At 35.2% G+C, this 115,343-nt stretch carries 105 protein-coding genes and 2 pseudogenes (1 of these 107 running past the window's edge); 91 read left to right on the top strand and 16 right to left on the bottom strand.

All coding sequences use genetic code 11. From position 1 onward, the window contains the following. From JF75_RS06090 to JF75_RS06040, 11 genes are all read left to right on the top strand, one after another. Positions 1 to 1,024: the 3' portion of a M24 family metallopeptidase gene (locus JF75_RS06090; RefSeq protein ID WP_046332288.1), read on the top strand. It extends 86 nt beyond the left edge of the window; only the last 1,024 of its 1,110 coding nucleotides appear in the window; its start codon lies beyond the left edge, outside the window; the stop codon is at positions 1,022 to 1,024. Positions 1,025 to 1,096: 72 nt separating this feature from the next. Then, a complete protein-coding gene (efp, locus tag JF75_RS06085) occupies positions 1,097 to 1,666 on the top strand; it encodes an elongation factor P (RefSeq protein ID WP_045928273.1) in 570 nt (189 codons plus the stop codon). Positions 1,667 to 1,683: 17 nt separating this feature from the next. Beyond that, positions 1,684 to 2,142 (top strand): Asp23/Gls24 family envelope stress response protein, encoded by a 459-nt coding sequence (locus JF75_RS06080; RefSeq protein ID WP_046332287.1) that lies wholly within the window; start codon positions 1,684 to 1,686, stop codon positions 2,140 to 2,142. Continuing rightward, positions 2,120 to 2,512: a transcription antitermination factor NusB gene (gene nusB, locus JF75_RS06075; protein ID WP_046332286.1), complete on the top strand. Its 393-nt coding sequence runs from the start codon at positions 2,120 to 2,122 to the stop codon at positions 2,510 to 2,512. The genes JF75_RS06080 and nusB overlap by 23 nt, the downstream gene beginning before the upstream one ends. Before the next feature lie 55 nt (positions 2,513 to 2,567). Continuing rightward, complete coding sequence (locus JF75_RS06070) at positions 2,568 to 3,419, top strand: tetrahydrofolate dehydrogenase/cyclohydrolase catalytic domain-containing protein (protein WP_046332285.1); 852 nt, start codon at positions 2,568 to 2,570, stop codon at positions 3,417 to 3,419. Beyond that, the gene (gene xseA, locus JF75_RS06065) at positions 3,406 to 4,773 is read left to right on the top strand and encodes an exodeoxyribonuclease VII large subunit (protein ID WP_046332284.1); all 1,368 of its coding nucleotides are present in this window, start codon (positions 3,406 to 3,408) and stop codon (positions 4,771 to 4,773) included. The genes JF75_RS06070 and xseA overlap by 14 nt, the downstream gene beginning before the upstream one ends. After that, entirely contained in the window at positions 4,754 to 4,996 is a 243-nt protein-coding gene (locus JF75_RS06060) for an exodeoxyribonuclease VII small subunit (protein WP_046332283.1), read from the top strand. Before xseA ends, JF75_RS06060 begins: the two co-directional genes overlap by 20 nt. 12 nt (positions 4,997 to 5,008) lie before the next feature. Continuing rightward, on the top strand, positions 5,009 to 5,875 hold the full coding sequence (locus JF75_RS06055; RefSeq protein WP_046332282.1) for a polyprenyl synthetase family protein: 867 nt from the start codon (positions 5,009 to 5,011) through the stop codon (positions 5,873 to 5,875). Continuing rightward, the gene (locus tag JF75_RS06050) at positions 5,875 to 6,687 is read left to right on the top strand and encodes a TlyA family RNA methyltransferase (RefSeq protein WP_046332281.1); all 813 of its coding nucleotides are present in this window, start codon (positions 5,875 to 5,877) and stop codon (positions 6,685 to 6,687) included. Before JF75_RS06055 ends, JF75_RS06050 begins: the two co-directional genes overlap by 1 nt. Before the next feature lie 9 nt (positions 6,688 to 6,696). After that, a complete protein-coding gene (gene recN, locus JF75_RS06045) occupies positions 6,697 to 8,385 on the top strand; it encodes a DNA repair protein RecN (RefSeq protein WP_046332280.1) in 1,689 nt (562 codons plus the stop codon). After that, positions 8,382 to 9,266, top strand: a complete 885-nt coding sequence (locus tag JF75_RS06040; protein ID WP_046332279.1) for a GNAT family N-acetyltransferase — start codon at positions 8,382 to 8,384, stop codon at positions 9,264 to 9,266. The genes recN and JF75_RS06040 overlap by 4 nt, the downstream gene beginning before the upstream one ends. Before the next feature lie 35 nt (positions 9,267 to 9,301). Here the strand turns inward: JF75_RS06040 and JF75_RS06035 are convergent, their stop codons facing one another. Continuing rightward, entirely contained in the window at positions 9,302 to 9,577 is a 276-nt protein-coding gene (locus JF75_RS06035) for a hypothetical protein (protein ID WP_046332278.1), read from the bottom strand. Positions 9,578 to 9,765: 188 nt separating this feature from the next. Here JF75_RS06035 and gmk point away from each other — a divergent pair, with 188 nt between their 5' ends. The 10 genes from gmk (at position 9,766) to JF75_RS05985 (ending at position 20,299) form a co-directional block, all read left to right on the top strand. After that, complete coding sequence (gene gmk / locus JF75_RS06030) at positions 9,766 to 10,380, top strand: guanylate kinase (RefSeq protein WP_046332277.1); 615 nt, start codon at positions 9,766 to 9,768, stop codon at positions 10,378 to 10,380. A gap of 1 nt (position 10,381) precedes the next feature. Further along, entirely contained in the window at positions 10,382 to 10,600 is a 219-nt protein-coding gene (rpoZ, locus tag JF75_RS06025; protein WP_046332276.1) for a DNA-directed RNA polymerase subunit omega, read from the top strand. Between the two features lie 62 nt (positions 10,601 to 10,662). Continuing rightward, positions 10,663 to 13,062 carry a primosomal protein N' gene (priA, locus tag JF75_RS06020; RefSeq protein ID WP_046332275.1) on the top strand — a complete coding sequence of 800 codons (2,400 nt, stop codon included), beginning with the start codon at positions 10,663 to 10,665 and terminating at the stop codon, positions 13,060 to 13,062. 14 nt (positions 13,063 to 13,076) lie between these two features. Then, the gene (fmt, locus tag JF75_RS06015) at positions 13,077 to 14,021 is read left to right on the top strand and encodes a methionyl-tRNA formyltransferase (protein ID WP_046332274.1); all 945 of its coding nucleotides are present in this window, start codon (positions 13,077 to 13,079) and stop codon (positions 14,019 to 14,021) included. Further along, the gene (gene rsmB / locus JF75_RS06010) at positions 14,008 to 15,333 is read left to right on the top strand and encodes a 16S rRNA (cytosine(967)-C(5))-methyltransferase RsmB (protein WP_046332273.1); all 1,326 of its coding nucleotides are present in this window, start codon (positions 14,008 to 14,010) and stop codon (positions 15,331 to 15,333) included. Before fmt ends, rsmB begins: the two co-directional genes overlap by 14 nt. Positions 15,334 to 15,337: 4 nt before the next feature. Beyond that, positions 15,338 to 16,087 carry a Stp1/IreP family PP2C-type Ser/Thr phosphatase gene (locus tag JF75_RS06005; RefSeq protein WP_046332272.1) on the top strand — a complete coding sequence of 250 codons (750 nt, stop codon included), beginning with the start codon at positions 15,338 to 15,340 and terminating at the stop codon, positions 16,085 to 16,087. Continuing rightward, positions 16,084 to 18,069, top strand: a complete 1,986-nt coding sequence (pknB, locus tag JF75_RS06000) for a Stk1 family PASTA domain-containing Ser/Thr kinase (RefSeq protein ID WP_046332271.1) — start codon at positions 16,084 to 16,086, stop codon at positions 18,067 to 18,069. Before JF75_RS06005 ends, pknB begins: the two co-directional genes overlap by 4 nt. Further along, positions 18,065 to 18,955 (top strand): ribosome small subunit-dependent GTPase A, encoded by an 891-nt coding sequence (gene rsgA / locus JF75_RS05995; protein ID WP_084605808.1) that lies wholly within the window; start codon positions 18,065 to 18,067, stop codon positions 18,953 to 18,955. Before pknB ends, rsgA begins: the two co-directional genes overlap by 5 nt. Before the next feature lie 10 nt (positions 18,956 to 18,965). Then, the gene (rpe, locus tag JF75_RS05990) at positions 18,966 to 19,613 is read left to right on the top strand and encodes a ribulose-phosphate 3-epimerase (RefSeq protein ID WP_046332269.1); all 648 of its coding nucleotides are present in this window, start codon (positions 18,966 to 18,968) and stop codon (positions 19,611 to 19,613) included. Beyond that, positions 19,610 to 20,299: a thiamine diphosphokinase gene (locus JF75_RS05985; RefSeq protein WP_046332268.1), complete on the top strand. Its 690-nt coding sequence runs from the start codon at positions 19,610 to 19,612 to the stop codon at positions 20,297 to 20,299. The genes rpe and JF75_RS05985 overlap by 4 nt, the downstream gene beginning before the upstream one ends. Before the next feature lie 49 nt (positions 20,300 to 20,348). Here JF75_RS05985 and rpmB read toward each other — a convergent pair whose 3' ends face one another. Then, positions 20,349 to 20,534: a 50S ribosomal protein L28 gene (gene rpmB, locus JF75_RS05980; protein WP_038523104.1), complete on the bottom strand. Its 186-nt coding sequence runs from the start codon at positions 20,532 to 20,534 to the stop codon at positions 20,349 to 20,351. A 162-nt stretch (positions 20,535 to 20,696) separates the two neighbouring features. Between rpmB and JF75_RS05975 the strand changes: the two genes are divergently transcribed. The 10 genes from JF75_RS05975 to JF75_RS05930 all read left to right on the top strand — a co-directional run bounded on the left by JF75_RS05975 (position 20,697) and on the right by JF75_RS05930 (position 32,017). Then, complete coding sequence (locus JF75_RS05975) at positions 20,697 to 21,059, top strand: Asp23/Gls24 family envelope stress response protein (protein ID WP_046332267.1); 363 nt, start codon at positions 20,697 to 20,699, stop codon at positions 21,057 to 21,059. A 21-nt stretch (positions 21,060 to 21,080) separates the two neighbouring features. Continuing rightward, a complete protein-coding gene (locus JF75_RS05970; protein WP_046332266.1) occupies positions 21,081 to 22,739 on the top strand; it encodes a DAK2 domain-containing protein in 1,659 nt (552 codons plus the stop codon). A gap of 2 nt (positions 22,740 to 22,741) precedes the next feature. Continuing rightward, positions 22,742 to 24,778: an ATP-dependent DNA helicase RecG gene (gene recG / locus JF75_RS05965; RefSeq protein ID WP_046332265.1), complete on the top strand. Its 2,037-nt coding sequence runs from the start codon at positions 22,742 to 22,744 to the stop codon at positions 24,776 to 24,778. Between the two features lie 16 nt (positions 24,779 to 24,794). Next, on the top strand, positions 24,795 to 25,799 hold the full coding sequence (plsX, locus tag JF75_RS05960) for a phosphate acyltransferase PlsX (RefSeq protein WP_046332264.1): 1,005 nt from the start codon (positions 24,795 to 24,797) through the stop codon (positions 25,797 to 25,799). 4 nt (positions 25,800 to 25,803) lie between these two features. Beyond that, positions 25,804 to 26,046 carry an acyl carrier protein gene (gene acpP, locus JF75_RS05955; protein WP_046332263.1) on the top strand — a complete coding sequence of 81 codons (243 nt, stop codon included), beginning with the start codon at positions 25,804 to 25,806 and terminating at the stop codon, positions 26,044 to 26,046. A gap of 119 nt (positions 26,047 to 26,165) precedes the next feature. Further along, positions 26,166 to 27,176, top strand: coding sequence for an ABC transporter ATP-binding protein (locus JF75_RS05950; protein ID WP_046332262.1), 1,011 nt, complete (start codon positions 26,166 to 26,168; stop codon positions 27,174 to 27,176). Between the two features lie 3 nt (positions 27,177 to 27,179). Continuing rightward, positions 27,180 to 28,157: an ATP-binding cassette domain-containing protein gene (locus JF75_RS05945; protein WP_046332261.1), complete on the top strand. Its 978-nt coding sequence runs from the start codon at positions 27,180 to 27,182 to the stop codon at positions 28,155 to 28,157. Positions 28,158 to 28,159: 2 nt separating this feature from the next. Then, on the top strand, positions 28,160 to 29,119 hold the full coding sequence (opp4B, locus tag JF75_RS05940; RefSeq protein ID WP_046332260.1) for an oligopeptide ABC transporter permease: 960 nt from the start codon (positions 28,160 to 28,162) through the stop codon (positions 29,117 to 29,119). Between the two features lie 14 nt (positions 29,120 to 29,133). Beyond that, entirely contained in the window at positions 29,134 to 30,054 is a 921-nt protein-coding gene (locus tag JF75_RS05935; protein WP_046332259.1) for an ABC transporter permease, read from the top strand. A 190-nt stretch (positions 30,055 to 30,244) separates the two neighbouring features. Then, positions 30,245 to 32,017: an oligopeptide ABC transporter substrate-binding protein gene (locus tag JF75_RS05930; protein ID WP_046332258.1), complete on the top strand. Its 1,773-nt coding sequence runs from the start codon at positions 30,245 to 30,247 to the stop codon at positions 32,015 to 32,017. Positions 32,018 to 32,205: 188 nt separating this feature from the next. Here the strand turns inward: JF75_RS05930 and JF75_RS10355 are convergent. After that, positions 32,206 to 32,465, bottom strand: a pseudogene (locus JF75_RS10355) (transposase); the annotation flags it as partial. Positions 32,466 to 32,798: 333 nt separating this feature from the next. Between JF75_RS10355 and JF75_RS05925 the strand changes: the two are divergent. The 6 genes from JF75_RS05925 (at position 32,799) to JF75_RS05900 (ending at position 43,523) form a co-directional block, all read left to right on the top strand. Beyond that, positions 32,799 to 34,571, top strand: coding sequence for an oligopeptide ABC transporter substrate-binding protein (locus JF75_RS05925; protein WP_046332257.1), 1,773 nt, complete (start codon positions 32,799 to 32,801; stop codon positions 34,569 to 34,571). A gap of 169 nt (positions 34,572 to 34,740) precedes the next feature. Next, on the top strand, positions 34,741 to 36,510 hold the full coding sequence (locus JF75_RS05920) for an oligopeptide ABC transporter substrate-binding protein (protein WP_046332256.1): 1,770 nt from the start codon (positions 34,741 to 34,743) through the stop codon (positions 36,508 to 36,510). A 107-nt stretch (positions 36,511 to 36,617) separates the two neighbouring features. After that, positions 36,618 to 37,304 (top strand): ribonuclease III, encoded by a 687-nt coding sequence (rnc, locus tag JF75_RS05915; RefSeq protein WP_046332255.1) that lies wholly within the window; start codon positions 36,618 to 36,620, stop codon positions 37,302 to 37,304. Between the two features lie 12 nt (positions 37,305 to 37,316). Beyond that, positions 37,317 to 40,880 carry a chromosome segregation protein SMC gene (gene smc / locus JF75_RS05910; RefSeq protein ID WP_046332254.1) on the top strand — a complete coding sequence of 1,188 codons (3,564 nt, stop codon included), beginning with the start codon at positions 37,317 to 37,319 and terminating at the stop codon, positions 40,878 to 40,880. Between the two features lie 2 nt (positions 40,881 to 40,882). Next, the gene (gene ftsY / locus JF75_RS05905; RefSeq protein ID WP_084600341.1) at positions 40,883 to 42,064 is read left to right on the top strand and encodes a signal recognition particle-docking protein FtsY; all 1,182 of its coding nucleotides are present in this window, start codon (positions 40,883 to 40,885) and stop codon (positions 42,062 to 42,064) included. A gap of 34 nt (positions 42,065 to 42,098) precedes the next feature. Beyond that, on the top strand, positions 42,099 to 43,523 hold the full coding sequence (locus JF75_RS05900) for a C69 family dipeptidase (protein ID WP_046332253.1): 1,425 nt from the start codon (positions 42,099 to 42,101) through the stop codon (positions 43,521 to 43,523). 59 nt (positions 43,524 to 43,582) lie between these two features. Here JF75_RS05900 and JF75_RS05895 read toward each other — a convergent pair whose 3' ends face one another. Continuing rightward, positions 43,583 to 45,016, bottom strand: coding sequence for an APC family permease (locus JF75_RS05895; RefSeq protein ID WP_046332252.1), 1,434 nt, complete (start codon positions 45,014 to 45,016; stop codon positions 43,583 to 43,585). Positions 45,017 to 45,412: 396 nt separating this feature from the next. Between JF75_RS05895 and ylxM the strand changes: the two genes are divergently transcribed. From ylxM to JF75_RS05860, 7 genes are all read left to right on the top strand, one after another. Continuing rightward, positions 45,413 to 45,754 (top strand): YlxM family DNA-binding protein, encoded by a 342-nt coding sequence (gene ylxM, locus JF75_RS05890; protein ID WP_046332251.1) that lies wholly within the window; start codon positions 45,413 to 45,415, stop codon positions 45,752 to 45,754. Between the two features lie 4 nt (positions 45,755 to 45,758). Next, complete coding sequence (ffh, locus tag JF75_RS05885) at positions 45,759 to 47,186, top strand: signal recognition particle protein (protein WP_046332250.1); 1,428 nt, start codon at positions 45,759 to 45,761, stop codon at positions 47,184 to 47,186. A gap of 86 nt (positions 47,187 to 47,272) precedes the next feature. Next, positions 47,273 to 47,545, top strand: a complete 273-nt coding sequence (rpsP, locus tag JF75_RS05880; protein ID WP_038523039.1) for a 30S ribosomal protein S16 — start codon at positions 47,273 to 47,275, stop codon at positions 47,543 to 47,545. A 64-nt stretch (positions 47,546 to 47,609) separates the two neighbouring features. Next, a complete protein-coding gene (rimM, locus tag JF75_RS05875; RefSeq protein WP_046332249.1) occupies positions 47,610 to 48,125 on the top strand; it encodes a ribosome maturation factor RimM in 516 nt (171 codons plus the stop codon). Beyond that, entirely contained in the window at positions 48,115 to 48,840 is a 726-nt protein-coding gene (gene trmD / locus JF75_RS05870; protein WP_046332248.1) for a tRNA (guanosine(37)-N1)-methyltransferase TrmD, read from the top strand. The genes rimM and trmD overlap by 11 nt, the downstream gene beginning before the upstream one ends. Before the next feature lie 117 nt (positions 48,841 to 48,957). Continuing rightward, entirely contained in the window at positions 48,958 to 49,305 is a 348-nt protein-coding gene (gene rplS / locus JF75_RS05865; RefSeq protein ID WP_034981588.1) for a 50S ribosomal protein L19, read from the top strand. A 97-nt stretch (positions 49,306 to 49,402) separates the two neighbouring features. Next, positions 49,403 to 50,170: a nucleoside phosphorylase gene (locus tag JF75_RS05860; protein ID WP_046332952.1), complete on the top strand. Its 768-nt coding sequence runs from the start codon at positions 49,403 to 49,405 to the stop codon at positions 50,168 to 50,170. Between the two features lie 225 nt (positions 50,171 to 50,395). On the opposite strand, the gene JF75_RS05855 is transcribed toward JF75_RS05860, so the two are convergent. Next, entirely contained in the window at positions 50,396 to 50,695 is a 300-nt protein-coding gene (locus JF75_RS05855; RefSeq protein ID WP_046332247.1) for a hypothetical protein, read from the bottom strand. A 59-nt stretch (positions 50,696 to 50,754) separates the two neighbouring features. Between JF75_RS05855 and JF75_RS05850 the strand changes: the two genes are divergently transcribed. Continuing rightward, positions 50,755 to 51,129 carry a MerR family transcriptional regulator gene (locus JF75_RS05850; protein WP_046332246.1) on the top strand — a complete coding sequence of 125 codons (375 nt, stop codon included), beginning with the start codon at positions 50,755 to 50,757 and terminating at the stop codon, positions 51,127 to 51,129. A 37-nt stretch (positions 51,130 to 51,166) separates the two neighbouring features. Here the strand turns inward: JF75_RS05850 and lexA are convergent, their stop codons facing one another. Next, positions 51,167 to 51,790, bottom strand: coding sequence for a transcriptional repressor LexA (lexA, locus tag JF75_RS05845; protein WP_046325032.1), 624 nt, complete (start codon positions 51,788 to 51,790; stop codon positions 51,167 to 51,169). Positions 51,791 to 51,933: 143 nt separating this feature from the next. On the opposite strand from lexA, the gene JF75_RS05840 reads away from it, so the two are divergent. From JF75_RS05840 to JF75_RS05820, 5 genes are all read left to right on the top strand, one after another. Continuing rightward, on the top strand, positions 51,934 to 52,182 hold the full coding sequence (locus JF75_RS05840) for a DUF896 domain-containing protein (protein WP_046332245.1): 249 nt from the start codon (positions 51,934 to 51,936) through the stop codon (positions 52,180 to 52,182). 69 nt (positions 52,183 to 52,251) lie between these two features. Then, entirely contained in the window at positions 52,252 to 52,467 is a 216-nt protein-coding gene (locus JF75_RS05835; protein WP_046332244.1) for a YneF family protein, read from the top strand. A gap of 72 nt (positions 52,468 to 52,539) precedes the next feature. After that, a complete protein-coding gene (locus tag JF75_RS05830; RefSeq protein WP_046332243.1) occupies positions 52,540 to 54,303 on the top strand; it encodes an ABC transporter ATP-binding protein in 1,764 nt (587 codons plus the stop codon). Further along, a complete protein-coding gene (locus JF75_RS05825; RefSeq protein WP_046332242.1) occupies positions 54,296 to 56,086 on the top strand; it encodes an ABC transporter ATP-binding protein in 1,791 nt (596 codons plus the stop codon). The genes JF75_RS05830 and JF75_RS05825 overlap by 8 nt, the downstream gene beginning before the upstream one ends. A 123-nt stretch (positions 56,087 to 56,209) precedes the next feature. Continuing rightward, on the top strand, positions 56,210 to 57,610 hold the full coding sequence (locus tag JF75_RS05820) for an FAD-binding oxidoreductase (protein WP_046332241.1): 1,401 nt from the start codon (positions 56,210 to 56,212) through the stop codon (positions 57,608 to 57,610). Positions 57,611 to 57,706: 96 nt separating this feature from the next. Here the strand turns inward: JF75_RS05820 and JF75_RS05815 are convergent, their stop codons facing one another. Together JF75_RS05815 and JF75_RS05810 are read right to left on the bottom strand one after the other, a co-directional pair. Then, the gene (locus JF75_RS05815; protein WP_046332240.1) at positions 57,707 to 58,882 is read right to left on the bottom strand and encodes an SAM-dependent methyltransferase; all 1,176 of its coding nucleotides are present in this window, start codon (positions 58,880 to 58,882) and stop codon (positions 57,707 to 57,709) included. 79 nt (positions 58,883 to 58,961) lie between these two features. After that, positions 58,962 to 59,576, bottom strand: a complete 615-nt coding sequence (locus JF75_RS05810; RefSeq protein ID WP_046332239.1) for a lysophospholipid acyltransferase family protein — start codon at positions 59,574 to 59,576, stop codon at positions 58,962 to 58,964. A 58-nt stretch (positions 59,577 to 59,634) separates the two neighbouring features. Here JF75_RS05810 and JF75_RS05805 point away from each other — a divergent pair, with 58 nt between their 5' ends. From JF75_RS05805 to JF75_RS05780, 7 genes are all read left to right on the top strand, one after another. After that, entirely contained in the window at positions 59,635 to 60,666 is a 1,032-nt protein-coding gene (locus JF75_RS05805; protein WP_046332238.1) for a GIY-YIG nuclease family protein, read from the top strand. Between the two features lie 156 nt (positions 60,667 to 60,822). Then, entirely contained in the window at positions 60,823 to 61,626 is an 804-nt protein-coding gene (gene rpsB / locus JF75_RS05800; protein ID WP_045928222.1) for a 30S ribosomal protein S2, read from the top strand. Positions 61,627 to 61,665: 39 nt separating this feature from the next. Continuing rightward, complete coding sequence (gene tsf / locus JF75_RS05795; RefSeq protein ID WP_034981620.1) at positions 61,666 to 62,541, top strand: translation elongation factor Ts; 876 nt, start codon at positions 61,666 to 61,668, stop codon at positions 62,539 to 62,541. Positions 62,542 to 62,663: 122 nt separating this feature from the next. Next, positions 62,664 to 63,482 carry a hypothetical protein gene (locus JF75_RS10350; protein WP_141639321.1) on the top strand — a complete coding sequence of 273 codons (819 nt, stop codon included), beginning with the start codon at positions 62,664 to 62,666 and terminating at the stop codon, positions 63,480 to 63,482. Beyond that, a complete protein-coding gene (locus tag JF75_RS10345) occupies positions 63,483 to 63,953 on the top strand; it encodes a protein NO VEIN domain-containing protein (protein WP_084605737.1) in 471 nt (156 codons plus the stop codon). It abuts the gene before it with no gap. A 122-nt stretch (positions 63,954 to 64,075) separates the two neighbouring features. After that, positions 64,076 to 64,258, top strand: coding sequence for a hypothetical protein (locus tag JF75_RS05785; protein WP_046332237.1), 183 nt, complete (start codon positions 64,076 to 64,078; stop codon positions 64,256 to 64,258). Between the two features lie 102 nt (positions 64,259 to 64,360). Next, positions 64,361 to 64,987 carry a nucleoside/nucleotide kinase family protein gene (locus JF75_RS05780; RefSeq protein WP_046332236.1) on the top strand — a complete coding sequence of 209 codons (627 nt, stop codon included), beginning with the start codon at positions 64,361 to 64,363 and terminating at the stop codon, positions 64,985 to 64,987. Positions 64,988 to 65,044: 57 nt separating this feature from the next. On the opposite strand, the gene JF75_RS05775 is transcribed toward JF75_RS05780, so the two are convergent. Beyond that, the gene (locus JF75_RS05775) at positions 65,045 to 66,166 is read right to left on the bottom strand and encodes an acyltransferase family protein (RefSeq protein WP_046332235.1); all 1,122 of its coding nucleotides are present in this window, start codon (positions 66,164 to 66,166) and stop codon (positions 65,045 to 65,047) included. A 223-nt stretch (positions 66,167 to 66,389) separates the two neighbouring features. Here JF75_RS05775 and vprA point away from each other — a divergent pair, with 223 nt between their 5' ends. The 27 genes from vprA to JF75_RS05640 all read left to right on the top strand — a co-directional run bounded on the left by vprA (position 66,390) and on the right by JF75_RS05640 (position 101,273). Further along, on the top strand, positions 66,390 to 67,841 hold the full coding sequence (gene vprA / locus JF75_RS05770; protein WP_046332234.1) for a vinyl phenol reductase: 1,452 nt from the start codon (positions 66,390 to 66,392) through the stop codon (positions 67,839 to 67,841). 407 nt (positions 67,842 to 68,248) lie between these two features. Then, positions 68,249 to 69,160: an ROK family protein gene (locus tag JF75_RS05765; protein ID WP_046332233.1), complete on the top strand. Its 912-nt coding sequence runs from the start codon at positions 68,249 to 68,251 to the stop codon at positions 69,158 to 69,160. Between the two features lie 164 nt (positions 69,161 to 69,324). After that, a complete protein-coding gene (gene pyrH, locus JF75_RS05760; RefSeq protein ID WP_045928215.1) occupies positions 69,325 to 70,056 on the top strand; it encodes a UMP kinase in 732 nt (243 codons plus the stop codon). After that, positions 70,049 to 70,606 (top strand): ribosome recycling factor, encoded by a 558-nt coding sequence (gene frr, locus JF75_RS05755; RefSeq protein WP_045928214.1) that lies wholly within the window; start codon positions 70,049 to 70,051, stop codon positions 70,604 to 70,606. Before pyrH ends, frr begins: the two co-directional genes overlap by 8 nt. 4 nt (positions 70,607 to 70,610) lie before the next feature. Continuing rightward, a complete protein-coding gene (locus JF75_RS05750) occupies positions 70,611 to 71,345 on the top strand; it encodes an undecaprenyl pyrophosphate synthase (protein ID WP_045928213.1) in 735 nt (244 codons plus the stop codon). Positions 71,346 to 71,353: 8 nt separating this feature from the next. Continuing rightward, positions 71,354 to 72,151: a phosphatidate cytidylyltransferase gene (locus JF75_RS05745; RefSeq protein ID WP_046332232.1), complete on the top strand. Its 798-nt coding sequence runs from the start codon at positions 71,354 to 71,356 to the stop codon at positions 72,149 to 72,151. A gap of 10 nt (positions 72,152 to 72,161) precedes the next feature. Then, complete coding sequence (rseP, locus tag JF75_RS05740) at positions 72,162 to 73,418, top strand: RIP metalloprotease RseP (protein WP_046332231.1); 1,257 nt, start codon at positions 72,162 to 72,164, stop codon at positions 73,416 to 73,418. Positions 73,419 to 73,443: 25 nt separating this feature from the next. After that, positions 73,444 to 75,144 carry a proline--tRNA ligase gene (locus JF75_RS05735; protein WP_046332230.1) on the top strand — a complete coding sequence of 567 codons (1,701 nt, stop codon included), beginning with the start codon at positions 73,444 to 73,446 and terminating at the stop codon, positions 75,142 to 75,144. 5 nt (positions 75,145 to 75,149) lie between these two features. Then, complete coding sequence (locus JF75_RS05730) at positions 75,150 to 79,457, top strand: PolC-type DNA polymerase III (protein ID WP_046332229.1); 4,308 nt, start codon at positions 75,150 to 75,152, stop codon at positions 79,455 to 79,457. A gap of 105 nt (positions 79,458 to 79,562) precedes the next feature. Then, the gene (gene rimP, locus JF75_RS05725) at positions 79,563 to 80,036 is read left to right on the top strand and encodes a ribosome maturation factor RimP (protein WP_046332228.1); all 474 of its coding nucleotides are present in this window, start codon (positions 79,563 to 79,565) and stop codon (positions 80,034 to 80,036) included. 18 nt (positions 80,037 to 80,054) lie between these two features. Then, positions 80,055 to 81,314 carry a transcription termination factor NusA gene (nusA, locus tag JF75_RS05720; RefSeq protein WP_046332227.1) on the top strand — a complete coding sequence of 420 codons (1,260 nt, stop codon included), beginning with the start codon at positions 80,055 to 80,057 and terminating at the stop codon, positions 81,312 to 81,314. Positions 81,315 to 81,331: 17 nt separating this feature from the next. Beyond that, positions 81,332 to 81,628 (top strand): RNase P modulator RnpM, encoded by a 297-nt coding sequence (rnpM, locus tag JF75_RS05715; RefSeq protein WP_141639320.1) that lies wholly within the window; start codon positions 81,332 to 81,334, stop codon positions 81,626 to 81,628. A gap of 2 nt (positions 81,629 to 81,630) precedes the next feature. Beyond that, positions 81,631 to 81,942: a L7Ae/L30e/S12e/Gadd45 family ribosomal protein gene (locus tag JF75_RS05710; RefSeq protein WP_046332226.1), complete on the top strand. Its 312-nt coding sequence runs from the start codon at positions 81,631 to 81,633 to the stop codon at positions 81,940 to 81,942. Positions 81,943 to 81,946: 4 nt separating this feature from the next. Further along, positions 81,947 to 84,586: a translation initiation factor IF-2 gene (infB, locus tag JF75_RS05705; RefSeq protein WP_046332225.1), complete on the top strand. Its 2,640-nt coding sequence runs from the start codon at positions 81,947 to 81,949 to the stop codon at positions 84,584 to 84,586. Between the two features lie 18 nt (positions 84,587 to 84,604). Then, the gene (locus JF75_RS05700) at positions 84,605 to 84,967 is read left to right on the top strand and encodes a ribosome-binding factor A (protein ID WP_046332224.1); all 363 of its coding nucleotides are present in this window, start codon (positions 84,605 to 84,607) and stop codon (positions 84,965 to 84,967) included. Between the two features lie 44 nt (positions 84,968 to 85,011). After that, positions 85,012 to 85,905 (top strand): tRNA pseudouridine(55) synthase TruB, encoded by an 894-nt coding sequence (gene truB, locus JF75_RS05695; RefSeq protein WP_046332951.1) that lies wholly within the window; start codon positions 85,012 to 85,014, stop codon positions 85,903 to 85,905. Positions 85,906 to 85,923: 18 nt separating this feature from the next. Further along, on the top strand, positions 85,924 to 86,856 hold the full coding sequence (gene ribF / locus JF75_RS05690) for a riboflavin biosynthesis protein RibF (protein ID WP_046332223.1): 933 nt from the start codon (positions 85,924 to 85,926) through the stop codon (positions 86,854 to 86,856). A 134-nt stretch (positions 86,857 to 86,990) separates the two neighbouring features. Next, on the top strand, positions 86,991 to 88,040 hold the full coding sequence (gene hrcA, locus JF75_RS05685) for a heat-inducible transcriptional repressor HrcA (protein WP_046332222.1): 1,050 nt from the start codon (positions 86,991 to 86,993) through the stop codon (positions 88,038 to 88,040). Positions 88,041 to 88,052: 12 nt separating this feature from the next. Further along, the gene (grpE, locus tag JF75_RS05680) at positions 88,053 to 88,640 is read left to right on the top strand and encodes a nucleotide exchange factor GrpE (protein ID WP_046332221.1); all 588 of its coding nucleotides are present in this window, start codon (positions 88,053 to 88,055) and stop codon (positions 88,638 to 88,640) included. 18 nt (positions 88,641 to 88,658) lie between these two features. Then, on the top strand, positions 88,659 to 90,521 hold the full coding sequence (gene dnaK / locus JF75_RS05675) for a molecular chaperone DnaK (protein ID WP_046332220.1): 1,863 nt from the start codon (positions 88,659 to 88,661) through the stop codon (positions 90,519 to 90,521). Positions 90,522 to 90,599: 78 nt separating this feature from the next. Beyond that, a complete protein-coding gene (dnaJ, locus tag JF75_RS05670) occupies positions 90,600 to 91,742 on the top strand; it encodes a molecular chaperone DnaJ (RefSeq protein ID WP_046332219.1) in 1,143 nt (380 codons plus the stop codon). A gap of 591 nt (positions 91,743 to 92,333) precedes the next feature. Beyond that, the gene (locus tag JF75_RS05665) at positions 92,334 to 93,935 is read left to right on the top strand and encodes an ATP-binding cassette domain-containing protein (protein WP_046332218.1); all 1,602 of its coding nucleotides are present in this window, start codon (positions 92,334 to 92,336) and stop codon (positions 93,933 to 93,935) included. Further along, positions 93,925 to 95,511 carry an ATP-binding cassette domain-containing protein gene (locus JF75_RS05660; RefSeq protein WP_046332217.1) on the top strand — a complete coding sequence of 529 codons (1,587 nt, stop codon included), beginning with the start codon at positions 93,925 to 93,927 and terminating at the stop codon, positions 95,509 to 95,511. The genes JF75_RS05665 and JF75_RS05660 overlap by 11 nt, the downstream gene beginning before the upstream one ends. A 173-nt stretch (positions 95,512 to 95,684) precedes the next feature. After that, positions 95,685 to 97,523 (top strand): translation elongation factor 4, encoded by a 1,839-nt coding sequence (gene lepA, locus JF75_RS05655; RefSeq protein ID WP_046332216.1) that lies wholly within the window; start codon positions 95,685 to 95,687, stop codon positions 97,521 to 97,523. Positions 97,524 to 97,556: 33 nt separating this feature from the next. Beyond that, positions 97,557 to 99,833 (top strand): single-stranded-DNA-specific exonuclease RecJ, encoded by a 2,277-nt coding sequence (recJ, locus tag JF75_RS05650; protein ID WP_046332950.1) that lies wholly within the window; start codon positions 97,557 to 97,559, stop codon positions 99,831 to 99,833. Between the two features lie 100 nt (positions 99,834 to 99,933). Continuing rightward, positions 99,934 to 100,461, top strand: coding sequence for an adenine phosphoribosyltransferase (locus JF75_RS05645; protein ID WP_034979564.1), 528 nt, complete (start codon positions 99,934 to 99,936; stop codon positions 100,459 to 100,461). A 293-nt stretch (positions 100,462 to 100,754) separates the two neighbouring features. Beyond that, the gene (locus JF75_RS05640) at positions 100,755 to 101,273 is read left to right on the top strand and encodes a GNAT family N-acetyltransferase (RefSeq protein ID WP_084605733.1); all 519 of its coding nucleotides are present in this window, start codon (positions 100,755 to 100,757) and stop codon (positions 101,271 to 101,273) included. A gap of 398 nt (positions 101,274 to 101,671) precedes the next feature. Here JF75_RS05640 and JF75_RS05635 read toward each other — a convergent pair whose 3' ends face one another. Next, on the bottom strand, positions 101,672 to 103,945 hold the full coding sequence (locus JF75_RS05635) for an HAD-IC family P-type ATPase (RefSeq protein WP_046332215.1): 2,274 nt from the start codon (positions 103,943 to 103,945) through the stop codon (positions 101,672 to 101,674). Between the two features lie 223 nt (positions 103,946 to 104,168). Between JF75_RS05635 and JF75_RS05630 the strand changes: the two genes are divergently transcribed. Together JF75_RS05630 and JF75_RS05625 are read left to right on the top strand one after the other, a co-directional pair. Beyond that, entirely contained in the window at positions 104,169 to 104,504 is a 336-nt protein-coding gene (locus JF75_RS05630; RefSeq protein ID WP_046332214.1) for a YxeA family protein, read from the top strand. Between the two features lie 15 nt (positions 104,505 to 104,519). Next, positions 104,520 to 104,855, top strand: a complete 336-nt coding sequence (locus JF75_RS05625; protein WP_052726877.1) for a YxeA family protein — start codon at positions 104,520 to 104,522, stop codon at positions 104,853 to 104,855. Between the two features lie 58 nt (positions 104,856 to 104,913). Here the strand turns inward: JF75_RS05625 and eno are convergent, their stop codons facing one another. After that, a complete protein-coding gene (gene eno / locus JF75_RS05620; RefSeq protein WP_034979575.1) occupies positions 104,914 to 106,200 on the bottom strand; it encodes a phosphopyruvate hydratase in 1,287 nt (428 codons plus the stop codon). Positions 106,201 to 106,444: 244 nt separating this feature from the next. Here eno and JF75_RS05615 point away from each other — a divergent pair, with 244 nt between their 5' ends. Both JF75_RS05615 and JF75_RS05610 read left to right on the top strand, forming a co-directional pair. After that, positions 106,445 to 107,275, top strand: coding sequence for a DegV family protein (locus JF75_RS05615; protein WP_046332213.1), 831 nt, complete (start codon positions 106,445 to 106,447; stop codon positions 107,273 to 107,275). Positions 107,276 to 107,587: 312 nt separating this feature from the next. Next, positions 107,588 to 109,141 carry an L-lactate permease gene (locus JF75_RS05610; RefSeq protein ID WP_223901654.1) on the top strand — a complete coding sequence of 518 codons (1,554 nt, stop codon included), beginning with the start codon at positions 107,588 to 107,590 and terminating at the stop codon, positions 109,139 to 109,141. A 70-nt stretch (positions 109,142 to 109,211) separates the two neighbouring features. On the opposite strand, the gene JF75_RS05605 is transcribed toward JF75_RS05610, so the two are convergent. Further along, positions 109,212 to 109,787 (bottom strand): phosphatase PAP2 family protein, encoded by a 576-nt coding sequence (locus JF75_RS05605; protein ID WP_379859272.1) that lies wholly within the window; start codon positions 109,785 to 109,787, stop codon positions 109,212 to 109,214. Between the two features lie 244 nt (positions 109,788 to 110,031). On the opposite strand from JF75_RS05605, the gene JF75_RS05600 reads away from it, so the two are divergent. Next, positions 110,032 to 110,952 (top strand): hypothetical protein, encoded by a 921-nt coding sequence (locus JF75_RS05600; RefSeq protein WP_046332211.1) that lies wholly within the window; start codon positions 110,032 to 110,034, stop codon positions 110,950 to 110,952. 212 nt (positions 110,953 to 111,164) lie between these two features. Here JF75_RS05600 and JF75_RS10340 read toward each other — a convergent pair. Continuing rightward, positions 111,165 to 111,327: pseudogene (locus JF75_RS10340) on the bottom strand (IS3 family transposase); the annotation flags it as partial. Positions 111,328 to 111,714: 387 nt separating this feature from the next. After that, on the bottom strand, positions 111,715 to 112,191 hold the full coding sequence (locus JF75_RS05595) for a hypothetical protein (protein WP_045928187.1): 477 nt from the start codon (positions 112,189 to 112,191) through the stop codon (positions 111,715 to 111,717). Between the two features lie 417 nt (positions 112,192 to 112,608). Here JF75_RS05595 and JF75_RS05590 point away from each other — a divergent pair, with 417 nt between their 5' ends. Further along, positions 112,609 to 113,316, top strand: a complete 708-nt coding sequence (locus JF75_RS05590) for an AzlC family ABC transporter permease (RefSeq protein WP_046332210.1) — start codon at positions 112,609 to 112,611, stop codon at positions 113,314 to 113,316. Next, positions 113,303 to 113,626 (top strand): AzlD domain-containing protein, encoded by a 324-nt coding sequence (locus JF75_RS05585; RefSeq protein ID WP_046332209.1) that lies wholly within the window; start codon positions 113,303 to 113,305, stop codon positions 113,624 to 113,626. The genes JF75_RS05590 and JF75_RS05585 overlap by 14 nt, the downstream gene beginning before the upstream one ends. A 537-nt stretch (positions 113,627 to 114,163) precedes the next feature. Here the strand turns inward: JF75_RS05585 and JF75_RS10135 are convergent. Then, the gene (locus JF75_RS10135; protein ID WP_052726876.1) at positions 114,164 to 114,994 is read right to left on the bottom strand and encodes a hypothetical protein; all 831 of its coding nucleotides are present in this window, start codon (positions 114,992 to 114,994) and stop codon (positions 114,164 to 114,166) included. Between the two features lie 93 nt (positions 114,995 to 115,087). Further along, on the bottom strand, positions 115,088 to 115,222 hold the full coding sequence (locus JF75_RS10735) for a hypothetical protein (RefSeq protein ID WP_280682942.1): 135 nt from the start codon (positions 115,220 to 115,222) through the stop codon (positions 115,088 to 115,090). Positions 115,223 to 115,343: the final 121 nt, after the last annotated feature.

Genomic DNA, 115,343 nt, shown 5'->3' with positions numbered 1-115,343 from the left:
ACTGTTAATTTTTAACCAAGCAAATTATCGTTACCTGACTAATTTTACTGGTGAAGAAGCTCAATTGATTTTAACTTCAAAAGGAGATCGAATTTTACTTTCTGACTCACGGTTTGACGATCAGATTAAAGCCGAAGCCCCTGGTGAAATTAGGGTGGTAATGAAAAAAGAAGGTCAAGACCTTGAAATTTCTAAACAATTAAAAGAGGCAAATTTAAAAAAAGTTTTAATTGAAGGTGAATTCGTTTCTGCAGTTGAGTTTGCAAACTTGCAAAGATTAAACCCTGGTATCGATTTCGAAATATGCGAGGAACTAGTCGAACAAGTCCGTAATGTTAAAGACGCACTTGAATTAGAAACATTGCGTACAGCGATTAATATCTCAATGGATAGCTTTAATGAAATATTGCCTTTGATTAAGCCAGGTGCTGTTGAACGAAAAATCGGAGCAAAATTAGATTACTATTTTAAAATTAATGGCGGTGATGGTCCTAGCTTCGATACTATTATTGCCTCAGGAGTGCGTTCTGCATGGGCTCATGGTGTTGCTAGCGATAAAATGATTGAAGATGGCGATATGGTTGTAATTGATTTTGGTGCGTTTTACCATGGCTATGCTGCTGATATTACCAGAACTGTTGCTGTTGGCAAAGTTGACCAGGAAATGCACAAAATTTATGAAATTGTCCACGAAGCGCAAAGACGGGGCATCAAAGCTGCAGTTGCCGGCAACCACGGTTCTGATGTTGATCGAGCAGCCAGAAGTTACATTACAGAGCAAGGATATGGACAGTATTTTGGTCATGGCATTGGCCATGGCATCGGATTAGAAATACATGAATTATGTCAACCTGCCTTGCCTTTTGGTAAACAAGAACTTGTTAATAACATGGTTCATACTGTTGAACCGGGAATTTATTTGCCAAATAAGGGTGGTGTCAGAATTGAAGATGATATTTTAATTCATAATCAAACCCCTGAGACACTATCTACTTTACCTAAAGACAACTTAATTTCTTTATAAAAGATAAATAATAATTATAGTAAAATCGCTTACTAATTGGTAAGATAATATTATGGAGATGAGGTACTCAATATGACAATGATTTCAGTAAATGAATTTAAAAATGGTTTGACTATTAAGTATAATAATGACTTATGGCGTATAGTTGAATTTCAACATGTTAAACCTGGTAAGGGCAGTGCATTTGTTCGCTCAAAGCTAAAGAGTTTGAACACAGGTGCTGTACAGGAATATACTTTCCGCTCTACTGCAAAAGTTGAAACTGCAGAAATAGAAACAAAATCTATGCAGTACCTATATAATGATGGTGCCAGTTACGTTTTTATGGATACTAACACTTATGACCAGTTGGCAATTCCTAACGAACAAGTAAAAGATGAAGCCAAGTTCTTGAAGGAAAATATGAATGTAAGTGTCATTATGCATGATGGTAAAACCTTAGGAATTCAATTACCGAATACTGTTGAATTGACGGTTGCCAAAACGGAGCCTAATATTAAGGGTGATACTTCATCAGGTGGTGGAAAGCCTGCAACTATGGAAACAGGCCTTGTAGTAAACGTACCTTTCTTTATTAATGAGGGAGACGTTTTAGTAATTAATACGGTCGATGGTACATACGTATCTCGCGCAAATAAATAATTTTTCGAGGTAAAAAAATGGCAGATAGTTCAAAAATTGTCTTAGATGATCAAAATAACGGCGAAGAAATTGAAATTGATCCTAGTGTTCTTGAAGTTATTATGGGCATTGCTGCCGAAAAAGTAGATGGAGTTGCCGAAATGCACGGTGACGTCAAGTCCGGAATTAACCGCGTATTAGGAAGAGAAGATCGTGGCAGAGGTGTATCTGTTAATATTGATGATGAGCATAACTTGATTGCCGATGTTTATGTCAGTATTGAAGCCGGTAAAAATGTGCCTGAAATAGCAATGAATTTGCAAAAGACTTTAAAGCAACAGGTTTTACAGATGACCGATTTAACTCTTAGTGAAATTAATGTGCATGTTACAGGACTTGAATTTCCAGATGATGATAATGAAGATGGCAGCGGCACCTCTCAGCTATTTTCCGACATAGATGAAAAGGGTAAAAATGAATCAACACGAGAGTCGTAGAGTCGCAATGCAAGCTGTTTATTTGTCTAATCAAGACTTAAAATATACGGCTAATGAAGTTGAAGCTAAAACTGTCGCAATGCTTGATTTAAAAGTACTTTCTGCCTATTCAAAAGAATTAATTGAAGGCGTAATAGAAAAACGGGATGAATTAAAGGGTGAACTCGCCAGCTATTTAAAAAAGAACTGGCGTATTAACCGTATTAATCAAATTTCGTTGGCCATTTTGGAAGTTGCTTTGTATGAAATTAAATACAGTAAGGAAATTGAGCCAAAAGCTGCGGTAAATGAAGCTTTGAACTTATGTGATGAGTTTGCTGATCCTAAAGATAAGCCATTTATTAATGGTATGTTGGCAAATTTTATCTAAAAATAACTTATAGTCGGCTTTATGCCGACTATTTTTTTAGAAAAGGAAATAAAAAATGGGTCAACTTTTAGACGGCAAGCAGTTAGCTAATATTCGCGCTGAAGTTCTTCAAAAACAAGTTTTAACTTTGAAGATGGCAGGCATACAACCTCAATTTTGCGTAATTAATATTGGTAATGATCCCAGTAGCAAAATCTACTTAAAAACTAAAAAAAGAAGAGCAGATCAAATTGGTATTAAGCAAAAATTGTTTCAATTACCGTCTAATGTGACACAAAAAAATTTGTTAGAGTTAATTGATCGCCTAAATAATGATAAGTCTGTCAATGGTATTATGATTCAGCTGCCAGTACCGAAACAAATCATTTTAAATGAGGCACTAGCTGCTATTGATCCAAATAAGGACGTTGACTGTCTTACTCCAGCAAATGTAGGTCGCTTATGGCAAGGAGATCATTTTGTTGAACCTGCAACTGCACATGGTATTTTAGCTTTATTAGATCACTATCATATTAGTTTAAAAGGAAAAAATGCAGTGATTATAGGTAGAAGCAGCATTGTGGGTAAACCTTTAGCTGCATTGATGCTTGAAAGGGATGCAACTGTTTCTATTCTACATTTGAAGACTAAAAATTTGGCTGAATATACCAAGAGAGCTGATATATTAGTTTCGGCAACAGGCCACCCCAAATTAGTAAAGGCGAATATGATTAAGAAAAATGCAGTTATTATAGATGTAGGGATAAGTCGATTTAATGGCAAAACAGTTGGAGACGTTGATTTTGAGCAAGTTGCTCCAATTGCGAGTTTCATAACTCCGGTTCCAGGTGGAATTGGTCCTCTTACGGTTGAGTCTCTTATGGAACAAGTTGTTCAGTTGACGAGGAGAAATAATGGAAAGCAGTAAGTACTTAACAGTTTCGGACTTAAATTACTATATAACTCAAAAATTTAAAAACGATCCTTATTTACACAAAGTTTTTCTTCAAGGTGAATTGTCTAATTTTCGTTATCGGCGTAATTCACATCAGTATTTTTCACTAAAAGATGAAAAATCGAAGATAAATGTGGTCATGTTTCGTTCATATTTTGATAAAGTGAAATTTAAGCCTGAAGAAGGCATGAAAGTATATGTAACTGGCTATGTTAGCGTATATGGGCCACAGGGCTCTTACCAATTTTATGCCGAATCTATGGAACCTGCTGGATTAGGGGCATTATATGAACAATTACAGCAATTGCAAAAAAAGCTGGCTAGTGAGGGGGTTTTTGATCAGAGATTTAAAAAATCACTTCCTCATTATCCAGATTACATTGCTGTTGTAACGAGTGCTTCTGGTGCAGTAATCCATGATATCCTAGTAACTGTTAATAGGAGATTTCCTCATGCAGAAGTGGATTTGTTTCCAGCTCAAGTTCAGGGAGATTCTGCTGCTGACTCATTAATAGCGTCAATGAAGCAAATAGCTCAGTTTAAAGATAAATATGACGTTATGATCATTGGTAGAGGTGGAGGGTCGCTTGAAGATCTATGGCCCTTTAATGAGGAAAGCGTAGTACGACAAGTATTTGATATGAAAATGCCGGTCATTTCTTCTGTCGGTCATGAAACTGACACTACACTATGTGATTTAGTTGCTGATGTAAGAGCAGCAACTCCAACTGCTGCAGCCGAATACGCCACTCCTAATTTACCAGATGAATTGATAAATATTCGCCAAATGCAAAACAGCCTTGTTACCAGTATACAAAACATAATTAGGGTACGTCGTGATGCCTTAAGTCGCATTAATAATTCTGTTATCATGAGAGAACCTGCAAGACTATATGATGAGCAGGCACAAACCTTAGACCTTTTACGAGACAGACTTCATAATGATATGGTGCGGCAATTGGAACGCAAAAGGCAAAATTACCAGTTGGCAAAACAAAGCCTGGTTACAGTCAGCCCCAATAAAAAAATCAAGTCTTTTTTGCAGCAAACAGATTTTTATTATCAGAGATTAGTTGCTAATACAGAACATTTTTTACAGGGAAAACGTAATGTTTTAGGCCAATCAGAACAACAACTTAACGATTATGATCCCGACAGAATTTTACGAAGAGGATATGCATATGTTAAAGACCAAAAGAATAAAACTGTCAATTCCGTAAGTCAAATTGCGGTTAAAGATGAAATCAGCATCAAATTTAAAGATGGTTTAGCAACAGCAGTTATCAGTTCAATAAGGAGAGAAAAAAATGGCAACCAAGAAAAATAATTTTGAAGAGGAATTGACTGAATTACAAACAATTGTTAATAACTTAGAAAAAGGCGATATTCCTTTGGAGGATGCACTTGAGCAGTTTAAAGCTGGAAAAAAATTAAGTAATGATTTAAATAAAAAATTAACTGAAGCCGAAGAAACAGTAGCTAAATTAATTGATAGTGATGGAACAGAGCATAAGCTTGACCCTAATGATGCTGCTGCCCCAGAAAAGTAGAGAAGATTTGACATGAATTTTAAAGAATTTAAAGAAAAATGGACTCCAATAGTAGATGATTACTTAAAAGGGCATTTAACAAGCGAAGTTTCTGACAAGAAAATAAGTCAGATTATGTCTTATTCAGTAATGGCTGGAGGCAAAAGGTTACGTCCCTTACTTTTTTTGGCAACGCTTGACGCACTAAAAGTAAAAATAAATGAGGAAGAAGTCAGGATTGCAAGTGGAATTGAGCTGATTCACACTTATTCGTTAATTCATGATGACCTGCCGGCTATGGATAATGACGATTATCGGAGAGGAAAATTAACAAGTCACAAAAAATGGGGTGAGGCTGAAGCCATTCTTGCTGGAGATGCTTTATTACCAATGGGTATTGAGTGGATTTCTGATGGCAGTAATTCAGTCAAATTAGTTAAAATAATTACCCAAGCTGTTGGTCCTAACGGCATGGTTGGTGGACAATATTTAGATATTGATTCTACTAATAATGATAGCGTTGCAAACAATTCCGCATTTATTAATAAAATGGAATGGTTAAAAACAGGTTGCTTAATTAAAGCTTGTGTCGCAATGGCAGTTGAATATGGTAATGCTGATTCTTCTCAAAAAAAGACACTAATTCAGTTTGCTGAAAATTTTGGAAGATCATATCAAATTTATGATGATTTAGTAGATGTGGTTGAAACTTCTGCAGAGGCTGGTAAAAAAACCCATAAAGATTTGGAGAGCGGCAAGAATAATACTTTGACTTTGCTTGGTGTTTCAAGAAGTCGTAAAGAGCTGACTGACTTAATGCTTGATGCTCAAAATTGCTTAAAATCTATTGATGCAACTGTTTTGGCTGGATTTCTTGATTTATATAAAAAGGTATTATAATGGTCAAAGAAAGAGCAGATGTATTATTAGTCAAACAAGGAATGTTTAATTCCCGTACCCAAGCTCAACGGGCGATCATGGCAGGTTTAGTATCAGATCATAATCATCAGAGAATCGATAAAAGCGGTACTAACTTACCGGTTGATGAAAAGTTTTTTGTAAAAAAATCGGATAAGAAGTACGTATCAAGGGGTGGTTTTAAACTGGCCAAGGCCTTAAAATCCTTTCAAATTGATTTGACCAATAAAATTTGTCTTGATATAGGCGCTTCTACTGGAGGCTTTACTGATGTTGCTTTACAAAACAAGGCTAAGATGGTATATGCTCTCGATGTAGGCTACAATCAACTTGCCTGGCAATTGCGTGATGATCCTCGCGTTGTAGTAATGGAAAAACAAAATTTTCGTTATAGCAAACCTGAAGATTTTACTCACGGTCAACCTGATTTTGCAATGACTGATGTTTCCTTTATTTCTTTAGATTTAATTATGCCGCCAATGTTTCAGATTCTAAAAGATAAATGTGAAGCTGTTTGTCTGATAAAGCCTCAATTTGAAGCTGGTCCTGAACATGTCGGTAAACATGGTATAGTACATGATCATGATGTCCATTGTGCCGTTATCAGTCATACCATTGATCAAGCAAGGGCTGATGGCTTTAACGTTTTAAACCTTGATTATTCACCAATAAAAGGTGGCAAAGGCAATATTGAGTTTTTGATACATTTACAAAAAGACGAAAAAGATGGTGGTAAATTAATATGGTCTGGGAACCCAGAAGATTTAGTTGCTCAGGCTGTTGCCAATCTTTAGGAGAAAAAAATGTTAGTTGAACTGGATATTAAAAATTTTGCAATTATTAAAGCATTGAAGGTTCGCTTTCAAGAAAATATGACTGTGCTAATAGGTGAAACTGGTGCGGGTAAATCAATTATTATCGATGCAGTTTCATTATTAATGGGAAGTCGCAGTCAAAAAGAAATGATCCGTAGCGGTGAAAAAAAAGCTGTTATTACCGGCTTGTTTGATATTGATCATGAATCTAAAAAAATTGCTGCAATTTGTGATAAGTACGGTATACCTGATGCAGATAAGCAATTAATCATCAGCCGGGAAATAGCTGCTAAGGGAAGAAATATTGTTCGCATAAATGGACAATTAACTACAATTAATGTATTAAAAGAATTAGGTAATTTTCTGGTTGATATTCATGGTCAAAATGATCAACAAATATTGATGGATCAGGATAGGCAAATTGATTTGGTTGATAATTATGCTCCAGTCGATTTTAAAGAGGAACTTAATCTTTACCAGGAAAATTTTCAAAAATGGCAAGAATTAACTTCTCAAATTAATCATTTGCATAAAGATGCCCAGGAACTGGCTCAAAAACAAGATATATTATCTTTTCAGAATGATGAATTGTCCAAAGCTGATCTGCAAGATCCTCATGAAGACGATCAGCTAGAAGAAGAATATAACGAACTAAATAATTATCAAAAAATTGTCGATACAGCTAACTATTTAATGCAATTATATGACGATGAAGACCATGGCATTGAAACTTTATTGGATAATGCCCAAAGTGCAGCCAGCGAGTTAACGGAATATGGTGCTAAATTCAAAGATATTGCTAAAACTATAGATGATGGAGTTTTTGCTTTAAGTGATGCCCGGAGTGAATTATCAAATGTGCTTGATGAAATGGATTTTGATGAGGAAAGATTTCAATACGTTTCAAACAGATTAGATTTGCTTAATTCATTGAAGAAAAAATATGGTCCTTCATTAGAAGATGTTTTTGCCTTTTATGCCAAAATTCAAAAAGAATTGAGTCAATACCAGACAGGTGGACTCGATGAAGAAAAGTTGCAAAAGCAACTTAATATTCTGGAAGAAAAACTCAAAACTGAAGCGCAAAATCTTCATGAGACGAGGAAAAAAGTAGCCGCAACACTTGAAAGTAAAATCAAACAGGAATTAGCGGATTTATATATGGCAAAAGCTCGTTTTAGGATTGATTTTTCGACAACAAAAACTTTCACCAACAAAGGTACGGATAATATTGTATTTTTAATTGCACCAAATCCCGGTGAGGAATTAATGCCATTAGTCAAAATTGTATCTGGTGGTGAGCAATCACGGCTGATACTGGCATTAAAAGCAATTTTCAGTAAAGTTGAACCTGTAGGTACAATGATTTTTGATGAAATTGATACTGGGGTTTCTGGCCGTGTCTCAGCAGCAATAGGTCAAAAATTGCACTCAATTGGAGAAAATAAGCAAGTAATCGCCATAACACACTCACCACAAGTTGCTGCTGCTAGTGATCAAAAATATTTAGTAGCAAAAAAAGTTGAAGATGGTGCTACATACACCCAAATAGGTCCATTAACTCAAGAGGAAACAGTGACTGCGATAGCAGAAATGATGGCCGGAAGCGATGTAACACAAGCAGCTAAGCAAAATGCTAAGGATTTGATGAAAAGTTTTAAAAGGAAGAAGAAATGATACTTGTTGAAAAAGTAACTTTGAATGAAAAAGAAATTAGACAGGCAAATGAACTAACTGAAAAAGTTAAAAAAGCTGATAAAACTTATTCAAATTTTTACTTAAGTAATCAATTTAATTATTTTCAAGATATGCCAACTTTCATTTTGGCTTATGATGAAAATAAGTTAGTTGGGTTAACCATGCTATATGCAGATGAGTGTCCTGAAGAAGAGGTGGAAGTTAACTTAGAAGTTGCTCCGGAATTTCGCAGACAACAGATTGCTACAGGAATGTTTGAGCATGCGAAAAGAATTATGGTGCAATATGGTTATCACAAATGGGTGTTTGTGACAGAGAAAGTCTTTTTAGAAAAAAATCCAAGTTTTTTGAAAAATATGAGTTTAAAAGTTGTTCCAGAAGATTCAGATTATTATATGCGAACTATAGAACCAGTAATGATTGAAAAGACTGACAAATTAAACCAAGTTCTAGCAGTTAAGCCTTTAACAATGAGCTATGTTGATCAAGTTGCTGCGGCACACAGTAATGCTTTTGGAGATGCCATTGCCACATCTACTAAATACATTAAGAATTCCCTGTTGGATAAAGATACCAAAAGCTTTATCTTATTAAAAGGTAATGAAGTTGCTGGCTATTGTGCTGTGGATCATGGTGAAAATGAGGACTATTTCTTCGGATTGTTTATTGATAAGCCATTTCGTGGACAAGGTTTTGGTACTTTTTTTATTAAAAAGATGACTGCAATTTTGCAAAAGGAAGGCAGCAGCGTTTTTGCTTTAAATGCTGATGTTGACAATAAAGCGGCAATTCACATTTATGAAAAAGCTGGTTTCAAAATATTAAGCGAAACATTGTATTTAAAAAGCCAAGAATCATAATGATTCTTGGCAATGCGTTTTTATAATGAAATTTATTATGCGAAATCAATTCTAAATATAGTATCAATATCAACTATTTTAATTAGTTTTTTATTTGCTAAACGTAAAATAAAACGACCTGCAGAAACACGTTTTATGATTTGTCCGATTTCACTCGTTCCGTCTTGATAACTTACCAATACATAGGAGCGATGGACTAGGGCGCTGTTAAGAGCAGCTAATATTTCATAGTAGTATTGACTGTAAATACTTAATTTATCTTCATCATAATCGAAAAAATAGTGATAAATTTTCTTAAGTGAGTTTTTCATCAAACCATCCCTTAGAGTTAACCGAACATTTGTTTGACAAATTATATTATAAGAACATTTGTTCCAAAAAACAAGTATTTAAGCAAATTTTTTTAAGAGAATTTTGATTAGTTGAAAATATCATAACTTGAAAATATTTTCATTTTAGTGCAAACTAGATACAATAGCTTTTTGTAAGGGAGTATGGCATGGCAGAAAAAGGTTTGTTACTTGTTCTTTCTGGCCCTTCGGGAGTAGGTAAGGGTACCGTTAAAAGTGCAATCGTGAAAAATAAAGTTTTTCCGTTTGAATATTCAGTATCAATGACTACCAGGAAACCCAGGCCTGGAGAAATAAACGGCAAGGACTATTATTTTGTTACTCAAGAACGGTTTAAGCAGGCTATCAGTCAAAATGAACTTTTGGAGTATAATCAATATGTAAATAATTTTTATGGCACTCCTAAGGCACCAGTGAAAAAAATGCTTGATGAAGGTAAGGACGTGCTTTTAGAAATTGATGTCAATGGTGCTAAGAAGGTTAGGAAACAGATGCCTGATGGTGTCTTCATCTTTTTAACACCACCTGATTTACATACTTTGCATACTAGATTAGAAAATCGGGGTACTGAATCCGAGGATGTAATTATGGGTCGAATAAAACAGGCTCGTCAAGAAATTCTGGTAATGCAGGATTATGATTATGCAGTAGTTAATGATACAGTAGCAAATGCTGTTGATCATATAAAAGCGATTGTTGAAGCTGAACACGTGAGTGTTAAACGTGTCATTGATACATATCGGAAAATGGTTAAGGAGGATTAAATTGAGAGTTACGTATCCATCTATAGATAAATTGTTGGCACAGGTTGATTCGAGATATTCTTTATCAGTTCTTGCTGCAAAAAGAGCACACGAACTTGAGGACGGCGAACCTGAAGCTCTGAAAAATTATAAATCACAAAAACCAGTTGGCAAAGCTTTAGAAGAAATCGAAGCTGGCAAAGTTACCGTTGATCCCAAGCATCGTGAGGTTAATCAGTAATTAATAAAGTTTTATGACCTCCATCCTAAGAAAGATGGAGGTCATTTTTTAAAGGTGATTAAATGATTGCACAGGTTATTGTTGATGTTGCAGCTAAGCAAACAGATCGCATTTTTGAATATCATATTCCTGATGAGTTAGGTGAAGTAGAAATTGGCTCCAGGGTTTTTGTACCTTTTGGTCCACGCAAATTACAGGGTTTCGTAGTTGGTTTGAGTAACAAAAGTCAATATCAAGGTAAATTGAAAGACTTGCTTTTGGTGGTAGATGAAATGCCCCCTCTAACCTCTGAATTAATTAAATTATCAAAAGATTTGGCTGATCATGTCTATTCTTATCGAATTACTATTCTTAAAACAATGCTTCCTAGAGTTATGCGTGCCAATTATCGTAAAATTCTGGTACCGGAATCTTCTAAAGCAAAAAAAATGACTATTTTTCAAGGAAAGCCGTTAGATTTAAATACGATTAATGATAATAAACAAATTGCTGAAATTCGCAAATTGTTAAGGACAAATATGGCCAAAATTGAGTATGTTGTCGAAAATCGGGCTCGGGTCAAAACTGAAAATGAATATTCACTAACGAATAATAAAAAAGAATATATAAATATATATGAATCTTTAAGAAAAAATGCTGTTAAACAAAAGCAGCTCATTATGTATATAATTGAAAATTACGATAAATTTCCAAAAATGCAGAAAGAGATCGAAAATAATGCAAATCTCAGCACTGTTTCATTAACGAATGCTGTCAAAAGAGGCTGGCTTAGAAAAAAACCGGCTGAAATTTATCGTGATCCACTGACAAATTATGAGCAGGAAGAAAAATCAGATAAAAAAATTAAGCTTAACACTGAACAAAAGAACGCATTAGCTAAAATAGAACCAGCAATCATCGAGAAAAAAGCACGTACTTTTTTATTAGAAGGTGTTACTGGCAGTGGTAAGACAGAAGTCTACTTAAATGCTATAAGTACTACTTTAAAGGCTGGAAAAAATGCCTTAATGATGGTTCCTGAAATATCCTTAACCCCGCAAATGGTAAGCCAAGTGAAGAATCGTTTTGGTCAGCAAGTAGCAGTTCTACACAGTGGATTATCAGAAGGAGAACTGTATGATGAATGGCGTCGCATACGCCGAGGCGAAGCACGCGTTGTTGTTGGTGCTCGAAGTGCTGTCTTTGCTCCTTTAAAGAATATCGGATTAATAGTGATAGACGAAGAGCATGAATCTTCTTATAAACAAGAAGATAATCCGCGTTATCATGCTAGAGATGTTGCAGTTTGGCGCAGCAACTATAATTCTTGCCCGCTTTTGTTGGGCAGTGCAACACCTTCACTAGGGAGCAGAGCCAGAGCACAAAAAGATGTTTATCAATTATTGAGACTACCACATCGTGCTAACCAGCAAAGTTTGCCAGAAGTTAAGTTAATAGACTTAAAAAAGGCTCATTTTAATGGTGGGCAATTTGACCTATCTATTCAACTGGTTGAGGCAATAAAAAAAAGGATTGCCAAAAAAGAACAAGTTATTTTAATGCTAAATAGGAGAGGCTTCGCCAACTTTATGTTATGTCGTGAATGCGGCTATGTTATGAAATGTCCAAATTGCGACTTATCTTTGACAATGCATAAAGATACCAATAAAATGCAGTGTCATTATTGTGGCTTTTCTACTGCGATTCCTGAAAAATGTCCTAATTGTCAAAGCACAAAAATCCGCTTCTTGGGTACCGGCACACAAAAAATTATGACAGAGCTTGAAAAAATAATACCAGGCTGCCGTATTTTGCGAATGGATGTTGATACTACACGAAGAAAAGGATCATTTAAAAGGATCTTAGATGCTTTTGGCAATCGTGAAGCAGATATCCTGCTAGGTACGCAAATGATTGCCAAAGGACTGGATTTTCCCAATGTGACCTTAGTAGGCGTTGTTAATGCTGATACGGGTTTATGGTTACCAGATTACAACGCCTCTGAAAGAACGTTTGAGTTGTTAACACAAGTCGCAGGACGAGCTGGACGAGCTCAAAAGAAAGGTGAGGTAATTATCCAAACTTTTAATCCTGATCACTATGCTATTAAACTAGCTGAAACTCAGGACTATGAGCAATTTTATCAGTATGAAATGCGTGTTCGTCATGCTGGCAATTATCCGCCTTATTTTTACACGGTGCTAGTTTCTGTTGCGGCCAAAAATGAACAAAATGCTGCTAGAGAAGCTTTTAGAATTAAAAAATGGTTACAACCAAAATTACACCAATCAACAATAGTTTTAGGTCCAACCCCTAGTGCAATTTCTCGCTTAAAAAATCAATATTATTATCAAATACTGGTAAAATATAAAAAAGAGGATAATTTAAACAAGTTATTACACCAAATTCAAGACTCAGCGCAAAAGGTTAAAAAATATGGTTTGTCTGTTTATATTGATAATGAACCAGAGCGCATAATGTAAAGGGGAAATGATTAATGACATCAATAATTTTTTTAGGAACTCCTAAATTTGCTGTACCAATTTTAAAGGCTCTTTCTGAGAATGATTATGAAATAAAAGCCGTGGTTACTCAACCTGATAAAAAAGTTGGACGAAAACAAAAAGTTACTGAAACTCCGGTTAAGATTTTAGCTAAGAAACTGAATTTACCCGTTTTTCAGCCTGAACATTTGGGAAAATCTGCTGAATTAGCTGCTTTAATAAAAATGCACGCTGATTTAATCATCACTGCTGCTTATGGTCAGTTTTTGCCTAGTAAATTTCTGCAATCGGCAAAAATTGCTGCTGTTAACGTTCATGGCTCTCTATTACCAAAATATCGTGGTGGCGCGCCAATTCAATATGCTCTTATTAACGGTGATCAACAAACTGGGGTCACCATTATGGAAATGGTTAAGCAAATGGATGCTGGTGATATTTATGCCCAAGAAGCAATAGATATTCAAAAAGAAGATAATGCAGGAACCTTATTTGAAAAACTGTCTCTTTTAGGTCGTGACTTGCTAATCCAAACTTTGCCGCAAATTATTGCTGATCCGCAGAAAAAGACAGCGCAAGATGAAAATAAAGTGGTTTTTTCACCAAATATCAGCAAAAAACAGGAACAAATAAAATTAAATATGACCGCGACTGAGGCTAATAATTTAATTCGAGGACTTAATCCTGATCCAGGAGCTTATTTGCTCATTGATGGTAAAAGATTTAAAATATGGCAAGCTGAAGTTGCTGGCGATACGACTACATTTCCTGCTGGAGTTGTCGTTGATAATAAAAAACGATTTGCAATTAGTTTTGCTAATCATACCGTTTTGAATTTACTTGAAGTTCAGCCTTCTGGAAAGAAAAAAATGGTAATTAAAAGTTTTTTGAACGGTCAGGGTAAAAACTTCAGTAAAGGTGATAAGATTGTCAGCTCATAAAAGTGCACGTGCGGTAGCACTTGCAACCTTGATTCGAGTATTTCGTGATGGCTCTTATTCAAATATCAGTTTTAACAATAGTTTGCAGGAAACGAAACTGTCTCAGGCTGACCAAAATTTGGCGACACGAATCGTGTATGGCACTATTCAGGAAAAAATATATTTGGAATATCAGTTTCAGGGTTTATTAAAGACTGAACTTAAAGAAGATTACCTTTTGCCATTGTTACTAATGTCAGCCTATCAAATTTTATTTATGAACAGCATACCAGATCGAGCCGTCCTAAACGAAGCTAATAATTTGGCTAAGGAATTTGGTAGAAAGCATTCGGCTGGATTTAAGATTGTTAATGGTATTTTGCGGTCTTTCTTGAGAAGAGGCAAGATTTTACCCGATGCTGAAGACAAAGTACTTTTTTTAAGTGTTAAAGAAAGTACTCCCCAGTGGCTTGTTCAGTACCTTATTAATAATTGGGGTGAAAACAAAGCGGCCTCGATTTTGTCCAGTATTAATAAACCAGCTAAAAATACTGTTAGAATTTCAGGCTTGGCTGATTTCAATTTAGTTAAAGAAGAATTAACTAAATTAGGATTTTCTCCTGCTAAATCTCAAATTACTGAAGATGAATTGGTTTTAACACATGGTGGAGTTTTTAAAACTTCTTTATTCAAAGAAGGGAAATTGACAATTCAAGACGAAGCTGCTAGTTTGGCAGTAAGTGCTTTCACTTTTACTGGCAATGAAGAAGTTCTTGATGCCTGTAGTGCACCAGGTGGAAAAACTATTCAAATTGCTGAAAAGCTAAAACAAGGTCATGTTACTGCTCTTGATATTCACAAAAATAAATTGGGTTTGGTTAAGCAAAATGGTAAAAGAATGAACGTTGAATCAAGAATAAACGTTAAAACGATGGATGCCAGAAAAGCTGATCAAACATTTAAAAAAGGACAATTTGATAAAATCTTGGTGGATGCTCCATGTTCTGGATTAGGTCTTATTAGAAGAAAACCGGAAATTCGCTATACTAAAACTATACACGATTTAAGTAAATTACGAGAAATACAATTAGATATTTTAAACCATGTGAGTACCTTGTTAAGTCGGGATGGCGAATTAGTATATTCTACTTGTACTATTACACGAGAAGAAGATGAAGACGTTGTTAAGGCTTTTTTAAAAAGTCATACTCAGTTTGAATTACAACCTTTCACTGCGGGTAAGCTTAAAGCAACTAAAGGGATGTTGAAAATTTTACCTGATAGTTATGGCAGTGACGGCTTTTTTATAGCTAAGTTTAAAATGCGAGGTTAAAGTTTTGATTAGAACAGCATTTGCATCTAGTATTGGACGAATACGCAAAAGTAATCAGGATTCTGTCCAGGTTTTCAAAAACAAAAAGAACGCTTTGTTGGCCATTGTTTGCGATGGCATGGGTGGACACCAAGGCGGCGATGTCGCCTCAACTATGGCTGTAAGTCATTTGGGTCATAATTTTGGCGTTACTGATTTTTATGATTCTGACAGTGCACGTAAGTGGCTAAACGTCCAGCTCAGTAATGAAAATGAAACTATACTAAGAACTGCAGATCGTTTTCCTGATCTAAATGGTATGGGAACAACTATTGTTCTAGCTGCTATTTTTAATAACGAAGCTTTAATTGCCCATCTGGGGGATTCTAGGGCGTATGGTTATTCTGCAGGAAAATTCATCCAGTTAGTTGAAGATCATTCTCTTGTTAATGAATTAGTAAAACTAGGACAAATTACGAAGCAACAGGCCAGAAATCATCCTCAAAAAAATATTATTACGCAGTCACTCGGAGTTTCCAGTACAATAGATCCGGAGTTTAAGCAGGTAACTTTAAATGATAACGATATTATTTTGCTTTGTACTGATGGATTAACAAATTCATTGAGTGACCCACAGATTCAACAAATTCTTGCCACAAAAGATTTATCCTTGAAAAATCGTTGTCAAAAGTTAATTGACGAAGCTAATCGCTTAGGTGGTGAGGATAATATTACCGCTTGCCTAATTCTAAATGAAGGCGGTGACAGTAAATGATTAATAAGGGCTATTTGTTAGGTGATCGTTACCGCATAATCGACACATTGGGTGAAGGCGGCATGGCCAATGTTTATCTTGCTGAAGATATAATTCTGCAGCGAAAAGTTGCGGTTAAAATTTTACGCCTTGATTTACAAAAGGAGCCACAAACTTTAGCTCGTTTTCAAAGAGAAGCACTGGCAACCAGCGAATTGAGTCACCCTAATATAGTAATGGTTTTAGATGTTGGCACTGATCATGGCTTACCATACATGGTTATGGAATATGTTGATGGGCCGGATTTAAAAGACTATATCAGGTCAAATTCTCCCCTACACTTAGGAGATATTATCCGCATCATGGATCAAATATTGAGTGCAATGTCTTTGGCCCATAAACATAATGTAATTCACAGAGACCTAAAACCGCAAAATATTTTAATGGATAAACATGGAAATATAAAAATTGCTGACTTCGGTATTGCCGTAGCTTTAAATCAAAATTCAATTACCCAAACGAATTCAGCGATTGGTTCCGTCCATTATATGTCCCCAGAACAAACTAGGGGAGGACTCGTTACCAAACAGTCTGATATTTATTCTTTGGGTATAATTCTGTATGAATTAATTACTGGTCATGTTCCATTTAACGGAGATTCAGCTGTTTCAATTGCTTTAAAACACGCACAAGAGCCTATACCTTCAATCAGAAAACAAGATCCCAATATTCCACAAGCGCTAGAAAATGTTGTTTTAAGAGCAACTGCTAAAGATCCACGAGATCGGTATGATTCTGCTAAAGAAATGAAAGATGATCTTGATAGCAGCTTAGAGCCAGGTAGAGCAAATGAACCGGTTTTTAAGCCTACACACGGGAATAATGATGATGAAACAATTATTTTACCTAGTTTCAAGTCTAGCCCAAATAGCAGTAAGGTAACTGAAGAAGGCAAAACTCAAAGTAATGGGCCGCTAGAAGAATCCAAAGCAAATCATTCTAGTTTTGCACAGGCTTTGCGTAAACATAAATGGTGGTGGCTTTTTGTAGGAATTGCTGCGGTCTTAATTGTTGGTTTGATGTTTTTTGTTCTTAACAGTAATGATCATAAAGATGTTCGTATTCCAGACGTCACTAATATGAGTGAAAAAAATGCAAGAAACAAACTGGAGAACGTAGGATTGAAAGTAGGTAAAATAAGACACAGAAGTTCTGACAGTATTGATCGTGGTAAAGTAATTGAAACCTCGCCTACTGCAGGAGCAGAAATAAAGCGAGGCAGATTTATTGATCTTTATGTTTCGGATGGAGCTGGTATGGTAAGAGTACCTGAAGTTACAGGCGATGAATATGAAATTGCAGTGCAAAAACTCGAAAAACTGGGCTTTGAAATAATTCGTGAAAATCAGTTTTCTTCTAGCGTTCCGCCAAATCATGTGATTTCTCAAAGCGTTGCAGCTGATGTTGAAGTAAAGCCAGAGCAAACAACAATTACTTTAACCGTATCTAAAGGGAAAAATCATCGTGCAAAAGCCCATATGATTAAATTGCCGGATTTATCTGATTATTCTTTGAAAGAAGCGCAAGAATTTGCACATAAACATGGATTGACTTTACAAGTCAGTTCCGCATACTCAAATAAAGTTAAGAAGGGCAAAATTATTTCTATGAGTCCGGCAGCCGGCACAGAGGTACCAAATGGAAGTACTATATCAGTTAATGTTTCTGAGGGAGTAAAAAAGCAACGTAATCTGACGGCAATAAAAAACTTCACGGTTAGTTACGAAGATACTGATGACGATGATTCCGATGATAAACGGGGTAATCATGTTCAAATTTATATTTCAGATGATAATCATTCAATTGACAATATTTATCGGGATTTGTACATTAAAAAGGATATGAATTTTTCAATCCCATTTGAACTTAAAGACGGTCCAGGTCAACTCAAAGTAGTGCGCGATGGACAGACTATTTTGAATGAGAAGGTCAAAAATGATTAAAGAAGATCAAGGAATTGTCATTGGTCTGATTGCAGGCTATTATGATGTTCAAACAAGCACTGATATTATAAGAACCCGTGCCAGAGGGGTTTTCCGTAAAAATAATTTAAAGCCTGTTGTTGGTGATCACGTTAAAATACAAATTGATGATCAAGGCACAAGTTACTTGGTTGCAGTTTTGCCTCGTAAAAACCTGATTGGCCGTCCTGCCCTTGCTAATGTTACTCAGATTTTACTCGTAATGTCTGCAGTCCAACCAGACTTTTCGCTACAATTATTGGATCGCTTTTTGACTTTCTTTTCTTGGAAAGGCGTTCCTGTAAGTATTTTTTTATCAAAAACGGATTTAACAAACAGACTGGAATTAACTAAAATTGAAGAAACTTTGCAGTATTATCAGGAAATAGGCTATAAGGTCTATTATAGCCAAAAAGAAGTTGCCAGTAATTTACCTAATGACATTGGTTCCGAACAAATATGGACTTTAGCTGGTCAATCTGGGGCGGGCAAATCTACTTTAATTAACTCGCTTAAAAATGGCTTGAATCAAGAAACTGGGGTTATCTCAAATTCTTTAAATCGGGGCAAGCACACCACTAGAACAGTGAACCTCTTTCATTTAGGTAAAGGTTATCTTGCAGATACGCCTGGGTTTTCTGCAATTGATTTAACACCGATCAAAATAAATGAATTACGTAATTATTTCATTGAATTTAAGAGAGCAAGTAAATATTGCAAGTTCCGCGGTTGCCAACATCTTAATGAGCCTAAATGTGAAGTAAAAGCACTAATTAAGAAAGGTAAAATATCCAAAAGTCGCTATGATAATTATTTATTATTGCGCAAAGAAATAGAAAATGGCAAATTACCAGAATATTTAAAGTAAGGAGATAACATTGATAGCACCATCAATATTAAATATTAATAATTTAAATTTAGAAAAAGATATTCAGACAGCAGTGAATGCAGGCATAAAAAGGTTCCACATCGATATCATGGATGGGCATTTTGTAGCTAATTTATCTTTTGGTCCACAACTTGTTTCAGATTTCAAAAAAACTTTTCCTACTAGTGAGGCTGAGATCCATTTGATGAGCAATAACCCTGATGACTTGGTACCAGCATTCACTAAAGCGGGAGCTCAAATTATGTTGCTTCATTATGAGGCAATGACTGAAGAAAAACTAAATTACTGGTTGGACTATTTAAAAGAAAATCATGTTAAAGCCGGAGTGGTTCTTAATCCTGATACTCCCGTTTCTGTACTTTCTAAATTTATTTCTAAAATAGATCAGATTTTGCTGATGACTGTTTTTCCGGGTTTTGGTGGACAAAAATTTATTCCTGAATCTCTTTCTAGAATCAAGGAAGCTTCAAGATTAGTCAAAGGAAAAGTTCCAATTGAAGTTGATGGCGGAATTAACGGTCAAATTGCTAAAAAAGCTAAGGATGCGGGAGCAGAAATTTTTGTAGCTGGATCATATCTCTTTTGTCAAAATAGCGTAGAAAAACAGATTGCAGAATTGAGAGGCATACTACAATGAAGGCCTGGGCGTTGTCAGGCGCTCCTAAACAATTATGGCCGAAGGATCTTAACCAGCAACTTTTAACAGCCAAAAAAAGCGGTGATTTAATAATCGGCGTTGATCGTGGAGCTTTACTTTTAAAAGAAATGGGCATGAAAATTGATGTCGCTGAAGGAGATTTTGATTCATTACAAAAAAATGAATTAAGATTAATTGAACAAAATGTCAGAGATATCAGGTATTCGATACCAGAAAAAGATTTGACGGATACCGAAATGGCTATTAGATGTGCGTTTATAGATTATCATGTTTCTTATTTAACCCTTTTTGGAGCGACTGGAGGACGCTTAGATCACTTTTTATCTAATTTATTTATGGTTCTCAAACCTGAATTTAACCAGTTTGCTGAGAAAATTGAACTTATAGACCAACAAAATTCAATTAGATTTTACAATTGCGGACACCATGTGATTAAAAAATTATCGACTTATAAATATTTTGGAGTAATACCGTTAACGGCAGTTAAAAATTTAAAAATAGCTGGAGCTAAATATAATTTAAATGATTTTAACGGGGTTAATCCTATTTCATTTAGTTCGAATGAATTCTTACTTAATGTAAATCAGTTTGGTTTATCATTTGAAAAAGGTGTAGTAGCCGTTATTCAATCTAGGGATGTTAATCGCTTTCAAAATATAAAATAATAAAAAAGCAGAAGAAAACTTCTGCTTTTTTAAAACTTTATTATTTACGTTAGGCACGGGTAACTTTACCAGATTTTAATGTCTTAGTTGAAACCCATACGCGCTTTGGTTTGCCATCAACAAGAATACGAACTTTTTGAAGGTTTGGCTTCCACGCACGACGTGATGAATTCAGTGAGTGTGAACGTGTATTACCAAAAGTGGTCTTTTTGCCAGTGATATAATCTTTTGCCATTTGCTAAACCTCCTTTATTGTGTTTTCATACTAAATTAAGATAGCATAAGTTTAAGTTCATTGCAACTGCAAAAGTATTTTTAGGAAGGGATTTTTGTATTTAAACTTGATTACTATGATAAAATAGATTCATAATATGAGAACAATGATACGGAGGTAAACATGGCTGTAAAAATCAAAACAAAAAATGGTTTGATTGATATTTCAAATGGAGTGATTGCAACTGTTGTTGGTAGCGCAGCTACATCTAACTACGGCGTTGTCGGCATGGCATCTAAAAATGCTATCCGTGATGGCTTCGATGGAATATTAAATCGAGCAAATTATAAACGCGGTGTTGTTGTTAAATCTGAGGATAATAGGATTACGGTTGATGTTTATATAATAGTCGGCTATGGTTTAAAAATATCTGAAGTAAGTCGCAACGTACAAGATAGTGTTAAATTCAATTTGAAAAATCAACTTGGAATTGAAACTAAAGCTGTTAATGTCATCGTTCAAAGTGTTAAAGTGCTTGATGAATAACTCAAGCGGAGGTTAGAAATATTGGTTTTAAAGGAAATAGACAGTAAAAAATTTAGAGATATGGTTCGCGTTGCAACGCACAGACTTGGTCGCAACGCTGAGTTTATTAACTCTTTGAACGTTTTCCCTGTTCCTGATGGAGACACTGGAACAAATATGAATTTAACTATTGAAAGTGGTGCTAAAGCTGTTGCCCAAAATACTAGTAATAGTGTTGGCGATTTGACAGAAAGTCTTGCTAAAGGGATGTTGATGGGTGCTCGCGGTAATAGTGGGGTAATCTCTTCTCAGCTCTTTAGAGGAGTTTATAAGGCAACTCAAGGCATGAAAACTCTTAATGCACAAGAATTGGCCAATGCTTTTTCAAATGGGGTTGCAACAGCTTACAAAGCTGTAATGAAGCCAGTTGAAGGAACTATTTTGACTGTTGCTCGGATTGGCGCGCAAGATGGTGCCAATAAGGCCAATGAAACCGATGATGTTGAAGAAGTTATGAAAGCCATTGTTGAAGGTGCAAAAAAGGCGCTGAAGACTACACCAGACTTATTGCCTGTTTTAAAACAAGTAGGCGTAGTTGATTCAGGTGGGCAAGGATTACTCTTTATATATGAGGGCTTTTTAGAAGGCCTTTTAGGTGAAGAATTTGCTGACCGCTATCAACCTGATGAAGGTGAAATGGATGAAATGATTAATGCGATGCACCACCAGTCAGTACAATCACAACTTTCAACGCAGGATATTGCTAATGGCTACTGTACTGAAATTATGGTTGACTTAACTGCTGATGTTCCCCATAAGAAAACTTTCAATTTAGATGAATTTAGAGAACATTTGTCTCAATTGGGTGATTCACTTTTAGCTGTTTCAGATGAAGAAGTGGCAAAAGTTCATATTCATACTGAACATCCAGGAGCTATTTTTGCGTATGGCAGTCAATTTGGACAATTAGGAAAAATTAAAATTGACAATATGCGAATTCAACATGAAACAATTGTAAATAATAGTGAGGAAAACCAAGAAAACGTTGATTTTGCTGTTATTGCTGTGGCTTCAGGTAATGGTATTCGTAAATTGTTTGAAAGTGAAGGTGTTAACCGCATTATTTCTGGTGGTCAAACTATGAATCCTTCTACACAAGACATTATTGATTCAATTAAAAAATCAGGTGCCAAGAAGGCAATAGTGATGCCTAACAACGGTAATATTATTATGGCAGCAAAACAAGCAGCTGAAGTAAGTGATATTCCAGTTGGAATTGTTCCTACCAAGACAATTGCGCAAGGTTTAACAGCAATGCTTTCATTTGATGCTGATGATTCCCTTGAAGACAATGTTGCCAATATGACTGACGCTCTTGATACAGTAGTTTCTGGTGAAGTTACCAAAGCTAACCGTGATACGACAATTAATGAAGTTGAAATTCATCAGGATGATTATTTGGGAATAGTTGATGGTGATATAAAGATTGCAAATACTGACTTAATTACTACAGCTTCATCTATGGTAGAAAAGATGCTTGATGAGGACTCAGAAATTATTACAGTAATATATGGTCGTGACTCAAATAAAAAAGAAGCCCAAGAATTGGTTGAAGCGGTTAAAGAAAAGCATGATGACCTTGAATTTGAGATTCATGACGGTGGCCAACCTGTATACAATTTTTTGATTTCTGTTGAGTAATTATGATTGCCCAAAAATTATTTGCACCTGTTAGCGACTTAAAAGGGGTTGGAATTAAAACGGCTGCTGCACTGGGAGGCCTGGGAATTTATAGCATTTATGATTTGTTATATTACTTTCCGTTTCGTTATGATGAACTGCAAACGATTCCTCTTGACCAGATCATGGATGGTCAAAAGGTAATGTTAAAAGGAATTGTGGCTACTGAAGCTTTTGTAAGCAGATTTGGCTACAAAAAGAGCAGACTTAGTTTTAAATTGAGAATTGACCATGATGTAGTCATGGTCAATTTTTTTAATCAGCCGTGGCTGAAAGAAAAAATTGAGGTTGGCAAAGAAGTTGCAATTTATGGCAAATACAATATTTCAAGACAAAGCTTAGCGGGTTTTAAATTTATTGCTGCCAAAGAAAATGATAGTGGCATGGCTCCCATTTATTCTGTGAACCGTCACATAAAGCAGAAAAAGTTGATTGATATAATTAATTTGGCTTTAGCTGACTACTTAACTGGTGTTGATGATGTTGTGCCAATTTCAATTAGGAAAAAATATCATTTGCTTAATGAAACTGATATTATACAAAAAATGCATCATCCTAAAAATGCTACTGAGTCACAAGTTGCCAAAAGAAGTGCTATTTTTAGGGAATTTTTTATTTTTCAAACTGAGCTTGCCCAACTAACTGAAGTTAATCCTCGAAATAAGGGTTTTGCCAAAAAGTATGATTTAAGTGCAGTCGCTAAATTAACTAGGTCTTTGCCTTTTGAATTATCAACTGACCAGAAAAATGTTATTAATGAAATTTTTGCTGATATGTTTTCTAAAATACAAATGCACCGTTTGTTGCAGGGAGATGTCGGTTCTGGGAAAACGATTGTGGCGGTCTATGCACTTTTTGCAGCAGTAACCGCTGGTTATCAAGCTGCCCTCATGGTTCCTACTGAAATTTTGGCTAGTCAACATTTTAAAAAGATTGATGAATTACTCAGGCCTTTAGGCGTTCGTTGTGCTTTATTGACTGGCTCGACTAAAAGCATGGAGCGTAGAGAAATTAACATGGAGCTTGCTGATGGCACTATTAATGTTGTGATTGGTACCCATGCTCTTATCCAAGCCACTGTTATTTTTAAAAACTTGGGTTTGGTGATTATCGATGAACAACACAGATTTGGTGTCAATCAGCGGCAATCTCTGGTCAATAAGGGAAACTTGCCCGATATTTTAGCCATGACCGCAACGCCTATCCCCCGAACTTTGGCTTTGACTGTATATGGCAATATGGCCATTTCAGAGATACGACATCTTCCTGCTGGAAGGAAAAAGATAGTTTCTTCCTGGAAAACTAGTACGCAAATGGATCAAGTCTATCAATTGATGCGGCAGCAGCTGGCGCAAGGATATCAAATTTACGCTGTTACTCCTTTGATTACGGAATCAGAGGCATTAGATTTAAAAAATGCAGAACAGCTTTATGCAAAATTAAGTCATGATTTTCCTGATGAAAAAGTAGTATTACTTCACGGTCAAATGCCTGGTAATAAAAAGGATGAGATAATGGCTGAATTTGCTGCAGGAAACATTAATATCTTGGTTACAACTAGCGTTATTGAAGTTGGAGTTGATGTGGCTAATGCTAATATGATGGTGATTTATAATGCTGATCGCTTTGGAATTAGTCAACTTCACCAGTTAAGAGGGCGAATAGGCAGAGGAAAAACTCAGAGTTATTGCATATTTTTGGCTGATCCTAATACGCAGGCGGGTAAAGCCCGTATGAAAATCGTTTCATCAACAACAGACGGTTTTAAGTTAGCTGAAGAAGATCTAAAGATGCGGGGAGAAGGAGATCTTTTTGGTAAGGCTCAATCTGGTTTACCCGAATTTCAAGTTGGTGATGTAGTTAATAACTACGAAACTATGGTAGTAGCACAAAAAGAGGCCAGAAAATTAATCAAAGATGATCCTCTCCTGCAAAAATCAGAAAATAAAACTTTAAAAGAAGTGTTAGAATATAAACAATTACAGCAAAAGAGAACATAGTAAGGTTGAGGATACAATGAGAACTATTGCTATTGATGCTATGGGTGGAGAAAATGCGCCTGAGGCAATTATTCAAGCAGTATTACGGGCCAAAAAAGAGTTATCGAAAACAAAATTCATACTTTTTGGTGACCAAAAAAGAATAAAAGAATTATTGGGTAGTGATAGCAGTCACATAGAAGTGGTTAATACTTCTGAAATTATTTTGGATGAAGATGAGCCAGTTAAGGCGATTAGATCTAAAAAAGATTCATCACTTGTCGTGGCAGCACAATATGTGAAGCAGGGCAAAGCAGATGCACTTTTTTCGTTAGGTAATACAGGAGCTATCTTAGCTTGTGGTATATTTATTATAGGACGCATTAAAGGAGTAGCTCGTCCTGGCTTCATGCCAACTCTCCCGGTAAAAAATTCAGATGATGGATTTAATATGATTGATGTTGGTGCGAATGCCAAAAGTAAACCGGAATATCTACTTGCTTGGGCTAAAATGGCTTCGTATTATGCAGAAAAAGTGCGGGGAATTAAAAATCCACGGGTTGGTTTGCTTAATAATGGGTCCGAAAGTGATAAGGGTGATGATGTTCATCAAAAAGCCTACCAATTGTTATTGGAAAGCAAAGTTAATTTTATAGGTAATATTGAAGGAAATGAATTATTAGATGGTAAAGCTGATGTGATTGCCACAGACGGTTTTACTGGTAATGCGGTTTTAAAAAATATTGAAGGAACCTCCAGTGTTTTGATACATCTTTTGAAGGAAAGCTTGCTTAATAACGGTCCTTTTGTTAAATTAGGCGCATTAATGATAAAAAAAGCATTAAAAGGGTTAGTTTCAAAATTTGATGTTGATAAATATGGTGGTGCAGTTTTACTCGGAGTCAATGCTCCCGTAGTCAAAACACATGGTCGATCAGGTCAACGTGCTGTTTATTTTACGATTAAACAAATTGATAAAATTTTACAGGAAAAAATAATTGATAATTTTAAAGCAGAATTTGCAGTTGAAAATAAGGAGTAAAGACATGAGTAAAGAAGAAATTTTTACTAAAATTCGAGATATACTAGCTGATAATTTTGAAGTTGATAAAGAAAAGATAACTGATGAAACTGATTTCAAAAGTGATTTGGACGCTGATTCCATTGACTTAGTGGAATTCATTTTACAACTAGAAGATGAATTCGGCGCCGAGATTTCTGATGAAGATGCAGAAAAAATTAAAACAGTCGGTGATGCAGTTAATTATGTAGCGGATCACCAAAAATAATTAAAAAATATTCATTATTAATTTGCATACAAAATGTTTCACGGTTATAATTAGAAATTAAATAAATTTATTAAATATCTTTAATAAATTCATTGAAGATTTGAGAGGGGAAATGACCTTTGGAAAAACAAAGTGATCTCTTGCTAGATATCCAGCATTTGCATACTGCATATCGTTTAAATGGAAAGTTTTATGATGCTGCGGATGATATTAATTTAACGTTGAAGCGAAATGAAATTTTATCCATCGTAGGTGAATCTGGTTGTGGTAAGAGTACAATTGCATCGAGTATTATCGGCTTGTACGACCATAAAAATACGAAAGTAACTGGTGATATTCTATATAATGAGTTAAATTTAGTCGGATTGAATGAAAACTTGTTTAACAAAATACGTGGAAATAAAATTGGTATGATCTTTCAGGATCCTTTAGCCAGCTTAAACCCGCTGATGCGTGTTGGCGATCAGGTAGCTGAAACGCTTTATTATCATACGGATATGAGCGAAAAAGAGCGTCATGATAGAGTACTTGAATTATTCAATCAAGTAGGAATGCCAAAGCCAGAAGAAACTTTTGAAATGTATCCTTTTGAATTGTCAGGAGGATTAAGGCAGAGGGTCGTAATTGCTATGGCAATTGCATGTAAACCCGAAATTATCATTGCAGATGAGCCAACTACTGCTTTGGATGTTACTATTCAAGCTCAAATTTTGGACTTGCTTGAAGATATTCAAAGACAATCACAATCTGGTATTATTTTAATTACACACGATTTAGGTGTAGTTGCTGAAACTGCTGATCAAGTTGCAGTTATGTATGGTGGACAAATAGTAGAAAAAGCCGATGTAAAAACTATTTTTGAGCATCCACTGCATCCATACACTCGCTCCTTGTTAAATTCAATGCCTCAATCAGAAGACGAAGAAGAAGATTTACACGTTATTCAAGGAACAGTCCCTTCATTGCAAAATATGCCTAGAAAAGGCGACAGATTTGCTGCTAGAATTCCATGGATTCCTGCCAGTGCGCACGAAGAGGATCCGGTAATGCATGAAGTTGAGCCTGGTCACTGGGTAAGATGTACTTGCTGGAAGACGTTCCACTTTCAAGACGAAGTAGGTGGGGAGTAGTTTATGGCCAAAGAAATTATCCAAGTAAAAAACTTAAAAGTTCATTATCCCATTAGATCAGGTTTCTGGAACAGGATTACTGATTATGTAAGAGCGGTTGATGACATTAGTATTACCATTAATGAAGGTGAAACCTATGGTCTGATTGGTGAATCCGGTTCAGGCAAGTCAACTACTGGTAAAGCCATTGTGGGTGTTGAGCCTGTGACTAGTGGCAGTATCCTTTACAAGGGTGTTGATATTACCAAATCTAGAAATCGACGCAAACTAAACTACAATAAAGATGTCCAAATGATTTTCCAAGATTCAATGTCGAGTTTAAACCCGAGAAAACGAATCGAAGACATTATTGCTGAACCGATTCGAAATTTCGAAAATTTAACCACAGACCAAGAACGTGATCGTGTTCAAGAATTACTAGATATCGTAGGTATGCCTAGTGATTCAATTTACAAATACCCTCATGAATTTTCTGGGGGACAGAGACAAAGAATTGGCGTAGCTCGTGCAGTTGCAACTAATCCTCGTTTAATTGTTGCTGATGAACCTACCAGTGCTTTGGATTTGTCTGTGCAAGCTCAGGTTTTAAACTTTATGAAGCATATACAACAGAAATATAATATTGCTTATTTGTTTATTTCTCATGACTTAGGTGTAGTAAAGCATATGTCTGAAAACTTAGCTATTATGCACCGAGGACGTTTAGTCGAAATAGGCTCCAGAGAAGATATTTATGAGCATCCAATACATATTTATACTAAGAGATTGCTCTCTGCTATACCGCAAGTTGATGTTGAACATCGTGATGAGCATAAAAAACACCGACAAGAAGTTGAGCAAGAATTTCAAAATGATCAAAACAAATGGTATGACAAGTATGGTCGTGTATTTCCTTTGCAACAAGTTTCTGGCAAACATTTAGTAGCTTTACCGAAAAAAGAATTGAACGAAGAGAAGATAAATGAAAAGGAGGGGGCATAATCATGTGGAAAACAGTTCTCAGACGAATTTTAATTATGATCCCGCAAATTATTATCTTGAGTATTTTGGTATTTTTCTTGGCTAAGATGATGCCAGGTGATCCTTTCACTGGACAAATTAATCCAAATACTGATCCTAAGCAACTTGAAGCTTTAAAAAGAGCGGCTGGCTTATATGATCCCGCACCAGTTCAATATGCACGCTGGGTAGGAAACCTGTTTAAAGGAGACCTGGGTACAAGTTATATCCAGCATGTGCCTGTTACTTCTTTAATTGCCGATCGTGCTGTTAATACTTTCTGGTTATCATTATTATCTACGGCTATCTGCTATGCTATTTCTATTCCTATGGGAGTAACAGCGGGTCGTCACCAAGATGAATGGCAAGATCAAGCAGTTCAAATTTTTAATTATGTTACTTTCGCTATTCCGCCATTTGTATTTTATATACTAGGAATCTGGTTATTTGGCTTTACTTTGGGCTGGTTCCCTATTTCTGGCTCTGTTTCTCCAGGTGCCTCTGGTTTTTGGGGAACATTAGGAAGCCAACTTTATCACATTATTCTACCTGCTATCCTAGTGGGATTAATTACCACTACATCAATTGTGCAATATTTAAGAACGGGAATAGTTGATAATAAGGTTGAGGATTATGTTCGTACAGCACATAGTAAGGGTGTGCCGGAAAAAGTTGTATTCAATAAACACATTTTACGTAATTCCCTTTTACCAATTGCCTCTTCTTTCGGTACAGTCATTACTGGACTTTTAAGTGGCTCGATGATTGTTGAATCAGTTTTTAGTTATCCTGGAATGGGTAAGTTATTTTTAGATTCTATTGGTCAGCGTGATTACACAACTTTGACTGCCTTAATATTAATTTTTGGTATTTTAACACTACTAGGTAATTTACTTTCTGATATTATCATGAGTATAATTGATCCAAGGATCAGAATTAAATAAAGGGAGGAGAAAATATGTCCGACAAGAAAGAAATTAAGACTAATTTGAAAGATAAAAAGAAAAATGTTTCTTCTCCTGAATCAAGTTTTAAAGTAATTATTAGAGAAATTGTAAAAGATAAGGTGGCATTAACTGCTTTTGTTGTAATAGTTCTAATATTGCTGTTTACCATGGTAGGCTCCTTATTTTTAAATTCTGCTCAGGTAACTGAAACAAATATTGTAGAAGCCTACAATCCATGGGGAACTGCTGGCCATATCTTGGGAACTGACGATGGTGGACGTGATATCGTCAAGTTACTAATAATGGGTGGACGAAATTCCATTTTGATTGGTTTAGGTGTAACCGTAGTCTGTGAAACTGTTGGTTTACTTGTGGGTCTAGTATCTGGATATTACGGTGGTAACATTGACGCCATAATAATGAGAATAGTAGATTTTGTTCAGGTATTGCCAACTTTTCCAATTGAAATTGTTTTAGTTTCTGTTATTCCGAACTACAATCCTATTAGTTTAATTTGGATTATTTCACTATTTGGGTGGCCCAAAACTGCAAGGTACTTTAGGGCCTTTATACTATCTCAAAGAGAAAGAGACTATGTTTTGGCTTCCAAAACTTCAGGTTCTTCAGACCTGAAAATTATGTTTCGTGAAGTTTTACCAAATATTACCTCTATGATTATTATTGATGTTGTATTAACTATTGCTGGTAATATTGGTATTGAAACTACATTATCTTACATTGGCTATGGTTTACCAGCAACAGTTCCATCATTAGGTACTTTAATTGGTTTTGCCAATGATCCTGTAAACGTAGTAAGTCGTCCCTGGCTATGGCTTCCGGCTACAATTTTACTGTTAGCAATTTCGCTAAGTATAAATTACGTTGGTCGTGCCCTACAGCGTGCTGGTGATGCCAGACAACGTGAGAATTAATTCAATATTAGAATACAAAGAGCTTTGTCTAAAGAGACAAAGCTTTTTTAAATTAAAAATTATTATTATAAGCTTATTAAACTATTATGATATTTTTTGATAACATTTTTTTCTATGCTAGAATATGTTTGTTAGCTTATTCCAAGAATTTAGAGTTTATTCAATAAAAGATTGGAGTATGAATTAAAACATGAATAAAACAAAATTTTTATATTCTGCCAGTATCGTCTCAACTGTTGCACTAACTTTAGCAGCATGTGGCAAAGGTAATAACACTGGTAAGAATGAAAATGCTAAAACTGCAAGTAAATTTCCTCAATCTGTTCCTGTAAAAAATACCAAAAAGGGCGGAACTTTAAAGTATGCAATTATGACAGATACACCTTTTACTGGAATTTTTTCTGATGAATTATCAACTACAGCTATTGATAGTTCGGTTGCTGAACCGGGAGAGGAAGAATTATTTGATACTGATGATAACTTTAAAATCACTAATAAAGGTCCAGCTACAATGAAACTCAATCGAAATGCTAAAACAATTACGATTAAAATAAAAAAGGGTGTGAAGTGGTCTGATGGAAAGCAAGTCAATGCTAAGGATATAGAATATCCTTATGAAATTTTGGCTAATAAGGAAACCAAAGCACAACGATACAGTAATCAATTTGAAGAAATTGTCGGAATGAAAGAATATCATAATGGTAAGTCAAAAACAATTTCGGGAATAGAAATGCCAGAAGGTCCAAATGGACTGACTGTCATTCTGCATTTTAAAGAGATGAAGCCGGGCATGGTATATAGTGGTAATGGTTATTATTGGGAATACGCAGCGCCATATCATTATTTAAAAGATATTCCATTTGCAAAATTGCAATCTTCAGATCAAATTAGAAAAAAGCCATTGTATTTCGGCCCATACAAAGTTCAGAAAATAGTTCGTGGTCAGTCGGTAACTTGGATTCCAAATAAATATTATTGGCGTGGCCAACCTAAGTTGGATAAAGTGGTTTCACAAGTAATCTCACAGAATTCAATTTCACAAGCAATTAAAAGTCATAAATTTGATATAGCTCAGGTAGTTAATTCTCAATGGAACGAAGTTAAGGATACTAAAGGTGTTAATTTTGTTGCCCAAATTCCTCTAGGTTATCACTATATTGGCTTTAGAGTTGGAAAATGGGATGCCAAGGCCGGCAAAAATGTGATGAATTCTGAAGCAAAAATGAATAATCAAGCACTTCGTCAAGCAATGTCTTATGCCATAAATATTGATGAGGTTGATCAGCACTATACTGCAGGTTTGAGTTTTAGGGTTCCAACTTTAATTCCAGCACAATTTGGAGACTATTTCGATAAAAAAGCAAAAGGTTACACTTATAATTTGAAAAAAGCCAATCAAATTTTAGATAAAGCTGGTTACAAAAAGCAAGGTCAATGGCGTGTACAACCTAATGGTAAGCCTCTAACTATCAAATTTTTAGCAATGACAGGGAGTTCAATTCAATCACCGACTGTGCAGAACTATATTCAGCAGTGGAAAAAGATTGGCCTAAAAGTGAAATTAGTTGGAGGAAGATTAACAGAATTTAATTCTTTTTATGACAAGTTACAGCACGATGATCCTCAAGTAGATATGTTTATGGCAGCTTGGTCTTTGGCCAGCGAACCATCACCTGCGTCACTTTATGGTGAGACTTCACAGATGAATTATAGCCGATTTGCAACTCCAGAAAATAATAAGCTTTTACAAGAAATAGATTCGCAAAAGTCATTTGATCACACATATAGAGTTAACAAATTCCATGAATGGCAGGAATACATGAATAAGCAGGCATATGTTGTTCCTGTGGATAATTCGTATAAAGTTATTGCAGTAAATAATAAGGTTACAGGTTATTCAACTAAACCTTCAGATAATTCTAATGGGCATCAATTGTGGTACAAGATTGGATTTGTAAAATAGAAAAATAAATTTTTAATTAATTGTTATATAAAAACAAAAAAGGCTCTTTATTAAACATACTAAAGTAGGAAGCAGATAGAAGCATGATGATACTGAAGTGACACCCAAGTTTGTTCTAAGTTTGGCGGTCACTTCATACTTTTATAACTATTTGTAAAATCCTGTTAACAAAGATTAAATGAGGAGAATCAAGCAGCAAATAAACTGCTTGGTTCTTTTTCTTTTACCTTGTTTTCTGCCAATCTAATCCTGGATAGCAGATTGGAAAATTGGCGTAGCCAAAAGCTGTACACTCAATTTGTTTGACTTTGCGATTAAAGCCTTCTAAGCAACTGCTGGAATAATTCGATGTTATCCTGTTAGTTACTGCTCTTAGATTATGCTTAAAAGTGAGCAGTGTTTGGAACATTTGCCAGCAAATATCTTCTTTAGCATGAATGACTTTTTTGACTGCAGATCTTTGGTAGCTAAAGCTTCATAAAACATCTGAAGCATGTTGTAGACATTGGTGATCTACGCACGCATGCTATGCGATGCTCTTCTTTTTAATACAACAGAAAACTAATTAACAGCTTAGCAGATGGATAAGTCATCAACAGGATAAATTATAGAGCCAATCAATTTTCTTAAACTTGATTTTTAATTTTCGCTAATAAAATAATGGTATTTTGTATAAAATATTAATTAAAAATTAATAAAGACTTTGTTTTTCTAATCTTTTTTTGTTATTATTTTATTTAGGTTTTAAATCGTGTTTGTACATTTGTAAGGAGAGAAGAAGATGAAAGAAAAAAATTTTTTATGCTCCATTGGTATTATAGCTACTTGTGCCATGGCTCTGGTTGGTTGTAATAAAGCAAATAAAAGTAATAATGAGGACAGTTCGAAGGAAGCAAGTAAATTTCCAAATGCTTTGCCAAAAAAGCAAACAAAGCAAGGAGGAACTGTTAGAGTTGCCGTTGAAACAGATACGCCTTTTACAGGAATATTTACTGATGAATTGAGCGTAACTGCGACTGATGCAGATGTTGCTTCACCAGGTGAAGAATCTTTGTTTTATACGGATGATAACTACAAAATAAATGATAAAGGTCCAGCAACAATGAAGCTGGATCAAAAAAATAAAACTATAACTATTACAATCAAAAAAGGGGTTAAGTGGTCAGACGGCAAACAAGTAGTTGCCAAGGATATGGCATATCCTTATGAAATATTGGCTAATAAAAACACTAAAGCTCAGAGATATTCTACTAAAATGGAAGTTCTAAAAGGAATGAAAGAATATCATGAGGGTAAAGCTAAGAAAATTTCAGGAATTGAATTGCCGGATGGTGATAATGGTCGCAAAATGATATTACATTTTTCCTATATGACACCAGGAATGGCCTTTAGTGGTAATGACTATTATTGGGAATCAGCTTCACCATATCATTATTTAAAGGATGTACCTTTTAGCAAACTCGAGTCTTCAGATAAAGTTAGAAAAAGACCAATATATTTTGGACCTTATAAGTTAGATAAACTAGTTCGTGGACAATCAGCTACATGGGTACCAAACAAATACTATTGGCAAGGCAAACCAAAACTGGATAAAATTATTTACCAAGTTGTTTCTCCTAATTCAACTTCTCAGGCAATTAAATCACATAAGTTTGATATTGCTCAAGTTATTAATGCTCAGTGGAAACAAGTAAAAGATACTAAAGATGTGAGATTTATTGCAGAAATTCCTTTATATTACTCATACCTAGGATTTAAGGTCGGCAAGTTTGACGCTAAAAAAGGTAAAAATGTTATGAATCCTCATAGCAAAATGAATAATAAAGCGTTAAGGCAAGCTATTGGTTATGCCATGAATGTGGAGGATGTCAATAAACGTTATAATAATAATCTGAGTTTCAGGATTCCAACATTAATACCAAAGCAATATGGTGATGTATATAATAAAAATGTTAAAGGCTTTACTTATAACTTAAAAAAGGCTAATGAACTTTTAGATAAAGCTGGTTATAAGAAAAAAGGCAAATGGCGCGTGCAGCCCAATGGTAAGCCTTTAAAAATCAACTTTTTAGCCATGTCGGGTGATGCTACACAAGGACCAATTATACAAAATTACTTACAACAGTGGCATAAAATTGGGCTAAATGTAGGTCTTCTAAATGGTCGGTTGACAGAACGTAACTCATTTTATGATAAAGTTCAAAACGATAATCCTCAAGTAGACATGTTCCTAGGAGCATGGGGTCTTTCCACGGAACCATCACCCAATGGATTGTATAGTGAAGGTGGCCCTGCTAACTATACTAGGTTTGTTACTCCGGAAAATAATAAATTGATTAAGGAGATTGACTCTGCTAAAGCATTTAACCATAAATATCGTGTTGAAAAATTTCATGAATGGCAACAGTATATGTTTGACCAGGCTTATGTCATACCTGTTTTTAATGCATATAAAATTAAGGCGGTTAATAATAAATTAACTGGTTTATCACTAAAACCTTCTGAAACAAATAACGGTCATCCAATATGGTACAAAGTCGGTTATATTAAATAAAATGCAGATTATCATTATTTATGATCATGTATACATCTTCCGACTTTAATAAAGCAAAATTAACATTTTATTAGTAAAACTATTGCATTTTTAATTTTAAGTGTTAACATTTAGGTATTAACTTGCTTCCAAAATTATAAATGATGTTGGAGAAGGAGAAAATTGTGTTATGAAAAAAGGTAAACTATTAGGTTCAGTAGGAGTTTTAACTGCTGCAACCCTGACTTTAGTAGCTTGTGGTAAGAGTAACACCAAGAGTAATGAAGGTGCTAAAACAGCAAGTAAATTCCCTATTCAGACTCCCGTAAAAACCGCTAAACAAGGCGGTACGTTAAAGGTGGCAGAAGTTACTAACACCCCATTTACTGGTGTCTTTAATGAAGAGCTGCAAATGGATCAACCAAGTGCTGATGTTACCAGTCCAGGACAAGAATCATTATTTGATACTGACGATCACTATAAGATCAATGATAAAGGTCCGGCTACTTTAAAATTGGATCGTAAAGCTAAAACAGCAACTATTACTATTAAAAAGGGCGTAAAATGGTCCGATGGCAAACAAGTTACTGCCAAAGACGTTGAATTTGCGTATGAAATTATTGCTAACAAGGCAACAAAATCACAAAGATATGCGACTCAATTTAATATTATTAACGGAATGTCTGATTACCATGAGGGTAAGTCAAAAACTATTTCAGGTATTGAAATGCCAGATGGCCCTAATGGACGTGTTGCAATTTTGCACTGCAAGGAATTGAAACCAGGTATGTACTATAGTGGTAACGGCTATATTTGGGAAATGGCCGCACCTTACCACTATTTGAAGAATATTCCTTTTTCAAAATTGGAATCTTCTGATGAAATTAGAAAGAAGCCATTGTTCTTTGGCCCATACCAAGTTAAAAACGTTGTACGTGGTCAGTCAGTTACATGGGTACCAAACAAATATTATTGGCGTGGTAAACCAAAATTAGATAAGATTGTATACCAGGTTGTATCTCCAAACTCTGCTTCGCAAGCGATTAAGAGTCATAAATTTGATATTACCCGTGTAACTAACAGTCAATGGAAACAAGTAAAGGATACAAAGAAAGTTAACTTTATTGCTCAGATTCCTCTAGCATATAGTTACCTAGCATTCAAGGTAGGTAAATGGGATGCTAAGAAGTCTAAGAATGTAATGAATCCCCATGCTAAAATGGGTAATAAGTCATTACGTCAAGCAATGGCTTATGCTATGAATACTGACGATGTTTATAAACATTATACAGATGGTTTGAGTTTCCAAATTCCTACATTGATTCCGGAACCATTTGGTGATTATTTCGATAAAAGCGCCAAAGGATACACTTATAACATCAAAAAGGCCAATCAAATTTTGGATAAGGCTGGTTTTAAGAAGAAAGGTAAGTGGCGTACTAATCCAAACGGTAAGCCATTAACAATAAATCTTTTGGCTATGTCGGGTAATGCCATTCAACAACCAATTATTCAAAACTATATTCAACAGTGGAACAAGATTGGCTTGAATGTTAAACTTGTTGGCGGACGCTTGACTGAATTCAACTCATTCTATGATAAAGTTCAAAATGACGATCCAAAAGTTGATCTGTTTTTGGCAGGTTGGAATTTGTCCACTGAGCCTTCTCAGGAACAAATGTATAGTGAAGGAACAATGTCTAACTATTCACGTTTTGTAACTCCTGAAAACACTAAACTTATTCAAGAAATGGATTCTCAAAAAGCCTTTGATCATAAGTATCGCGTTCAAAAATTTCATGAGTGGCAAAAGTACATGATTGATCAAGCATATGTAGTTCCTACTAAAAATGATTATAGAATTGATGCTGTTAACAGTAAAATCACTGGTTACTCATTGAAGCCATCACAGACAAACAATGGGCATCAATTATGGTACAAAGTTGGTTACGCTAAATAAAAGTTAATTGATACGCTAAATTAGAAAACTATTGTCATTTGCGGACAATAGTTTTCTTTTTTAACGTTAAAAACTGGTATAATTTAGATTGTTAAGGAGTTGAACAAATGGTTAGTACCAAATTCATTAAACGATTAGATACAAAATACAAAATTAGATTTAACAATCCAAAATTATTAGAAGAGGCTTTTACTCATTCTTCTTATGCTAACGAACATCCTGAAAATGGAACTCGGGATTATGAAAAATTGGAGTTCTTGGGGGATGCAGTTCTGGAATTAGCAATTTCTGATTACCTTTACCGTAATTTTAGAAATCTTAATGAAGGTGAATTAACTAGAATGCGGTCAAATATTGTTGATACTGAAGGTTTTGCAGAATTTGCCCAGAAATTTGGTTTTCCGGCTGAGATTAATCTAGGTCATGGTGAGGAAAAAGCAGGTGCACGTTCTCGCAAAACTCTTTTAGAAGATGTTTTTGAAGCTTTTAATGGAGCGCTTTTTCTTGATCAAGGCATGGAAGCAGTTGAGCATTTTTTGAGTTTAACCGTATACCCATTAATTGATGCTGGCAAATTTGATGCATCAAGAGATTATAAAACAGACCTACAAGAATTATTGCAACAAGATGGACCGGTTAAGATTGAGTATGAGGTTTTAAAAGAAGAGCAACTGCCATCTAATTTTACCGTTCAGTTAGTTGTTAATGGAAAAGTGTTGTCTGAGGGACAGGGCCATAATAAAAAAGCTGCTGAACAAGAAGCAGCTAAAAGTGCTCTAGGTAAGCTCAATTAGGGAGATGAGTGCGTGCCACTAACAGAACTGATAATTGACGGCTTCAAATCTTTTGCCGAAAAAACAAAAATTAAATTTGATGCAGGTATTACTGGCATAGTTGGCCCCAATGGTAGTGGTAAGAGTAATATTACTGAAGCGATCAGATGGGTCATGGGCGAATCCAGTGCTAAATCATTGCGTGGCTCAAACATGAAAGATGTTATTTTTGCCGGGAGTGAATTTCGCCAGCCGGCAAATCATGCAGAAGTTTCTCTAATTTTTAACAATAAAAAGCATGAACTAAATTTTAAGGAAGAACAAGTTGTTGTAACTCGACGGATTTTAAGATCTGGAGATAATGAGTACTTAATCAATAAAAAAAGTGTCAGACAAAAGGATGTACGCGCTCTATTCTTAGACTCGGGCATTTCGCAAGACAGTTTAGCAATTATTTCTCAAGGACGTGTGGATCAAATACTAAATTCCCGTCCGGAAGAACGACGTTTACTATTTGAAGAAGCAGCTGGTGTACTTCATTTTAAAAGACAAAAAGAAGAAGCCAAAGTTCAGTTGGAACAGACTACTGATAATTTAGTGCGGATCAACGACCTTGTAAAAGAGTTAGAGCAGAGAATTGAACCGCTTCACGAACAAAGTTCTTTAGCTAAAGAATATCAGTTTCAGAAAAAAGGCCTGGATCGTGAACTAAAAACTTTATTAGCATTTGAAATTCAGGATTTAGATAGCCAAAAGGACGAAGAACAGGAGAAAGCTGACGAGAATCAGGCACTGCTATCAAAGCTTGATAGAGAAGTAAGAGATTCTCAAGCAGCTGTGGCAACTAAAAGAAAAGAATATCAAACTTTAAATGATCAAAGAGATAACATTCAAAATGATTTACTTTCTTTAACCAAAAAGCTTTCTGAAATTAATACCAATTTGCAGGTTGCGGAACAGTCTAAACAATATAGTGCAGCGACAAAAAATGAATACCAAACTGAGTTGATTGAATTAAAAAAACAATTATCAGCTAGTGAACATGATAAGATTAATCTGCTTGAAAAAGAGAGTAATTTAAAAAATGAGCAACAGAAGCTAAATGATAAAAGAACTGAACTCTGTGCTCAACTAAAAGAAGATCCTGAACAGCTAAACCAAGATTTGGAGCAGCTTAGGGCAGATTATATTCAATTTTTACAAGATCAAACTTCTAACAATAATGAAATAGTTTATTTAAATTCGGAGTTGAAAAAACTTTCGGATAATAGCCAACTTCAAACAGAAAATGTTGTAGAAGAACTAAAAAAAGAAACAACTGAGCTTAAACGGCTTAAGGCTGAAGGAAAAACACTTAAAGAAAACTGTCAGGTTGAAAAGCAGAAGATTGCCGATCTTACTAGGGAGCAAGAAACAAGCCAAAAAATTTTGACGTCGCTTCAAGAATCGTTAACGACCAAAAAACAACGTTTTAGTCAATTAAATGCGCGTTATGAAGCTTTGGAAAATATACGCAAACGCCATGAAGGCTATTTTTACGGAGTAAAAAACGTTTTAAATAATATATCCGCTTATCCTGGAGTAGTTGGAGCAGTGGGAGAATTAATTACTTTTCCTGCCAAATATGAAGCTGCAATGGCAACAGCTTTGGGTAATGGAGTTCAAGATTTAGTCACTAAAACAAAACTAGATGCTCGGGATGCTATTAACAAATTAAAAGAAAATCATGCTGGGCGTGCTACTTTCCTGCCACTTGATGGATTAAGGGAATATACAATACCTTCTTCAACTGTTAATACAATTTCTTCTTTTACTGGTTTTCAAGGTATTGCAAGCGAAATAGTTAACAGTTTACCAAATCAAAACATTGCTCCGGCAATTAATTATCTCCTTGGAAATACCATCATTGTCGATACGATAAGCAATGCTATGAAGATAAGACAACGCGTTTCTCGCTATCGTATTGTGACTCTTGATGGAGATGTTATATCACCTGGTGGTTCAATGACAGGAGGAGTGCGTAATCAAAAAAGCAATTCCCCACTTCAAACAACTGCCGAGCTGAGTCAATTAAGACAAAATATTAATGATTTGCAAGCAAAAATTAAGAATGAGCAGTCTCAGTTAGGTGAAGCTATAAGCAAAAATGACGTTTTAACTAAGCAGCTAAATGATGTGAGATCGAAATTGCAAAATCTTAAACAAGAATTAGGTGAAGCAGTTCTTTCATATCAAAACCAAGAAAAAGAAGTAAATAGGCTAAAGGCTGCGAATAGTTTGTTTGAACATCAAAAGGAAGAACGCAACCAGGAAATTGCTGAAACTAAGAATAAGATTAAGTCTGCTGAAAAAAAGAAAGAAGAACTGCAGGAGAAAATACTTCAGCAAAAACAACAGATTAGTGAATTGCAATTACGCATAAAAAACTTTTCTGAGCTGAATCAAGAAATTCAAGAAAAGTTAAGCGAACTTGATCCGCAAATAGCCGTTTATGCTAATAAGTTGGAAAACGTGGCAAAGCAAAAGTCTGATAAAAAGAATGAATTAAAGCAATTTCAAAACCAAATTAATACTTTGTCCCAAAAGTTAAAAGAACTAAATCAAAATGATGTGCTCAGTGACGAAAGGAAAATGGACTTTGATCGCGAAAATAAAGAGGGAATTGCAAAAAAGAAAAATTTGCAGGAACAACTTAATACTTTAAGTTCTAAATTAGGACAGTATGATGCTAAAATTAACCAGCTTGATCAGGTAGCGAGTCGTAATTATGAACTTCGTAAAGATGCTGCTGCTGAACAAAAAGATTTTTCTGTGAAAATAGCACAGTTGAATAGCCAAATAGATCAACGTTTAGATACTTTGAATAAGGAATATTCACTGACATATGAGGCTGCCTTGAAGCAAGCTGAAACAGAAAATAACGAGACCAATAGGACACAGCTTCAGAAGAATGTGAAACTGCATCGCATGTCTATTGCAGATATTGGCCCAGTTAATCTAAAGTCCATTGAAGAATATGAAAATGTCAAAAAACGTTACGACTTCCTTAATGCACAACAAAATGATTTGTTAAAGGGTCGAGACAATTTAGAAAAATCGATGTCAGAACTTGATCAAGAAGTATGTAGTCGCTTTAGTAAAACCTTTACAGACGTCGCCACTAGTTTTACTGAATTGTTTCCGGTAGTTTTTGGTGGTGGCAATGCCAAATTAGTTTTGACTAATCCTGAAGACTTATTGAACACAGGTGTTGAAATTATTGCTCAACCGCCGGGTAAAAAGTTGCAAAGACTCAGCTTATTATCAGGTGGAGAAAGGGCACTGACAGCAATTACATTGCTGTTTGCTATGCTCAAAGTCAAACCAGTGCCATTTTGTGTACTGGATGAAGTAGAAGCAGCACTTGATGATGCAAACGTCACACGCTTTGCACATTTCTTAGAAGAATATGATATGCATACACAATTTATTGTAATAACACATAGAAGAGGAACAATGGAAAAAGCAGACCAACTTTATGGTGTTGTTATGCAGGAATCAGGGGTGTCACAAGTGTTGTCCGTATCACTAAAAGAATTAAAAAATGAGGTGAAATAACAGTGGGTTTATTTGATAAGATAAAAAAATCTTTATTTGGTGAAGAGAATGGTAAAGTTACTGATGATTCGCAGAATCAACCAGAAAAAGAGCAACAAGAATCCTCTGAGGAGCTAGAAAATAAGGAAAAGATAACCACTGAAGAAAAACAAACTTCAGAAAAGGATGAATCGGAAAACAAAAATTTGACAGCTTTGCAGGAAAAATCTTTAGAGAAGGAACCTGAAAACGAACCTAATAATGAAAAGCAAAATGATACTGAATTATATGAAAAAGGTCTAGAGAAAACTAATCAGGGCTTTGGAGCCCGGCTGAATCGCTTTTTCGCCCAGTTCAGGACTGTTGACGAAGATTTCTTTGATGACTTGGAAGAGCTGCTTATTGAATCTGATGTCGGTTATGAGACTGCCGAAGAATTGACTGACGAACTGCGAGATGAAGCAAAGTTGCAGAAAGCCAAGTCGCGAGATGATCTGAAAAAAGTTATTGTTGAAAAATTAGTTAATCTTTATGACCAGAGCGGTAATTCCGAAAATGAAAAATTAAAGTCGCATGACGATGGCAAACCGAATATCTATCTATTTGTAGGAGTAAATGGTGCGGGCAAAACTACAACAATCGGAAAATTGGCTAAAAGATTTAAAGATGAAGGGAAGTCAGTTCTTTTAGCGGCAGCAGATACCTTCAGAGCTGGTGCAGTTGAACAATTATTAGAATGGGGCGAAAGAGTCGGTGTTCCAGTGGTAACTGGAAAGGAACAAGCAGACCCTGCTTCAGTTGTTTATGATGCGACTGATAAAGCACTTAAAGAAAATTATGATTATTTATTAGTGGATACTGCTGGTCGTTTACAAAATAAAAAGAATTTAATGAGTGAACTTGAGAAAATTGAACGGACAATTAAAAAGCAAGCACCGGAAGAGCCAACAGAAACCCTATTAGTTTTAGACGGCTCAACTGGTCAAAATGCACTTCTTCAAGCTAAGGATTTTGATAAGACTACCAAATTAACGGGACTGGTATTGACAAAATTGGATGGCTCTTCAAAGGGCGGAGTCGTTTTGGCAATTAGAAATGAGATGAAACTGCCGGTAAAATTAGTTGGTTTGGGTGAAAAAGCTAGCGATTTGGCTGATTTTGATGCCGCAAACTATGCTGTCGGACTATTTCATGATTTAATTTAAGAAGTGATTTTTTAAAGGGAGATATTTATATTTAATGAAAGAATACAGTGCATGTACAACAATTTTAGTAGGCAAAAAGGCTTCAGTTGATGGTTCGACCATGATTGCTCGTAATGACGACACTTTTCGCCCAATTACACCGCAAAAGTTTATTATCAGACCCGCTGCCAAAAATGAATCAGGTCGTAAAATTAAGTCTTGGTTAAATAAGTTTGAATTAGACTTACCTGAAAATGCCCAAGCTGTTCCGGCTGTACCAAATGTTGATTACAAAAACCGTGGTTATTATGATGAAAGCGGTATTAATCAAGAAAACGTGGCAATGTCATGTACCGAATCAACATACGGTAATGAACGTGCGCTTGCTTTTGATCCATTGGTAAAAGATGGTCTTGATGAAGATTGTATGCAGTCAGTTGTTTTGCCTTATATTCATTCTGCTAGAAATGGAGTTGAGTATTTAGGCAAACTGATCGCTAAATATGGTTCACCGGCAGGTAACTCGGTTCTTTTTGGCGACAAAAATGAGATATGGTATATGGAAATTGTCACCGGTCATCATTGGGTAGCGCAACGTATTCCAGATGATGCTTATGCAATTGCTGCAAATCGGGTGTCCATTGAACAAGTAGATTTTGCTGACACAGCAAACTTTATGTGGAGCGAGGGAATTCAGGAATTTGTTGCCGATCATCACTTAAATGTTGATCATCAAGGTTGGAATTTCCGTCATATTTTTGGTACTTATAGTCAGCAAGATAGGTTTTATAATACTAACCGCGTGTGGTACGGTCAAAAATATTTTAATCCTGAAATTGAACAAGATCCAACCGATGGTGATTTACCTTTCATTCGGCGTGCAGCTAAGAAAATAACCAGAGAAGACATTGAATTTGTGCTCGGCAGTCATTACCAAAACACTCCGTATGATCCTTTTGGTAAAGGCACAGATGAAGAGAAGCATCGTTTCCGTCCAATTGGTTTAAATAGAACGCAAAATTCCCACATTTTACAAATAAGAAATGATGTTGAAAGTGATAAGGCTGCAATCATGTGGTTATGTATTGGCGGACCTACATTTACACCATTTGTACCATTCTTTGCTAATATGAATGATACTGATCCCTCGTACAATAACACATCAATGGAATATAATCTTAACGATGCTTGGTGGTACTACAAATCCTTGGCGGCACTTGTAGAAACGCATTACCCCCAGTTTGTACAACTAGATACTGACTATTTAAATGAGCTTAACCAATATTATCGCAGGCGTGTAGAAGATGTTATTGCTCAAGCTCAAGGTAAAACTGGTGCAGACTTGACCTCATATTTGACCAGTGCCAATCAAGAAACTGTCGCCTATACTAGAAAGCGATCTGAAAAGCTTTGGGCCCAGATGATGATTGATTCAATCAATATGTCTAAATTAACCTTTAATATGGATGAAAATCTGTAAATCTAATTGTATTAAAAAAGTCTGGAAAATTTCCAGACTTTTTTATCGTGTGGTTAATGTCAGTTAGTTAATTTTTTATTCATGGCTGAATGACGAATGCCATAAAGCAAGTAAATAAAGACACCAATTAGTGACCATATTAGCATGTACTTTTTTGCTTGTATATCTAATCCCCAAAAAACAACAAAAGATCCGAGAAATGCTAAAAATGGCAGAAAGGGATACCAAGGCATTTTAAAAGCTGGATCTACAATATCTTTTCCTTCGCGTGGCCTTAAGCGATAGATTCCCAGAGAAACAAACATAAAGGCAATCAGAGTTCCAGCTGAAACTAATTGTGACAGGAATGAGAAAGGAATAAATGCAGAAATAATAATTGCAATAACTGCAACTGTCCATAATGAGTTTGCTGGTCGATGTTCTTTATTCAATTTACCAAGTACTTTAGGAATCATACCATCGCGACCAAATGAATATACCAAACGAGAACTGGCCATACAAAGACCAATCAAAGCGGTAAACATTCCTAAAATAGCAACGGATTGAACTATAGTGGCAATATGTCCATATCCCGTTTTCCTTAAAGCATATCCTACAGGTTCAGCGGAATTTAAATATTGTTGGTAAGGAACCATCCCCACAAGCACCAAGCTAACAGCAACAAATAGCACAACTGCAATTAATAAAGAACCAATAATTCCGCGAGGCATAGTCTTTTGCGGGTTAATAGCTTCTGCAGAATTTGATGCAATGGTATCAAAGCCCAAGAATGAAATATAGATCATGGAAACTCCGGCGTAAATGCCTTGCCAACCTCCAAAAGGTCCATGAGCTGTTGCACGGTATGATGGTATAAATGGAATAAAATTAGCTTTTTTAATAACTGTCAAGCCAACGCCAACAAAAAGCAAAATTGCTAAAACTTTGACTACCACTAAAACATTTTCGACTCGGGAAGCTTTAGACACTCCAAAACTGACCAAAAATGCTGCCAGCAAAATAGCTAGTAATGCAACTAAATCAAACATTCCTCCATTTATGCCTAAAGGATTGGCTAAGGCAGCAGGTAATTTCCAGCCTAATGGTGCTATCAATGCACGAAGATTAGCAGACAAACCAGAGCTAATAAATGCCATTCCGATTAGGTATTCTGCTAAAAGAGCCCAACCAGAAAACCAGCCCCAAAATTCTCCAAATATAACATTGATCCAAGAATAAACTGATCCTGCAAAGGGCATTGCGGCTGCCATTTCTGCATAGGCAAAGGCAACAAGACCAGCCACTATAGATGCAATAACACATGACAGGGCTACAGCGGGTCCTGTGTGCAGTGCTGCAACTTCTCCAGGTAATGTAAAGATCGAGGTTGAAACGATGGTTCCTACACCCAGAGCCAAAAAGTCACGAACTTTTAGTGTTCTGACTAAGTGACCATCTTTTTCCTGATAAATATCTGGATCTTCTTTTCGATTCATTAATTTCCATAAATTCACACTGAATTGCTCCTTAGCTTTGTTTAGCATTCTGTTTGAAAGAAATCTACCATTTAAAAAGTTCACACGAATAGCGACTAAAGTGCGAACTTGTTTAATGTAAATTGGCTTAAACAATCTGTGTCATTTAACGTTTTAAAATACTTTTGAAAAATGGCTGTTATTAAAATAAAAAGACGGTACAAAATCACAAATATTCGTGTACCGCCTAGATTTATAATTTCAAAGAATTTTTGTTCTCCGTAAGAGATAATAAAATTCCTAAAAATTAATTAAATTAATGATACAGATTTTGACTACAAAAAGCAAGAAATTATGGCAGACCTTAAGTAAAATTTTGGTTTTCAAGATCGTCAATTTATCACATTTTTGCTATACTGTTTCCAGGTGAAAGTAATGGACGAACTTGAAAAAAATGAAATCCTAGGCGATTTATACGCATATTATGGTTGTCTTTTAACTAAAAGTCAGCAAAGTTATTTTGAAGATTATTATTATAATGACTTATCTTTAGGGGAAATAGCTCTTAATCATCAGGTTTCTCGTCAGGCAGTTTACGATAATTTGCGTCGCTGCCGTAAATTGCTCAAAAATTATGAGGATAATTTACATATGCAAAGAGATTACAGCATGATAGAAACTAAATTAAGTAAAGTAGCTACTGCTGTTAAAAATGGCAAATCAAATCAGGCCTTACAATTAATTATTAAATTAATAAACGAACTGAGGGGAGAATAATTACATGGCATTTGAAAATCTAAGTGAAAGAATCCAAAAGGCTTTAAGAAATTTAACCGGTAAAGGGAAAATATCTGAAGATGATATTAATAGCGCAAGCAGGGAAATCAGACTGGCCCTACTTGAAGCTGATGTTAACTTCAAGGTTGTCAAAGATTTTATCAAAAAAATTAAGCAGGAAGCTTTAGGAAAAGAAGTTCAAGAAAGTCTTAATCCCGGACAACAGGTTATCAAAATTGTTAATGATGAGTTAACCAAAATGATGGGAGAAAGCGCCGTTTCTCTCAACAAATCTAAGCATATTCCTACCATTATTATGATGGTCGGTTTGCAAGGTACTGGTAAAACCACCACAGTTGGTAAGTTAGCAAACAGGTTGATGCAAAAAGAAAAAGCGCGGCCGCTGTTAATTGCTGGTGATATTTATCGTCCAGCTGCTGTTGACCAGCTTGAGCAAATTGGTGACCAGCTAAAAGTTCCGGTATATAGTGAAAAGAACCAAAAAGATGTAGCACAAATAGTGCAAGACGGTCTACGCCAAGCCGATAAAAATAAAAATGATTATGTCATTATTGATACCGCTGGACGTTTGGAAATTGATGAACCATTAATGGAAGAACTTGAGCGCGTCAAAGAAGTCGCCCAACCAGACAATATATTGCTAGTAGTAGATGCCATGACTGGTCAAGCAGCAACTGATGTGGCCAAAGGCTTTGACAGTCGCTTGGATATTACTGGAGTGATTTTAACCAAGCTTGATGGTGATACTCGTGGTGGTGCCGCTTTATCAATCAGAGCAGTAACCGGCAAGCCAATTATTTATACCGGTCAAGGTGAAAAATTGACCGACCTAGAACAATTCTATCCTGACCGTATGGCATCAAGAATCTTAGGCATGGGTGACATGCTGACTTTAATTGAAAAAGCTCAGCAAGATTATGATGCTAAAAAAGCCGAAGAAGTTGCTGAAAAGATGAAGGAAAATACCTTCGACTTCAACGACTTTGTCGATCAGATTGAACAAGTTGAAAAAATGGGTCCTCTTGATCAACTGATGAAGATGATTCCGGGAATGGCTAACAATCCCCAGCTTAAAAATGTTAATTTCGATAAAAAACAAATTGTTTATGTAAAAGCAATTATTTCATCTATGACTAAAGAAGAGCGAGAGAACCCCGAATTGCTTAATCCTAGTCGCAGAAGAAGAATTGCTGCGGGATCTGGCCGACCTGTAGTTGAAGTCAACAGGATGATTAAACAGTTTAAACAAGCTCGCGACATGATGAGCAAAATTACTAAGGGCAACTTTAAAGGGATGGATAACCTGCCCGGAATGAATTCTCCAATGGGGCGGATGGCTATGCGTCACATGGGTAAGAAATTCAAGAAAAACAAGAAAAAGCGTATGAAGGTCAAGAGATATCATTCTTAATTTTTAACCTGTTAAGTAAAAACACTTTACACCTTTTAAATTACGTGCTATATTATTTAACGTAACTTTTAGGAGGAAATAATTTTATGTCAGTAAAAATTCGTATGCGCCGTATGGGTGCCAAGAGAAAGCCTTTTTATAGAATAGTTGTAGCTGATTCCAGAATGCCACGTGATGGTCGTTTTATTGAAGAAGTTGGCTATTATAATCCAGTTTCCGTTCCTAAGGAATTGAAATTAGATGAAGATAAAATTTTTGAATGGCTAAAGAAGGGTGCACAACCTTCAGATACTGTACGTTCACTACTTTCTGGTGCAGGCTTAATGAAGAAGCTGCATGATTCAAAGTTCAATAAATAGTGAATCGTTTATTAAAAGTTTGAAGTCAACTGCTTCAAGCTTTTTTCTTTGAGTAGGAGAAACTATGCAATTTTATGATGTTGCGCGTATATTGTCTACCCATGGACTAAAAGGAGAGGTAAAAGTTGCTCTGATTACTGATTTTCCTGAAGAACGCTTTGCCTCAAACCAAGAACTAGCTTTAAAGGATAATCCGCAAACCAAATTAACTGTTAAAAGCGGTCGTCCTTTTAAGCAATTTTGGCTAGTACAATTTAATGAAATAACTGATATTGATAGCGCTGAAAAATTGCTAGGAAAAACGTTAGTTATCAGCGAGCACAATCAACATGAGCTTCCAGATGGCGCATATTATTACCGCGATATTTTGGGTTGTGCAGTCATAGATAATCAGACCGGCAATAATTTAGGTAAAATAACTGGTATTGAGACTCCCGGTGCAAACGATGTCTGGGAAGTTACCGAACAAAATGGCAATGAATATTTAATTCCCTATATTGATGAAGTAGTTAAAAAAATAGACGTTGAACATAAAAAGATTTTTGTAGAACTTTTGGAAGGATTACGCAATGAAGATTAACGTATTGACGCTTTTTCCAGATATGTTTACACCACTCACAACTTCAATGCTCGGGCGTGGACTGGATGATGGCAAATGGCAGCTCAATTTAGTCAATTTTCGTGATTTTACCAGCGATGTACATCACCATGTCGATGATAGTCCTTACGGTGGCGGCGCAGGCATGGTTTTGCAAATTATGCCGATCAAAAAAGCCCTTGATTCACTAAAAAATAAGGGCAAAGTAATTATTACTGCACCACAAGGTAAAACTTTTAACCAAAAAATGGCGCAAGACTGGTCTCAAGCAGAAAACCTGACGTTTATTTGCGGTCATTATGAAGGCTTTGATCAACGCGTTTATGATTTGGCTGATGAAATAGTTTCAATAGGTGATTACGTTTTGACAGGTGGTGAACTGCCAACAATGAGTATGATAGACGCCACAGTCAGGTTAATTCCCGGAATTTTGGGTAATGATGCTTCACCAGTAGAAGAAAGCTTTGCTCATGGCTTGCTGGAATATCCCCAATACACTAGACCGGAAAATTTTCAAGGAATGAAAGTTCCTGCAGTTTTAACATCCGGCAATCACCAAAAAATTGCGCAGTGGCGTCATAAAGAAGCATTGCGGGCAACTTATTTAAGCAGACCAGATTTACTTGAGCAGTATGCTTTAAGTAAAGAAGAAGAAAAAATGATGACGGAAATAAAACGTGAAGAAGATCAAACTTGATTTTACCTGTTATTTTTGCTAGTATGATTGAGGTGTAAATTTATTTTGCACTAATAGTTAGGGGTATTCCGCTGACGTAGAAAACGCTAATGAATGCCGCAGAAGGAGAAAATAAAAATGGATCCATTAATTCAAGAATTAACTAAAGAACAATTACGTGATGATATACCTGACTTCCGTGCAGGGGACACAGTTCGTGTTCATGTGCGTGTTGTCGAAGGTTCACATGAACGTATTCAGATGTTTGAAGGCGTAGTTATCAAGCGTAAGGGCACTGGAATTGGTGCCAGCTACACAGTGCGTAAAATGGCATCTGGTGTCGGTGTAGAACGTACTTTTCCTGTAAACGATCCCCGTGTTGCTAAAGTTGAAGTATTGCGTCATGGTCGTGTACGTCGTGCTAAACTTTACTACTTACGTGATCGTCACGGCAAGTCTGCTAGAATTGCAGAAAAGCGTCGTTAATTCACGCTTAAGTGAAAGAGAATCATTTCCAAAAGGGATGATTCTCTTTTTTGTTTATGTTAAAATCTTTAGCAATATATTTTTATTGAAGAGGAGAATTATGAAAGACCCATTTTTGTTAAATTTTGATACTGATCCGAGGGCTGTTTTAGAACCAGATCACGAACAAGAAATTAATAACTTTCATTTTCAGCCCAAGCTGCTGTTTGCATTCTTAACTCCTGCTGTAATCAGTGATTTTTTGGCTCGTTATCCTCATAAAAAGCTTGGATTCTTTGACTGCTTCGAAGGAGAAACTCCAATTTATGAGGTTGATTTAAACGGACAAAAAATTACTTTTTGCCAGGCAAAGCTAGGTGCTGCAGCTGCTGTAGAGCTATTAGATTGGTTAATAAGTTATGGTGTTAAAAAAATTTTAGCAATCGGATCAGCAGGCTGCTTAGTTGAATTACCAGAAAACTATTTTCTAGTGCCTACAAAAGCTATTAGAGACGAGGGCACATCCTTTCATTATCTGAAACCAGGAACGTATATTGACTTAAAGTCAGAGTTTTTAACTAAGACCAAAAAATTGCTGAAAGAAGAAGGCTTAAAGGTTGAAGAAGTAACTACCTGGACAACAGATGGTTTCTTTAGGGAAACTGTCAAGAAAGTAAAGCAGGCTAAAGAATTGGGAGCCTCTTGTGTAGAAATGGAATGTGCAGCAATGGCTGCGTGTGCACAATTTAGAGAGGCAGATTTTGCACAAATATTATTTACGGCCGATTCTCTTAAAAATCTAGAAAAGCATGATGACAGAGGTTGGGGCAGGGATGCTCATGAGACAGCCATCAATTTGGCAGCAAATATTATTAAGGAAATTTAACCAAGTTTGTGAAAAAATACTGCTGTGGAACCAAAGTGAAACAGCCACACAATTCACAAGCAAATAACATAAAAGCTTTAGAAACAACATTTTGAAGTATATTTTCAATATAAAGTTTGTGAATAGATTTAAAGCATTAGTTGTGGAAAGTCTATTTCTTGCCATCATGACAGTATTTTGAGAAGTTACGCTTGACTATTAACAGGAATTTTGCAAGATAAATATCTAAAAATACTTAAAGTTCAAGCAAATCAAAATAATAGTCAAAATTAGTCTGATAAACCAGTGAGACCAATTGATTTGTCCGTAAAGAAAAATTCCATTTGCTAGAGCGGTAAGTAAAACTGCTACTAGAAATATAGTAGTTAAAAGTGGTTTTTTTAGAAAACTTCCGGCAATAATGCCTAATGCGGACAAGACGTTGATCATGATTAGCCAAATTGGCAAACTTGTAAAAGATGAAAAGCTGGCGCTAATCATGAGAACACCATATATAATAGTTAAAGAGATTGTTAGATATGACATTTTATACCTTCTGCTAAAATTTAATCATCTGGGGTCGACCCTATGTCAAGGAGATAATTATGTATTTGAAAGAATTTATTCAAAAGGAAAATACTACACCTGATACAGTTAGACATTATATCTACTTAAACTTATTAAATCCTGGTCGTAAGGGAAGAAACTATTGGTTTACTGAAAACGAAACTGATATTTTTGAAGCAATTAAAGAGTTCCAAGACTTAGGTTTTTCGCTTCAAGAAATAAAGGACATAAAAAAACTACACGATGAATCGTGTAGTACTGAAAAGCAGCGTAAACAAAACTTAAAGTTAATTACGGATAAAATCGCCGTTATATCTGCAAAAATAAACAAATTAAAAATGCAGAAAAAAGTATTGGCAGAAGTAGAAGAAACTCTGCAGAAAAAAAGCATTATTGAAACTCGCAAAAAATAATTTTTATTTATCCCAATAATGCTATAAAGCTCTTTTGTTAAATAATAGTGTTACGGTACAGTCCAACTACTTTACCTAAAATGTGGACGCTTGACAATATAATTGGTGCCATCGTATCATTTTCAGGCTGCAAACGATAGTGACCCTTTTCCTTGTAAAACCGTTTTACAGTTGCTTCATTTTCATCAGTCATCGCTACTACAATTTCACCGTTAATTGCTGATGATTGTTTGCGGACAATAACATTGTCTCCGTTTAGGATACCGGCGTTAATCATACTTTCACCGTGAACTCTTAGCATAAAGAGGTCTCCAGCATCATTTGCTAAATCAGGAGGTAAGGGAAAGTAATCCTCAATGTCTTCAACAGCCAAAATTGGTTGGCCGGCTGTGACATCACCAACTACGGGAATTTCTTTTGGTTGGACGCCAATTGCTTTTTTACCTTCATCAGTTATTTCCAGAGCTCTTGGTTTGGTGGCATCCTTGATCAGTAGACCTTTATTTTCTAGCCTAGATAAATGGCCGTGTACAGTTGAAGTTGAAGATAAATCTACAGCATGACAAATTTCGCGTACAGTAGGAGGGAAACCTCTATCTTCAACCGTTTCATATATATAGCGTAAAATTTGCAATTGCTTAGTATTTTGTTTTGTAGTCATAGTTATCTCCAGTATTTTAAACGTTTTCTTATACATTTAATTTTAGCAAAATAAATTGTATAGTGCAAACAAACGTTCTGAAAATTAAAAACTTTTTTTCCTGCTAATAATAATGTAGACTTTTTTAATGAGAGGTGCTTAAAATGAAGGAAGATCTTGAGAAAAAAATGATAAGTCGAATAAATGAACTTTATCATAAAAAAGAATCTGTTGGACTAACAGAAGCTGAGGAAAAGGAACGAAAAAAATTACATCGGGAATTTATTAAGAACTTTAGAGCCGGCTTTAAGCAAGACGTTGAAAATTTAGTCATAATTGATAAAAATGGTAATGAAATTACATCTGAAAAAGCTAAGAAAGCTCAGAGAAAAAAAGGTTTAAGAAAAGATTAACTTTGATCTTTAATTTTATTGAATTTTTAGGTAAGATATATCTATTGGACAAATTGAGGTGATTATTTTATGAACTTAGGATTAGCGATCTTTCTAATTGTTATAGCACTATTGCTAGGTCTAGTGGGTGGCTTTTACGGTGCCAGAGCATATATGAAAAAATATTTTAAGGATAATCCGCCAATCAGTGAAGATATGATTGTTGCCATGATGTCTCAAATGGGCCAAAAACCTTCAGCGAAGAAGGTAAACCAAGTGATGAACATGATGAAGCACCAAAAGTAAAAACTTACTAGATTGAAATAGTGTTGCGGAGAATGGTATCTCCGCTTTTTTACTGAATTTTTTAGGTGAATAATGGGTATATTTTTTAAATTAGGCTGGTTTTTTAAAAAAGAGAAAAAGCGTTACCTCATTGGTATTACATTTTTAGCATTAACTTCAGTTGTGAACTTGGTGCCACCGAGGATTTTAGGACTAATGGCTGATCAATTGGATAAAGGACATATTAGTTGGCAGGAATACGGTCTACTGATTATGGCTATCGTTTTAGCGGCCTTGTTGCTCTATGGCTTCCGCTATTTTTGGCGTAGTCAGATTTGGGGTGGAGCGGCTGAACTGGAACTGCAGTTAAGATCAAAATTATTTCGTCATTTTATGGCTATGGATCGCACTTTTTATCAACGTCACAGAACTGGTGATTTGATGGCTCACGCCACAAATGATGTTTCGGCTGTTCAGGAGGTTGCAGGTGAAGGTGTCTTAACTTTAGTAGATTCACTCATAATGAGCGTATCTACTATGGTGGCCATGATTGCTTTTGTTGATTGGCGTTTAACACTTGTAGCTCTTTTGCCTTTGCCTTTTTTGGCTTGGGGGGCATGGAAATTAGGAGACAGACTACATGATGCTTTTGATAAATCTCAAGCAGCCTTTTCCAAATTAAATAATAAAACTCAAGAATCTGTTTCTGGTATAAAAGTTTTGAAAACTTTTGGACAGGGAAAAGAAGATACGGCTGCTTTTAATCAAATGATAGACGATACTATCAAAATCAATAAAAAAGTTTTTAAATGGGATTCCATGTTTGATCCTTTAGGTACATTTCTAATTGGTTTGACATATACAATAACTATTATTTATGGCGGAATGCTAGTTTTTAACAAAGCTCTCACTATTGGCCAGTTAGTCTCATTTATAGCATATATCGGCAATATGGTCTGGCCAATGTTTGCGATTGGGTATCTTTTTAATATTTTAGAGCGTGGAAGTGCTAGTTACGATCGTATTGAAAAACTATTAGAAGAAAAATCTGAAATCACTGACAAAAATGCTGATCAAAAATTATCTGCCAAAGATATTGCTGGAGATCTTATTTATCATGTTAAATATTTTGCATATCCAGATGAGCCTAAAGTTCAAGTATTAAATAATATCAACTTTACGTTAAAGACGGGGCAAACTCTGGGTCTTGTTGGTAAAGTAGGGGCTGGAAAAACAACTATCATACAGCTTTTACTAAGGGAATTTGATAAATATGATGGTCATATCACCTTAAATGGACATGATATCAGGGAGATCCCGCTTAACGTTTTACTACGCCAAATCTCATATGTGCCTCAAGATAATTACTTATTTTCAACAAGTATTCAAAAAAATATTGCTTTTTCAAAAGCAGACAGTAATGAAAGTGCTATTGTTTCTGCGGCCAAGAAAAGTGATTTACATAATGATATTTTACAAATGCCTGGTGGCTACAATACTTTGGTCGGCGAAAATGGCGTTTCACTTTCCGGTGGACAAAAACAACGCATGTCTATTGCCAGAGCCTTGCTGAAGCAAAGTCAAATTTTAGTTTTAGATGATGCATTGTCAGCAGTTGATGCCAGAACTGAAATGGCTATTTTACATTCATTAAAAAAAGAACGAAAAGGGAAAACAACCTTAATTGCTACGCATAGACTCACATCAGTGATGAATGCTGATTTAATTTTAGTACTAAAAAATGGTCGGATTGTTGAACGAGGGACCCATGACCAGTTGCTAAAATTAAATGGTTGGTATGCAGATATGTGGCAAAGACAAGAATTAGAAGACAAGGTAGGTGACTCAAATGGATGATGAAAATTCATTTCAATCAGTCTGGTCGCAAGAAATTCCAGTAAAAGAGCAACTTAGCATTTTTAAACGTTTATTGCGGTTTGTGATGCATTTTAAAAATGAAATGATTATTGCTGGTATAGGTGCCTTTTTAGTAAGTGTAATCAACGTTCTGCTACCATATGGTTTACAATATTTTTTGGATAACTTTTTGAGTAAAACTGATGTTACAACACAAATAATTTTATTTGCCGGTTTTCTTTACGCATTTGGTTCTATTGTTAAAGGAATTTTTCAATTTACCTATGAGTACTTTTTTGCTTTAGGATCTGAAAAATCACTTGAAGGATTGCGGTCAGAACTTTATAAAAAATTGCATACGTTAGGGATGCGCTACTTTGACCAAACTCCAGCCGGATCTATAGTTTCAAGAGTAACAAACGATACTATGACTTTGAGTAATTTTCTGACTGTATTATCAAGTGTGGTAATTTCATTTTTCTCAATCATTTCGGCTATGGTAGCGATGTTTTCTACAAATGTAATGGCTGGACTGATAGTACTTGCCTTTTTGCCTGTACTTTTAGTGATCATTTGGCAATATTCTAAAAGAAGTTCTAAACTTTACCGTAGTTATCGCGAGCGACTGAGTCGCATCAATACTAACTTAAATGAATCAATTGAAGGAGTTTCTTTAATCCAGCAATTTAAGCAAGAAGAGCGCATGACTAATCATTTCGAAAATGAAAATACAGCTTTAATGAAAACAAGATTTGATATGATTAATCTTAATTCTTTTTTGCTGTCACCTTTAACTAGTTTATTATATTCTCTGGCATTAGCTTTAACTTTAATGTATTTTGGTTTTCCGTTGAGGGAAACATTCGTGCCGGCAGGTGTGGTTTACGCATTTTCACAATATATTTCCCAGTTTTTCAATCCAATTGCCAATATGATGGATCAAATGACTTTTTTCCAAGATGGTATTGTAGCCGGTAAAAGAATTTTTCGGATATTAGATAATACTGATTACGAACCGGAACAGCATGCTGAAGCAGGATTAACAATTACTCAAGGAAAGATTGAGTTTAAGCATGTAAGTTTCTCTTATGATGGTAAAAATGAAATTTTACATGATATTTCTTTCACAGTTAATCCTGGTGAAACTCTAGGCATAGTAGGCCATACAGGCTCTGGTAAAAGTTCAATTATTAACGTAATGATGCGCTTTTATGAATTTTATAAAGGTGAAGTATTAATTGATGGCGTTGACATTAAAAAGTATCCTAAAGCAGAATTACGCAAAAAACTGGGATTGGTATTGCAAGAACCATTCATGTTTTACGGAGATATTAATTCCAATATTCGTCTTTATAACAAGGACATAACTGACGAGCAAATAAAAAAGGCTGCAGAAACTGTTCAGGCAGATGGCTTTATTGAAAATCTTCCTGGCAAATATCATGCTAAGGTAGGTGAGGGCGGCAGCGAATTTAGTCAAGGCCAAAGGCAATTGATTTCATTTGCAAGGACTTTAGTTACAGATCCAAAGATATTGGTCTTGGATGAAGCAACTGCAAATGTTGATACTGAAACTGAAACACTCATTCAGCAGGGACTAAAGAGATTGCGCAAAGGCCGCACAACTTTGGCTATAGCACACAGGCTTTCAACTATTGTTGATGCAGATCAAATTATCGTTTTAAATGATGGCAAAATAGTAGAAAGAGGCAATCACGAAAATCTTCTTTCACAAAAAGGTTATTATTATAATTTATATACCTTACAGAATAGCCAAAAGTGAAAAAAAGCACAAAGCTAAAACTTTGTGCTTTTTTATATTTGGTATTGACAGCGTTTACATTAAAGAGTAAATTTATCATGTTAGCAATAGCTATATTATGATTTTAGTAAGAAGGGAATTATAATGGAATATCATAAAATTAATCAAACTGATCTGGATAATTTAAGTAAGTTCATTTCAGATCCAGAAAGGTTTATTACTAAACCTACTAAACACTGGGATCATGACCAATTTGGCACAGTCAAAGCTATGCCTGATTTGGTAATTCAACCAACAAGTAATGAAGAGGTAATGAATGTTGTTAAATATGCGAGTGATCATTCAATACCTTTGGTTCCAAGAGGAAATTCAACTGGTTTAATGGGAGCTAACCTTGCTGTTGATGGCGGAATTTCACTAGACATGATCAAAATGAACAAGGTTTTGGAATATGATCCAGAAAGTTTGACCATGACTGTTCAAGCAGGATTGAGATTGAAGGACTTGGACGAATATCTGGCTGATAAGCCTTTCATGTATATGCCTGCTCCAGCCATGCACTGGGCAACTATTGGTGGTAATGTTTCTACCAATGCCGGTGGACTTAAAGCTATTAAATATGGCGTTACCAGAGAGCACATTCGTGAGATTAAAGTTGTTTTAACTAATGGTAAATTATATAAATTTGGTTCGAAGGCAGTTAAATCATCTTCTGGCTATTCATTGAAAGATTTGATCATTGGTTCAGAAGGAACTTTGGGTGTTGTAACAGAAGTTACAATTCGTTTATACCCAAGACCTCACAAATCTATTAATGCCATTATTCCATTTCCAACTTTGAATGATGCTATTAGATCAGTACCAGCTATTCTTAAATCTGGGGTTGTACCAACTACCGTTGAGTTTATGGGACGTAAGGTTGTTAAACTCTGGGAAACTTATGCTAAAGATGAGTTTCCGATTAAGCATGGTGACGGCTTTATTATCATTGGAATTGATGCCTTTACAGAAGATGAGTGGAAAGCAGAACTTAACGAAACTTTAGAAGTTGTTAAACCTTTTAAAGCTGAAAAAGCTATCGTTCTGAGTGCTGATTCTGATGAAGCCAAGAAGATCTGGAAATGTCGTGAAGAGTTATTGCTGGCCATTCAAAACTCTACTCCTAAGATGGATGAGATTGATGTTTGTGTTCCAATCAACCACATTCCTGTTGTATTAGACCGGATTGAGGAATTAGAAAAAGAATTAAACATTAGGATTCCAAACTTTGGTCATGCTGGAGATGGAAACTTACATATTTATCTTTGCTCTGACAATATGTCTGATGAAGAGTATGCTAAAACCAGTGATAAAGTTATTTCTGAATTGTATAAAACCGCTAAATCTCTTGATGGTAATATGTCCGGTGAACACGGAATTGGTTATGCAAGAGCAAATTACTATGAAGACTTTTACGGTAAAGATTATACCGACTTACTACGTAAGGTTAAAAAGTTATTTGATCCTAATTATATTATTAATCCAGGGAAGATTTTTAAACCTTAACCCGAATTCTAAATCATAGTGTGAATGTAAATTTAATTACTAAAAAAGCTGACAAAGTTAATTTGTCAGCTTTTTGTATGGATGAAAATATTAATACTACTTATCTAACATATATTTTCTCGTCATTGGCAAGTTCTTGCCAGATGGGCCTTTAGTAATTAGATATTGCACGACATCGATGTTGCCAGATTCAAAAGAAGCAGCACAAGCCTGCAAGTATAGATCCCACATGCGGGTAAAACGTTCACCCATATTCTTTTGAATTTGATCTCGTTTAGCATTAAAATTTTTATCCCAAATTTCTAGTGTTTTTTGGTAATGTCTTCTAAGCATTTCCAAGTCTGTTATTTGCATGTTGTTTTCAACAATATGACCGATGTTTTCGGCTAAGCCTGGTACATAACCACCTGGAAAAATGTACTTGTTTATCCAGGCGTTCTTGGCACCACCTTGCTGACGAGTTATGCCATGAATAAGGGCTACGCCATCTTTCTTTAAATATTTTGCTACATCAGCAAAGTATTGGCCTAAATTCTCTTTGCCAACATGTTCAAACATTCCTACAGAGGTAATATAATCCCATTGTTCATTTCCCAGCTCACGGTAGTCTTCCAACTTAACTTCTGCAATATCTTGCAAGTTCTGGTCGAATATTTTCTTTTGCACAAGTTTATACTGCTCTTCACTCAGAGTTACACCAGTTACTTTTAAGCCATATTCTTTAGCTGCGACAAGCATAAGGGTGCCCCAGCCACATCCAATATCAAGTAAAGTCTTTCCTTTTTCAGGATGTAATTTATTTAAAATATGATGGATTTTATTCAATTGTGCTGTTTCAAGGTCATCATTTTCATTTTCAAAATATGCACACGAATATGTTAAAGTAGGGTCAAGCCATAATTTATAAAAGTCGTTACCGATATCATAGTGACTTTGAACATCTTTTTCACTTTGTGCTTCAGTGTGTTTTTCTTTTGGTAAAAATTTACGAAATTTACTGGACCGCATGAAACTTCCGGCACTTTCATAAGCTCCGCAAATTAGTTTTTGCAAACTGCCCTTGATTTCGATTCTTTTATCCATATATGCTTCGCCTAAAGCAAGAGAAGCATTTTTTGAGATAGCACTAGTCGGAATCTTTTCGTTAAAAATAATCTCTATATTTGGCGTACCGTTTCCGTATACCTCGCTTTTGCCATCCCAATATGTTACTTTGACTGGGAAAGGAAAAGACTTACTTAACATAGCTCTATAAAAACTTTTTTCTAACAATTTTGAAATCCTCCATCTAACTTTTTTACATTTTTATTTTAACACTTGTTCATTGAGCTATTGTTTAAAGAGTAATCTTTTATTTCGGCTGATAATGAAAATTTGGGTTTTGTTCGTAGTCAACTTTATCCCAGGCTTTTTTTAGTTTATTGTCTAACATTGTTTCGTTTTCGTGAGTGAGTTTGATTTTACGGTCAACCATAAATGGCTCCCCGAAACAAACTTCTAAAGGTTGGCGTTTTAATAAACCAGTGAAAGTTAGTGGACCCTGATAGACTACTGGTACTATAGGCTTGTTTGCTAACTTAGCAATGGCAATTGTGCCGCCTTTCATTTCCGATGAATGCCTAGTACCTGAGGGAAAAATAATTAAAGAATAATTACCTTTTCTCAAGCCATTAATGGGAGTTTTTAAGGCTGAAGGTCCGGGATGTTTACGGTCTACTGGAAATGCATGAGCGTGTTTTAATATGAACCGCAATATCGGGTTTTTAAACAATTCTATTTTAGCCATAAACATGAATTCTTTTGGACTTGCCGCTAAAGCGAATAAAATCGGTTCCCACCAAGTTCTATGTGGTGCTGCTAATATATAGTTCCCTTCGGGAATTCTTTCCTTATGATTAACGTGTAAATGTCCATTTAATAGCCAAACTATAAAGCGAGCTACCGGACGAATAAAATGATAAAACATAATTTCCTCCAATTGATGTAAAATATTATAACAAAGCTGTGGAAGAGGACAAATTTTTATGGAAAAATTATTGAAAAATGAACGCATTGATTATATGTACAGTGATGATTTAAAAATAATCCAAAACAAATCATCTTTCAGCTTTTCATTAGATACGCTGCTTTTAGCGGCAGCTGCAAAAGATTCAATTAAAGATAATTCCAAAGTTGCTGATTTATGCGCTGGCAATTGCGCAGCAACAATGTATATGGCTTATTTTAATCGTGCTAAATATGATGCGGTTGAGATACAAGAAGAAGTAGTTTCACAGGCTGAACGATCTATTGCGTTAAACAATATGGAAAATCGCATCAGGGTTTTTCAAAAAAACGTTAAAGATGCTCCAGCTTTTTTGAGAAAAGATTCGTATGATGTAATTGTCGTGAATCCACCTTACTTTAAAGTTGCACAAAATCATAAAGTAAATCCTGATCCAGCAAAGGCTATTGCTCGACATGAAATATTAATTAATTTAGAAGAAATAATTTCTGTAGCCAGCGCCTTGCTTAAAATGAAAGGCAAATTGTTTATGGTTCATCGACCCGAGCGTTTAAATGAGATTGCATATTTTTGTCTTAAACATGATTTGAGTATTAAGCTAGTACAGCCATATGTTTCTCATCGAGGAGAAAACTGCAATTTAATAATTATTGAAGCAGTTAAGCATACCGGTAGCGATGGTCTGGTATTAAGGGATGCCATTGAGGTACATGACAAAAACGGTAATTATCTTCCTGCGATTGAGCGTATAATCCGAGAAACGAAATCGGATAGAGAAAAAAGACAAAAGAGTAGCAGATATTATTTTTATGTACTCTTATGCAATGATAATAGCTTCTATGGTGGTTTTACTGATGATTTACAAAAACGACTAAAAGCACATAACAGCGGCAAAGGTGCTAAATATACCAAGTCTCGCAGACCAGTCAAACTGCTTTATCACGAAGAGTTTAAAGATAAGAAGCTGGCGCTTAAAAGGGAATACTGGTTTAAGCACCATAACAGATTATGGAAGGAAAGATTTTTAAGAGAACATAAAGTTAACTTTTAACCTTGCATCTTAAGCAATAATCTAGTATTATTTTAACGTATGCCTTTATGCATATGTATAAAAAACATCAAGAGCAATCAGTATTTCGGTGCCATACAAATGGTGAAATACTGAAATGACCGCTTGAGAGGATTAAAACCATAGGAGGAAGTTAATATGTCAGTAGTTTCAATGAAACAATTGCTTGAAGCCGGTGTCCACTTTGGTCACCAAACTAGAAGATGGGATCCAAAGATGGCTCCTTATATCTTTACACAAAGAAATGGTATTTATATCATTGATTTGCAAAAAACCATCAAAATGTTAGATGATGCTTATGCATTCGTAAGAGCTGTTGCTCAAAACGGTGGCGTTATTCTTTTTGTTGGTACTAAGAAACAAGCTCAAGATTCAATTGCTGAAGAAGCTACTCGTGCTGGTCAATACTACGTTAACCAACGTTGGTTAGGTGGTACATTGACTAACTGGAAGACTATCCAGAGCCGAGTACAAAGATTAAAAGATTTAAAGAAAATGTCAGAAGATGGCACATTTGATGTATTGCCAAAGAAGGAAGCTTCTCTTTTGACAAAAGAAAAGGATAAATTGGAAAGATTCTTAGGTGGTATTGAGGATATGCCTAGAATTCCAGATGTTTTATTCGTAGTCGATCCTAAAAAGGAAAAGATTGCTGTTCATGAAGCTAATATTTTAGGAATTCCTGTAGTAGCTATGGTCGACACTAACACTGATCCAGACCCAGTTGACGTAGTTATTCCCGCAAACGACGATGCTATTCGTGCAATTCGTCTAATTTCAGGTGCAATGGCTGATGCAGTTATTGAAGGTAAGCAAGGTCAAGATGATGACAATGCTGAAGCAGAGATGGCTAAGGGTGCAGAAGAAAAACAAGCAGATACTGAAGCTGATGCAGAAAAAACAGTAGAAGCTGAAGAAACTTCTGACTCAGATGAAGACTAGTTTTGATTATTAATAAGTTTTTATTTGAAAGGAAAAATAATGGCAAACATTACTGCTAAACAAGTAAAAGAATTGCGTGACCGCACTGGCGCCGGTATGATGGATTCTAAGAAGGCTTTGGTTAAAGCTGATGGTGATATTGAAAAGGCAATTGACATTTTAAGAGAAAATGGTGTCGCTAAAGCTGCTAAAAAGAGTGGCCGTATTGCTGCTGAAGGCTTAGCTGAATATGCTTTTGAAGGAAATAATGCTGTTGTAGTAGAAATTAACTCTGAAACAGACTTTGTTTCATCTAATGATAAATTTATTAAGTTAGTTGATGATGTGACCAAGGCAATTTTAGCGGCTAAACCTGCTAACGTTGAAGAAGCATTAAAATCACCAATGGGTGATTCCACAATTGGCGAGGAAATTACCAACCTTACTGCTGTCATTGGTGAAAAAATCACATTGAGAAGATTTGATCTAATTACTAAGAATGATGATGAAGTCTTTGGTGCATACAAGCACAATGGTGGTGCAATTGTTGCAGTTGTTACCTTAAAAGGCAACAGTGAGGAAGCAGCTAAGAACATTGCCATGCACGTTGCCGCAATTAACCCAGAATACTTGAACAAAGATTCAGTACCAAAGGCTGATTTTGATCGTCAAAAAGAAGTTTTCACTAAGGAAACTGAAAATGAAGGCAAGCCTGCTAAAATCATTCCTAAGATTGTTGAAGGTAGAGTAAACAAGTATCTCAGTGAAATTTGTTTGGTAGACCAACCTTACGTTAAAGATGGTGATATGACAGTAGCTGAATATGCTAAATCAGAAGGCTGCGAAGTTGTTGGCTACAAACGTTACGAAGTTGGCGAAGGTATTGAAAAGAAGCAAGAAGACTTTGCTGCTGAAGTAAAAGAACAAATGAAATAGATAAATATTCTTATTTATTCAATTAAAAGCTCTTATCTGTATAGATGAGGGCTTTTTTTTGCTAAAATCTTGCGAAATCATTGACAAAAAGTGATAACCTTAAAGCATGAAGCTTTCTGTATTTGAGAAAGAAAATAATTTTATCAGGAAATGAGGTTTCAATAATGAGGAAACTAGCAGAGTTTGATTACATGCTGGATTCATTTAATAGGGATTCCAGAAATCTTAATCGGTTAAGATACGATTTCGTTAATAAATATACGCAAAGTTATATTAAAAATGATATGAATTTAGACGATTTTGTTGTTGGTAAAGGAAATAAAAATAGCTTTTGCTATCAACTTGAATTTAATTTAGCTCAATTGGGCAGTATCAGAGGTTCAAATTCAAAAAAATTCGGTATTTATTATAGTCAAGAAGAGAAGAAGTACATTACAACAAAAGCCTGGGCAAGAAAAAATATAAATGAATCGTTCAGCGAATTAAAGAATGCCATTATTGAAATAATAAAATTGGGAGCAGACGATAGCAAAGAGTCAATTGAAAAAATTGATTCAATTCCATTGTCAAGCATTTTTAAATATAAAATTTTGTCTGTTTATTATCCAAATAATTATTTAAACATTTTTTCTAAGAATCCACTTTCATACTTTCTTTTTCAGTTTTATCCGGAATCTAATTTCAAAAAGAGCTCGATATATGAAATGCAAAAAAAGTTAATTGAGATAAAAAATTCAAATAAGATTGTTAAGAACTGGACTAACATCGAATATGGTAACTATCTTTACTATTTATTTAAAAACGTAAAAAAGTTAAACACATCTGATAAACCAAATAGGCAAAAAAATAATAATTTCACTCTTGAAACCCCAGTCGATCCGGAAATTTATAAGTATAAATATAAAAAGATATATGATAATCCAATAGTAATAGATGTTTAAATTGCGAAATATTCTAAACCATCCAAAAAAATAAGATCAAAATCCAAAAAGTTCAAGATAAATTATTTAGGTAGAGAGCAAAAAAATACTAAGCTCGGTAAAATAGGAGAAAGAATTGTATATAACTACGAGGTTAGGAATTTAAAAAAGTTAGGAACTTTAAAAGTAAAGTTGCAATCTGAAGTCGATGATTCATTAGGTTATGATATTTTATCCTACGAAGAAGATGGGACTCCACGTTATATTGAAGTTAAAACCACAGAACATAGAAATAATAATGGTGAACTTTGCTTTTTTGTTTCGCAAAATGAACTGAAAAAATCAAAGACTTTGAAAAATTATTGGATTTATCAAGTTTACTTTACTATTGATAAGCAACCAATCATAAAAAAGTTAGAAGATCCCTTTAAAGAAGATAAGATCAAATTACAGCCAACTCTTTATTTAGCTCACGTAAAGATTAAAGATTAGAAAAATTAGTTAAATTTTACTATACTTTTAATTTTTTGAATCCATTAATGATTATTTTGGCTTATATTTATTATAATTAATATAAATAAACAATTACTAGATTGATTAAATTGGAGGTATTTATGGGTTTCTGGGTTATGATTTTGGCTTTGATATCTGGAGCGGTTCTAATCTATTTTAGTTTTGCTGGTCAGCTTTCAAAGTTAACAAAGAAAATTGCTTTTGTGGCAGGATTCCTACTGATAGTGGGTGCTATTTTCATAGCTACTCCAACTGGAGCCGAATTTGTGATGAAAATTACCTAATTTTAATGAAATCGCTTGCAAAAAAATAGCACACCGTGTATACTTTAAAACTGCACTGTTAATTTACAGGGCAGTTTTTTAGTTTTTAATGGAGGCGTGAAAATGGAATTTACTGAGCAAGATTATGAAAATCGTAAAAATTTTGTCAAAGGTTTGTTTTCTTTAGGCGGATTAAGTGAAAGCGGCAAATCAGCTGCTGGAATTTATTTTGACAGCATTGGTATCAAACGAATGAAGATTATTGCAGTAGAAAAAGAAATGATGATAGAACGCAATTATCAGTTCACTGGACATCCATCAGAACAAGATTTCACCAATCTTTATGCTAAAGACACTGAAAAGGTGTTTAAAGAGTTCTTATACCGTTTAATAGGTAAAATGCAAGATGAAAATATTCATTATGCATCAATTGAAAGCTTATACCGTTCAGAATTAGGTGTCTACCTTAAAAAAGAACTAGGTTCTAAAATGATGAACATTTACATTGAAGCGCCTCTTGAAGTTCGCGCTCAAAGAGAATACAAAAAGCAAACAATTGATAACGGTAAAAACTTTACTTTTGAACAAATAATTGAGCGAACCAAAAAGAAGGATCAGTTCAAAATTAAGCATGGAGCACTTAAAGTAAAGGATATAGCAGATATTATTGTTAACAATGACTCTTTTGTAGAAAATGAAAAGCAATATTTAAATATTATGGCAGGCATTGCTTCTATAGTAAAAAAGTAAAAAATAAAGCACTTTGTTTTAATTATTGTCAAAGTGCTTTTTATTTGAAAATATTTGTTATTTTAGACTAAGCATACTTAAGAACTTTTTCGCTTTTGACCACCAAATATGAAGATCATATGCTGAAGTAAAGGAAAGTATCCACGTCAGGGTCCATGTGCCAAAAAAAGTAAGGAATGGATGATAAATAGCATGATGATTCATGTTTAGTCCTTGCCAAATCAGTTGATTCCAAAATACATTTGATAAATATGCTCGATAGGCATAAGTTGCTAAAAAGTGAAAGACTTTCAAGCAAGTTTTAGAGTTGTGTCTAATATTAAATAAACATAATGCAGCTACTAAAGCTATAACGGCTAAACAGTAAAATGTCATAGACGGCTTATAATATGGGGCATTTGCAAAAAGAACCGGATGACCAAATCCGTGAAATTCGAAATTAGTCCATAAAAAGCATGCAACAAAACCAACTAAGATCAGCCACCAAAACTTATATAGAAATGTATTGACATAGTCCCTAAATTGCCAGGCCAATACACCATAGACACCATAAATAAAGAAAGAAATAAAAATACGATCTAGCAGATACCAGTTCTTTTCTTGTGGACCATGAAAAACGTAAAAGTCATAAAACCAGAGCCATGCAAAATATAAAACAAAAGTAATAGCGGCAACTAGTAAACCACGTTTAACATTGTTACCAACATAGCGGCTAATAGCCCAGAAAATAGGCATTAAAATTATAAATTGCAACATCATTGTGTTATACCACAGGTGAGGAGCAGCGTTACCATTAACAAATTGCCAGCAAAAGGAACTAAAATTATTAAATCTGTTTATCTGTTGAAGCCAGGGCATTCCCAGCAAGTAAATAAGTGTCCACCAAAATGTAGGAACAAACACATTTAACCAACTTGATCGCATATACTGCTTGTAAGAAAAAGTGCCATCCAAATCATTTATTCGAATTGTTGAGTATAAAATGCCAAAAATAAAAGCAGGAGCTGTATATTTAACAAAATTATACATAATACCAAAAATATCTTGCGTATGAAAAGGTTGGCCCACTTCCATAATTAAAGCCATGATTGGTTGCGCCATTACAGCAGTGCAGGCGAATACTTTCAAATAATCTCCTACATCAGCAATATTGAATGATTCGTAAGAATACTTTTTCATTTTTAGTTTGAAAATTCACTTTCTTTTAGCTTATATTTTTAAAATTTTGAGATACTAATATTTTCTATTATAAACTCAAAAAAGGATATCAATCAGACGATGAAGTTTTTTACAATAAGAACTAAAATAAATTTTTGAATTTATTATTTTAGTTATATTATAGATGGAGAGAGTTTTCATACATACGTATAGTATTTATTTTTACTTTTATAAAGGAGACAAAATGTTATCAAAAAGAAATGACTATGACTTGGTTGTAATTGGCTCAGGATTATCTGGTCAAGCAGCTGCAGCAGCTTCTGTTGAAAAAGGCTTAAACACTTTAGTGGTTGAGAAAGGTCGAACAACAGGTGGATCTGGAAATTATGTAGAAGGTATTTTTGCTGTAAATAGTAAAATGCAGAAAAAGCAGGGAATTAATCTGTCTGAAAAAGAAATTTTGCATGACGAACAAGAATTTTCCCATTTTGAGGCAGATACAATGATATGGAAAGACTATATTGCGCAGTCTGCTAAAAATGTTGAATGGTTAAATAATATTGGAGTTAAATTTGATGGTGTAGCAACACTTGGTGCAGGACTCAACACATGGCATATGTTTAAGGGTTTAGGTAATCATGCAATTCACGATGCAATGCAGCCGTATTCTGAAAAAAACGGTGTGGAATTTATCACTTCAGCTGCAGCAGTTAATCTTCTACAAAATAGCACTGGAAATATTACTGGAGTAAATATTGAAGATTTTGCAACCAAAAAGCAGAAGGAAATAAAAACTAAAGCGGTAATATTGGCTACTGGCGGTTACTTAAATAACAGAAAAATGCTTTTAAAGTATTTTAATTCTAATGCAAATCGCATTATTCCTATGAATTCTGGAAAAAGTGATGGTTCAGGACTTCAATTAGCATGGAAGGTTGGAGCCAAAAAATTTGGAATGGGAATGGCAATGATGTTTGGAGGACAAATAAAAGAAGATACTATTCCCTCATATCAATTTTGGAAAACAGATATTGGTATTGCAAGTTGTGAAATGGCTCCACTTTGGGTTAATGAAGTTGGGCAGAGATTCGTTGACGAAAGTGTTTTTAGAATATGGGCGCATGCTGGAAATGCTATTATCAGACAAGAAAAGGTATATGCAATATTTGATCAAGATATCTTGGATGAGTTTGCTGATAAAAAATTACCTAGGAGTTTAAAACCGCTTTCTGATCGTACTAGACTTGATAAGTTGAAAAGTATGATTTCTAAAGCTGAAAAAACCCACCTGTCATTCTTGACTAAAGCTAATTCTATTGCTGAGTTGGCTGAAAAACTGCACCTGCCTCAATTAGCAGAAACAGTTAAGCGATATAATCAGTTAGCACTTATAAAAAAAGATGAAGATTTTGAAAAAACAGCAAACTACCTTAAGACCATCCAAAAAGGTCCTTTTTATGCTTTTGAATTGGGTGTAGGAGCTTATTGTACAATGGGTGGTTTGAGAGTAAACCGCAAAAATGAAGTCTTAGATGAAAATGGTAGACAAATATCTGGATTATATGCCGTTGGATCTGATGCCTCAGCTGTTCTTGTGGGTGATACCTATGGTGTAAATGTTCCTGGTTCTGAAGCAGGGTATTGTATTTATTCAGGTAGAACAGCTGTCGATAATATTGCAATGTTAACTCATTAGAAAATCACATTTAAAAAGACTAATTAAGAGTTCTATAATGGCCAGATTTATGTTTAACTTTTTAGGTGCACTTCACTAATAGCAAGTATTAATATCTATTTAACGCTGATCTCTTAGTTTTTATTTAGCTTTTTTAAACAATAACTCTAACATTCCTGCTATTTAAACTTTTTTCATTATTGTTAACGTTATTGCTATTAGTAAAATACATATGTCAAGAGCCTGAAGATGATTTACAGTGGCAAAATCTTTTCCAGGCTTTTGTTTATTTGAATGTGCCATTGACCTAGAAATAAAACTATTGGCTGATTTTATTTTGAATGTCAAATAGTTGTTTGAAGAGAATATTTGAGATAATGTAATAAGGTTGTTTGCAATAGTTAATATGAATTATGTGAAAGAGTGTAATGAAAAATTATTTAAGTATTGATATCGGCGGAACTGAAATTAAATTTGCAAAATTGGATTATGCTGGAAATATAATCGAAAAAGACAAAATTGCTACTGTTAAAAATAAAACTGAGTTTTTGAAAAAAATAGATCAAATTGTAAAATATTATATTTCAGATATTAAAGGTTTAGCATTTTGTTCTCCTGGAAAAATTGAAAACACAAAAATTAGATTTGGCGGTTCATTACCTTTTTTGGACGGAATTGATTTTGCCGAAATTTATGGTAAAAAGTATAGGATTCCGGTAGCGATAATAAATGATGGCAAGGCCAGCGTTTTAGCAGAAAATTGGCTAGGCAGTTTAAAGGGTGAGTCGAACTGTGCTGCAATTACGCTCGGAACCGGCGTTGGCGGCGGTATTATAATTAACGGTCATTTATTGCGAGGCTCACATTATCAAGCAGGTGAATTAAGTTTTATGATTAGTAATTTATCCCGCCCTAAAAATATGGCAGGTGCCGTTGGTAGTAATGGTTCAGGCGTGAATTTTGTTAAAGCAATTAATCGTAAAATTAATCATCAAAATGAAAATGACGGATTATATGCTTTTGATGCCATTAAGTCCGGTAAAAAAGAAGCCGTTAGAATTTTTAATGACTATTGTTTAAAAGTGGCAACTTTAATTCTTAATATTCAAACAGTAGTAGATTTAGATAAAATAGCCGTTGGTGGCGGTATAAGCGCACAACCAATTTTAATTAGCGGTATAAATAAAGCATACGATAAATTAGTTAATAATTATAATCCAATCATTGGTGATACTTTGATTAAACCTGCAATCGTTTCTGCTCATTTTAGAAATGATTCGAATTTATACGGATCGCTTTATAATTTATTACTTCAAATTAATAGAGAAAATAAATATTAATTATATTTTGAAAATCTCGAAGTAGATAACTTTGAGATTTTTTGTTTTCTCCCGTTACTTTTTAGCTCTGAGAATTTTTTTAAGAAATTCCACTCTTTTATTTCTAAGTCCACATTTGCCCTTTTTATATGGTAGAATAACTAAAGTTAATAGAGGAGGTTGTCATGACTAAAGTTAAGTATAAGCGAATAGTTTTGAAAATTTCTGGTGAGGCTCTGGCTGGTGATGAAGGAACCGGTATAAATCCTACTGTCATTAGTCATTTAGCAAAGGAGATTAAATCTGTTCACGATTTGGGAGTTGACATTGGTATCGTCTGTGGTGGCGGTAATATGTGGCGTGGAGAAACTGGCGCAAAACTAGGGATGGAACGTTCACAGGCTGATTATATGGGGATGCTTGCTACCATAATGAACGGGTTAGCTCTTCAAGATGGCTTGGAACATGTAGGCGTACCAACTAGATTGCAAACATCAATTGAAATGAGGCAAATAGCAGAACCCTATATTAGGAGAAAAGCTATTCACCACATGGAAAAAGGACGCGTAGTTATTATGGGTGGCGGCACTGGTAATCCTTATTTCTCTACTGACACAACTGCTGCTTTAAGAGCTGCGGAAATAGGTGCTGACGTGATCCTAATGGCTAAAAATGGAGTTGACGGAGTTTACTCCGCTGATCCAAAGGTTGATCCGCATGCCAAAAAATACAGTGAACTTTCTCAATTAGATATTATTTCTAAAAACTTAAAAGTCATGGACAGAACTGCAAGCTCACTTTCAATGGATACCAACATTCCTCTTATCGTATTTAATGTTAATACTGAAGGTAACATAAAAAAAGTGGTATTAGGTGAGAATATTGGAACAGTAATCGGAGGAAAAAATAATGAATAATGACGCAATAAAAAAAGCTCAAGATAATATGAAAAAATCAATTACTGTTTTTCAAAAAAACTTGAGCTCTATTCGTGCCGGTGTTGCTAACGCAGCTCTACTTGATGGGGTAAAAGTAGACTATTATGGAGCGCCAACCCCCTTGACGCAAATGTCTAGTGTGACTATTCCTGAGCCACGCGTGTTATTAATTACACCTTATGATCAAAACAGTCTTGATGATATTGAACATGCACTCTTGGCGTCCAATTTGGGTTTAACTCCTGCAAATGATGGTAAGGTCATTCGTCTTGTTATTCCACAATTAACTGGTGAGAGACGTCAAGAAATTGCCAAAGAAGTCAATAAAATGGCTGAAGAAAGTAAAATTGCAATTAGAAATGTTCGTCGTGAAGCTATGAATAGTCTTAAAAAACAACAAAAAGACGATGAAATTACTGAAGATGAACAACGCAATTTGGAAAAGAAAGTCCAAAAAGTTACTGACGATGCTACCAAACAGATTGACCAAATTGCAGAAGAAAAACGTAAAGAGATTACCCAAGGCTAATTAAATGGCTGATAAAAAAAATCAATTAAATCATTTAGCTATTATCATGGATGGTAATGGTCGTTGGGCCACAAAACAGGGCAAACCACGAATTGCAGGTCATTACGAAGGTATGAATAATGTGGAAAGAATAACTTTAGCAGCCAACCAATTAGGCATCAAAGTTTTATCCTTATATGCGTTTTCTACTGAAAATTGGGGTAGACCAAAAGAAGAAGTAGCATATCTGATGAACTTACCTGTACGCTTTTTTGATAAGTTTATGCCAACCTTAATGAAAGAAAATGTCAAAGTGAACATTATGGGCTATTTAAACGAGTTACCCTCTAAGACCTATGATGTAGTGCAGAGAGCAATGGCTGAAACCGCTAATAACAGTGGTTTAATTTTAAACTTTGCTTTTAACTATGGCTCCCGAAGAGAAATTACTACAGCAGTAAAGGAAATAGCTACTCTTGTTGAAACAGGTAGTATTACTAGTGATGAAATTTCTGAAAAAATGATTTCTCAGAGATTAATGACTGCAAGTTTTGGTAAATACAGTGACCCAGACTTATTGATCAGAACATCTGGTGAGCAAAGAATATCTAATTTCATGTTATGGCAATTAGCATATTCAGAACTTGCTTTTAGTAAGAAAAACTGGCCTGATTTTACTAGAGAAGATCTAGAAAAATTTGTTATTGATTTTCAAAATCGTCATCGACGTTTCGGTAAAGTCGATGAATCGGATAGTTAGGTAAATATATGAAACAACGTGTAATCACAGCAGTTATTGCTTTAATTTTATTTATTCCTATCGTCATTGCTGGCGGGCTTTGGATGGATTGGCTCACCGTTTTGTTTGCGGCCGTTGGTATTAGTGAATTCTTTTTAATGAAAAAACAAATATTGGTTTCAATAAACTTTCTACTAGCTTTATTAGCCACTATTGTTTGGGCAGTTCCTGATAGTTTTCTCAGGTCAATGCCATTTCATTGGACAAAATACGGTATTTATTTTGCCTTGATAATGTTAATGCTAACTTGGACAGTTTTAACCAAAAATAAAACTACTTTTGATGATGTAGCGGTTTATACCTTGGGCTCACTATATGTAGGCACCGGCTTTCATTACATGGCAAGTATCAGAAACGCTGACAATGGCCTTGCGCTTCTTTGCTATGTTTTTGTTGTAGTTTGGTTAACAGATACTGGAGCCTACATGATTGGGCGTAAAATAGGTAAACATAAATTGTGGCCTGTAATTAGTCCTAATAAAACCTGGGAAGGATCAATTGGTGGCACAATTTGCGCTGTAATTTGTGCTGCAATTTATGTTTACTTTGTGAACTTGAAACACTCGCAAATTGAAATGATTATTTTTGCCCTTGTATTATCAATTGTAGGACAAATGGGTGACTTGGTTGAATCAGCTTATAAGAGATACTATGGCGTTAAAGATTCAGGCAAGATATTGCCAGGACATGGTGGAATTCTGGATCGCTTTGACAGCATGCTCTTTGTTTTACCTGTTTTTGCTGCTTTGATGGGAATCATACACTAGGAGGATTCTTGTGAAAGGAATACTTATCTTTTTAGTAGTATTTGGAATCTTGGTTTTTGTCCATGAATTTGGGCACTTTATCGTTGCGAAAAAGTGCGGTATTTTAGTGCGTGAATTTTCTATAGGTATGGGACCTAAGCTGTTCCAAGTACGACGCAATCCAACTACTTACACTATTAGGTGGCTTCCGTTAGGCGGATATGTCCGTTTAGCAAGTAAAGATGACGAAACTGATTTAGCAGCAGGGATGAGAGTAGTTTTGCAGCTTAATCAACAAAAAGAAGTTGTGAGAATTGACGCTTCTGAATCAGATATACCGATTGAAGGAATACCATTACAAATCACGAAATTTGATTTGGTAGATAAACTTTTTATTTCTGGATATGAAAATGGTGAAGAAGATCGGCTGGTTACCTACAAAGTCAATCATGATGCCACTGTTATTGATCAGTCAAAAACTGAGCTAATTATTGCCCCTCGAGATACCCAGTTTCAAGAAGCCAATGTCTGGCAAAAATTAGCTACCAACATTGCCGGACCGCTAATGAATATAATTCTAGGTTTTGTTGTTTTTTTAATTTGGACATTTACTGTTCCAGGTCCTGCAACTACAGAAATAGCTGCAGTAGCACCTAATTCACCAGCTGCTGTTGCAAAACTTGAGCCAGATTCAAAAATTGTGGCTCTTAATGGGCACAAAATAACGTCTTTCGAACAAATTTCGGAAGAAATATCTCAGAATAAAAGTAAAAAAATTAATATTTCCGTTATCAAAAATAAGCAAAAAAAAGTGGTAAGCGTTCAACCAAAAGTTGTTAAAGTTCAAGGCCAAAAAGTATATCAAATTGGAATTAGGGCAAAAAGTGATGAGAGCATCAGTGCTAAATTTAAACGTGGTTGGAACACGGCTGTTTCCACAACTGGAATGATTTTCAATGCGGTTGGTGGTTTATTCCGTCATTTTAGTTTAAATAAGCTTTCTGGACCTGTGGGCATTTATTCTCAGACATCACAGGTTTCGCAAATGGGTTTTACCTATATCTTAGCCTTTTTAGCCATGATTTCAATTAACTTGGGAATAGTGAATCTAATTCCTATACCTGGTCTTGATGGTGGTAAGTTTTTGCTTAACCTTATTGAAATAGTTCGTGGTAAACCAATTTCTGAAAATCATGAAGCCATGGTGGAATTGATAGGTTTTGGCTTACTGTTAGTGTTAATTATTGCTGTAACGGGAAATGATATTTACCGTTACTTTATTAAATAAAATATAAATTTGGGAGAGAGTTTAAATGCGACAATCTAAATTATTTATGCCGACTTTAAAGGAAGCACCAGCTGATGCTGTAGCTGAAAGTCATAAACTGATGCTGCGAGGCGGATATGTTCGTCAGGTTACGGCAGGCGTTTATGCATATTTGCCCTTAGGGTACCGTGTTCTAAGTAAAGCTGAACAGATAATGCGTGAAGAAATGGCAAAGATCAACGTGCCAGAAATGGCAATGCCGGATCTTTTACCAGCAACTTTATGGGAAGAATCAGGCAGATGGCAAAAATATGGTCCGGAAATGTTTAAACTTAAAGACAGACACGGTCGTCAAAGTCTGCTAGGGCCAACTCATGAGGAAACATTTACTGATATTGTCGCAAAAGATTTAAAAAGTTATAAACAAATGCCGATAGCTCTTTTCCAAATTCAATCAAAGTTTAGAGATGAAAACAGGCCTCGTTTCGGTTTATTGAGATCACGTGAATTTATCATGCTTGATGCATACAGCTTTGCGGCTACTAAAGAACAGCTTGATCAACAATTTGAGGATGAGAAAAAGGCTTTTACAGCTGCATATCACCGTTGTGGCTTAAAAGTTACTCCGGTTATTGCTGATTCAGGAACTATGGGTGGCAAAAATTCAACTGAATTTCAAGCTCCAGCTGCCATTGGTGAAGATACCATTGCTACCAATGAAACAGGAACGTATTCAGCCAACCTAGAAATGGCTTGCAGCATAGATACCTTTAAGCAAGAAGAGGAAGAATTAAAACAAGTTGAAGAAGTTGCTACTCCCGGGCAAGAAACAATCTCAGACTTAGTAGACTTTTTAAAAGTTCCAGCTACAAGAATTGTTAAAAGTATACTTTATATTGCTAATGAAAATGAAAAAGTATTGGTTTTAATTCGGGGCGATAAACAAGTAAACGAAATAAAACTGAAGCACTTGCTGGATGTTGATTCACTTCGAGTAGCTACTGATGCTGAATTAACAGACATCACTGGTGTAACTAAAGGTAGTGTGGGACCAATTAATGCTGATTGGGCTGATCAGGTAGTTGCAGATAATACAGTAAATAATCTTTATAACTTCGTTGTTGGGGCTAACAAAAAGGGTTTTCAGTTTAAAAATGTAAATTTAGGACGTGATTTTAATCCTGACAAATTCGCAGATGTGAGAGTGGCCAACGAGGGTGAACCAGATCCAGTTGATCACCTACCATTAAAATTTACAACTTCAATAGAGGTTGGTCATATTTTTAAACTGGGAACATACTACACAAAAACTATGGGTGCAAACTTTCTGGATAAAAATGGCAAAGCCCAACCTGTTATAATGGGCTCGTACGGTATTGGCGTCACGAGAGTTTTATCTGCAGTAATAGAACAGCATTTGACCAAAAATGGCGTTGCGTGGCCTAAAGAAATCGCACCATTTGACCTGCACATTGTGCAAATGAAAATGAAAGATGAAGGGCAAACAAATTTAGCTCAAAAACTTGAAGAAAAATACAGTGCTAAGTATGATGTATTATATGATGATCGTAATGAGCGGGCAGGAGTTAAATTTGCTGACGCTGACTTACTAGGTGCTCCAGTTAGGGTAACTGTCGGTAAAAAAGCAAATGAAGAAGTAGTTGAAGTTAAAAGACCTACTGATGAAAAAGCAACCGAAATGACGTTGTCCGAATTAGATGAATTTATTAATAAAGAGTTAGGATAATTTTCGTGACTGATAAAAATAAACTATTTTTAAGGTTATTGCAGCAAATAAAGTTTCCGCAAGAATTTGCAGATAATGATTTATTGCAGAAGGGCGAAATTGAGAACGTGGATGTTTACGCTAAAGAACATAGGTGGGATATCCATGTTCTTTTTACTACGCCACTAAAATTTGAAACCTTTAAGGCTTTGAATAAAGCTATAACAGCCAGTTTTTCCTCTTTTGTCAATGTTCATTTGTATGTTCGCTCTCAAGATGGAGCAGATGACTATTTATCTGATTATTGGCAATTCGCAGTGCAAAATTCTCATGCTTTACAACCTGTGGCACGTGAATTTATTTATAGTCATAAGCCTAAAAAGGAAAATGGGCGTTGGATTATTCCGGTAGACAATTTAGTTGTTGATGGCCTGCTCGAACAAAAAATGCTTGATGAACTAGCAGAAGAAATGAGAAATTTTGGTTTTTTCAACTTAAAATTTGTAACTGAAATTGACGATGAAAATTCAGTAAATAATTTGGCTAGTCTTCAGGAAATGCAGGAACAGCACGAGCAAAATATGCAGGAAGAATACGATGCTGCTCCAACACAAGAGAAGCCTAAACAAGCGACTTACCCAACTAAAAAGACTCGTTATGGCAACCGCAAATTGGATGAAAGTTTGCCTGTTACCCAAATAAAAGAAGTAATTGACGGTACAAGAAATGTTGTCATAGAAGGCAATATTTTTAATATTGCCAGTCGCGAATTAAAAAATGGCTCAATTATTTTTACAGGTGAAATAACTGACTACACTGATTCAATTTCATTTAAAAAGTTTGTTTCCGATAAAGAACAAATTGAAAATATGACAAAAATCAAACCGGGAACTTGGGCTAAAATGCAGGGATCGGCTGCTGAAGATCAGTGGAGTCATGACACCGTTTTTAATATTTCTTGTTTTGAAATTGTAGAGCATGTTGGCAGAACGGAAAAATATCAAGGTGATCAAAAAAGAGTAGAGTTACACTTACATACTAATATGAGTCAGCTTGACGCTACTAATACAGCAACTGATTTTGTCAAAGCAGCCAAAAAGTTTGGTCAAAAAGCAATCGCTATTACTGACCATGCCGATGTTCAAGCTTTCCCGGAAGCATATAATGCTGGTAAACAGAATGGCGTTAAAATTATTTATGGCCTTGAAGCAAATATGATTGACGATCATGCATTACTAGTTCTTAATCCTGCATCAATGACATATAAAGATCGTGAATTTGTTATTTTTGACGTTGAAACTACAGGTTTATCATCCGTTTACGACACCATTATTGAAATTGGCGCCGTAAAGATGAAAAATGGGGAAGTTCTTGAAAGATTTGACAAATTTATCAATCCTCATCATCCATTAAGCGAACAAACCATTAACTTAACTTCGATTACCGATGAAATGGTTGGGGCTGCTGATGATGAAGCTATAGTAATCAAACAATTTCAAGATTTTTATGGCGACCGTCCACTTTGCGGGCATAATGTTCAATTTGACGTGGGATTTGTCAATGCTGCCTTAAGACGGGCGGACCTCAGCGAAATAACGCAACCTGTTGTGGATACACTTGAAGTTTCGCGCTTGCTTCACCCAGAACAATCAAGACACACGCTCGATTCACTAGCTAAAAAATATAATGTAGTATTAGAGCATCACCATAGAGCTAATCAGGATGCTGAAGCAACAGGATACTTAATGTTTAAGCTCTTAGATGCCTTTACTGAAAAATATCATGAAGATAATTTAGGCAAGATGAATGATTATGCTGCTCAAGGTCAAGTGTTTAAGAGAGCAAGACCGCAACATATGACTATCTTAGCTAAAAATCAAGCGGGCCTTAAAAACATGTATCGTTTAGTTTCTATTGCCAGCACCAAGGATTTTTATAGGATTCCCCGCACTCCTAAATCTGATTTGCTTAAGAACCATGAAGGTCTGCTATACGGTTCGGGCTGTTCTGAAGGCGATGTTTTTGTTGCAATGATGCAAAAGGGCTATGACGAAGCACGTAAGAAGGCACGCTTTTACGACTATCTTGAAATTCAGCCACCAGCAAATTATTCGATCATGATCGAAGACCACCTGATAGCTGATGAAGCGGAACTTGAAGAAATTCTGACTAATATTTACAAATTGGGCAAGGAACTTGATAAACCTGTAGTGGCCACCGGGGATGCGCATTATTTGGAAGAACATGATGCAATTTACCGGACGATTCTAATTTCGGCTCAGCGTAGCAATCCTGATAGAAACAAAAAGCAGCCTGATATGCACTTTTACACCACACAGGAAATGCTGGATGCTTTTAGCTTTTTAGGTGAAGAAGTTGCTAAGGAAATAGTCATAACCAACCCTAATAAAATAGCTGAATCAATTGAAGAAATTTCACCTATTAAAGATGGACTTTATCCTCCTCACATTGATAATGCAGATGAAGAAATGAAACGTTTGACTTACGACAAAGCGCATGAGTTATATGGAGACCCCCTGCCTAAGATTGTCCAAGACAGACTCGACATGGAACTCAATTCTATAATTTCAAACGGCTATGCAGTCATTTACTTAATTTCACAAAGACTAGTGGCTAAGTCCAATAAAGATGGTTATTTAGTTGGGTCTCGTGGTTCTGTTGGCTCTAGTTTGGTTGCGACAATGTCTGGTATCACTGAGGTCAACCCACTGCCACCACATTATCGTTGCCCAAAATGTCAGTATTCTCAATTCTTTGAAAACGGTGAATATGGTTCCGGATACGACTTGCCTGATAAAAAATGTCCTAAATGTGGCGCAAACTTAGTTAAAGACGGCCAAGATATTCCTTTTGCAACGTTCTTAGGATTTCACGGTGACAAGGTTCCCGATATTGATTTGAATTTTTCAGGTGACTATCAACCGGTAGCCCATAATTTTATTCGGGTAATGTTTGGTCCTGATAATTCCTATCGTGCGGGTACAATTGCTACCGTTGCTGACAAGACAGCTTATGGTTATGCTAAACACTATGATGAAGAAAAAGAATTGAACCTGCGTAGTGCTGAACTTGATCGTTTAGCAGCTGGTGTCAGTGGCGTAAAAAGGACTACCGGGCAGCACCCCGCCGGTATTGTTGTTGTTCCTGATGATATGGATATCTATGACTTCACGCCCGTACAATATCCTGCAGATGATGTGAATGCTGCATGGTTGACCACCCATTTTGACTTTCATTCGATTCACGATAATATTTTGAAATTTGATATTTTAGGTCATGATGACCCAACTATGATCAGAATGTTGCAGGACCTTTCTGGGGTTGATCCTTTAACAATTCCGCCCGATGATCCAGGAGTAATGTCGCTTTTTTCCAGTCCCAAAATTTTAGGTGTTACTCCTGAACAAATTCAATCAGAAACAGGAACACTGGGAGTACCTGAATTTGGTACAAAATTTGTACGGGGAATGTTAGAAGAAACAAAGCCAACTACATTTTCTGAGTTACTGCAAATTTCTGGTTTGTCACACGGTACTGATGTCTGGTTAGGAAATGCTGAAGAATTAGTTAACAATGGTACTTGCAAGCTGAAAGATGTTATTGGTTGTCGCGACAACATCATGATGGACCTGATTCACTGGGGAGTTAAACCAGAAGTTGCCTTTTCTACCATGGAATCTGTTCGTCATGGTCGCGGAATCAGTGACGATGACATGGCAGTTCTCGAGAAAAATGATAAAATTCCTGACTGGTATATTCCATCTTGTCTTAAAATCAAGTATATGTTTCCGAAAGCCCATGCTACAGCCTATATTTTAATGGCCTTGAGGATTGCCTGGTTTAAAGTTTATTATCCGGAAATATACTATACAGCTTATTTCTCGGTGCGTGCTGATTTGTTTGATTTAGTAGCGATGAGTCATGGTAAAAATACGGTTAAAAAAGCAATGGCTGATATTCAAAATCAAGGTAATGATGCATCGGCAAAAGACAAAAGTTTGTTAACAGTTCTTGAAATCGCTAATGAATGTTTAGAGCGTGGAATAAAAATTAAAATGGTGGATATTAACCAATCAGAAGCCACTAATTTTAAAATTATTGACCAGCATACGATTTTAGCGCCATTTAACGCTGTTCCCGGGCTGGGAAATAATGCAGCCAAACAAATTGTTGCTGCCAGAACTGAGCAGAAGTTTTTGTCAAAAGAAGACTTGGCAAACCGTGGAAAAGTATCCCAGTCAATTATGGACTATTTAGAAAATAACGAAGTTCTAACTGGAATGCCGGAACAGAATCAACTTTCGCTCTTTTAAAATTTTGCAGTATTAATATAAATGTGATATAATTTCTTAAGAAGTTCGAATAAATGATTCGGAGTGAGCAGCTTTGCTCACTCTTTTTATTACGGAGGAAAGTACTTGGCGAAAGTTAAAGATTCTGTTCTTAAAGAAATTAAACCAATTATTGCAGAACGCAAAGATGAGTTTGTTGATATAGAATACGTTAAAGAAAAGGGACAAAATTATTTAAGAATATATGTTGATCGAGAAAATGGTATTGATATGGATGAAATTGCAGGGTTAAGTGAATTATTATCTGCAAAGCTTGATCAGATACAACCCGATCCGTTCCCTGACCCTTATATTTTAGAGGTTTCTTCTCCTGGTATCGAAAGGCTAATCAGAAATGAGACTGACTGGCAAAAAGCTTTAAATGAATATGTGCATGTGAAGTTATACCAGAAAGTTGAAGGTGGAAAAGAATATGAGGGAACTTTAAAATCTTATAATGATAGCGAAATCGAACTTGAAATAAAGGTAAAAACTAAAAAGAAAGTTTTATCACTTCCCCGTAAAACAATTGCAAGCATTCGTTTCGCAATTGAGTTTTAGAAAGGTTGATTAAAATTTATGTCTAAGGAAATGCTTGAAGCGTTCTCTACTCTCGAGAAAACAAAGGGTATAAAGCAAGACGTAATTGTTGAAGCGATAAAAGCAGCACTGGTTGCAGCATATAAGAAAAATTATAATCAGGCAACAAATGTAATAGTTGAATTTGATGAACGTAAAGGCGACTTTAAGCTGATGACTGAAAAGACTGTTGTCGAAGAAGTTCATGACGAACGGTTGGAGATCAGTTTAAAGGATGCTTTAACAATTAATCGGGCATATGAACTTGGTGATAAAATTCGTTTCGAAGTTGCACCTAAGAATTTCGGTAGAATTGCGGCACAAACGGCTAAACAAGTTATTATGCAACATTTGCGTGAGGCAGAGAGAAATCATATTATTGACGAGTATTCTCAGTATGAAGATGAATTAATAACAGGCACTGTTGAAAGACGTGATAATCGTTTCGTTTATGTTAAAATTGGTAATGTTGAAGCAGTAATGCCACGTAACGACCAGATGCCAGGTGAAAGCTATAATCCACAAGATCAAATTCGAGTTTTAGTTACTCATGTTGGTTCAGATTCAAAAGGTGCTCAAATTACGGTTTCACGCACTGCTCCTGATATGGTGAAGAGATTATTTGAACAGGAAGTACCTGAAATTTATGATGGAACTGTTGAAGTGGTCTCAATTGCTCGTGAAGCTGGAGACAGGACCAAGATCGCTGTAAAATCTAATGATCCTAATATTGATCCAGTAGGTACATGCGTTGGTCAAAGAGGTGCGCGGGTACAAAATGTAGTAAATGAACTTGATGGTGAAAATATTGATGTAGTTAAATACGAGGAAGATCCATCAGACTACATTGCTAATGCCTTGAATCCTGCTGAAGTAATTGCTGTTCAATTTGGAGATGAAGACAATGAAAAAAGTGCTTTAGTAATTGTTCCAGATTACCAGCTGTCACTTGCAATTGGTAAAAAAGGACAGAATGTTCGTTTAGCTGCCAGATTGACTGGCTATAAGATAGATATTAGACCGGAATCTGAAGTAGAATTTGTCGATGAAAGCACTGATCAAGCTGAAAAAGAAAATGAACAAGCTGAAACTGCTGATTCAGTTGAAGATAGTTCAAATTCTGCTTCAAAGATAAATACTGATTTTGCTGAGGGCGATGAATCTGATGGGGAGTCAACAACTTCTGAAGAGACTGAATCAGAAGATGAGTCACAAGATAAAGTAACTGATGGTGAAACAGTAGATTCTACTGAAAATTAAAGCAAGAGGTGAAACTTTTGAAGAAAAGAAAGATTCCAATGCGAAAAGATTTGTTAACTAATACTATGCAGCCCAAAAAAGAGTTGGTGCGTATTGTAGTCGACAAAGAAAAGAATATTTCAGTTGATCCTACTGGTAAAAAACCTGGTAGAGGAGCGTATGTTTCGCTTGATCCGAGTCAGATCAAAAATGCTCAAGAGAAAGGTTTAATTGAGCGCAGTTTAGGAACAAAAGTGCCTAAAGAGTTTTATCAAGAGCTTTACTCATATGTTGACCATCAAAAGGCGAGAAAAGAATTGTTTGGTGATAAATAGATTTGCAAAATAGACAAAAAGCATTGAACTTGTTGGGACTATGTCAAAAAGCTGGAAAATTAGTTTCAGGATCTGAAATTGTTTCTGTGGGCACAAAAGCCAAAAAGGTAAAACTAATTATTTTAGCTCAAGATAGCCATGCAGATACTACTGCAAAAATATTCAAAGTTGGGAAACAAAATAACGTTCTTGTTATTAATGAATTTAATAGTAATGAAATTTCCCAAGCTATAGGAAAAAAACGAAAAGTTTTAGGAATTACTGATACTGGTTTCTGCAAAGCATTGTTACAAAAAATAGATGAAGGAGTGTGATTTGATGGCTAAAACAAGAATTTATGAATTGGCAAAAGAATTAGGCATCGATAATAAAACTGTGGTCAATAAGGCGAAGGACCTGGGCCTCGATGTTAAAAATCATATGTCATCACTTGAAGATTCACAAGTAAATCAATTAAAAGATAGTTTTCGTAGCTCCGCTCCCGCGCAAAAGCAAGAAAAACCTGCGAAAAGGAGCAGTAAAATTAAAATTTCCGTTACCTCAATTCGCAAAAATGAAAAAAAGCATGAGGAAAATAAAGGTAACAAGAACAATAAAAGAACCAACAATTTTCACAGATCTAACAATAGATCAAGACAAGCTCAAGATCGTAACAAGCAAGGTACTAACCCAAATCAAAAGGCTTCAAAGCCAGTAGCACAGGACTTATTAAAACAGTTGAAACAAAAACAACGTGTGGATGAAAAGAAATTAAATCGTCAAAGTGAGAGAGTCCAGAAATCTTATAATGAAGACCAAACTAAGGCTAAAAAATCTTCTGGTGAAGATAGCCAAGTTGTTTCTAAATCCGAAAACAAAGTTATCAAGATCGAGACTACTGCACCTAAAGTAACTGGTCCAAAAATAATTAAGCCTTCACCTGCCAGAATGAAGAATAAACAAAAGGCAAGTCCAGTTAATAAACCTAAAGCTTTAGATACAAATAGTGCACCTGAACCAGCAAAAGAAGAAAAGCGTCGTGGTAATGGTCACGGTCGTAATTCTGGTAAACCTGGCAGAAAAGGCAAAAATCAAACTTTTGGTGCTAATAATTATTCAAGGCATCAAGAAAAACGTAAACGCAAAAATAAGAAAAAGCAGTTCGAACAGGTACCAAAGAAGCAACCAACTCAAAGAAAAGAGCGTCCGTTACCAGAAACATTGGTGTACGAAGTTGGTATGAATGCTCAAGATTTGGGAAAATTGTTGCACCGTGAACCAGCTGAAATAGTTAAAAAACTATTTATGTTAGGTGTGATGACTAATCAAAATCAGTCACTTGATAAAGATGCAATAGAATTAGTAGCTGCTGAATATAATATTAATGCCAAAGAAAAAGTTCATGAAGATATATCTGACATTGATACTCTCTATGATAAGAGAATGGCTGCTTCTAAGAAATCCAAACACCAGACCAAACGTCCACCTGTAGTTACGATTATGGGACATGTTGATCATGGTAAGACTACTTTACTTGATCGTTTGCGTCATACTCACGTGTCTGCTCATGAAGCTGGTGGCATTACGCAGAAAATCGGTGCCTATCAGGTAAGAGTTGATAATAAACCAATCACATTTTTAGATACGCCTGGACATGCAGCATTTTCTAATATGCGTGAACGTGGTGCTGAAATCACTGACATTGTTGTACTGGTTGTAGCTGCAGACGATGGGGTTATGCCACAAACTGTTGAAGCAATTGACCATGCTAAAAGTGCTAAAGTTCCAATTATTGTTGCAATTAACAAGATGGATGTACCAGGTGCAAATCCTGAACATGTTACTGAACAGTTAATGAAGTACAATTTGATTCCGGAGAATTATGGTGGTGACACTATTTTTGTAAACATTTCTGCCAAAACTGGTGAAAATGTTGATGAACTTTTACAAATGATTCTCTTACAGGCAGACGTCATGGAACTGCAAGCAGATCCTACGCAAAAGGCTATTGGCACCGTTATTGAAGCTCGCCTTTCCCGTGGACGTGGCCCAGTTGCTGACCTTCTAGTTCAACAGGGTACATTAAAAGTCGGTGATCCAATTGTTGTTGGAAATCGCTTTGGTAGGGTTCGTGTTATGACGAATGACCGCGGTCGTCAAGTAGAAAAAGCGACTCCATCTATGCCAGTTGAAATTACTGGGCTAAATGATGTGCCCGAGTCAGCCGATAAGATAGTAGTCTTTGATGATGAAAAGACTGCAAGAAGCGTTGGTGAACAAAGAGCACAACAGGCTTTACAACAGTCTCGTGAAAATGTCAAACATGTTACTCTTGATAACTTGTTTGACACAATGAAGAAAGAAAACATGAAAGAAGTAGACGTTGTCTTAAAAGCAGATGTCCAAGGTTCAGTAGAAGCTTTACAACAATCGCTTGAAAAGATAGAAGTTGAAGGCGTTCGTGTTAATATTATTCATGCTGGCGTAGGAGCAGTAAATGAATCAGATGTTACATTAGCCGGAGCTTCGAATGCCTTTATTATTGGCTTTAATGTTCGTCCAACTGCTACTGCTAAATCTCAAGCTGAAGCTGATGGAGTAGATATCCGACTGTATAGTATAATTTATAAGGCAATTGACGATGTTAAAGCTGCTATGAAAGGTATGCTTGAACCTACTTATGAAGATAAGGTTGTCGGTAACTTGACTGTACGTGAGACTTGGAAAGTCTCAAAAGTTGGGACGATTGCTGGTGCCTTTGTTGATTCTGGATACGTATCAAAAGATTCTGAAATCAATTTGATCCGTGATGGAGTTGTAATTTACACTGGAAAAGTTGCGTCACTCAAACGGTTTAAAGATGATGCCAAGATTGTTAAGCAAGGATTCGATTGTGGTTTAACAATTGAGGGCTATAATGATATTAAGATCGGTGACGAAATGGAAGCCGTCGAAAAACAGGAAGTTAAGCCTGAATAAGTTAACTGGGAGGAAAGTATGAAACACAGAATAGGTCGTGTTGAAGGAGAAATCCTCCGTGAATTAACGAAAATTTTACGTAAAAATATTCGTGATCCACGAGTTAATGATGTTACAATTACAGCGGTTGAATGCACAAATGATCTCTCTTATGCTACTGTATACTACAGTATTCTTTCTGAAGATTCTAAAAAAGAAGAAGAAGCAGCTGCTGGTTTAAATAAGGCTAAGGGAATGATGAGGCATTTGCTGGGACAAGTCCTAACTGTTTATAAAGTGCCCGAATTAATTTTTAAACGAGATAATTCAGTTAGATATGGTAGTAAAATTGATCAGTTAATCGCTGAAGTAAAAAAGCAGGATGCAAATCGCAATAATTAAGAAAAGCGCTGTGAAGCGCTTTTTTCATGGTTAAGGGATTAAAAATGTTAAATGGTATTTTAGTGATAGATAAAGATAAGGGCATGACAAGTGCCGATGTTGTCTATCATCTACGCAAAGTGTTGCATATTAAAAAAATGGGTCATGCAGGTACACTTGATCCTGACGTTACGGGAGTGCTACCAATTGCAATCGGTCAGGCCACAAAATTGATTGAACTGATGCATAAGGAAAATAAGAAATATGCAGGAGAGGGAATTTTGGGTTTTGCAACTGACAGTTATGATATTAGTGGCAAAAAGACAGAATATAAAAAAATTACTACCGAAATTAAAGCAAATCAAATTCAAAAAGCTATGCAAGAGTTTGTGGGCAAAATAGAACAAGTACCACCTATTTATTCGGCCGTCCGTGTGAATGGCAAGCATTTGTATGAATATGCAAGAGCAGGTAGTAAAGTTGAAAGGCCTAAAAGGCAAGTTGAAATTTTTTCTTACAATCTTGCAAATGAACCTGTTTTTGATAAAGAAAATGGTCAAGAAGTTTTTGATTTTGAAATTGAATGTAGCAAAGGGACCTATGTTCGTTCTTTAATAAATGATTTAGGAACAAAGCTTGGTGTGCCGGCAGTAATGAAAAACTTGCGCCGCACTTCTAGTTCCGGCTTTAATATTAATCAGGCTGTTAAATTGACGGAAGTTATAGAAAATCCAAATAAAGTTACTGAATTGCTTCAACCAATTGACTCTTTTTTCACTAATTATGCTCATGAGGATATTGATAAAGATTTGTGGGCCAAAGTTAAAAATGGTGCCACGATTTCACTGAAAACGAATGCAAAAAAAGTGGCATTAGGATACAATAATAGAGTTAAGGCAATTTATCAAAAAGATGGTACCATGTATCGCCCTTATTTAATGCTTTTACAAAATGAATAAGTGAATGAAGGTCTTATTATGGAAATTATCCATTTAACATACCCGTTTAAGGAGAATATTATTCCTCAAAAAATAATTCTTGCTTTAGGGTTTTTTGATGGCGTTCATCGTGGTCATCAAGAATTAATCAAAATCGCAAAAGAAAAAGCAATTCAAAAGCATTTACCATTAGTAGTAATGACATTTGATCGGCATCCTAAAGAAATTTATCAGAATAAAGAAGTTAGTTATATTGATACATTAGCTGAAAAAGCTTATAAAATGCAGGAGCTAAAAGTTGATTTTTTGCTTGTGATGCATTTTAATGAAGCATTTAGCAAACTGACTGCCCAGGAATTTGTAGATAAGATTATTGTTAAACTAAATGCTGATACAGTTGTAGCTGGCTTTGACTATACTTATGGTCCCAAACAGATTGCCAATATGAAAAACTTCCCCAAATTTGCCAAAGGAAGATTCAATATTATTGATGTTCCAAAACAGTCGTATGATGGCCAAAAAATCGGCTCTACCGAAATCAAAAAGGCTATTACCAGTGGAGATATGGAATTGGCCGCGAAGTTATTGGGATCTCCGTATGTTATGTCCGGTTATGTGGGTCACGGTTTACGTAATGGTCATAAGCTTGGTTTTCCTACTGCGAATCTTGTTTGGTCCGAGGACAAAGTGGTTCCTAAAATTGGAGTATACGCTACTAAAACCAAGATCAAAGGTAAGTGGTATGACTCTATGACAAGTGTTGGCTATAATGTCACGATTAATGAAGGTAAAAAACTTTATATTGAATCAAATTTATTTGGATTTGATCAAGAAGCCTATGATGAAGAAATAATAATCAAATGGTATAAGTATACCCGTGGCGAAATTAAATTTGATAACTTGAAGGATCTAAAAAAACAAATGAGCGCTGACGAGTCAGAAATTAAGACTTATTTTGCAAATATTGATTAGTTTGATTGATTTTAAAGAGATGGGTCTTTTTTGGTAAAAAAGTTAGCACTCAGCTTGACATTCTGCTAAAAGCTAGTATCATATTAATTGTTAGCACCTAATAGGATTGAGTGCTAAAAGTGAGGGCGATATTTATGTTGACCGAACGTCAAGAATTAATTTTAAAAACTATTATCAATGATTTTACGCAGACACATGATCCTGTTGGCTCTAAAACAGTCATGAATCAGTTGCCTATCAAAGTTTCAAGTGCAACTATTCGTAACGAAATGGCGATTTTAGAAGATAAGGGTTTAATTGAAAAAACTCATTTGTCAAGTGGACGTGTACCTTCAAGTGAAGGCTACCGTTACTATCTTGACAATTTAGTTGAACCTTTGCAAATTTCATCTTCTGTTTACAAGAAAATCATTAATCAGCTTGATCAGCCGTTTCATCAAGTAAATGACATCGTACAGGAAGCGGTTAAAATTTTGTCTGACTTAACAAATTACACTGCATTTGCGGAGGGACCTGAAAATAGTGATTTAACTATCACAGGCTTTCGTATTGTGCCTCTATTTAGCAGACAAATTATGGCCATTCTGGGTACTAGTGATGGTGATGTTCATGACCAGGTTTATAATTTACCAAATAATATTCATGGTGATGACATTGAACGTGCCGTACGTATGATTAACGATGAGCTAGTAGGGAAGACCTTAGATCAAGTTACACCGGGTTTTCTCAAAAAGACTCTAGGAAAAAAGCTAAAAGCTGCTCATGTTTCTGAATTAATAGATTTAGTTGAAGATGTGATTAGTGATGCTGCCAGCGAGCAAATGTATGTCGATGGTCAGATTAATTTGCTAAATAACATTTCTTTAAGTGATGTTTCCAATTTGCGGTCATTATATGAAATGATTGAACATAATGATCTGATGTCCAGACTTTTGGATCGCGAGCAAAATTCTAAAAGTGATCGTTATCCTGTTCGGGTTAGCTTAGGATCTGAACTGTCCAATGATCTGTTAAAGGATTATAGTCTGCTTACGGCAGAGTACAGTGTTGGTACCCACGGAAAAGGTATAATTGCTTTACTTGGCCCTGATAATATGCCGTATTCTCAAGTCATAGGATTACTTGAATATTTTAGAAACGAGCTGTCTAAAAAGCTGCTTGATTATTATGGTAGATTCAAATAAAGGAGGTTAGCCGTGAGTAAAGAAGAAAATAATAGTAAAAATTCAAAAAAAGAGCAAAAAGAAACAACTGAATCAAAGGGAGCTAAAAAGGATTCTCAAGATAAGGCTAACGAAAAAAAGAAACCCGAATCTTTGGAAAGTAAATTACAGCACAATTTGACTCAGTTGCAAAAAGAAAAAGATGATCTTGAAGATAAGTTTTTGCGCAGCCAAGCGGAAATGCAAAATATGCAAAATCGTTATAATAACGAGAGAGCACAACTTATTAAATATGAATCACAGTCTTTGGCTAAAGATGTTCTGCCAGCAATGGACAATTTAGAAAGAGCTTTAGCTACCAAAGTTGATGACGAAGCATCAAAGCAACTTAAAAAGGGTGTACAAATGACCCTTGATTCACTGGTTAAAGCGATGAAAGATCACGGAATCAGTGAAATTACAGCTGAAGGTGTAAAATTTGATCCTAATTTACATCAGGCTGTTCAAACCGTTGCGGCTGAAAATGATGATCAAAAAGATCATGTTGTGCGAGTTTTGCAAAAAGGTTATTTATACAAAGATCGTACTTTAAGACCAGCAATGGTTGTTGTAGCACAATAATTGAAAGGAAGCATATCAATGTCAAAAGTTATCGGAATTGACCTCGGAACTACCAACTCAGCGGTTGCTGTTCTTGAGGGTAAGGAACCAAAAATTATTACTAACCCAGAAGGAAATCGGACAACTCCTTCAGTTGTAGCTTTTAAGGATGGAGAAATTCAAGTCGGTGAAGTTGCTAAGAGACAAGCAATTACTAATCCTAATACTATTTCTTCAATTAAGCGCCACATGGGTGAAGCTGATTATAAGGTTAAGATTGGAGATAAAGCATACACACCTCAAGAAATTTCCGCTATGATTTTGCAATATATCAAGAAATTCTCCGAGGATTATTTAGGCGAAAAAGTAACAGAAGCCGTGATTACAGTTCCTGCATACTTTAATGACGCCCAACGTCAAGCTACTAAGGATGCTGGTAAAATTGCTGGCCTTGATGTTAAGAGAATCATTAACGAACCTACTGCATCTTCACTTGCTTACGGTCTTGACAAAGATGCTGAAGACGAAAAAGTTTTAGTTTACGACCTTGGTGGTGGTACTTTTGATGTTTCCGTTTTGCAATTAGGTGACGGAGTCTTTCAAGTACTTTCAACTAATGGTGATACTCACCTTGGTGGTGACGATTTCGATAACAAGATTATTGATTGGTTGATTAAGAACTTTAAAGATGAAAACGGTGTTGACCTTTCTAAAGATAAAATGGCTTTACAAAGGTTAAAGGATGCTGCTGAAAAGGCTAAGAAAGATCTTTCTGGTGTATCTTCGACTCATATTTCATTACCATTCATTTCTGCTGGTGAATCCGGTCCATTACACCTAGAAGCAGACTTAACTAGGGCAAAATTTGATGAATTAACTTCTGACTTAGTTGAAAAGACTAAGATTCCGTTTGATAATGCGTTAAAAGATGCTGAATTAACAGTTAATGATATTGACAAGGTTATTTTAAACGGTGGTTCCACTCGTATTCCTGCTGTGCAAGATGCCGTTAAGAAATGGGCTGGTAAAGAGCCTGATCACTCAATTAACCCAGACGAAGCTGTTGCTTTAGGTGCTGCTATCCAAGGTGGTGTCATTTCTGGTGACGTTAAGGACGTTGTTTTACTTGATGTTACTCCACTTTCTCTAGGTATTGAAACTATGGGTGGTGTATTCACCAAGTTAATTGAAAAGAATACGACAATCCCGACATCCAAGAGTCAAATCTTTTCTACTGCTGCCGACAATCAACCTGCTGTTGACGTACACGTTTTGCAAGGGGAGCGCCCAATGGCTGCTGATGACAAGACTTTAGGTCGTTTCGAATTAACTGATATTCCTGCAGCTCCCCGTGGCGTGCCACAAATTCAAGTTACTTTTGATATTGACAAGAACGGTATCGTTAATGTTTCTGCTAAAGATATGGGTACCGGTAAAGAACAAAAGATTACTATCAAGAGTTCATCCGGTCTATCTGATGAAGAAATTAAGAAGATGCAAAAAGAAGCTGAAGAACATGCTGAAGAGGATAAGAAGAAGAAAGAAGAAGTTGACCTTCGTAATGAAGTCGACCAATTAATCTTCTCAACAGAAAAGACTTTGAAGGATGTCAAAGGCAAGGTATCTGATGACGACACTAAGAAAGTACAAGATGCACTTGATGCTTTGAAGAAGGCACAAAAAGACAACAATTTGGATGAAATGAAGTCTAAGAAGGATGAATTATCCAAAGTTGCTCAAGACCTAGCAGTCAAATTGTACCAAGCTAATGGTGGGGCTCAAGGTGCACAAGGACAGGCTGGACCTCAGTCAGGACCACAAAATCCTGGATCCCAAGATGGTAATTCAGGTAGTGGTTCCGCAGGTGAAGGCGAGTTTCATAAGGTAGACCCAGATAAGTAAAGGGTTTATAATTGAATAAATTAGAAAAGAACTGCCAAATAGTAGTTCTTTTCTTTTGTAAAGTTAAGGAGCTTATAGATGGCACAAGAAGATTACTATAGCGTTCTTGGTGTTGATCGCAATGCCAGTGATAAGGAAATTACCTCTGCTTATCGTAAACTTGCCAAAAAATACCACCCTGATTTAAACCATGAACCGGGTGCTGAGGAAAAGTATAAGAAGGTTAATGAAGCTTACGAAGTTTTGCATGACAAGCAAAAGAAAGCACAATATGATCAGTTTGGATCGGCCGGGGTTAATGGTCAAGGTGGCTTTGGTGGTGCAGGTCAAGGATATAGTGATTTTGGTGGCTTTGGTGATTTTGGAGATATTTTTAATGATTTCTTCGGTGGTGCAACAGGAGCTAATCAGCGCCGCGCCAACCCGACAGCACCAACTCGTGGTGAAGACTTAGACTATACTTTGTCCATTGACTTCATGGATGCTATTACCGGCAAAAAGACGCAAGTTTCTTACACTAGGAGCGAAACTTGTCCGACATGTAAAGGTAACGGGGCAGAAAAAGGCACACACCCGATAACTTGTGATAAATGTAATGGTACTGGTTATATGACCATCACCCAAAAATCTATGTTGGGAGTTATTCGTCGTCAGACAGTTTGTGATAAATGTCACGGTAAAGGTGTAATTATTGAGCATCCTTGCCAAACTTGTCATGGCAAAGGCGTAATTGATAATAAAAATACCATTGAAGTTAATATTCCTGCCGGAATAGATAATGGACAACAATTACGTTATGAAGGCCAGGGAGAAGCGGGTAAAAATGGTGGTCCTTATGGTGACCTTTATATCAGTTATCGTATTAAGCCATCAAAAGATTTCGAACGCAAAGGTACTACTATTTATACTACTGTTCCAATCTCGTTTGCCCAGGCAACTTTAGGCGATGAAATTAATGTTAAAACCGTACATGGAGAAAAGAAATTAAAAATTCCTGCTGGTACACAGCCTAATAAAGAATTTACTTTGCGTGGCGAAGGTGTTCCATATTTGCGTGGCAATGGTAAAGGTGATCAAATAACCACTGTTCAAGTACAGATTCCAAAGTCAATCAATGAAAAGCAGAAACAGGCTTTGGTTGATTTTGTCAAAGCCGGTGGTGGGTCAATAACACCACAGGAAAAAGGATTCTTTGAGAGATTAAAAGAAAAATTGCAGTAAAATTTAATGTTTTATTCACCCTAAATGATTGTCTTCTAAAATAGAGAAATATGAAAAAGGGAGAAATATGATGTTGAGTTGCCCAAAAGGTTATAAATACTGGTGTAAAAATGGATCTGACTTGACTATTAAACCTGACGCACCTTGTTGGGTAAAAAAAGAATTCAAAAATTATATTAGGCTTTTTAAAGAGAATGGCAAGCCAGATAAAAATGGCATTATAAGATATTATTAGTATTAATTGAAAGTTTAACTAAAGGACTAATTCTTCAAATTTGATGGGATTAGACCTTTAAGTTCGGGAAAATGATTTTTTGTGGGACTAATTGAATATTTAGTGTCATCAATTACCAAAGTCTAGTTATAAAGAATAAATAATACCAAGACAAAGAAGAAAATGTATATGAAAAGACACTGAGCAGTATAGTGATGTGACCCCCAAATTTGTCCTAAATTTGGGGGTCATATCATAGCTCAATGCCTTTTTTTCTTGGTCTTGAAATAGTTTTTTCTGATTTAATTGATTTTAAATTTTTACGCGCTATAATGTAATAAATATTTAATAATTTGTTAATAATATGGGCAATAAAAATGAAATTAAGTAGCTTAATAAAAGCAAATGTTTTAAATTCAATTTTGATCGTATTTTTAGTGGTAATTTATGGCTGTGGTTCTGCCTTCAGCTCATACGTTATTAAGTTTGCTTATAATAGTCTGAATAAAAGTCATTTCACTCAGTTTCTGTACTTTATTTTACTTAGTCTAATCACAGGATTAGTGGCCTTTATAATTAATTCTGTGGCAACGTGGCTATACAGTAGGCAACTGCAACAATATATTGGCTTGATCAGAAAAAAGCTGGTTAAGCATTATTTCCATAGTGAATCTGATTCTACAGAAGCAATGATAAATAATTTAAATAATAATTTGCAGTTATTAACCGATCAATATGGTAATCAGGTTTTGCGTATACTTAGCTCCCTTTTTGTAATGGTTACTTCGACCATTGCTTTAGTCATGTTTCATTGGTCAATAGCTGTATTAGTGATTTGTTTGGTCTTTGTCACTTTATTGATACCAAAATTAACACGTAAAGCTGCTAATAAAGCGACTAGAAAAATTTCTGAGCAAAATAAAAAATATTTAAACACAATTTTTCAGTGGTTTAATGGTCTGGCTGAATTAAGACGATATTTGGCATTTGATGCCTTCAATCATTATTTGACAAAAAAGGGAGCAGATTTGGAGCAGACTTATGTTGACAGGCAAAAAGTCATGGGACAAGCGCAGTTTATTAATGGCTGCGCAAATTCTTTTTCTCAAGTAGCTGTGACATTTCTAGCAACAATTTTATTTTTCGCTAAAATTGTTTCTTTCGGTACTATTATTGCTGCAGGAACTTTTGCATCTAGTATTTTTAATGCAGCGTTGACTATTACTACGGCATTAACAAGAATGCAGTCAACTAAAAATATTAACCAACAACTAAATAAATTGCAAAGAGATATACCGGTCGAATGCTCAAATGAAACAAATTTTTCTACAATTAAAACTAGAAGTTTAAAGTATAAATATCCTAATAACAGAGAAATTTCTTATCCTGACATAACTATAAGAAGGGGAGAGAAGATTCTATTGCAGGGCAGAAGCGGTTCTGGTAAATCGACTCTGTTTAAGCTACTTTTGGGTAAGTTAAAGCCCACTAGTGGGGAAATATGTTTTTGTGATAAGAAAGGAAACAAGGTTAAAGTTAGTTGCAGTCAAATAAGTTATCTAGCGCAAGACAATTTTCTATTTCCAGCATCTATCAAGGAAAATATTACCATGTTCAATAGTAAATTAGATAAAGCTGTTGAAAGATATGTAAAATCAGTTCAATTGGAGTCAGATTTGGCTGCCTTTCCCGCTGGCCTAGAAACGCTGGCTGATGTTGACAAAAATAATCTTTCCGGTGGTCAAAGACAAAAGATTGTTTTAGCACGTAACGAGATCCAAAATAAGCCCGTAATTTTAGCGGATGAGTCTACTAGTGCCATTGATGAGAATGCAACAAACAAAATAATTAGTAATCTTTTGAATAGTGATCAAACTATTATAGTTATTGCTCATAATCTTACTAAAGATACTAAAAAATTGTTTGATAGAGTGATAAATATTGACCCTAATCGAGGTGAAGCTAATTATGACGTTTAAAGGATTGTATTCAACTAATAAAGTTAGAATGATAATCATTTTACTACTAGAATTTATTACTTCTGGCTTAGTTATTGGTACAAGTTATATCAGTACGTATATCTTTTCTTTCATTCGCAAAAGAATGATAAATGAGTTTCTTTTGTTTTGCCTAATCGTGTTACTTTTATATTTTGCTAGTTATTTAGGCATGAATTTGTGTCAGTATTTAATTGAAAAACAAATTCAACAATATAATCATCAAGTAAGAGCAGAAATTATTGCCCATTTCTTTAATGATTACGCTCACCACAGTCCAAATAAAGTACAAAACATACTCACAAATGATCTTAACTTAATTAAATCCTCTTCTTTGAGCATTTATACTGATATTCCGTATTATGCTGCGCAAATTCTTTTTGTTATCTTAGTCCTCTGGTCATTTCATTGGAGCTTGTTAATAATAGTATTATTTTTAGGCAGCTTAAATTTGTTGCTCCCGCGCCTTTTACGAAAACCCTTGCGAAAAGCTGTTCGAAATTTATCTTCAGCTAACGCGTCATATTTAAAAACTGCAGAAAATTGGTTGGATGGATTAACTGACTTGCAAAATTTTATGGCTGGAAAAAAACTTTCAATTGTAATGGCAAAAGCCTCGAAAAAACTGGAAAAAGCAAATATTAACCGCACAAAGACTATGCAATTCTTATCAGTTTTGAATAAAGCAAGTTCAGTTTTGTTAAATTTCTTTCTATTGATTGGCACTGCTCTGTTAATTACACAGAAAATTATTCCTTTTGGCGTGATCGTTACCGTTGAAAATTTTAGTGCAAATTTATTAGAAGCATTACAGAGTCTTACAAATGAAGTTAGACAAATTTCTTCTGCTGGTCAATTAAATCAGAAAATTGCCAAAGATCGTGTTCCAGTGACTGATGTAACAGAGGGTATAGAGCCTATAAGTTTGCAGACCCACAACTTAAGCTATATTTTTTCTAACGGTCAAAAACTAACTTTTCCAGATATCACTATTAAACCACATGAAAAAGTTTTATTAATTGGTGATTCTGGTAGTGGCAAGACTACTTTCTTTAAATTGCTTTTGGGTATATTGAAACCTGCAACTGGTGCGGTGAATTTTTTTGATCAGAATAAAACCAAGCTTAATCCGCAAAACTTAAAGTTAGGTTATATTCCTCAATTTCCCGTTTTGTTTCCCGTAAGTATCAAGGACAATATAACAATGTTTAATAAAGATCTAGAAGAAAATCTAAACCAAGTAATTAAAAATACCTGTTTTAATCAGGACCTTAATAAATTTGCTGCAAAAGAAGAGACAATTATTAACTTAAATAATTTGAATGTGTCTGGGGGACAAAGGCAAAAAATAGTTTTAGCTCGGTCAGAGATTCACGAAAATCAATTTTTGTTAATTGACGAAGGTACTTCGGCAATAGATGAAGAAAATAGTGCGGTAATAATTAACAATATTCTTAATAGTCCTGTTACGGTATTTATGATAGCGCACAATTTGAATCAGAAGATTCAAAATAAGTTTGACAAAACGATTTATTTAAATAAAGGAGATAGGTTTTAAATATAATTTACAAATAAAATTAGTACAAAAATCCCCAAATTTTTTATCAAATAGAAAAACAAATCTAATTAATAAAATAGTTTTGACTACCTCTACTTTTTACTTAATTGCTTTTAACTGTTTCATTTACTTTGTTATAATAGTAAAGATAGAGTAAAGGGTGCAAATTATTTATGGACATAACAAAATTACAAGATTACCAAAAACATATTCGCAATTTTTCCATTGTAGCTCATATTGATCATGGTAAGTCTACGATTGCCGATCGCATTTTAGAATTGACTGATACGGTATCTGAACGACAACTAAAAAATCAGATGTTAGACGATATGCCGCTGGAACGCCAACGGGGCATCACCATCAAGATGAACTCAGTAGAAATTAAATATCATGCTCAAGATGGCGAAGACTACATTTTTCATCTAATTGATACACCAGGACACGTGGATTTTTCTTATGAAGTTTCCCGTTCCTTAGCGGCTTGTGAAGGTGCACTGTTAGTTGTAGATGCTTCGCAAGGTGTGCAAGCCCAAACTTTGGCAAATACATACTTAGCAATTGATGATGATTTGGAAATAATGCCTGTAATTAACAAGATTGATTTGCCATCCGCTAATCCGGAGCAAGCTAAAGAAGAAATTACAGAAATGTTGGGATTAGATGCTTCCGACGCTGTTGAAGTTTCCGGTAAAACTGGTCAAGGAATTAAAGAATTGCTTGAACGCATAGTTAAAGATATCCCAGCTCCTAATGGAGATCTCCAAGCACCGTTAAAAGCGTTGATTTTTGATTCAAAATATGATGACTATCGCGGTGTTGTCCTATCTGTACGGATTGAAGAGGGTACAGTTAAACCCGGTGATAAAATAAAAATTATGAATACGGGTAAGGAATATGAAGTTACTGAAGTTGGGGTTTCTAGTCCACATCCGGTTAAAAAAGATATTTTGATTGCTGGGGATGTTGGCTATCTGACAGCAAATATCAAGTCTGTTCGTGAAACTCGTGTTGGTGATACCATTACTTCTGCTGAAAATCCGACAGCTGAACCACTTCCTGGTTATCGCCAAATACCACCAATGGTATATTCTGGTATGTATCCTGTTGATAATTCCAAATATGACGATCTTAAGGAAGCTTTGCAAAAACTGCAGCTAAATGATGCTGCTCTGGAATTTGAACCTGAAACTTCGACCGCTCTTGGATTTGGATTTCGTTGCGGTTTTTTAGGCTTGCTTCATATGGATGTTGTACAAGAAAGACTAGAGCAGGAATTTGATTTAGACTTAATTATGACCGCTCCTTCTGTTGATTATCATGCCATTATGAATGATGGTACAACAAAGGTAATTGATAATCCTTCTGATTTACCGTCTGCAGGTGAATATAAAGAAGTGCAAGAACCTTTCGTCAAGGCTGAAGTAATGGTTCCGAATGATTTTGTCGGTCCTGTAATGGAATTATGTCAACGCAAACGTGGCGAGTTTGTGACAATGGACTATTTAGACAAATATCGGGTTAACGTAATTTACAATATGCCGCTAGCTGAAATTATTTATGATTTTTTTGATGATTTAAAATCTTCTACTAAAGGTTATGCCTCACTTGATTATGAAATTACGGGCTATCGGGCAACTGATTTAGTTAAAATTGATATTTTGTTGAATAAACAAGTGGTTGATGCTCTTAGTTTCATTGCTCACCGTGATGAAGCTCAAAATAGAGCGCGACAAATGACCTCAATGCTTAAGAAGTTAATTCCTAGACAAAACTTTGAAGTTGATATTCAAGGAGCAATTGGAGCAAAAATAATTTCGCGAGCAACTGTAAAGCCTTACCGCAAAGACGTCACTTGGAAAATTCATACGGGTGATCCAGATCGAAGGGCAAAGCTTCTCGAAAAACAAAAGAGAGGTAAAAAGCGGATGAAAGCAGTAGGTCATGTTGAAATTCCTCAAGACGCATTTATGGCTGTTTTAAAAATGAATGATGATGACTTGAACTCGAAATAAGAAAGAATTACAAAAAGGCAAAATTAATTAATGATTGAATGGCATGAGCGCAAAAATGAAGAATTAGCTCCAAAATTGATTGAAAAGTACCAGCTTAGTCCGCTTACGGCTAAGCTGCTTTCTTTGCGTGGAATAAATACTGCAGAGAAAATTAACTTTTGGTTTAATGCGACTGAAGATGACTTGGCAGACCCTTACTTAATGCACGATATGAAAAAAGCTGTTGACAGGATTAACCAGGCAATTGATGCAGGGGAAAGAATAACTATTTATGGTGACTATGATGCAGATGGTATCACTGCGACAAGTATCATGATGGAAACACTTGGGATATTGGGCGCAGACGTTAATTTTTTCATACCCGATCGTTTCCGTGATGGTTATGGTCCCAATCTAGATGAGTATAAGCGCATAGTAGCAGAAGGTACAAAATTAATTATAACTGTTGATAATGGCATTACAGGAGTTGAAGAAGTAGCCTACGCTAAGAGCATGGGCGTAGATACAATAATTACCGATCATCATAAATTTCAAGACAAAGTGCCTGAAAGCTATGCGTTGGTTCATTGTAACTACCCTGGCCAAGATTATCCGTTTGATGACTACTGTGGTGCTGGAGTAGCCTATACTATTTGCCGAGCTTTAATGCAAGATTCTATGCCAGAATTATTGGAACTGGCAATGATTGGAACCATTGGAGATATGGTTAAGGTTTCAGGAGAAGGTCATATTATCGTTAAACGCGGTTTAAAAATGCTTAATGAGACTGAGCGGCCGGGACTAAGAGCTTTAATAAAAAAAGCAGGTTTACAATTAGGACATATTGATGAAACCGATGTTGGCTTTAACATTGCACCAAGATTGAATGCTGTAGGCAGACTGGATAATGCGAGTTTAGCCGTTGACTTACTATTATGTGAGACTGACGAAGAAGCTGAAAAAATAGCAGATAAGATTGAAGGTCTAAACGATGAACGTAAGAATTTAACGGCTGAAGTTTATCAATCCTGTATTAATCAGATTAAAAATAATGGTTGGCAAAGAGCTAAGACTTTAGTTTTATATAATCCAAAATTCAATGAAGGGGTTTTAGGATTAGTTGCAAATAAATTGGTTGAGAAAACTCATAAACCGACTATAGTATTGACCAAGAATGAAGAGGGAATTATCAAAGGTTCGGGAAGGTCTGTAGATGGTTTTAATCTTTTTAACGCCTTAGAGCTTTTAAAGGATAAACTTTTTCTTAAATTCGGTGGTCACGATTTTGCGTGTGGCTTGTCTATGACCGAAAGCAAAATTTCCTCTTTACGCAAATCATTTGAAGATAGTTTTACGGGTACTTTTAATCAAAATATTCGTTATTATGATTGTGAACTACCTTTTTCTCATCTTGATTTGCAAATTATAGCTGATATCAAACAGGTTGGTCCTTTTGGCACTGATAATGTCAAACCCATTTTTAGCATTACTCATCCAAAAATTAACAGCTGTTTTTACATGGGTAAAGATAAAAATCATATCAAATTAAGCATTAGTAAAGACCATAATAAAGTTGATGTTGTAGGATTTAATAAGAAGTTCCTTACAAAAATTCTTTTGCCTTACATAGATCAGCTATTCATAGAGCTACAGGAAAATTGTTTTCGTAATCAAATAAAATTGCAAGGCATTATAAAGGGAATCATTTTTGCTGCACCAAAATTAGCAGTTCCTGAACCAGTTGTTGATTTGCGCAATGAAAAATATGTGATGGGTTTTGCAGACAGATATTTGTTATTTGATAAAAGAAATAAAAATTATGCTTCTAGTCTGTTTGATATTGATCCTACAAAAATTACATTGGTAAATGATTATGACAATGAAGGTGAAGTTGCAGTCTTTCTAGATGTCCCTCACAATCAAAAAGAATTGAATTTTGCGTTGAACAATAGTTACGAACAACTTTATTTACACTTTCTTATGGATCAACTGCCAGTACAACATTTGCCGCTAAAATCTGATTTTGAAATCTTGTTAAAATATATATATTCTCACCCTGGTCTGACACTGCAAGATTACCGCAAGGTCGGTAAATTTATAAAATTAAGTTACGATAACATTCTCTTTATTTTGCGAGTATTCTTTGAACTGAACTTTATTCAGTTAGAAGATGATAAAATATTTGGCGTTAATAATCCTGTCAAAAATAAACTAACAAATTCGAAATATTTTCAAGCTACCAAGTCACAGATTTCTTTTGTAAACGAATTACGGCAAATGCCGAGTCAAAAATTACTAATGTACGTGAATGGGCAATTAAAGCAACATTAATTTTTCTTGCTTTTAATGCTTTTAAGCCCAAAATTTGTTAGAATATAAAGGTCGAATAAGCTTTAGCAAGAAAGTTAAGTTTTTGGAGGTTTTTCTTCTTATGGCAAACGATTTTGAGAAACATATTGCAAGTGTCAAGGATTTTCCGAACAAAGGTATAATCTTTCGGGATATCACTCCTGTGCTACAGGATGGCAAATTGTTTCAAGCAGCTACACACAAGTTAGCTGAATACGTTAAAAGTAAAAATGCCGATATAATTGTCGGTCCCGAAGCTCGTGGATTTATTGTTGGTTGTCCGGTGGCAACAGAATTAGGTATTGGTTTTGTGCCAGCTAGAAAGCCACATAAATTGCCGCGGGAGGTCGAGCGTGCTTCTTATGACCTGGAATATGGTTCAAATAGTTTGGAAATTCATAAAGACGCCATTAAACCCGGTCAGCGTGTTGTGGTTTGTGATGATTTACTTGCTACTGCAGGAACTCTAAGAGCCTGCAAGCAATTAATTGAAAACCTAGGTGGAGAGTTAGTAGGTTCTTGTTTTTATATTGAACTACCAGATCTAAAGGGAAAAGAAAAATTACCAGGACTTGACGTATTTTCTCTAGTCAAATATCATGGTGCTTAATATTTATTAATTGGAACTTTAAGCCTCAAATTTTTAAAAGATAATAAATGTGCATGAAGTGCTCTTTAATAGTTAGATTTTTGTAATCTGCTGCTAAGAGCATTTTTTCATGATTAAATATTTTCAGATAATAAAAGCAGCAAATGATTTAGATTTTGGCATAATTTTAAGATTTCAATAAAAGCGCCTTCTGAAATATGAAAAAAACTTTGAATTTTGAGTCTAAATTTTTTACAAGCTCAGGTCAGGTATATATAATGATACAGTATTTCAAAAAAGGAGAATAGAGTAATTTGCAATTAAGAAGAGCAACAATGGCCGATTTTGACCAAATTATCGCTATTTTAAAAGATGGAGCTAATCAATTAGCTGAACATGGTGTCAATCAATGGCAAGGAGACTATCCTTCTAAAGGTCAAATTAAAGAAGATATTGAAAATGGCTGGGCTTTTTTAGCTGTTTCCGAGGATAAAGAAACTGTTGGTGCAATTGCCATAGTAGATGGCCCTGACCATGTATACGATCACTTGGACGGTAAGTGGCTGAGCAATACGGATAAATATGTTGTTATTCATCGTGTAGCAATTCATTCTCAGCATTCTGGTAAAGGTTATGCTACTAAACTATTACAAGCTGTAATTAATGATATAAAAGTTAATCGTGATGATATTGATTCAATTCGAATTGATACTCACGAAGACAATAAAGCAATGCAGCATTTGATTGCAAAAATGGGTTTTACAAAAGTTGGCCTTTTACATGGTGTTTATCGTCCAAATGAAACATCATATGTATATGAATTAAAAAAGTAAAATCAAAAGATTAATCGTTATTTAAACATAAAAAAATATTGATTTAAAAGTAAAAAAGTTGGATAAAATTGTTTACTTTAGTTATTTTATGTATTAATATAAATATAACGAATGTAATTTAAAGCATTTGTTATAAACGTACAACCAGTGAAAGGGGGGATTCAAGGGTCAACTAGCAATATAACTATCTATCTTTGCTATTGGCTCGCCTCTTATTAAATAATTAACTTTCCTGATTAATTTAACTATTTTTTCCTATTCTAAATTATTATACCAAATAGCATATACAAAACCTTTTTATCGGTGTGATGGAAAAGTCAGGAACTCATCGGTAAACCTTAAAAAACCTGATTACGGAAAATTTCCGCAATCAGGTTTTTCTTTATTTGAATTTAAAATTACCTATTCTTCATTATTGGCTGATAGAATAAATCAATCACGATTGCGGCTATCAAAGCAATAGCAAAAGTAAGCAATAAATTCGTCCAGTTTATTTTTGCCATAGCTATGCCAAACAGCGCTAGGATGACCGTTAGAAGGACGTCTCCTAATTGTGTCAAGCCAACTGCTTTAGACGGATAATCCTGCCAGAAGTATTTCTTTGTTCTGGTAATTAAAACTATGAACATTGCGCTTAAAACCAAATAAACATAAACCATTGTTGATATTGTGCCGTGGCTCCAGCCATGAGTATTGAGATAAGCAATACCTGCTATTCCAATTACCGTCCAACCGAAAGCTAATGAAAAAGCGATTTTAGCTAATTTAGCCATATTCCAGTTTTCTGGTTTATAGGTAATGTGGGTTCTATCAGTACCAATCATCATTGTCACCATATTATTCATGATTGTATATATAACCATAGCGTTTAAGGCCATTGGAATATAGTTAAAGAAAAGGTAGCCAAATGTTAAAAGCATTGTCAACTGCGCAGTTCTGGCCAACTTTGTTAAGGACCAGGTAGTCATTCTTTGGTACACTCTGTGTCCAGCATCAAGTATTTTTACTATTGAAGACAAACCGTCATTTAAAAGCACCATTTTACCAGAACGTTTAGCTACATCGGCGGCATTAGAGACCGCTATACCAACTTCGGCTTGCTTTAGAGCAGGAGAATCATTCACGCCATCTCCAGTCATACCTACTATATAACCTTTCTTCTGGAAGAATTTAACCATGCGCAATTTATCTTCTGGTAAAACGTCTGCAATACCGGCTAGTTTGCTAGTATCTGTTTGGTCAGTAAAATCACGAATAGAGATTACTTCACCTTGCAAGTCAACCTGTTTAGCAACGGCAATAGCAGTTTTCTGGTTATCTCCAGTCAGCATAATGGGTTTTACTCCCCGTTTTCTGAGCTCTTCGAGGGCAGCCTTAGAATCAGATCTCACCATATCTTGCAAAATGAAAACACCGGCCAACTTTTCATCAATTAATAAGGCTACCGAACGTCCAGCACTGAAATCAATTTCTTTTGCCTTTTCGTTAGCATCTTGATCAATTAAGGAAAGTTGTTTAAATGAACCTAGTTTAATATTATGGCCATCACAGGTTGCCATAGAATAGCCAGTGCTTGAAGTAAAAGGCGTGAAGTCGGAAGCTGACTTAATGCTTAATCCTTGTTTTTTAACATATTCGTCAATTGCAGTATCAATGAGTTTTTTGTTTCTCTGATCCGTAGCAGCTGATGCTAATTGTAGAACATCATTATTATTCATTGAACTGAAATTAGTCCATTGGCCAACTGCTGTTTTATTTTCGGTAATTGTTCCTGTTTTGTCTAGCAAAATCAAATTAAGGTTGGCTGCATCTTGAATACCGGTTAAATCAGAAGTTAATACTCCTTCTTTACTCAAACGGGTTGCTTCAAACGAGTTAGAAAGAGCAAATGTGGAAGGCATAGCAACTGGTATTGAAGCAATAAACATCATTGCTAAAAATGGCAGCATGTTAATCAGATTATTTAGGTCACCACCCTTAAAGAAAGAAGCAATGACAATTACTAAGGTCAGAATTCCATCAAGAATGCACAAATAGTAAATAATTTTAGTTAGCAGTTGTTGCAGGTGACCAGGAGCTGCAGAATTATTAATTAAGTTAATTGTCTTACCGGAACGAGAATCAGCACCGGTAGCAGTGACGACTGCTAAGCCATTGCCTTCTGTTACAGTAGTACCGGCAAAGGCTGTATCTTGTGGATTTTTCCGCACTGTTCTTGCTTCGCCTGTAATTGAACTCTCATCAGTAGAAATTTGTCCCTCAATCAGCTTCACATCGGCAGCCAAAACATCCCCAGCTTGCATACTGATTAAGTCACCAGGTACTAAATATTTTGAGTCAATATTCTGCCACTCCCCATCTCTTTGAACAGAAATTGTAGGAGTTAATTTATGTGAAATATTATTCAGAACTCGCCTTGATTGCTTTTTCTTAGAAGCTCCATTCCATGCAGCAAAAAGTAGCATCAATAGCACAAATAATGATTGTATCCATTTTCCTAACACACACTCTAAAAGTAGGGCAGCTTCGAGAATCCATGCTGATAAATTCCATAACTTGGATAAAAATTCTTTAAAAAAGTTGAATTGAGGTTCAGGAACCTCGTTTAATCCATTTTTCTGCAGAAGTTTATCTGCTTCGGCTTGACTTAAGCCAGTAATTTTTTCAGCCATAATTTTACTTCCTTAGTTATAAATACTTAATTTAAATTAGCATAAAAATAAGACTTTTGCTAGCAAATTAGAAATTATCATTTGCAAGTTTGTTTTAATTTTGTATTTAAAATAATTATAGAAAAGTGTAAAATAAGTATAGTAGTGTATTAGTACACCTAAATTTAAATATATCTTTTTAAAAAATCGAATTTATTCGCTTTTAATCTAGGAGGTGGAATTCATGTCAGTTAAAAAATTTATTGTGACTGCACTATTAACACTCACAGCTCTATTTTGCTTACCCTTCTTTGTTCACAATGAGATTATAGATTATTTCAACGTTGCAATTCCTGAAACATATAGTTATGCTAAGGTCCCAAAAAATACGCAAAAATATTTTAATGTTCAAGCTTATGATTCTAAAACCGGCAGAAAGCTTCCGTACAAAATAATAAAAGTAGGAGGCTATGATCCAAGCAGGCAATATATTAAAATTGTCCATAAAGGGCAGTATGTGAAAGAAATTAAATATGTTTCCAAAAAGGAATTTCAAAAGAAAGTTCATTCCGAGAGTTAGATGGAAGGAGATATCATGTTTGAAAAATTTTTGGTTCCAGTTTATGTCTGTTTTCTGATTATGACTAACCAAATTCCATTAGATCATAATTCTTGGATTGATAGAGTTGATCCTGCTATTCCAGAAGTAATTAGTTATGCGCAGGTGCCAAAAAATACGCAAAATTATCTAAACGTTCAGGCCTATAATCCTGATACTGGTAAGAAATTACCATATAAAATTGAAAGAGTAGGTGGTTTTGATCCAAGTAGACAATATATTAAGATCGACCACAAGGGACAGTACGTGAGAAAAATTGACTATATCTCCGAAAGTACTTACTTAAAAGCAATTAGTCAAAAAGACGACTAGCCATAAAAATAGCACAAAAAAAGCCTGCAGCAATGCAGGCTTTTTTCAGGCTAACAAATTAATCTTTGTCAACGCTGTCTGGGAAAGTAGCTAAACGCTCGCCTTCACCAAGTTCTTCTTCGATTTCAAGTAAACGGTTGTACTTTTCAACACGTTCTGAACGAGCAGGTGCACCAGTCTTCAATTGACCACCGTTAACAGCAACGGCAAAGTCAGCGATGAATGTGTCACCAGTTTCACCTGAACGGTGAGAAATCATGGTGTTGTAGCCATTCTTACGTGAAAGACGGATAGTTTCCAAAGTTTCAGTAACAGTACCAATTTGGTTTAACTTAATCAATGAAGCGTTACCGGCACCTTCCTTAATAGCTTTAGTCAAAAGCTTAGGGTTAGTACAAATGAAGTCATCCAAAACAATTTGAATTCTGTCTTTGTGGCTTTGAGTAAATTTAATCATGCCATCAACATCATTTTCATCGTATGGGTCTTCAATTGAAATTAATTCTGGGAACTCGTCAAGTAACTTGTCGTAGTATTGAGCTAATTCTTCATCGTTAAATACTTTACCTTCGAAGTGGTACTTGCCGTCTTCTTTGTTGTAGAAGTAGGAAGCAGCACAGTCACAAGCAATGGCAATATCTTCACCAGGCTTGTAGCCAGCCTTAACGATAGCGTCGTGTAAAGCTTGCAAAGCTTCTTCAGAGTTCTTCATATTAGGTGCGAAACCACCTTCATCACCAAGGCCAGTTTCGTAACCCATGTCTTCAAGAACTTTCTTCAAAGTATGGTAAGTGTTAACGATCTTTTCAAAACCATCGCGGAAAGAAGTCTTCTTAACTGGAGTGATCATGAATTCTTGCACGTCGATACCATTGTCAGCGTGCTCACCACCGTTAATAACGTTGTGGAAAGTTTGTGGCATTTCAAGATCAGTGCCGCCAAGGTATCTATATAAAGGTTGGTGGCTGTCTTTTGCTGCAGCAGCTGCAGTAGCCATTGATACGCCTAAAATAGCGTTAGCACCAAGTTCAGCCTTGTTAGGGGTGCCATCTAATTCGATCATTACACGGTCAATGTTTGCTTGATCATGTGGATCCAGACCTTTTAATGCCTTAGCAATTTTAGTATTTACGTTTTCAACGGCTTTGGAAACACCTTTACCGCCTACACGACTGCCGCCATCACGTAATTCAACTGCTTCATTTTCACCAGTTGAAGCGCCTGATGGAACTTCAGCTTTACCAACAACACCGTTTGATAAGGTTACAAAAGCCTCAACAGTTGGATTACCACGTGAATCATAGATTTCCAGTGCATGAACATTTTCAATGACTGATTTTAACATCTAAAAACCTCCTAAATAATAAATGCTGTACAAATTTTTATAAGTACATACATTAGTGGAGCACACGCTCCATATCTACACCACAAATTTTAGCTTAAGTTTGTGATTATGTAAACATTTGTAACCGATTTCTAATGTTAAAAAATATTAAAAAAATTTTTATCGCTTTTTTCTGGTATTTGATTTATTATTTAGCTATATATCTTTTTGAATATATAGTTTATTTATATAAGGATACACAAATATGGATAAAGTAAAGTTAATAATAGACTCTGGCGCAAATGACAGAGCAAATGAAAATCTGACTGTTGTGCCATTAACTATGACAATTGCAGGAAAAGATTTTGTTGATGACGAAAATCTTGATATCAATGAATTCATTAGCAGCATGGAGAAAAACACGGAGGAGGGCAAAACTTCCTGTCCCAGCATTAATGAGTGGCTTGAGGCCTTAAAAGGATCTGAATTTGCAATAATGATGACAATTACTAGTGGACTTAGTGGCAGCTTTTCATCTGCTTTTCAAGCTAAACAAATATATGAAAAAGATCATCCTGATAGCCATGTAATTGTGATTGATTCAAGGACTGCTGGCCCAGAGATTTCAGTTATTCTACAAGAAATTCGGAAATTGGTTAATAGCAAAACTCGTTTTGTAGATTTGGAACAAAAAATATCTGATTATAAGACACACACTCATTTGTTGTTCGTATTAAAATCACTGCATAATTTAGCACTCAATGGGCGAGTTAATATGGCCGTGGCTAAAGTCGCTAAAGTTTTAAATATTGATGTAGTAGGTACTGCCAGTGAAGAGGGTAAGCTAGAGCCTTTAGCAAAAGTACGTGGAATAAAGCGTGCCTTTAAAGAAGTTCTGAAATTAATGAGTGAAATGAAATACAAGGGTGGTAATTTAATTATTGATCATTGTAAAAATGAAAAAGATGCTGAAAGTTTAAAAGCAAAAATTTTAGCATTTTATCCAGAAGCAGAGATCAAAATTCGCTCAATGAGGGGACTTTGCACGTTTTATGCCGAAGAAGGCAGTTTGATGGTTGGTTTTGACGATTTGTAATTTTGTGGCAAATAAAAAATTCCTTTTTTACACTTGTTCTCTATCTAACAGAATATAAAAAAAGGTGATTTAGCCCTAGCTTAATAAAGTTAGGACTATTTTTTTGTTGATTAATGAAAGCGCTTAAATACAAAAGCTTGTGAAGTTAAATTCATCTTCAAAAGCGCATTACATAGTGCTATAATGAAATTAGATAGCGCTTACATCACAAACTCATATAGTGTTGTCTAATAAGTTTTATCAAGTTCTATGTTAGAAAGTGAGAGAAATTAATTTAGCACTTGTTAAATTGATTTCGTCGGAGGAATAAAAATGGATATACTTAAAACAGTTCTTGCGATCATCCCTATCGTTTGGCTGATACTTTCCTTGGGTGTTTTTCGCATTCGAGGAGATTTGTCGTGCTTAATCGGCTTTGCTTTATCAATAATTCTCAGTATTGTCGGTTTCCACTTTTCGTTTTCAAACAGTATTACTGCCGGAATTGATGGCATAATTATGGCTTTATGGCCAATAATTTATGTTATTATTTCCGCTCTGTTTATCTACAATATCAGTAGAAAATCAGGGGGAATGGATACAATAATGTCTATGTTAACTTCAATTACTAAGGATATGAGATTCTTAGTATTGATCTTAGCATGGGGATTAGGCGGATTTTTGGAAGCCATTGCCGGTTTCGGTACTGCGGTAGCGATCCCTGCAAGTATCCTAATTATGTTGGGTATGAGTCCTATTAAAGCAGCCGTGGTTTGTTTGGTAGCAAATACTGCTCCTACTGCTTTTGGTGCCGTTGGTTTGCCAGTAACAACTCTGGCTAAAGTAACAGGTCTAGGAGTTACTGAGTTAGGTTATTTAATTGCTATACAATTATTTGTTTTAATGATGATAGTTCCATTCGTTTTGGTCATGATGACTGAAGGTAAGGGACTTAAGTCATTTAAAGGAAAAGGTGTTTTGGTTTGCACCTTGGTAGCTGGTTTAACATTTGCGGTTCCAGAAATTTTCATTACTAAATATTTAGGTCCTGAACTACCATCAATTGTAGGTTCAATAGTTTGTTTACTATGTTTAGTAATTATTATTAAGAAATATAGCAGCAAAGATGAAGTTGCATCCGCTAGTGCTGAAAAGGACGATAAAGCTCCAATTTCAACTGCTGATAAAATCAAGGCTTGGGTACCATTTATTTTGGTATTTTGCTTTATCATTTTCACTTCATCAATGTTCCCAGCAATTCATAATGCACTAGCAAGCGTTAAAACCAGTTTCCACTTCTATAATGGTGCAAATGCCAAGCCAGTTGACATTGACTGGTTGTCATCACCGGGTACTTTAATTTTACTGTCGAGTATCATTGGTGGTGCTATTCAAGGTTTGTCATTTAAGGAAATGTTTTCCGTTTTGACAAGTACTATCAAGCAATTGGTTAAAACAATTATCACTGTTTGTTCTATTGTGGGCTTGTCCAAAGTAATGGGTTACAGCGGAATGATTGATGTCATTGCAGTTAGCCTCGTAACTTTAACTGGTGCATTTTACCCAGTAATTTCACCAATCATCGGTGTTCTAGGTATCTTTATCACTGGTAGTGATACTTCAGCTAACGTTCTCTTTGGTGAATTGCAAGTACAAGCTGCCCACGCACTGAAAGTAAGTCCATACTGGCTGGCAGCTGCTAACATGGTTGGTGCTACCGCCGGTAAGATGCTTTCACCACAGAACATCGCAATTGCTACAGGAGCTACTGGCCTTGAGGGTAAAGAAGGAGTTATTCTTAAGAAAGCTCTGCCTCATTGTGCATGGTACACTGCATTATTGTGTGTGATCGTGTTTGTGTTAGGAAAGATGCTTAGTTTCCTATAAATTGTTTCTATATAATAATTATCGATAAGCAAAAACAACCTCAAACCAAAAGTTTGGGGCTGTTTTGTTTTTAAATAACCATTAAAAGTAATTGTTGAGAAATACTAAAACAAAAGACGGCTAGAGAGGTGGCGCCGATAATATCTGATGGAAAGTGGGCTTTGAGACTGATACGAGAAATGACAACCATTAGCCAAATTGCAAGTAAAATCCATAAAAGTCTATTACCTAATTGACCTGCAAAAAGTCGCCAGATAATTAAAGCCATAACAGTACTTCCTAAGACATGACCACTTGGAAAGCTATAGCCTTCTTCTAAATCTGAATGCAGAATTGGACGTTTTCTGCGCATCCATTTTTTTAAAAAAATCCCAATCAAATCGGTAAAGCCTAATGTAAATAAGGCCCAGAAGGCAAGTAAATTTTCATTATTACTAATTAAAAAACTTGCTAAAAATACATCCAAAACAACCAGCAGTTTAGGATCGTTAATAAATGCAATTATTTGCCAGCCAATGCCATCACGCCTTCTAATCAATTTGTGGTGCAGCCAGTGATCGAATAGATTGAAACGCCGTGAATTTCTGACATTAAAGATAAGTAGTATTAGTATTAGAGCAGATAATAAAGATATCCAAAAATTAATATTCAAAACACATCCCTACCTATAATTTATATTCGCTTGTATTTTAACAGCAACATGGCAAAGCATAAAAATTAAAATCTACTCTTGAGCAAAACTTAATATTTGTAATTTAAAGGAAATTCAGAATTTGAACTTTACTAAAATTAGTTTTAGCAAGGTAATTACTTTAAAAAAAAGCTTGACTTTAATTAAAACCAACTTAAAATTATCATTATCAAGTTAGGGCGTAATTTAGGAGGAAAAAATGAATAATAATCACACTTCTAAGCAAGAGACTGTGGGTGAAGCTATACGTGATATTGCTCACCATGAACATAACTTTGCTTTAGCTGATAATTCTACTAACCATCTTGGTGATCTCGTTATTTATGGCACCCTTTATCTTTTTACACTTTTATTTTCTGATATTTGGTTTGACTGGCTGTTTGTATTGTTGGCTATTGTTGCAATCATTAGCGTAATCCGTTATCAAAACTTCTTGCGACACAAGGTTAATTCCCAAAAAATGACTTCGTTTTTCGTAAATACTAGTTTGATTTCAACTGGTGTGAGGTGTTTTGTAATAGGAAACGCACCATTACTAGCTCTTAGTATGCATACTCAGGGAAAATTTAACTTCTCCATTTCTTTGCTGGTTGGCTTAATTACTGCTTTGATTGGAACGACTTGTCAATATCATTACCTGACTAATCATCAAGTCATTGACAGGCAAAAGGAATCACCAAGCAAGACCTGCAAAAAAGCTTTTGATTTTAGTATTAAAAGTTGCAAAAAGGGTTATGTCAACCAAGGCTTTTTCTTTGATATTGCGTGTGGTTTTGCCCTTTTGGCAAATCATTTTTCTTATAAAGAATTCATCTTAGTTAAATTTGAAGCTTGGCAATTTGTTTTAATTACTATTTTAATAGTATTGGGTACAGTTCTGTTTCAAAGGTTTTTACACAATAAAGTTGTTACAAATAATATAAGTAAAGGCTTTAAGTGGGGTACTTTATTAATGACGGCTGCGCGCGGCTATCTCATAAGTATTGCACCATGGGTTGCAGTGTGTCTGTTCACGGGCAATTCAATCAATTGGTTAGCGGCAAACCTGTTAGGTATATTTGTTGCACTTATTGGAACTGTATTGCAATACAAATATTTACATAAAGTCAGAGTCTTTTAAATGCAGAGCTAAGTATGAATATATTTGACTATGAGGACACTGATACAAAGATAAGCCAGTAAAAGTAATTTCTTTTACTGGCTTTTTTAATATTGAGAGCAGATTTGCTTATAAAGTTCGATTCTATGAAGTTTTAGATAATTAGCTTGAATAAAAAGCAATTTATACAATAGTGATGTGAACCCTAAAATTAGGACACTTTATATAAGCTGCTAACTGAGGACTACCTTCCAATATTCAATTTGAGTTAGTCCTTTTAGTTTGATCCTGATTCTTTTCTTATTGTAATACTCAATGTAGTCTCTGATTGCGTCTTCCAGTTCATTCAGATTTTTAAAACTTCTTTTCAAATCCATAAAAACATTTTCCGTTTAAGTATGACAAGTTAGGCCATCCAATGCTGGATACCTGAGCGAAGCCTGCCTTAACATGTCGATAGCAAATTTAAGAATTAAGCAACGAAATGGTATAGGAAATAATCTTATGGATGCAACCGTCAAGAATAGGCGTCAAGTAAGTCTTCTGTCCCTTGATATTGAACTCTATCGCATCTGAATACCAAATATGATTGGGAAAAAATGCACTGAAGTTTGTTTTAAGCAAGATCAGATTGGCAAAAAACAAAGTAAAAGAAAAAGAATCAAACAGTTTATTAGCAGCTTGATTCTCTTTAAATTACTCCTTATCAACACGATCTGACAAAGAACTATTTTATATGAAATAAAATAGTTCTTTGTCAGAAGACTGTCCGATGGCAACTGACTATTTGCCCAATTGTTTCTTATAATTACCTTTAGTTTGATAAGAATAATCATGCTTTATTTTGTTTCTTGTATAGACAGAGAAATATCCCATATTGTAATATGATTTCATTACACGTTTGCCATAAATTTTTCTTTTGGATAACCAAAAAGAACCAACTTCTTGATAATGATAGTTAAACTTATTCAAGACATAATAGGGTCTGCCATTTTGCTTATAACGCGTGACATGTAATTTTTTATATCCTTTTTTATTCAAGCTACAAAGGACTTGACCATTTTGTATAAATGCATGTTTAGTAATCTTTATATGATTCCATTTGTTATGCCCTTTATATTCGTACCAAGTACCTCTTAGTTCTGTGGGAGTAGCATTATGCCCTACATATTTGGCCTCTACTTTTGAAGAAAAGACCAGTCCAGTTGCAACTAATATTAATATAGAAACTAATCTTACCAAAGTTTTCTTTAATTTCATTTTATTCTCACCTTCCATTAAATTTTATCACTGAAATAAAAGGCCAGCAATTTATAATTTTATAACAATAAAGCCTGATTCAAGCGTCTTTTTGTAAATTTATCCGTATTGATTCGACTCATAAATTTACCCCTCAGACTCAAAATTTTTATAAACTTATAGAACTTTATTCTTTGTCAAGCTAACATTTTAGATTCTTAAAAATATTTCAAAATACTTGTTTTCTTAGGTTCGAAAGGCAAATGTCCTGATTAGAAGGATTAACAGCAAACTTTTAAAAAAAATTTCGAAAATATAATGTTGTAAAAATTAAAAACAAATGGTAAGCTACGAAATAATTTAAATATTTTTAACTACATTATTCATGGTACAACTAACTACATTATTTGATGAATTTTCACAAAAGAGGGTGAAAGAATGGATACTTACTTAACCAAAAAATCAGCAATTAAAGAATCAATTCCAACAATTTTCGGGTATATTGGCATAAGTATGGCTTTTGGAATTATTGGCAAAGCTAGTGGCTTTTCTACTTTAGAAGTTTCTTTAATGTCGCTTTTAATATATGCCGGATCCGTTCAATTAACCACTCTGAATATGCTAGTTGCCGGTAGTCCCATAGCTTCAATTGTTTTAGCAGCTTTCTTAGTCAACTCCCGAGTAATACTTATGAGCACGACTGTAGCAGGTTACTTAAAGCAGGAAAATTTAAAAAGGAATATTTTAATAGGAACATTTCTCACAGATGAGAGTTTTGCTCTAAGTATGAATAAAATCAATTATACAAATGACAAGTTAAATTTTACCTGGTTTAATACAGTAAATATTGTTTCTTACTTAACTTGGCAAGTTGGAACACTTTTAGGAGTAGTATTGGGCAGTTTTATAACTGATCCCAAAAAATTAGGGCTTGACTTTGCTATTGTAGCAATGTTTATCGGTTTACTTTATTTGCAGATAATTGGGGACAAAAAACTAAATAAAGTACTCCAAATAATTGTGATATTAATTTCTTTTGCGCTGACATATTTACTGACAATTATTTTACCTGCCAACTTAGTGGTAATAGTCGTAACCTTAATTGGTTGTAGTTTAGGAATGGTAATAAAGCATGTCTTCTTCTGAATACATTTTAACGACAATCATGTTCTGTGGAATCACCACCTTGTTATCTAGAGTGATACCATTTGTCTTGTTGAAAAAATTCACCTTGCCGCCAAAATTAGTTGAATTTTTGTCTTTTGTGCCTATAGTAATAATGGCCGCTCTTTGGTTTAGTAACCTATTAATAGCAAAACCAGGTCATTTGCCTCAATTTAACATGCAGTACGCTTTGGCTTCATTGCCAACATTTATTTCCGCAATTATTAGTAAGTCTCTCTTAATCATTGTGATAGTTGGTATGACTTCACTAGCAGTTCTTCGTTTAATTTAAAAAAAGAATGGTACTGTGTAAATTAAATACTAAAGTCGATCACCTTGTAAACATTTTTTATATTTTATAAATAGTTTGTAGTTTATTTATAATGTACAGAGTAAGAAAAAGCATGTAAAAAAGCATTGTGCTATATTGCTCAATGCCTTTTTGTAAAACAAAAAATATATAAGATTATTTTCATAGTAATGATAAAAGAAGGGTGCAGTTTATTTTTATAAAAATAATAGAAAATGAAATTTAGTAATTAATAATTAATTTTAAAGTTGGCGAACATTTTTATATGCTATTGACGATTTTTTCGATATTATCATCTTGCTGTGCTTTAGATTGATCAAGCATATAGGCATAAGTTTTTGCAGTTATTGTCATGTATGAGTTTCCTAAACGTTTTGAAATAGCATATAAATCAATTCCTTTACTGCTATGATAGAGAATGCAAAAGGTCATAAAAGTGTTGTATTTGTGTTACTTCTAAGAAATCTAAATTCGAACTGTGATCTCTTAGAGGTTTTTTGTTTTTTAAATATTTAAATCTTATTTTTTACTTAAGCCAATTAATTCTATAGTAGACAATATAACTTCTCCAGCAGTTAAATCAGCCGTTACTTTGCTGACTTGACCTTTTTCAGTATCTTTGCCTAATATTTCGTTTAAATTATTGTCAGACCCATCTTCTGATATCAAGTTACCTCTGCCTTTTATTGGCCGTATGACATACCTTCCGGGTTTAATATCAAGTCCTACTAACCATATACCAGCACTTATTTTTGTTTTATATGTATATTTATCTGGTGTTGGCGTGAAGCTTGTAGACTCTATCCAGTCTAACTTGATTTTGTCATTTTTTACTAAGTTAGTAGTAAAAGAAGTTAACTGATCTCCTTTATCATCGTTTCCTAAAATAACGTTAATAGTGAAATCGCTGTTAGATAAATTACCACTGCCCTTAACAGCTTTAATAACGTACCTGCCTGGCTTTATATCTCTACCGACCTTATACTTACCAGCGCCTAAAGTAACTGCTTTAGCTGTGTTCTTCACTGGTATAAATTTGGAAACCTTTTTTGAAGCATAGTCTGAAAGCTTTTTCCTCTTTTTTACAGGAGATGGTTTTATTGAATGAGTTGCGGTAGTTTTGTATGTTTCATCATGACTCTCGACTTTATTTGAAGTTGATACAAAGAAACCATAAATTAAAACTAGTATTAGTCCCCATACCCACCAACGTTTCACTAATGGCTCATTTGATGGATTTTTACTTGGTGTTAATGCTTCTTTATAATCTTTGCTATTTTTTGATTTTCTGTCGCTAATAATCATGTAAATAACAAATATTATTAGTGCAATTATCCATAAAAATTTCATTTGCCTTCTCCCATTATATTTTTAACAATACAATTACAATTTACCATTTTTATAAATGTCTTAAAAGAATAAATTGGCATATGTTTTTCAATGCTATTGAACAGCGTATTCTACATGGACAACTTTACTTAAAATTTTTCCCGGCTTATCTTTGTTTAAAACAATTGAATCATAATCATTATTTTCAGGAATTAGAAGCTGCATGGAATTACCTTTGCAATATAACATAAACAGCTTATTAGGAGGCACATGGTCAAAAGTTAGATTACGGTATCATTCAACATTTTGCTCGGCAGAAATAGTCCAAAAAATTATAAACTGGTAAAATTCAAAACTCAAAAAAGTATGT

Origin of the sequence: Lactobacillus kimbladii, from assembly GCF_000970755.1 — a bacterium.
In the GTDB taxonomy this organism is placed as follows: domain Bacteria; phylum Bacillota; class Bacilli; order Lactobacillales; family Lactobacillaceae; genus Lactobacillus; species Lactobacillus kimbladii.
The sequence above is the reverse complement of the archived record's forward strand: the minus strand, read 5'-3'. Positions and strand labels throughout refer to the sequence as shown.

Coding starts and splice junctions, on each gene's coding strand:
- JF75_RS06070 (WP_046332285.1), top strand. CDS start 2,568: ATGGGTCAACTTTTAGACGGCAAGCAGTTAGCTAATATTCGCGCTGAA.
- JF75_RS05920 (WP_046332256.1), top strand. CDS start 34,741: ATGAAAAAAGGTAAACTATTAGGTTCAGTAGGAGTTTTAACTGCTGCA.
- opp4B (WP_046332260.1), top strand. CDS start 28,160: ATGTGGAAAACAGTTCTCAGACGAATTTTAATTATGATCCCGCAAATT.
- JF75_RS05835 (WP_046332244.1), top strand. CDS start 52,252: ATGAACTTAGGATTAGCGATCTTTCTAATTGTTATAGCACTATTGCTA.
- ribF (WP_046332223.1), top strand. CDS start 85,924: ATGGAAATTATCCATTTAACATACCCGTTTAAGGAGAATATTATTCCT.
- JF75_RS06040 (WP_046332279.1), top strand. CDS start 8,382: ATGATACTTGTTGAAAAAGTAACTTTGAATGAAAAAGAAATTAGACAG.
- JF75_RS05595 (WP_045928187.1), bottom strand. CDS start 112,191: ATGAAATTAAAGAAAACTTTGGTAAGATTAGTTTCTATATTAATATTA.
- ffh (WP_046332250.1), top strand. CDS start 45,759: ATGGCATTTGAAAATCTAAGTGAAAGAATCCAAAAGGCTTTAAGAAAT.
- JF75_RS05700 (WP_046332224.1), top strand. CDS start 84,605: ATGAAACACAGAATAGGTCGTGTTGAAGGAGAAATCCTCCGTGAATTA.
- JF75_RS05820 (WP_046332241.1), top strand. CDS start 56,210: ATGGAATATCATAAAATTAATCAAACTGATCTGGATAATTTAAGTAAG.
- recG (WP_046332265.1), top strand. CDS start 22,742: ATGATTGCCCAAAAATTATTTGCACCTGTTAGCGACTTAAAAGGGGTT.
- JF75_RS10135 (WP_052726876.1), bottom strand. CDS start 114,994: ATGAAATTTTTATGGATAATTGCACTAATAATATTTGTTATTTACATG.
- pknB (WP_046332271.1), top strand. CDS start 16,084: ATGATTAATAAGGGCTATTTGTTAGGTGATCGTTACCGCATAATCGAC.
- JF75_RS05600 (WP_046332211.1), top strand. CDS start 110,032: ATGAATAATAATCACACTTCTAAGCAAGAGACTGTGGGTGAAGCTATA.
- JF75_RS05660 (WP_046332217.1), top strand. CDS start 93,925: ATGACGTTTAAAGGATTGTATTCAACTAATAAAGTTAGAATGATAATC.
- JF75_RS05635 (WP_046332215.1), bottom strand. CDS start 103,945: ATGGCTGAAAAAATTACTGGCTTAAGTCAAGCCGAAGCAGATAAACTT.
- tsf (WP_034981620.1), top strand. CDS start 61,666: ATGGCAAACATTACTGCTAAACAAGTAAAAGAATTGCGTGACCGCACT.
- rimM (WP_046332249.1), top strand. CDS start 47,610: ATGCAATTTTATGATGTTGCGCGTATATTGTCTACCCATGGACTAAAA.
- vprA (WP_046332234.1), top strand. CDS start 66,390: ATGTTATCAAAAAGAAATGACTATGACTTGGTTGTAATTGGCTCAGGA.
- lepA (WP_046332216.1), top strand. CDS start 95,685: ATGGACATAACAAAATTACAAGATTACCAAAAACATATTCGCAATTTT.
- JF75_RS05590 (WP_046332210.1), top strand. CDS start 112,609: ATGGATACTTACTTAACCAAAAAATCAGCAATTAAAGAATCAATTCCA.
- truB (WP_046332951.1), top strand. CDS start 85,012: ATGTTAAATGGTATTTTAGTGATAGATAAAGATAAGGGCATGACAAGT.
- JF75_RS05810 (WP_046332239.1), bottom strand. CDS start 59,576: ATGTTTTATCATTTTATTCGTCCGGTAGCTCGCTTTATAGTTTGGCTA.
- recN (WP_046332280.1), top strand. CDS start 6,697: ATGTTAGTTGAACTGGATATTAAAAATTTTGCAATTATTAAAGCATTG.
- JF75_RS05775 (WP_046332235.1), bottom strand. CDS start 66,166: ATGAAAAAGTATTCTTACGAATCATTCAATATTGCTGATGTAGGAGAT.
- JF75_RS05935 (WP_046332259.1), top strand. CDS start 29,134: ATGTCCGACAAGAAAGAAATTAAGACTAATTTGAAAGATAAAAAGAAA.
- frr (WP_045928214.1), top strand. CDS start 70,049: ATGAATAATGACGCAATAAAAAAAGCTCAAGATAATATGAAAAAATCA.
- dnaK (WP_046332220.1), top strand. CDS start 88,659: ATGTCAAAAGTTATCGGAATTGACCTCGGAACTACCAACTCAGCGGTT.
- JF75_RS05985 (WP_046332268.1), top strand. CDS start 19,610: ATGAAGGCCTGGGCGTTGTCAGGCGCTCCTAAACAATTATGGCCGAAG.
- fmt (WP_046332274.1), top strand. CDS start 13,077: ATGACATCAATAATTTTTTTAGGAACTCCTAAATTTGCTGTACCAATT.
- JF75_RS06035 (WP_046332278.1), bottom strand. CDS start 9,577: ATGAAAAACTCACTTAAGAAAATTTATCACTATTTTTTCGATTATGAT.
- JF75_RS05735 (WP_046332230.1), top strand. CDS start 73,444: ATGCGACAATCTAAATTATTTATGCCGACTTTAAAGGAAGCACCAGCT.
- JF75_RS05830 (WP_046332243.1), top strand. CDS start 52,540: ATGGGTATATTTTTTAAATTAGGCTGGTTTTTTAAAAAAGAGAAAAAG.
- JF75_RS06060 (WP_046332283.1), top strand. CDS start 4,754: ATGGCAACCAAGAAAAATAATTTTGAAGAGGAATTGACTGAATTACAA.
- JF75_RS05930 (WP_046332258.1), top strand. CDS start 30,245: ATGAATAAAACAAAATTTTTATATTCTGCCAGTATCGTCTCAACTGTT.
- JF75_RS06050 (WP_046332281.1), top strand. CDS start 5,875: ATGGTCAAAGAAAGAGCAGATGTATTATTAGTCAAACAAGGAATGTTT.
- trmD (WP_046332248.1), top strand. CDS start 48,115: ATGAAGATTAACGTATTGACGCTTTTTCCAGATATGTTTACACCACTC.
- JF75_RS05975 (WP_046332267.1), top strand. CDS start 20,697: ATGGCTGTAAAAATCAAAACAAAAAATGGTTTGATTGATATTTCAAAT.
- JF75_RS05855 (WP_046332247.1), bottom strand. CDS start 50,695: ATGTCATATCTAACAATCTCTTTAACTATTATATATGGTGTTCTCATG.
- JF75_RS05645 (WP_034979564.1), top strand. CDS start 99,934: ATGGCAAACGATTTTGAGAAACATATTGCAAGTGTCAAGGATTTTCCG.
- JF75_RS05610 (WP_223901654.1), top strand. CDS start 107,588: ATGGATATACTTAAAACAGTTCTTGCGATCATCCCTATCGTTTGGCTG.
- efp (WP_045928273.1), top strand. CDS start 1,097: ATGACAATGATTTCAGTAAATGAATTTAAAAATGGTTTGACTATTAAG.
- rpsB (WP_045928222.1), top strand. CDS start 60,823: ATGTCAGTAGTTTCAATGAAACAATTGCTTGAAGCCGGTGTCCACTTT.
- JF75_RS05765 (WP_046332233.1), top strand. CDS start 68,249: ATGAAAAATTATTTAAGTATTGATATCGGCGGAACTGAAATTAAATTT.
- plsX (WP_046332264.1), top strand. CDS start 24,795: ATGAGAACTATTGCTATTGATGCTATGGGTGGAGAAAATGCGCCTGAG.
- JF75_RS05585 (WP_046332209.1), top strand. CDS start 113,303: ATGTCTTCTTCTGAATACATTTTAACGACAATCATGTTCTGTGGAATC.
- JF75_RS05625 (WP_052726877.1), top strand. CDS start 104,520: ATGTTTGAAAAATTTTTGGTTCCAGTTTATGTCTGTTTTCTGATTATG.
- rplS (WP_034981588.1), top strand. CDS start 48,958: ATGGATCCATTAATTCAAGAATTAACTAAAGAACAATTACGTGATGAT.
- nusB (WP_046332286.1), top strand. CDS start 2,120: ATGAATCAACACGAGAGTCGTAGAGTCGCAATGCAAGCTGTTTATTTG.
- hrcA (WP_046332222.1), top strand. CDS start 86,991: ATGTTGACCGAACGTCAAGAATTAATTTTAAAAACTATTATCAATGAT.
- pyrH (WP_045928215.1), top strand. CDS start 69,325: ATGACTAAAGTTAAGTATAAGCGAATAGTTTTGAAAATTTCTGGTGAG.
- JF75_RS05785 (WP_046332237.1), top strand. CDS start 64,076: ATGGGTTTCTGGGTTATGATTTTGGCTTTGATATCTGGAGCGGTTCTA.
- JF75_RS05615 (WP_046332213.1), top strand. CDS start 106,445: ATGGATAAAGTAAAGTTAATAATAGACTCTGGCGCAAATGACAGAGCA.
- JF75_RS05900 (WP_046332253.1), top strand. CDS start 42,099: ATGAAAGAATACAGTGCATGTACAACAATTTTAGTAGGCAAAAAGGCT.
- eno (WP_034979575.1), bottom strand. CDS start 106,200: ATGTTAAAATCAGTCATTGAAAATGTTCATGCACTGGAAATCTATGAT.
- JF75_RS05805 (WP_046332238.1), top strand. CDS start 59,635: ATGGAAAAATTATTGAAAAATGAACGCATTGATTATATGTACAGTGAT.
- xseA (WP_046332284.1), top strand. CDS start 3,406: ATGGAAAGCAGTAAGTACTTAACAGTTTCGGACTTAAATTACTATATA.
- JF75_RS06080 (WP_046332287.1), top strand. CDS start 1,684: ATGGCAGATAGTTCAAAAATTGTCTTAGATGATCAAAATAACGGCGAA.
- gmk (WP_046332277.1), top strand. CDS start 9,766: ATGGCAGAAAAAGGTTTGTTACTTGTTCTTTCTGGCCCTTCGGGAGTA.
- JF75_RS05780 (WP_046332236.1), top strand. CDS start 64,361: ATGGAATTTACTGAGCAAGATTATGAAAATCGTAAAAATTTTGTCAAA.
- lexA (WP_046325032.1), bottom strand. CDS start 51,790: ATGACTACAAAACAAAATACTAAGCAATTGCAAATTTTACGCTATATA.
- dnaJ (WP_046332219.1), top strand. CDS start 90,600: ATGGCACAAGAAGATTACTATAGCGTTCTTGGTGTTGATCGCAATGCC.
- acpP (WP_046332263.1), top strand. CDS start 25,804: ATGAGTAAAGAAGAAATTTTTACTAAAATTCGAGATATACTAGCTGAT.
- infB (WP_046332225.1), top strand. CDS start 81,947: ATGGCTAAAACAAGAATTTATGAATTGGCAAAAGAATTAGGCATCGAT.
- JF75_RS05630 (WP_046332214.1), top strand. CDS start 104,169: ATGTCAGTTAAAAAATTTATTGTGACTGCACTATTAACACTCACAGCT.
- rnc (WP_046332255.1), top strand. CDS start 36,618: ATGGTTAGTACCAAATTCATTAAACGATTAGATACAAAATACAAAATT.
- JF75_RS05850 (WP_046332246.1), top strand. CDS start 50,755: ATGTATTTGAAAGAATTTATTCAAAAGGAAAATACTACACCTGATACA.
- rpmB (WP_038523104.1), bottom strand. CDS start 20,534: ATGGCAAAAGATTATATCACTGGCAAAAAGACCACTTTTGGTAATACA.
- JF75_RS05825 (WP_046332242.1), top strand. CDS start 54,296: ATGGATGATGAAAATTCATTTCAATCAGTCTGGTCGCAAGAAATTCCA.
- JF75_RS05750 (WP_045928213.1), top strand. CDS start 70,611: ATGGCTGATAAAAAAAATCAATTAAATCATTTAGCTATTATCATGGAT.
- JF75_RS10735 (WP_280682942.1), bottom strand. CDS start 115,222: ATGTTATATTGCAAAGGTAATTCCATGCAGCTTCTAATTCCTGAAAAT.
- priA (WP_046332275.1), top strand. CDS start 10,663: ATGATTGCACAGGTTATTGTTGATGTTGCAGCTAAGCAAACAGATCGC.
- ylxM (WP_046332251.1), top strand. CDS start 45,413: ATGGACGAACTTGAAAAAAATGAAATCCTAGGCGATTTATACGCATAT.
- nusA (WP_046332227.1), top strand. CDS start 80,055: ATGTCTAAGGAAATGCTTGAAGCGTTCTCTACTCTCGAGAAAACAAAG.
- JF75_RS05840 (WP_046332245.1), top strand. CDS start 51,934: ATGAAGGAAGATCTTGAGAAAAAAATGATAAGTCGAATAAATGAACTT.
- JF75_RS05665 (WP_046332218.1), top strand. CDS start 92,334: ATGAAATTAAGTAGCTTAATAAAAGCAAATGTTTTAAATTCAATTTTG.
- JF75_RS05945 (WP_046332261.1), top strand. CDS start 27,180: ATGGCCAAAGAAATTATCCAAGTAAAAAACTTAAAAGTTCATTATCCC.
- JF75_RS05925 (WP_046332257.1), top strand. CDS start 32,799: ATGAAAGAAAAAAATTTTTTATGCTCCATTGGTATTATAGCTACTTGT.
- JF75_RS05745 (WP_046332232.1), top strand. CDS start 71,354: ATGAAACAACGTGTAATCACAGCAGTTATTGCTTTAATTTTATTTATT.
- rpsP (WP_038523039.1), top strand. CDS start 47,273: ATGTCAGTAAAAATTCGTATGCGCCGTATGGGTGCCAAGAGAAAGCCT.
- JF75_RS06055 (WP_046332282.1), top strand. CDS start 5,009: ATGAATTTTAAAGAATTTAAAGAAAAATGGACTCCAATAGTAGATGAT.